We start from the raw sequence: 113,273 nt of genomic DNA on the forward strand, positions 1-113,273 counted from the left end.
AGCCCCCGGTTGGGTTGGGCGTGGTGGGAACGTAAACGCTCACGAACTCGTCGCGCAGGTACGCGGCCACCTCGCCGCTGGGTGCGCCCGTGATGAACGCCACCGTCCACACGCCTTCGCGCGGCCATTGCACCAGCACGGCCGTACGGAAGGCGTTTCCGCTTTCAGAGAACAGCGTGTCCGACACCTGCTTGACGCTCGAGTAGATGGAACGCACCACGGGGATGCGGCTCACCAGGGCATCGCCCCACTCCACCAGCTTGCGGCCCGCGAAGTTGCTGGCCAATGCGCCCACCACCAGCAGGATGGCCAGCGTGAGCAGCACGCCGAAGCCGGGAATGTGGAAGCCCAGCAGCCGGTCGGGCTGCCAGGAGCCTGGCAGGATCTGCAAGGTCTGGTCCAGCGTGCCGATGATCCAGTTCAGGACCCAGGCGGTGATGACGCCGGGGACGATCACCAGAAGGCCCGTGAACAGCCATTTGCGCAAAGCGGACATGCGAGTGGAGTGAGTGAAGGAGGGGGTCAGGCAGCCGTACTGGACGGCGTGGAGGACGCTGGCGCGGCAGCGGGCGTGGGCGCAGCAGCAGCGCTGTCGCTGCCACCGGCGGGCGCATCGGCCGCCGGTGCCGCAGCGGGCTTGGGAGCGCTGCCGCTGTTCTTGAAATCGGTGGCGTACCAGCCCGAGCCCTTGAGGTGGAAGCCGGGGGCCGTCAGTTGCTTGGAGAACGCAGGTGCGCCGCAGGCCGGGCAATCGGTCAGGGGCGCATCGGAAATTTTCTGCAGCACGTCCTTGGCATGGCCACAGGCGCCGCACTTATAGGCATAAATAGGCATCGGATGCTTGCGCTACAGGAAAATGCAAAACCGCTGATTATAGGTGGCAGCCTCTGCAGCCAGACGGCGCGCGGATCACCCACACCGCTGCTGCCACCGGTCAACGGCGAACCGTGCGATCGCGGGGGCCTTGAAGAGCGCGACGCGGCCTGCGCATCGCCTCTGCAGGGTTCATGGCAGCGTCAGATCGTCCCTGCCGGGGCGGGACGGTGCGGTGTGCGGGTGTTCTGCACCCACTGCGGCAGCAGCGAGCCTGCGACCATGCCCACCACGGCCGCCAGCACCCCGGCCAACTGCGCAGGGAACACGGCGCCCCAAGGCATCGCCAGGCCGGCGAGCCAGGAGCCGATGCCCAGGATCACCGCGCACACGGCGCCCTGGGTGCTCGCGCGGCTCCAGTACAGGCCGAACACCAGCGGCACGAACGCACCCACCAGGGGCACCTGGTACGCGCCGGACACCAATTCGTAGATGGGCGTTCCTTCCATCTTGATGGAGTACATCAGCACCGCCAGGCTGAAGACCAGCACGCTGATGCGCATGGTCAGCAGGTTCTCGCGGTCGCTGGAACCCCGACGGAACTGGCGCCAGATGTTCTCGGTGAAGGTCACGCTCGGCGCCAGCAGCGTGGCGGACGCACACGACTTGATGGCCGACAGCAGGGCGCCGAAGAACAGCACCTGCATGACGAACGGCATCTTCTCCATCACCAGCGTGGGCAGCACCTTCTGCGGGTCTTCGGCCAGCAGTTCCTGCGCCCGCTCCGGCATGATGATGAGTGCGCTGACCACCAGGAACATGGGCACGAAGGCGAACAGGATGTAGGCGCTGCCACCGATCACCGTGCCGTGCGTGGCCGCCCGCATGGAGTTGGCCGACATCACGCGCTGGAACACGTCCTGCTGCGGAATGGAGCCCAGCATCATGGTGATGGCCGCCGCAAAGAAGAACACGATGTCGTGCAGCGTGGGCTCGGGCCAGAATTTGAACAGATCGCGGCTCACCGCCAGATCGAGGACCTTCCCGGCCCCGCCCGCCATGTCGCCTGCGAAAAAGGCGAGGACCATCAGCCCCACGACCAGGATGATCATCTGGAGAAAATCGGTCACAGCCACCGACCACATGCCCCCAAACAGGGTATAGGCCAGGATGGACACGACGCCGATGGTCATGCCGACGGGAATGCTGACGGCGCCGCCGGACAGGAGGTTGAACACCAGCCCCAGCGCTGTGACCTGGGCCGATACCCAGCCCAGATAGCTGAGCATGATGATGAGCGAACAGGCCACCTCGATGATGCGGCCGTAGCGCTCACGGTAGTAGTCGCTGATCGTCAGCAAGGTCATGCGGTAGAGCTTGCCGGCGAAGAACAGGCCCACCAGGATCAGGCACATGCCCGCGCCGAACGGGTCTTCCACCACGTTGTGCAGTCCGCCTTCGATGAACTTGGCCGGCACGCCCAGCACGATCTCCGAGCCGAACCAGGTCGCGAAGGTCGTGGTGATGATCATGAACATCGGCAGGTGGCGGCCCGCGATGGCGAAGTCGGTCGTGTTCTTCACCCTTCGGGCAGCGACCAACCCGATGGCGATGGTGACCAGGAGATAAACGATGACCAGCGTCAACAGCACGGCATGCTCCTCGATGTCGCGAAGTGGTGAAAAAGAGAACGGTAGAGAGAGAAAGCGGCGACAGCGCGGGCTAGAAGACCCGGATGCGGATCAGCAGCTGCATTGCCAGCAAACCCAATACAAAACCCATGCCACCGTAGACCAGGCTCTGCAGCAACTGGTTGGTGCGTTTCTGGGCCGCCAGGAGCTCGTGCAGCTCCCGGTTCGGGCCCTGGGGCTTGTCACGCAGGTACGCATGCAGCAGGCGCGGCAGCTCCGGCACCATCTTGGCGAAGTGCGGCGCCTCTTCCCGCAGCTCGCGCAGGAAGCGCTGCGGGCCGAGCTGCTCAAGCATCCACTTCTCAAGGAAGGGCTTGGCTGTGCTCCAGAGATCCAGTTCCGGGTCGAGCTGGCGGCCCAGGCCCTCAATGTTGAGCAGCGTCTTCTGCAAGAGCACCAGCTGCGGCTGGATCTCCACGTGGAACCGGCGCGAGGTCTGGAAAAGGCGCATCAACACCATGCCCAGGGAGATTTCCTTGAGCGGGCGGTCGAAGTACGGCTCACAGACGGCACGGATGGCGGACTCCAGGTCGTTGACCCGCGTGTGCGCCGGCACCCAGCCGCTTTCGATGTGAAGCTCGGCCACACGCTTGTAGTCACGCCGGAAGAACGCGGTGAAGTTCTGCGCCAGGTATTCCTTGTCGAACTCGGTGAGCGTGCCCACGATGCCGAAGTCGAGCGAGATGTAGCGTCCGAACGTTTCCGGCTCCAGGCTGACCTGGATGTTGCCGGGGTGCATGTCGGCGTGGAAGAAGCCGTCGCGGAACACCTGGGTGAAGAAGATGGTGACGCCGTCGCGCGCCAGCTTCGGGATGTCGACGCCTGCGCTGCGCAGTCGCTCGATCTGGTTGATCGGCACGCCCTTCATGCGTTGCATCACCATGACCTCGGGGTGGCAGAAGTCCCAGAACACTTCCGGCACCAGCACCAGTTCGAGGCCTTCCATGTTGCGGCGCAGCTGGGCGGCATTCGCAGCCTCGCGCACCAGATCAAGCTCGTCGTGCAGGTAGTTGTCGAACTCGGCCACCACCTGCCGTGGCTTCAGTCGCTTGCCGTCCGCCGACAGGCCTTCGACCCAGCCCGCCATCATGCGCATGAGGGCCAGGTCCTTCTCGATGACCGGCAGCATGCCCGGACGCAGCACTTTCACGGCCACTTCGCGCTCGATGCCCTGGCGGTCGCGGATGACGGCGAAGTGCACCTGCGCGATCGAGGCGCTGGCCACGGGAACGCGGTCGAACGACACGAAGATCTGGTCCAGCGGACGCCGGAAGGCACGTTCGATGGTCGCAACGGCCACCGCCGGATCGAACGGGGGCACCCGGTCCTGCAGCAGAGCCAGTTCATCGGCGATGTCCGGCGGCATCAGATCGCGGCGCGTGGAGAGCACCTGGCCGAACTTGACGAAGATCGGCCCCAGCCGCTCCAGCGCTTCGCGCAGCCTCCGGCCCCGCGGGGCATCCAGGTTGCGGCCGACGGAGATGATCCGGGCGAGCAGGCGCAGCCAGGGTTTCTGGAAGCTGGTCAGTACCAGCTCATCCAGCCCATAGCGCAGCACCATCCAGACGATGGTGAAGCCACGGAAGAAGTGGCTCATGGCGGCGAACGGTCCGGAGCGGAGGCGCTGTCCACGCCGGTGCCCGCCGCGCCCGGCGCCATGCGTGCGCCAACGAAGCGCCGCAGGGCATCCGCCGCGCGGCGCGCCACGGAGCCTACGGCGTGGGCCGGGGCATCGCCGATCACGCGGGCCAGGTCTTCCTCGACGTCCCAGCGCACATGGTCCACCAGCCAGTGGATCTCGGCCGCCAGCTGCACGTCGCCTTCGATGCGGATGGCCGGCTTCTCGCCCCGCAGAGCGGTCTGGGCCAGGGCCAGCGGCGAGGTGTCGGTGATTTCCAGCAACAGGTCGGGCGTTCCGCCTTGGGGAGCCAGGTCCAGCAGCCCTGCCGGGGTGATCTGCAGGGCCATGGAATACGCCCTCCACTGCACCCTTGCCGTCCGGCCGCGCTGGCGGACCAGGCGGTCCATGGCCTCGCGTTCCTGCATGAGCACATGGTTGAGGAACAGCACGACGCGGTGCTGCACCTCATGCACCAGCCACTGCGGTGGCTGCGGACCACTGGCGATGCGCTCGAAAAGCCCATCCAGCAAAGAAAAAGGGGACTGTGTTGCCATAGTCCCCGATTATTCCCTGAACTGGGCGGACACCGGAGGCTTTTCCCTCCCGGCGCCACGACCAAATAGGCGGCCGCGTTACTGCAGGGCCTGCACGCCTGCCACCAGCCAGCCGCTGGAGCCGCTCTTGGGCTTGGTCATGTTCCACACCTCGCGGAACGGGCTCGGGCCTGCCGAAGGCTCTTCGCGGATCATGCCGGAGAACTCCACGCTGGCCATGTAGGCATCGCCCAGGTCCTCGATGCCCAGCAGTTGCGCCTCCAGCATGACCACGTCAGTGTGGTTGGGCTGGCTGGCGTCGCGGTGCGACTCGCGCTCGCTGAGCTGGGTGCGGATCTCGTCCAGCATGCCGTCGGTCATCATCGAACGCAGGGTGTTGATGTCCGAGCGGTCCCACGCAGCCTGCAGCGTGGTGAAGTTGCGCTTGGCAGCCGCCAGGAAACCGTCGGCGTCGAAGCCATCCGGAACTCCCCAGTTCTGCGAACCGGCCAGAGCGGAGCCGATCACCACGCCCGAGCTGGTGCCGCCCGCAGGCCGTGCAGCCTCGAAGGCAGTGGCATTGCGTTCCCAAGGGCGGGCCGAAGCGTCGTTGCCCACGTTGGCGGGGCTGTACTGGCGTGGCATCTGCGGCTGCACAGGCGATGCGCCTGCGCCCGCACCCGCACCCTGGAACGCGAAGGGCGACGCGTTGCCGCCCGCGGCAGCGGATTTGCGCGAACGCATGATCATGCCGATGACCGCAAAGGCGGCCAGGGCCAGCAGCGCGATCAGCAGGAAGTTGGCGAAACCGGCGCCCAGGCCGAGCGAGCTGGCCAGCCACGCCAGGCCCAGGCCTGCGGCCAGGCCGCCGAGCATGGCGCCCCAGGGCTTCTTGGGCGCAGCGGCTGCGGGGTTGGCGGCCGGCGTGGCCGGCTTGGCCGCGGCGTTGTTCGTGGCGGCGTTCTGTGCCGGCGCGCCCGGGGCGGCAGGCGGGTTGGCTTCACGCTGGGTGACGTTGCTCGACTGCTTGCCCACCGACTTGCCGCCACCCATGCGACGGGCGTCGGCGTCGGTGTGGGCCACCGCGAGCAACGCGACGAGGACCAGGGACCATAGTTTCATCATGTCAATCTCCAGCTACTTGTTGCAGCCCTTTGGGCTTCAGCACTTGATTCCAACATGCAAGGCCACGATGCCGCCAGTCATGTTGTGATAGTCCACATGTCCAAAGCCATTTTGCTGCATGAGGGCTTTGAGCTCTTCCTGGCCCGGATGCATGCGGATCGACTCGGCCAGGTAGCGGTAGCTGGCGTCGTCGCCGGCAACCATCTTGCCCAGACGCGGCAGCACCTTGAACGAATACCAGTCGTACGCCTTTTCCAGGGGCTTGGCAATCTTGGAAAACTCCAATACGAGCAGACGCCCACCCGGTTTGAGCACACGGCACATCTCGGCGATGGCCGCGTCCTTGTGCGTCATGTTGCGCAGCCCGAAGGCCACGCTCACCACATCGAAATGCGCATCGGGGAACGGCAGGGCCTCGGCATCGCACACCAGCGTGGGCAGCACCACGCCGGCATCGATCAGACGGTCGCGGCCGACGCGCAGCATGGCCTCGTTGATGTCGGTATGGACCACACGCCCGCTGGCGCCCACCTTCTTGGAGAAGGCCAACGACAGGTCGCCCGTGCCGCCCGCAATGTCCAGCACCTGGCTGCCCTCGCGCAGGTTGGCCACCATCACCGTGTAGGCCTTCCAGGCCCGGTGCAGGCCCGCCGACATCAGGTCGTTCATGACGTCGTACTTGGAAGCCACCGAGTCGAACACGCCGCGCACGTGGCGCGCTTTGTCTTTCTCATCGACCGACTGGAAACCGAAATGCGTAGAGCTCATATTGAAATCCTAGGCCGGACACGGCCAGCGGTACAGCGACAACCCCGCGCCCGCCCGGGGCTTGGTGCAGGAGCAACGCTGCGAGTGGAACAAATGAAAGAAAGGGAAGCGAAAGGCCACAGCCCCGACGCCGCCAAGCGATGAGAGATCAATGGCCGCCGCAGCCGCCATGCCCGTGGCTGCCATGGCCCTTGCCCGGCATGGGCGCATCGCGGTCCAGGCCGGCGGCCGCCAGGCGGTCGAGGTACTCCGCCCACAGGGCAGACTCCTTGCTGCCCAGCTCGTAGAGGTAGTCCCAGGTGAAGATGCCGCTATCGTGGCCATCCGAGAAGGCCGGGCGCACCGCGTAGTGGCCCACGGGCTCCAGGCCGGTGAGCGTGACGCCGCGCTTGCCCGTCTGCAGCACCTCCTGCCCCGGACCATGGCCCTGAACCTCGGCAGACGGCGAATACACGCGCATCAGCTCGAACGGGATGCGGAAGGACGCTCCGTCGGAGAATGCGACCTCCAGCACGCGGGAAGTCTCGTGCACCGTGATCGATTGCGGAGTGGGCGTGCCTGCGGTCAAACCTGCCATGGGAATGTCACCTGTACCTGTTGTCTGAACGACGGGAAGAGAAGCGGGGGGAGCATTGTCCCACTGTGCTCCCGCTTGGCGCCCACGCCACAGCCCGGGAGCGTCTGAATTGACCCCCCGCGCCGGTGCGGTTACCTTTGGATGCATACATCCCCTACCGTTCTTCATGGCTGGCACTTCGGCATCTCCTGCGCACAGCAAGCTCGCACACAAGGCGTTCTGGATCATGTCACGGCGCGTCACCGTGGTGGCGGCCGGCGTGGACCTCGCCCTGCTGGGGCTCTTCACCGTGCTGGGTTCACCCCTGCTCGCCTGGCTCAATGTGCTCAGCATGGCCATCTACGCTGCGGCCTACTGGCTCCTGCTGCGGCGCGCCAACCTGGCCGCGCTGGTGCTCATCTGGCTCGAGGTGACGGGCCACGCTGCGCTCGGCACCTGGCTCATCGGGTGGGACAGCGGCTTTCACTACTACCTGCTGATGTTCATTCCCGCCATCACCGTCAGCGCCGGTCGGCAGCTGCGCCCTGCCCTGCTGCTGCTGGCGCTGTTCCTGTTTTACCTCGGGCTGCACGCCGTGTCGCAGCACTTCGGCGCCCAGGCACCCCTGGGCGCGCGGGGGCTGGCCGTGGTCCACGGTTTCAACGTCGCCGTGGTGTTCTGCATGGCGGCCTACACGGCACGCTTCTACTACGGCACGGTGCGCCGGGCAGAAGAGCAACTGCAGGCGCAGGCCGCGACGGATCCGCTCACGGGGCTGTCCAACCGGCGCAACCTTATCGCGCGGGCGGAGCGCAGCCTTGCGGACGCCCGGCTCACGGGCCGGTCTACCGCACTGGTGATCGCAGACATCGACCATTTCAAGCAGATCAACGACCGTTACGGCCACGATGCAGGCGACCAGATTCTGGTGGCCATCGGGGCATTGCTGCTGCGCGCCAGCCGCGCACACGACGTGGTGGCCCGTTGGGGCGGGGAGGAATTCCTGATCCTGCTGCCGGACACCTCGGCAGAAGCGGCCGAGGCCCTGGCGGAACGCGTGCGCAGCGCGGTGGCCGCACGCTCCATGCACCATGCCGGCGTGGCCATCGATGCCACCCTCTCTCTGGGCGTGACGGCGGTGCAGCCGGGCGAAGCCTTGTCGAGCGCCATTGCGCGCGCCGACCGCGCCCTGTACCGCAGCAAGGACACCGGACGCGACCGCGTGACGCTCGCCGGCGAACTGAGCTGATCCGCCCTCAGCCCAGCCGGCCGAGCGCCTCGGCCATGGCCTTCTCGGCCGCGGGCAGCCGCGCCACCACCTGCGCCTCGTGCTCCGGCACACGCTCGCGCAGCGCCGCGGCCCACACCGGCGCCGGGAAGTGGCTGTCCCAGGCAAAGCGCGCAATCACGTGCCAGTGCAGGTGCGGGACCATGTTGCCCAGGGCCGCCAGGTTGATCTTGGCAGGCTGCAGATGGGACCGCAGCGCGCGCTCGACCGCACACACCGCTGCCAGGCAGTGCGCGCGATCGGCATCGGACAGATCCGAGAGTTCCGCCACGTGCGCGCCCCACACTACGCGATAGAAGGCGGGGAAGCCCGCCTCGTCGGCGCGGATCACGCGCAGGCGCTCACCGCGCCAGACCAGCGTGCCACCATCCGCCTCGCACAGCGGGCAGGCAGGGGCGCCGCGCGCCGCCTCGGGAAGCACCGGGGACACGGCCGTGCCGAGCGTGGTGACCGACATGGCTACACCAGCACCCGCTCGATGCCGCCCGCATTGGCGCGCTGCACGTATTCGGGCATCCAGTTCTCACCCAGGATCTCGCGCGCCATCTCGACGACGATGTAGTCGGCTTCCAACAGACCGTTCTGCAGGTCGTCCTGGTACCGATTCAGGCCCTGCAGGCAGCTCGGGCAGCTGGTGAGGATCTTCACGTTGTCCTGCAGGCCCACGGCGCCGCTGGCGCGCAGCGCGGCCTCGCCCTTGCGGATCTCTTCTTCCTTGCGGAAGCGCACCTGCGTGGAGATATCCGGCCGCGTCACGCCCAGCGTGCCGGACTCGCCGCAGCAGCGCTCGCTCTTGGTCACCTGCGGGCCGACCAGCGCCTTCACGGTCTTGACCGAGTCCTGCAGCTTCATCGGGTTGTGGCAGGGCTCGTGGTACAGGTAAGCGCCATTGCCTTGCAGCGTGATGCCCTTCTCGAGCAGGTATTCGTGGATGTCGATGATGCGGCAGCCCGGGAAGATCTTGTCGAACTGGTAGCCCTGCAGCTGGTCGTAGCAGGTGCCGCAGCTGACCACCACGGTCTTGATGTCCAGATAGTTCAGCGTGTTGGCCACGCGGTGGAACAGCACCCGGTTGTCCGTGATCATCTTCTCGGCCTTGTCGAACTGGCCGCTGCCGCGCTGGGGGTAGCCGCAGCACAGGTAGCCCGGCGGCAGCACGGTCTGCACGCCCGCGTGCCAGAGCATGGCCTGGGTCGCCAGGCCCACTTGGCTGAACAGGCGCTCCGATCCGCAGCCGGGGAAGTAGAACACCGCCTCCGTCTCGGCCGTGGTGGCGGCCGGGTTGCGGATGATGGGCACGTAGTCCTTGTCCTCGATGTCCAGCAGCGCGCGCGCCGTCTTCTTGGGCAGGCCACCGGGCAGCTTCTTGTTGACGAAGTGGATCACCTGCTCCTTGATGGGCGCCGTGCCCACCGTGGCCGGCGGATGAGAAGTCTGGCGGCGGCCCACGGCTCGCAGCAGGTCCACCACGGCGCGCTGGGCCTTGAAGCCCACATCCACCATGGCCGAGCGCATCAGCTTGATGGTGTCCGGGTTGGTGGCGTTGAGCATGGTCATGGCCAGCGCATTGCCCGGACGGAAGGTCTTCTTGCCCATCTTGCGCAGCAGGTTGCGCATGTTCATGGTCACGTCGCCGAAGTCGATCTTGACCGGGCACGGCGTGTAGCACTTGTGGCAGACGGTGCAGTGGTCGGCCACGTCCTCGAATTCCTGCCAGTGCTTGATCGACACGCCGCGGCGCGTCTGCTCTTCGTAGAGGAACGCCTCGACCAGCAGCGACGTCGCCAGGATCTTGTTGCGCGGGCTGTAGAGCAGGCTGGCGCGCGGCACGTGCGTGGCACACACCGGCTTGCACTTGCCGCAGCGCAGGCAGTCCTTGACCGAATCGGCGATGGCGCCGATGTCGCTCTGCTGCATGATCAGCGACTCGTGTCCCATGAGGCCAAAGCTCGGCGTGTAGGCGTTGGTCAGGTCCGAGAACATCAGCGATTCACGCGCCGAAACGGCCGCCCGCGCTTTACCAGCCTGCGCAGCGTGCTCTTGATTGCGTAGCAACTTGCCTTTGTTGAAGCGGCCTTGCGGGTCCACGCGCTGCTTGTAATCCGCGAACGGCTGCAGTTCGTCGTCTGTCAGAAACTCCAGCTTGGTGATGCCGATGCCGTGCTCGCCCGAGATCACGCCGTTCAGGCTGCGGGCCAGCACCATGATGCGCGCCACGGCTTCATGCGCGGTCTGCAGCATGTCGTAGTCGTCGCTGTTGACGGGCAGGTTGGTGTGCACGTTGCCGTCGCCGGCATGCATGTGCAGGGCCACCCATACGCGGCCCTTGAGCACGCGCTGGTGGATCGCCACGGTCTCGTCCATCACCGGCTTGAACGCTGCGCCGGCGAAGATCTTGGCCAGCGGCTCGCGCAGCTGCGTCTTCCAGCTGGCGCGCAGGGTGTGGTCCTGCAGTTGCGGGAACAGCGTTTCGACATCGCGCAGCCAGCCGGCCCACAGGGCGCGCACCTCACCCACCAAAGCCACGGCCTGGGCCACACGGTCTTCCAGCAGCTCGGCGGACGGGATTTCATGCGCGTCGTCCTGGCGGCCCAGCGGCAGGTTGCCGCGCAGGAAGAAGTCTTCCAGTGCGTCGCACAGCTTGAGCTTGTTGCGCAACGACAGTTCGATGTTGATGCGCTCGATGCCGTCGGTGTACTCGGCCATGCGCGGCAGCGGAATCACCACGTCTTCGTTGATCTTGAAGGCGTTGGTGTGGCGGCTGATGGCGGCCGTGCGCTTGCGGTCCAGCCAGAACTTCTTGCGCGCCTCGGGGCTGATGGCGATGAAGCCTTCGCCCGCACGCGAATTGGCGATGCGCACCACCTCGCTGGTCACGCGCGCCACGTCGTCGGCGTCGTCGCCGGCGATATCGCCGAACAGCACCATCTTGGGCAGGCCGCCGCCATGCTTCTTGCTCTTGGTGGCGTAGCCCACCGCCTTCAGGTAGCGGTCGTCCAGATGCTCCAGGCCCGCGAGCAGCACGCCCGAGCGCTTCTGCTCGGCGAACATGAAGTCCTTGATCTCGACGATCGAGGGCACGGCGTCCTTGGCGTTGCCGAAGAACTCCAGGCACACGGTGCGCGTGTGGCTGGGCATGCGGTGCACCACCCAGCGCGCGCTGGTGATGAGGCCGTCGCAGCCTTCCTTCTGGATGCCCGGCAGGCCCGACAGGAACTTGTCCGTCACGTCCTTGCCCAGGCCTTCCTTGCGGAAGGTGCGCCCGGGGATGGCCAGGCGTTCGGTGCGGATCGGCGTCTTGCCATCGGCTTCGAAATACTGCAGCTCGAAGGTGGCCGTTTCCACGTCGTGGATCTTGCCCATGTTGTGGTCCAGGCGCGTGACCTCCAGCCACTGCGCCTCGGGCGTCACCATGCGCCAGCTGACCAGGTTGTCCAGCGCCGTGCCCCACAGCACGGCCTTCTTGCCGCCCGCGTTCATGGCGATGTTGCCGCCGATGCACGAGGCCTCGGCGCTGGTCGGGTCCACCGCGAAGACGAAGCCCGCGCGCTCGGCCGCATCGGCCACGCGCTGGGTCACCACGCCGGCTTCCGTCCAGATGGTGCCCACTTCACCCTCGATGCCCGGCAGGCGGCGCATCTCCACCTCGGTCATGGCTTCGAGCTTCTCGGTGTTGATGACCACGCTGCGCCAGGTCAGCGGAATCGCGCCGCCCGTGTAGCCGGTGCCGCCGCCGCGCGGGATGATGGTCAGCTCCAGCTCGATACACGCCTTGACCAGCGCGGCCATCTCGGCCTCGGTGTCGGGGGTGAGCACCACGAACGGGTACTCGACGCGCCAGTCGGTGGCGTCGGTCACGTGCGACACGCGCGAGAGGCCGTCGAACTTGATGTTGTCCTTGGCCGTGTGGCGGCCCAGGCGCTTTTGCACCTGGCGGCGCAGCTGCGCGGCCAGGGCGAAGGTGACGTCGAACTCGGCGATCGCACGGCGCGCGGATTCGACCAGCTCGCCCACCAGGCGGTCGCGCTCGGCGTCTTCGCCCGGCGTGCGGCGCTTGCCGATCTCGGACAGGCGGTGCTGCAGCGCATCCACCAGGGCTTTGCGGCGGTCGGGGTTGTCCAGCAGGTCGTCCTGCAGGTAGGGGTTGCGCTGCACGACCCAGATGTCGCCCAGCACTTCGTACAGCATGCGGGCGGAGCGGCCGGTGCGGCGCTCGCGGCGCAGCTGGTCGAGCACGTCCCAGGAGGCGGAGCCCAGCAGGCGAATGACGATTTCCCGGTCGGAAAACGAGGTGTAGTTGTAGGGAATCTCGCGCAGGCGGGCGGGCTCGGCCGCCTGCGCCTGCAGGGTAGCCAGCGCTATCGGAACATTCATGGGGGTCAACCTGGGTCGGGCGCGTGGGACGCCCTTGGGCCTCGGGGCCGCGATTTTAAGCCAGCCCCCGCCGGGCTGCCGGACGCCTCAGGGGGGACGCCGCCCGGCCGGCCGCGGCCCTGGGCCAGCCGGCTACCGTTCAAAAATGATAGCGCGCTGCGCTGGATTACGCTGCGGTTTCATGCCCTTCCCCTTCAACCCCCTTGAGGGGCAAGCGCATGCAGCTATCTTTTTCGAAGCAACCTCGCACTTACCCCTCTCCGGTAGCGCCCGGAGCCGGCCACCGTCAGAACAGCACGCGGCTGCGGATGGTGCCCGGTACCTGTGCCAATTTGTCCAGGGCCAAGTCGGACGATTCGGCGTCCAGGTCGATCACCACGTAGCCGACCTTCTCGTTCGTCTGCAGGTACTGCGCGGCGATGTTGATGTGGTTGTCGGCAAACACCTGGTTGATGGCCGACAGCACGCCCGGCACGTTGCGGTGGATGTGCAGGATGCGGTGCTTGCCCGCATGCGCCGGCAGCGCCACCTCGGGGAAATTGACGGACGTGATGCTGGTGCCGTTGTCGCTGTACTTCACCAGCTTCTCGGCCACTTCCAGGCCGATGTTGGCCTGCGCCTCCATGGTGGAGCCGCCGATGTGCGGGGTGAGGATCACGTTGTCCAGCCCACGCAGGGGCGAGATGAACTCGTCCTTGTTGCTGCGCGGCTCGACGGGGAACACGTCGATGGCGGCGCCCAGCAGCTTCTTGGCCTTGAGCGCCTCGGCCAGCGGCTCGATCTCCACCACCGTACCGCGCGAGGCGTTGAGCAGGATGGCGCCGGGCTTCATCGCCGCGATCTCTGCCGCGCCGATCATCCATTGCGTGGACGGCAGCTCGGGCACGTGCAGGCTCACGATGTCGCTCTGCGCCAGCAAGGCCTGCAGCGACGGGGCCTGGCGGGCATTGCCAAGCGGCAGCTTGTTCACCACGTCGTGGAAGAGCACCTGCATGCCCAGCGCTTCGGCCAGCACCGACAGCTGCGTGCCGATGGAGCCGTAGCCGACGATGCCCAGCGTCTTGCCGCGGATCTCGTAGGCGTTGTCGGCGCTCTTGAGCCAGCCGCCGCGGTGGGCCACCGCGGACTTCTCGGGCACGCCGCGCAGCAGCAGAATGGCCTCGGCCAGCACCAGCTCGGCCACCGAGCGGGTATTGGAATAGGGCGCATTGAAGACCGCGATGCCGCGCTCGCGCGCCGCATCCAGGTCGATCTGGTTGGTGCCGATGCAGAAGGCGCCCACGGCGACGAGCTTGTGGGCCTCGGCGAACACCTCGGCCGTCAGCTGCGTGCGCGAGCGGATGCCGATGAAATGCACGTCGGCGATCTTGCGCTTGAGTTCTTCGTCCGGCAGCGCCCCGGCGAGCGCTTCGATCTGCGTGTAGCCGGCGCGGCGCAGCACCTCCACGGCGGACGGGTGGATGCCCTCCAGCAACAGGAACTTGATCTTGCTTTTGTCCAGAGAGGTGGTGGCCATGGGAATGAAGAGAGGTCAGGAAAAGAAGCCCGGCGCGCCGCTCGCGACAGGACCGCCGAGCATTGTGCAATGCACAAAACCTTGTTGTCATCGCTGCAATTCACCGGAAAAAGCAAAGGGTTGCGTCCCGACAGTGACTCAATTTGTCACAATGCCGTCACACGGCTGCCACAATTCCCGACTGACATGCCGACGGGGTTTCCCCGGTTGCTGCCGCGCAGACCCTGTGCGACAACGACATATTCTTGTCACGAAATGCGTCCTAACATGGGCGCTTCGTGCATTTCGTCATCCATGGAGAAACATTTCATGCAAGTTAAGCATCTGGCGCTCTCTGCTGCCATTGCGCTGTCCGTGTGCGCTCCCGCACAGGCCCAGCCCGTCGAGATTCAATGGTGGCATTCGATGAGCGCGGCGCTGGGCGACTGGGTCAACGACCTGGCCAAGCAGTACAACGCCAGCCAGACGAACTACAAGGTGGTTCCGACCTACAAGGGCACCTACGACGAATCCATGACCGGCGCCATCGCGGCCTTCCGTGCCGGCAATGCGCCCCACATCCTGCAGGTCTTCGAAGTGGGCACGGCCACCATGATGGCCAGCAAGGGCGCCATCGTTCCCGCCGCCAAGGTGCTGAACGACGCGGGCTTCAAGTTCGATCCGACGCAGTACGTCTCCGCCGTGGCCGGCTACTACACCGCGCCCAATGGTCAGATGCTGAGCTACCCGCTGAACAGCTCCACGACCATCTTCTACTACAACAAGGACGCCTTCAAGAAGGCCGGCCTGGACCCTGAAAAGGCCCCCAAGACCTGGCCCGAAGTGTTCGCTGCCGCCACCAAGCTGAAGGCCAGCGGCCACAGCTGCCCGTTCACCACCAGCTGGATCAGCTGGACGCAGCTGGAGAGCTTCTCGCTGTGGCACAACACGCTGTTCGCCTCCAAGAACAACGGCTTCGACGGCACCGATGCCAAGCTGGAAATCAACACCCCGCTGCACGTTCGCCACTTCGAGAACCTGGCCAAGGCCTCCAAGGACGGCAGCTTCGTCTACAAGGGCCGCGGCAACGCGCCTGACGCCTCGTTCCCCTCGGGCGAATGCGCCATGATCACCGGCTCCTCCGGCCTGTACGCCCGCGTCGCCAAGGAAGCCAAGTTCGCCTACGGCATCTCCGCCCTGCCCTACTACGACGACGTGAAGGGCGCGCCCCAGAACACCGCCATCGGCGGTGCCAGCCTGTGGGTGATGTCGGGCAAGAAGGCCGAGGAATACAAAGGCGTGGCCGACTTCCTCAACTTCCTGAACGACACCAAGGTGCAGGCCGCCAGCCACCAGCGCACGGGCTACCTGCCGGTGACCACCGCTGCCTACAAGCTGACGGAAGCGTCGGGCTTCTACACCAAGAACCCCGGCACCGACGTGGCCGTGACGCAGATGATCCGCAAGGCGACCGACAAGTCGCGCGGCATCCGCCTGGGCAACTTCGTGCAGATCCGCACCATCATCGACGAGGAAACGGAACAGATCTGGGCCGGCAAGAAGTCGCCCAAGGAAGCTCTGGACACCGCCGTGACCCGCGGCAACGAGCAACTGGCCCGTTTCGCACGCGCCAACAAGTAAGTCAGTTCACAGTAAGCTCCGGCACCCTTCTGCCGATGCCAGCCGGCCCCGCATGGGGCCGGTTGCATTGAGGCCCGCCGCTCTCCGCGAACCCTTCGGTTCGCCGGGCGGCGGGTCGTCTTTTTGAGAGTCTTGATATGGAAAAACGCGTCCTCTTTCGCTCCGCGTGGCTGCCCTGGGTGCTGTTGGCCCCCCAGTTGGTGGTCATCAGCATCTTCTTCTTCTGGCCTGCCGGCCAGGCCCTGGTCCAGTCTTTCCAGATGCAGGACAGCTTCGGTTTTTCCAAGGAATGGGTCGGCCTGGACAACTTCCGCTCGCTGTTCGAAGACCCGGCCTACCTGGCTTCGTTCAAGACCACGGCCTTCTTCTCGATCCTGGTGGCGGTGAGCGGCATCTGCCTGTCGCTGATCCTGGCCATCTTCGCGGACCGCATCATCAAGGGCGCCATGGTCTACAAGACGGCCCTGCTGCTGCCGTACGCCGTCGCGCCCGCCGTGGCCGGCGTGCTGTGGATGTTCATGTTCTCGCCCTCGCTGGGCGTGGTGGCGTACATGCTGCGCCAGTCCGGCTTCGACTGGAACCACATGCTCAACTCCGACCACGCCATGGCGCTGATCGTGATCGCCGCGGTGTGGAAGCAGATCTCCTACAACTTCCTGTTCTTCCTCGCGGGCCTGCAGTCCATCCCCAAGTCGCTGATCGAGGCCGCCGCCATCGACGGCGCCGGCCCGGCCCGCCGCTTCTGGAGCATCCAGTTCCCGCTGCTGTCGCCCACCACCTTCTTCCTGCTGGTGATCAACGTGGTGTATGCGTTCTTCGACACCTTCGCCATCGTGGACGCCACCACGCAAGGCGGCCCGGGGCGCGACACGGCCATCCTGGTCTACAAGGTCTACCACGACGGCTTCAAGGCCATGGACATGGGCGGCTCGGCGGCGCAATCGGTGGTGCTGATGGCCATCGTCGTCGTTCTGACAGTCATCCAGTTCCGCTACGTCGAGAAGAAAGTGCAGTACTGATGAAACGACACCCCCCTGAGGCGCTACGCGCCTTCCCCCCGCTCTCGCCGTGCTGCGCACGGCGGGCAGGGGGACGCAGCCCTCGCTGCGGCGCGGCCCTTGCTCGGCTGCCTTGGTCTGGGCCGTGCGCAATTCACGCGCCCTCGGCAATGCACACATCGGAAAACTCAAATGGTTGAACGCAGTCCTTATCTCAAATTGTTCTCGCACCTGATCATGGTGCTGGGCGTGATCATCGTCGGCTTCCCGCTGTACCTGGCGTTCGTGGCCTCCACGCACACCGCGCAGGACATCGTGCAGGTGCCCATGCCCCTGCTGCCGGGCAGCAACTTCTGGCAGACCTACCGCGACACGCTGTTCGGCGGCGGCTCGGGTCCCGGCTCCAGCGCGCCCGTCGCCCACATGATGTGGGTGAGCTTCGTGACGGCCATGGTCATCACGCTGGGCAAGATCGCCATCTCGCTGCTGTCGGCCTTCGCCATCGTGTACTTCCGCTTCCCCTTCAAGGGCATCTGCTTCTGGCTGATCTTCATCACGCTGATGCTGCCGGTGGAAGTGCGCATCGGCCCCACCTACCAGGTGGTGTCCGACCTCGGCATGCTCAACAGCTACGCCGGCCTGACGATTCCGCTGATCGCCTCGGCCACGGCCACCTTCCTGTTCCGCCAGTTCTTCCTGACGGTGCCGGACGAACTGGTCGAGGCCGCCCGCGTGGACGGCGCCGGCCCGATGCGCTTCTTCAAGGACATCCTGGTGCCGCTGTCGCGCACGTCGATCGCCGCGCTGTTCGTGATCCAGTTCATCTACGGCTGGAACCAGTACCTGTGGCCGCTGCTGGTGACCACATCGGAGGACATGTACCCCGTGGTGATCGGCATCAAACGCATGATCGCCGGCGGCGATGCCGGTAACGAGTGGAACATCGTGATGGCCACCGCCCTGCTGGCCATGCTGCCGCCCGCCCTGGTGGTGGTGCTGATGCAGCGCTGGTTCGTCAAGGGCCTGGTCGACACCGAAAAGTAAGCATCAAATTCGCCTCTAACGCTTATCCTTCAAGCGCAAGCAGCTACAAATTCAATAGCAATCATGGCATCTCTTTCCCTTCGCAACATCATCAAGCGCTACGGCCACGGCCCCAAGGCCAACCAGGTCATCCATGGCGTGAACGCCGAGATCCACGACGGTGAGTTCGTCGTCATCGTCGGCCCCTCGGGCTGCGGCAAATCGACGCTGCTGCGCATGGTCGCCGGCCTGGAGGAAATCTCCGGCGGCGAGCTGCGCATCGGCGACCGCGTGGTCAACGACCTGGAACCCGCCCAGCGCGACATCGCCATGGTGTTCCAGAACTACGCGCTGTATCCGCACATGTCCAACTACGAGAACATGGCCTACGGCCTGAAGATCGCCAAGGTGCCCAAGGACGAGATCCAGCGCCGCGTGGACAAGGCCGCCAAGATCCTGGAACTGAGCCATCTGCTGGAGCGCAAGCCGCGCGAACTCTCCGGCGGCCAGCGCCAGCGCGTGGCCATGGGCCGCGCCATCGTGCGCCAGCCCCAGGTGTTCCTGTTCGACGAGCCGCTGTCCAACCTGGACGCCAAGCTGCGCGCCCAGACCCGCCTGGAAATCCAGAAGCTGCACCGCGAACTGGGCATCACCAGCCTGTTCGTGACGCACGACCAGGTCGAGGCCATGACGCTGGCCCAGCGCATGATCGTCATGAACGGCGGCGTGATGGAGCAGTTCGGCACGCCCGAGGAGGTCTACCACACCCCCGCCTCCACCTTCGTGGCCAGCTTCATCGGCTCGCCCCCGATGAACCTGCTGAAGAACGCACCCGGCAGCAAGGAAGGCACCATCATGGGCATCCGTCCCGAGCACCTGGACATCACCAGCACCGGCTGGGAAGTGCGCGTGGAAACGGTGGAACTGCTGGGCGCCGAACGCCTGGTCTACGGCCGCGTGGGCGGCGAGCAGATCATCGTGCGCATCGAGGAAGGCCCGCAGCACCCGGTGACGGACGACATCATCCACGTGACGCCGCGCGAGTCGCGACTGCACTGGTTCGACGCCTCCACCGGCAAGCGCCTGTAAACCCGGACCGCCGGGATGGCCGCCGACGCGACCTTGCACCCGCCGGCGGCCTATCCGGCTGCGGTAAGCCCGCAGCCGCCGGTGCAGCAGCCGCTGCCGCTGCTGCGCGCCACCATCCCGGTACTGGCTTCGCTGGACCTGCAGGCGAGCGAAGCCTTCTATTCCGAACGCCTGGGCTTCCAGGTGCTGGCCCGCCATGCGGACTACCTGATCGTGGCGCGCGACGGCTGCGAGCTGCACTTCTGGCTCTGCACCGAGCGCCACATCGCCGAGAACACCTCCTGCTACGTGCGCGGCGACACCCGCGCCCTGCATGCCGACTTCACAGCCCGCGGCCTGGCGCTGCCGCCGCCCGTGGAGCGTCCCTGGAGCATGCGCGAGCTGTACGTGACCGACCCGCACGGCAACCTGCTGAAGTTCGGCGAGTCCACATCTCCCCCCTGAGTCGCCCGAGGCGCCTTCCCCCCGCAACAGGACGACACCAATGGCCGGGCAGATCCGGTTCCAGGGCGTCTGCCCGCATGGCCTGGGCCTGCCCCGCGGCCTTCGGACGAGACAGGCCCTGCCGGGTTCATACTTCGCGCACTCCGCCTCCTCTTCCTCTGCCCCCCATCGCCATGACCTCTTCCGTTGCGCTCTCCATCCCTTGGCCCTATCCCCGCTGGATCGCCCACCGCGGCGCCGGCAAGCTCGCACCCGAGAACACGCTCGCCGCGTTCCGCCTGGGCGCCGCGCACGGCTATCGCATGTTCGAGTGCGACGCCAAGCTCAGCGCCGACGGCGTGCCCTTCCTCATGCACGACGCCACGCTGGAGCGCACCACCAGTGGCCGCGGCACCGGCGGCGACCTGCCCTGGAGCGACCTGGCCCAGCTCGACGCCGGTGCCTGGCATTCGCGCGCCCACGCCGGCGAGCCCCTGCCCACACTGGAGAACGCCGCGCGCTACTGCCTCGCCAATGGCTACCTGCTGAACATCGAGATCAAGCCCACCCCGGGCGTGGAAGAGGCCACGGGCCGTGCGGTGGCTGCGCTCGCCGCGCGCCTGTGGCATGGCCAGGCCGTGCCGCCCTTGCTCACCTCCTTCAAGCCTGCGGCGCTGGCCGGCGCACGGGATGCGGCTCCCGGTCTGCCGCGCGGCCTGCTGCTGGACACGCTGACCGACGGCTGGCTCGACACGGCGCAGCAGCTCGGCTGCGTGGCGGTGGTGTGCAACCATGGCCTGTGGAACGCAGACACCGTGGCCGCTGTCCACGGCGCCGGCCTGCGCACGCTGAGCTACACCGTCAACGACGAATGGGCCGCGCAGCGGCTGATCGACCTGGGCACGGACGGCATCATCACCGACCGCGTGGACCTGTTCAGCCCGGCCTGCGCCGCAGCCTGAGCGCGCCAACCCAATCGCAGAAAGTGTCGGACGTCTGCCTGAGACCCTCACTTACATCCGCCACATGACAAGCCGCCGCGCCGAAGCACAATGGCGCGCATGAAAAAAACGCCCCGTTCGCGCCGTGCGTGGCACCTGCCGCACGGCGCTTTCCGCCTGCACCCCGCATTCAGCCCCGTCTCCCTCCCGGCCCGTCTGCTTCCGGCGGATGCCCGCGGCTGGATGCTTTCCCTCCTGCTCTGGACCGCGCTGGCCTGTGGGCTGGCGGTGGGCACCGCCACGCCAGCCGCCGCCCAGGACCGCGCCGCCGTTCCGCCCGCCGCGGCGGCGAGCAAGCCGGTCGATGCCGAGCCCCAGCTGCCCAGCGTGGACGACCTGCGCAAGCAGCTCGACGCGCTGCCCCAGAAGCTGTCGGAAGAGGATGACGGCCGCAAACGGCTCAACGAGGTCTACGCCATCGGATCGGCGGCCGAGCAGATCGCCGCCCGGCGCACGGAAGAGCTGGCGGACCTGGACTCCCGGCTGGCCGGCCTGGGCCCGGCGCCCGAGAAAGGCGCCGCCCCCGACGCGCCGGACGTGGCCGAGCAGCGCAAGGCCCTCACCAAGCAGCGCGGCGTAGTGGATGCCGAGCTCAAGCTCGCCCGCCTGATCGCCGTGGACGCCGAGCAGCGCGGCGCCGACCTGATCCGCCAGCGGCGCGAGCAGTTCCAGGCCGCCCTCACCGCACGCATCGATTCGCCCCTGGGCAGCACCTTCTGGCGCAACCTGCGCAACGCCGTGCCGGGCGATCTGGCCCGGCTGCAGGCGCTGGGCAGCGAACTGCGCCAGGCCGTGGACCGCGCCATGGTGCCCGAGCACCGCACCGGCTTCATCGCCAGCCTGGTCGGCGCCCTGCTCCTGTCCGTGGCCGGCACCTGGCTGGCAGAGCGGCTGCTGGTGCGGCTGGCGCCGGCACGGCTCCCCGCCGGGCGGCTGCGCCGGTCGCTGCTGGCGTCGGTGTCGGTGGTGGCGTATGTGCTGCTGATCGGCCTGGCCGCGCAGCTCGCCTGGAGCGGGCTGGAGCTGGGCGGCGAGTTCAGCGAGATGCTGCAGGCCCTGTCCAAGGCCTCGGTGGGCCTGGCCGTGTTCGCGGCGTTCGTGATCGGGCTGGGCCATGCGCTGCTGGCACGCAAGCGCAGCTCCTGGCGGCTGCCGGCCATCCCGGACGATCTGGCCACCCGCCTGAGCCCCTACCCCTGGTGGCTGGCCATCGTGGCGGCGGTTGGCGGACTGATCACCGAGATCAACACCATCATCGGCTCCAGCCTTGCGGCCGAAGTCACCGCCCATGCGTTCGTCGCGCTGCTGGTCTCCGCCCTCGCCACCTGCACGCTGCGGCACCTGCGCACCGCCGTCCCGGCCGCTGCGGCTGCGGCTGCGGCTGCCGCGCAGGACGGCGAAGCCGCAGCGCCGGCGGCCCCGCCTCCTGCCCGCCCGGTGTGGGTCGGGCTGCTGATCGCCTGCGCTGGTGTGGCCACCACGGCCACGGTGCTGCTGGTCGCCTTCGGCTACGTGGCGCTGGCCGGCACGCTGGCCCGGCAGATGGTGTGGAGCGCCGTGGTGTTCGCCACCACCTATCTCCTGATCCAGCTGGCGGACGACCTGTGCGAAGCCCTGCTCTCGTCCAAGGGCGGCTTCGGCGAGCGGCTGCACAAGGGCCTGGGGCTGGACGCCAAGCTGCTGGACCAGGCCTCGGTGCTGGTCTCGGGCGTGGTGCGCGTGGCGCTGTTCTTCTACATGGTGATCGCGCTGATGGCGCCGTTCGGCACGGGGCCGGACGAGGTCTTCCGCCGTGGCACCACCGTGGACCACAGCCTGAAGGTGGGCGACATCACCCTCGCCCCGCAGGCGCTGCTCACGGCCCTGGCGGTGATCATCGCCGGGCTGCTGATGATCCGCGTGGTCAAGCGCTGGCTGAGCGAGCGCTACTTTCCCAACACCTCGCTGGAGCCGGGCATGCGCAGCTCCATCACGACGCTGCTGGGCTACGTGGGCGGCATCGTGGTGGTGGCCATCGCGCTGGCGGGCCTGGGCATCAGCGTGGAGCGCATCGCGTGGGTGGCGAGCGCGCTGTCGGTGGGGATCGGCTTCGGGCTGCAGGCCATCGTGCAGAACTTCATCTCGGGCCTGATCCTGCTGGCCGAGCGCCCCGTGAAGGTGGGCGACTGGGTGGTGCTGGGCACCACCGAAGGCGACGTGCGCCGCGTGAACGTACGCGCCACCGAGATCCAGCTGGGCGACCGCTCCACGGTGATCGTGCCCAACTCCGAGTTCATCACCAAGACCGTGCGCAACATGACGCTGACCGGCGCCCCGGGCCGCGTGCTGCTGCGCCTGCCCGCGCCGCTGGACACGGACGCCAAGCGCATGCGCGCCCTGATCTTGGAGGCCTTCCAGGCGCACGAGAGCATCCTGGACAATCCCGAGCCCAGCGTCACGCTGGAGGACATCGTCAGCGGCACGCTCACCTTCCTGGCCATCGGCTACGTGAGCAACCCGCGCAACGCCGGCGGCGTGAAGAGCGACCTGCTGTTCACCATCCTGGAATCGCTGCGCGGCGCCGGCCTGGCCCTGTCGCCACCGGCATCGACCAGCGTGGCGCCCCATGCCCCCGCGCCCGCCGCAGCGGATGCGGCCCCTGCGCTGCCCACCGTCGCGGTGCCGCAGCCCCAGGGCCCTGCCGGGGCTGCGGGCGCAGCGCCGACCGCTACATAGTTGATAGCTGCTTGCGCTTACCAGATAAGCGCCAGCGGCCTAAAACGCCTGCAAAGCGGCGCCGCGCTCAGATGGCGTGAATGAATCCGGAGTGGCCGAGCGGACTTCTCAATCCAGCTTGGCGCCGGACTGCTTCACCGCCGTGGCCCAGCGCGGCATCTCGCTCGCCAGGAACTTCGCAAAATCCTCGGCGCCCAGGTAGGCCGGGTCGGCGCCCTGGCTCACCATGCGGTTCTTCACCTCGGCCGACTGCATCACCTGGCCGAAGGCGTCGCTGAGCTTGGCCACCACCTCCTTGGGCGTGCCGGCAGGCGCCAAAAAGCCGTAGAAACCCACCACCTCGAAGTTCTTGATGCCGCTCTCGATCACCGTGGGCACCTCGGGCAGCGCCGGGTTGCGCTCGCGGCTGGTGACGGCGAGCGCGCGCACCTTGCCTTGCTTGTGGTACGCGGCGGCCTGCGGAATGCTTTCGGCCATGAACTGCACCTGCCCGCCCATCAGGTCGGTGAAGGCCGGCGCACTGCCGCGGTAGGGGATGTGCACCATGAACAGCCCCGTGGCGGTCTTGAACATCTCCGGCACCAGGTGGCTGATGCCGCCATTGCCCGCCGAGCCGAAGTTGACCTGCCCCGGCCGCGCCTTGGCATAGGCGATGAACTCCTGCAGGTTCTGCGCCGGCAGCTTGGGGTTGACCAGCAGCGCCAGCGGCTGCATCGCCGTTCGCGCAATGGGCGTGAAGTCCTTGAGCGTGGCGTAGGGCAGCCGGCTGTACAGCGCCGGATTGATGACCATCACGCCCGTGTTGGCCAGCATCAGCGTGTGGCCGTCGGGCGGTGCCTTCATCACGTCCTGCGCGCCCACCGTGCCGCCCGCGCCGGCCTTGTAGTCCACCACCACCGGCTGGCCCAGCACCGCCTGGAGCTTGTCGGTCAGCAGCCGCGCATGCTGGTCCAGCGGCCCGCCGGCCGGAAAGCCGATGACCACGCGGATGGGTTTGGACGGAAAGCCCTGCTGGGCCAGAGCGGCCACGGAAGTCAGGGTCAAGGCGGCGGCGGCAAGCCAGGTGCGCAAGCGCATGGGAGGTCTCCGAATCGTTGTGATGGAGACGGCAGCTTAGGCGGGCGGAGCAGCGGATGCACGGGGCATTACCCGGGGCCCGGTGCGCTGAGCCAGGCAAGCGCCCCGCCGGGCGGCAGCCCGCGCGACGGCCGGGCTCCGCCGCGGAGCGGCGCCTTCGGCGGCCTCGGTCACCTGCCGTGCTCCGCCAGTTGCGTGATGGCCCGCTGGCTGCCGGCCTCCTGCCTCAGCAAGAACTTCTGGATCTTGCCGGTCGCCGTCTTCGGAAGCGCATGGAAGACCACGCGCTTCGGGCACTTGAAGTGCGCCAGCCGCTCGCGGCAGAACGCGATGAGCGCCTCCTGCGTCGGCGCGCTCACACCGGCCTTGAGTTCGACGTAGGCGCAGGGCACCTCCCCCCAGCGGGCGTCCGGCTGGGCGACCACGGCAGCATGCAGCACGGCGGGATGCGCATGCAGCACATCCTCGACCTCGACCGAGGAGATGTTCTCGCCGCCGGAAATGATGACGTCCTTGGACCGGTCCGTGATCTGGATGGCGCCGCCGTCATGGACCACCGCGACGTCGCCGGTCCGGAACCATCCGTCCGCCAGCGCCTTCCGTGTGGCCGCTTCGTTCTTGAAGTAGCCCATCATCACCGTGTTGCCCCGCAGCATCAGCTCGCCCGTGGTGCAACCGTCCTGCGGGACCGGGGCGAGCGTATCGGCATCGCCCACCATCAGGCCTTCGAACATGGCGGCACGCGCCCCCTGGCGGATGCGGCGCCTGCCCTGCTCGGCCGCGGGCAGATCGTCCCAGCCATCCTGCCAGACGCAGCTCACGGGCGTGCCCGAGACCTCGGTGATGCCAAACACATGCTCCACGTCGAATCCCATATCCAGCACCGACTGCAGGACGGCCAGGGGCGGGGGCGAGCCGGCCGTGAGCACCCGGACGGGGTGCGGCAGCTTCCGGTCCCTGGCAGCGTCGGCCAGCATGGCCATGACGATGGGCGCAGCGCACAGGTGGTCCACGCGCCGGTCCTCGATTTCCGTCCACACCGCGTCGGCGGACACGCGCCGCAGGCAGATGTGCGTGCCCGCGGCGGCGGTGATCGCCCAGGTGAAGCACCAGCCGTTGGCGTGGAACATGGGCAATGTCCACAGATAGCGCGGCGCCCTGGGCAGCGCCCAGTTGGTCACCTGCAGCTGGCTCATGAGGTAGGTGCCGCGGTGGCTGGCCACCACGCCTTTCGGGTCGCCCGTGGTCCCGGAGGTGTAGTTGAGGGCGATGGGCTGCCATTCATCCTGGGGCCAGAGGCCCGGGAACTGCGGGTCGCCGCCGGCAAGCAGGGCCTCGTAGTCGGTGTCGCCGAGGGCCGGCCCTTCGGGGGCCAGATGGTCGGCGATGTCGACCACGGCCGGCGGGTCCTCCAGCATCTTCAGGGCCTTCGTGGCCACGGGCACGAGTTCACGGTCGACCATGAGCAGCCGGCACTCCCCGTGGCGCAGGATGAATGCGATGCCTTCTGCATCAAGCCGGTGGTTGATCGCATTCAGCACCGCCCCCGCCAACGGCACGCCGTAGTGCGCCTCCAGCAGCGCAGGCGTATTCGGAGCGAGCACGGAAACGGTGTCGCCCGGCTGTACGCCCCGCGCCACCAGGGCAGAGGCAAGCCGGTAGCAGCGCTCGCGCATCTGTTGCCAAGTGCGCTGGAGATCGCCATGGACCACGGCGGCACGGTGCGGATGCACCAGTGCGGCGCGGTCCAGGAAACCCAGCGGTGTCAGAGGCACATGGTTGGCCGCGCACCGGTCGAGGCCTTGCGAATAAGAAGCTGCGCTCATCGTTTTGTCTCCTACCGGTCGTGGAAGCTGGTGAATGCGGACACGGGCTCCCGCTCCGTGACGAGGGTGTTCTCGATGCACGACGGATCGGCATACCCCAGGCTCATGCCGCACACGAGCATCCGCCCGTCCGGTATGCCGAGCAGGGCAGCGATCTGCCGGTGGAATTTCAGGAACGCGGCCTGGGGGCAGGTGTGCAGTTGAAGGCTGCGGGCAGCCACCATCACGCTCTGCAGAAACATGCCGTAGTCCAGCAGGCTGCCCTCTTGCAGTTGCCGGTCCACCGTGAAGAACAGCCCGACCGGCGCGTCGAAGAAGCGGTAATTGCGCCCGTGCTGCCGGTGCATGCGCTGCTTGTCGCCCTTGGCAATCCCGAGCAGCCCGTACAGGTCCCAGCCGACCTTGCGGCGCCGCTCCAGGTAGGGCGACACCCATTCGCGGGGGTAGTAGTCGTACGGCTCGTCCAGCGCACCAGCCGATGGATCGTCATCCAGCCGGGCCAGGGCAGCGGAGAGACGCTCCTTCATGGCCCCCGTCACCACATGCACGCGCCAGGGCTGCATGTTCATGCCCGAGGCGCTGTGGCTCGCGGTCTGCAGGATCGATTCGATGTCCTCGCGGGCCACGGGGGTCGGAAGAAACGCCCGGACGCTGCGCCGCGACTTGATCGCCCAAGCCACGGCCTCCTTCAAGGTGTCGGGGTCGAGCCTGCTCGGGGCACTGCGGTCCATCAGCCATTCCTCGTTGTGTACATCCAAAGCACTCATCTCCATTCCTCGAAAGCGCCGTTCTCCCGTGGCGTGCCAGGCCCCCACGGCACCGCCACGGAGAGCGGCGGTCACCTCATTCACCCGCCGGGGCGCGCAGCCTTCCCCCGGGGCCATCAGCCGGCGAGCGCGCGCTCGGCCTTCACCCGCGACGAGTCGGCGCGCGACTGGTTCACCAGCATCACGGCGCAGGCCCCGACCACACCGGCCAGTGCGATCGCCATGAAGTTCTGTTCCATGGGCAGGTTCAGGGACACCAGCCAGCCGATCAGGACGGGCGCGACGATCGCACCGATGCGCCCCACGCCCGACGCGAAGCCGACGCCCGTGGAGCGGGTGGCTGGTGCGTAGAAATCGCCGGCATAGGCGTAGGCCAACAGCTGGGTCCCCAGGGTCGACGCGCCGACGATGAAGACGACGAAGAACAGCAGCTCGGTGGACTTGGTGAACGCGAGCGCAGTGAGCGATAACGCACCGATGACATAGAAGGAAACCAACACGTGCTTGATATTCAGCTTGTCGCTCAGCAGGCCGCCGCCGATGGCACCGAAGATGGCGCCCACGTTGAACACGATGACGAAGTTGAGTGCCGAACCCAAGCTGTAGCCCGCCATCGCCATCAGCTTGGTGAGCCAGGAATTCAGCGCATAGACCATGAACAGGCCCGTCATGAAGGCCATCCAGATCATGACGGTGCTGAAGCCGCGGCCTTCCTCGAAGAGGCTGCGCACCGGCGCGGCCCGGGCCTTGTCCGTCGGCGAGCCGACGAACACGGCCTGGGCGGGCAGCGCGCGCTGCGGTGCCATCTTCTGGGCGATGCGGCGCAGCTCCGCCTGGTTGCCCTGCTTGACCAGGGTGGACAAGGACTCCGGCATCGTCTTGAGGATGAACGGGATCAACAGCACCGGCAGGCCGGCGACGTAGAAGACCCATTGCCAGCCGTGGCTCTCGATCAGCTGCTTGGCCGTCAAGGCGACCAGGATGCCGCCGACCGAGTAGCCGGCGAAGACCATGGTGACCAGCCGCGTGCGGAGTGGGGCCGGCGCGAACTCGCCCATCTGCGCCGTCATGATGGGCAGCACCCCGCCGATCCCCAGCCCGGCGATGAACCGCGTCACGCTGAAGCTGACGGGATCGTTCGTCAGCCCCGCGGCAGCCGTGAACAGGCTGAACAGGGCCACGCACACCGCGGTCATGCGGGGACGGCCGATCCGGTCCGCCAGGGTTCCGAGAAAGATCGCGCCCAGCATGGTGCCGAAGAGCGCCGAGCCGGCCATGATGCCGGCGCTCGTCGCGTCCACGCCCATGTCCTTCATGATCGACGGCAGGGCCGCCCCGACCACGGCCAGGTCATAGCCGTCGATGACCAGAATCAGCACGCACCAGAAAAGCACGAGGCCGTGGAAGCGGTTGAATCGGGATTGCCCAGCCAGGGCGTGTACATCCACCTGTTGCATCTTTGTCTCCTGTCGTTGTGATGTGCCGCTCTGTGTGCGGCTCAGGCGGAGAGTAGGTTCTGAAGGGCCTCATCACCATGCCCAGCCACCCCGGATGCGCTGGGGCGTTTGGACACTGGCCGCAGTAGCGGCCGCGGCGCTCGGGCTATGGCGCGGGACCGCGCGACCGGTAGGCCCCGGGACTGACGCCGGTCCACTTCTTGAACGCCCGGTGGAAGGCGCTGGTTTCCTGGAAGCCGGTTCGGGCGGCGACCTCCGCGACGGTGAGGGCATCCCCGGACAGCAGATCGATGGCGATGTCCCGGCGCAGGTCATCCCGCAGCTTCTGGTAGCTCATGCCCTCCTGCTGCAGGCGGCGCTGGAGCGTGGTGCCGGACACGCACATGTCCTGGGCCAGCGCGTCGAGGTCGGGCCACCCCTCGGGGAACTCGGCGCGGAGCCTCTTGCGGATCTGCGCGCTCACGCTCGCATCGTTGCGGTACTTGACCAGCAGGTTCGCCGGTGCGGCGCGCAGAAAGCCATCCACCGTGTCCTGCGTCTCCACGATCTTCAGCGCCAGAAGCTCTGCCGAGAACGACAGGTAGGTGGACTCGCCGTTGAACACCACGTTGTCGCAGAAGCGCGTCCGGTAATGGCTGTCATCGGCCGGCGCAGGGCAGCGGAACTGCAGGGTGGTGACCGCGATCCTGCGGTGCACCAGCCAACAGGCCAGGCCATGGACCAGGATGAACCAGGTGCCGTAGCCAAACAGCCGGCGCATCACCCCGCCGTCATGCAGGACGATGCGGGCCTCGTCGCCTGACAGGACCAACTCACCCCGGAAGTCATCGAGGGTGGCGTGCAGGAACCGCAGGATGCGGCGAAGGGCGTGCTCCAGGTTGTCGCAGCCCACGGCGGCCCGGGTCATCAGGGCATAGCTTCCGCGGCGCAGCCCGTGGCTGTCGAGTCCGAAGAACTCATCGTCCATCAGGTCTGCCAGGCTGACCCACATGCGGGAGTAGGCGTCCGCGGAAATCCGCGCACGCGGCGATCCGAGCAGGGCCTTGTCCAGATGGGCATGGTCGAGCACCCGGGTGATTTCCAGGTTCCTGTGGATGGCGGAGCCCAGGGCCTCATGAACCAGCTCCATGGACACCGTGCCTTTGATTCCGGCGGACTTCATCGCATCGCTCCAGCGAGTCGGGGTGCCCGGATTCTGGCCGACCGCACCCAACCAATGGCGGCACCACCGGCCGCTGCTCCGCTACACAGCCTCAGGCTGCTCAAGGTGCCCACCCACCGCCGCCGACAGGAACTCCACCGCCGCCCGCACCCGCGCCGTGCGCTGCAGGTCCGGGTGCAGCACCAGCCAGACGTCGTAGTCATGCGCCCGGCGGCGGTCGGGCCACAGGCGGGTGAGGCCTTCGCGTTCGCCCATCCACAGCGGCATCTCGCCGATACCGAGGCCGGCCGCCACCGCCTTGCGCACCAGCAGGCTGGAGGGCAGCGCAGCGGCGATGCGGCCCTGGCGCGCAGGCACCCCGGCCAAGGTGAGGTGCGGCGCGTTCTCCAAGTAGGGGGCATAGGCGACGAGGTGGTGGCCGCGCAGTTCGTCCTCGGGCTGGGGCATGCCGAAGCGCTCCAGGTAGACGGCGCTGGCGAACAGGCCCACGGGCCAGGAGGCCACGCGCCGCACCACCAGATCGGGCGTGTCGGGCCGCACGTTGCGGAAGGCGATATCGGCCTGCCGGCGCGTGAGGCTGAGCAACTGCGTGGACACCTGCAGGTCCACGCGGATCTGCGGCCAGCGCTGCTGTAGCCGTCCGATGGCCGGCAGGAGCAGGTCCACGGCGATCGAGTCGGTGCTGGTCACGCGCACCAGGCCGCCGGGCTCCTCGTCCTGGCCCTCGACCTTGGTGCGCAGGTCCAGCGCCGCGCTCTCCATGCGGCGCGCGGCGGCCAGCGCGGCCTCGCCGGCGGCGGTGAGCAGGTAGCCGTCCCGCGCCCGCAGGAACAGGCGGGCACCCAGCTCGGCCTCCAGCGCGTTCAGCCGCCGCCCGGCAGTGGCCTGGTCGATGCCCAGGCTGCGTGCCGCAGCCCGCAATGAGGGGGCACGGGTGAGGGCGAGAAAGATGCGGGTGTCGTCCCAGTTCATGGCGGTGGCGCGGCGGGAGGCCGGTGGTCAGGGCAGCACGGCAGTGATGCATATTTGCATCACTGTAGAGCGAAATCGCTGCACCATGCATGCATCCGGCGCGCATAAGCTCCTGCCATGCGGCACGCCAAGCCTCCATGAAGGCAGGCGAGTTCCCTCCCACATCACCCTTCACGCTTCACCTTTCATGACCTCCACCCCCATGCAAGCCATCGCCTTCGACGACTTCGGCGGCCCCGACGTACTGCAGCTGCGCGACACCGCCATCCCCGAACTCCGCCCCCACGACCTGCTCGTGCGCAACGCCGCCATCGGCGTGAACCGTGCCGATCTGCTGCACCGCCAGGGCGCCTACGGCCGGGCATCGTTCGGCGATGCGGACACCATGGGCCTGGAGGTCGCCGGCACGGTGGAGGCCGTGGGCGCGCAGGTGCAGGGCTTCGCCGTGGGCGACCGGGTGATGGGCATCGTGGGCGGTGGCGCCTATGCCGAGCTGTCGCGCATCGACTACCGCATGGCCATGCCGGTGCCGGACGGCCTGGGCTTGGTGGAGGCCGGCGCCATCCCCGAAGTGTTCGTGACCGCGCACGAGGCGCTGTTCCACCTGGCGCGCCTGCAGGCCGGCGAATCGGTGCTGGTGCATGCCGCCGGTGGCGGCGTGGGCTCTGCGGCGGTGCAGCTGGCGCGCGCCGCGGGCGCACGGGTGTTCGCCACGGCCAGCGGTTCCAAACACGATGCGGTGAGGGATCTGGGCGCCGACGTGGTGGTGGACCACCGCAGCGAGGACTTCCAGGCCGTGGTGCACGAGGCCACAGGCGGCCGCGGCGTGGACGTGGTCATCGACTTCATCGGCGCGCCCTACCTGGAGCGCAACGTGCGCTCCCTGGCCGAGGGCGGGCGCATGGTCTGCGTGGGACTGCTCGGCGGCAAGCAGGGCACGCTGCCCATGGACGCGGTGCTGTACCGGCACCTGCAGATCTTCGGCACGGTGATGAAGTCGCGCCCGCCCGAGGTCAAGCAGGGCATGGTGCAGCGCTTTGCCGCGCGTTGGCTGCCGGCCCTGGCGGCGGGCTCGCTGCGCCCGGTGATCGACCGGACTTACCCGCTGGCCGATGCGGCCGAGGCGCACCGGCGCATGGAATCGGGCGCCAACGTGGGCAAGATCCTGCTGCTGCCGGCCGCGCGGGAATGACGGGTTGAGAACGGACCGGTCAGCGCCAGCCGCGCAAAAGCACCCACTGCGTAGTGGCGCAGCCCAGCACCAGGGCGGCGTAGGTGAGCATCTTGCCGTCGCGTCCCAGCCACACCAGGCCGGCAGCGATGATGGCGCCGCCTACTACGAAGTTGATAGCTATCTGCGCAAGCGTGCCGCGCGCTGCAGCCCTTTTTCGCATGAAGACCTTGCAGCCCAGCACGAGCAGCACCGCCACCGCCAGGGCGGGCAGAACCAGGTTGAACAGATGGATGGCGGCGGACAAAGGGCCCATGGACATGACGCAGATCAAGGCTTACGCGGGTTGCCCGGCCTTGGAATGCAACAAATTTTATAATGCGTGCCTATGGCAGTCTGGGCCCTCGGCATCAACCACACGACCGCGCCGCTCGATCTGCGCGGTCGTTTTGCGTTCGCGCTCGACCAGATCGCGCCCACGCTGCAGGGCCTGCGCCAGTCGCTGGGCGGCGCCATCCGCCATCCCAGCGTCGAGACGGCCATCATCTCCACCTGCAACCGCACCGAGATCTACTGTGCTGGCCATGAGACGGCGCTGGACCACACGCTGGACTGGCTGGCCCACAGCGGCGGGGTGAGCCCCTCCATGCTGCGCTCGCACTCCTACGCGCTCGAAGACGGCATGGCCGCGCGCCACGCCTTCCGCGTGGCCAGTGGGCTCGATTCCATGGTGCTGGGCGAGGCGCAGATCCTCGGGCAGATGAAGGACGCGGTGCGCGCCGCCGAATCCGCCGGCGCCCTGGGCACCACGCTCAACCAGCTGTTCCAGCGCAGCTTCGCCGTCGCCAAGGAGGTGCGCAGCAGCACCGAGATCGGCGCACACAGCATCAGCATGGCGGCCGCCGGCGTGCGACTGGCCGGCCAGCTCTTTGAAGACCTCTCCGACATCAAGGTGCTGTTCGTCGGCGCGGGCGAGATGATCGAGCTGTGCGCCACGCACTTCGCCGCCAAGAACCCGAAGGCCATCGCCATCGCCAACCGCACGCTGGAGCGCGGCGAGAAGCTGGCCACGCGCTTCGGCGGCGAGGTGATGCGCCTGTCCGACCTGCCCGACCGCCTGCACGAATTCGACGCCGTGGTGAGCTGCACCGCCAGCAGCCTGCCCATCATCGGCCTGGGCGCCGTGGAGCGCGCGCTGAAAAAACGCCGCCACCGCCCCATCTTCATGGTCGACCTGGCCGTGCCGCGCGACATCGAGCCCGAGGTCAAGGACCTGGGCGACGTGTACCTGTACACCGTGGACGACCTGGCCGGCGTGGTGCAGACCGCCCAGGCCAACCGCCAGGCCGCCGTGGCCCAGGCCGAGGCCATCATCGACGCCGGGGTGCAGAGCTTCATGCACTGGATGGACCTGCGCAGCCCGGTGGGCAGCAGCGTGGGCGGCGTCGTGCCGCTGATCCAGCAGCTCAACGCCCAGACCGACGAGTGGCGCGCGCTGGAGATCGCCCGCGCCAAGAAGCTGCTGGCCAAAGGCGAGGACGTGGACGCCGTGCTGGAAGCCCTCTCGCGCGGCTTGGCGCAGAAGATGCTGCACGGCACCCTGGCCGAGCTGCGCGCCGGCGACGCCGAGGCGCGCGCCCAGACGGCGCAGACCGTCTCGCGCCTGTTCCTGCGCTCGCAGGCCAAGAACGGCCTGTAGCGGCGCTCGCCGCCGCCCGCCTGCGCTGCGCGCGGGCCCTCCTCCGAGTTCGAGTCCTTTAGGCCTGTGGCGCTTATCCTTCAAGCGCCATCAGCTACCAAAACGGTAGCAAAACCTTTCACTGCCCCGATGAAACCCTTTCTGAGAAACCAGCTGGAACGCTACGCCCAGCGCCTCGAAGAGCTGGACTTCCTGCTCTCGCGCGAGGACATCATGTCCGACATGGCGCAGTACCGCACCATCTCCAAGGAGCACGCCGAGGTCACGCAGATCGCCGGCCGCTACGCCCGCTACCGCCAGCGTGAGGACGATCTGGCCGGTGCCCGCGAGATGCTGGCCGACCCGGACATGGCCGAGATGGCGCAGGAAGAAATCGCCGCTGCCGAGGCCGAGCTGCCCCGGCTCGAAGACGAGCTGCAGCGCCTGCTTTTACCGAAGGACCCGGACGACGCGCGCAACGCCTTCCTGGAAATCCGCGCCGGCGCGGGCGGCGACGAGTCCGCCCTGTTCGCCGCCGACCTGGCCCGCATGTACACGCGCTACGCTGCCAGCGTGGGCTGGAAGGTCGAGATCCTGAGCGCCAACGAGAACGAGATCGGCGGCTACAAGGAAGTGGTGCTGCGCGTGGAGGCCGACGGTGCCTACGGCGCGCTGCGCTTCGAATCGGGCGGCCACCGCGTGCAGCGCGTGCCCGCCACCGAGACGCAGGGCCGCATCCACACCAGCGCCTGCACCGTGGCCGTGATGCCCGAGCCCGACGAACACCAGGCCATCACGCTGAACCCGGCGGACCTGCGCATCGACACCTTCCGCGCCAGCGGCGCCGGCGGCCAGCACATCAACAAGACCGACTCGGCTGTGCGCGTGGTCCATTTGCCCACGGGCATCGTGGCCGAGTGCCAGGACGGCCGCAGCCAGCACAGCAACAAGGCCAAGGCGCTGCAAGTGCTGCAGGCGCGCATCCAGGAGAAGGAGCGCAGCGAGCGCGCCGCCAAGGAGGCCGCGCTGCGCAAGGGCCTGATCGGCAGCGGCGACCGAAGCGACCGCATCCGCACCTACAACTTCCCGCAGGGGCGGCTCACCGACCACCGCATCAACCTCACGCTGTACAAGCTGCTGGCCGTGATGGAAGGCGACCTGGGCGAGGTGCTGCAGGCCCTGGCCCACGCGCGCGAGGCCGAACTGCTGGAGGAGCTGGAGCAGGTTTGACGTGGCCGCCTCGGCACTCTCAGAGCCCAATCGGCCTTCAGCCCTCACCCGATGAGCGCAAGCAGCAATTTATTTCATAGCATGCCCGTGACCACGCCCTCGCCCGCCTACACCCTCGCCCAGGCGCTCGCCGGCGCCATCGGCCAGGGCCTGCCCCGTATCGATGCGCAGATGCTGCTGCTGCACGTGCTGGGCCGGCCCGGTGGCGACCGGGCCTGGCTGCTCACGCACGACACCGATGCCCTGGCCCCCGAGGCACACGCCCGCTTTACCGCCCTGTGCCAGCGCCGCGCGGCCGGCGAGCCCGTGGCCTACCTCACCGGCACCAAGGAGTTCTACGGCCTGCCCCTGGCCGTGGACGCCCGCGTGCTGGACCCGCGCCCCGACACCGAAACCCTGGTGGACTGGGCGCTTGAAGCCATCGCCCCCCTGCCCACGCCGCGTGTGCTGGACCTGGGCACCGGCAGCGGCGCCATCGCCCTGGCCGTGCAGCACCAGCGGCCCACGGCGCAGGTGACGGCCGTGGATGCCAGCGCCGACGCGCTGCAGGTGGCCCGGGCCAACGGCACGCGGCTGGGTCTGCCGGTGCGCTGGCGCCACGGCCACTGGCTGCAGGGCCTGGAGGACGGCCAAGTGTTCGACGCCATCGTCAGCAACCCGCCCTACATCGCCAGCGGCGACGCCCACCTGGCCGACCTCACCCACGAACCCCTGCAGGCCCTGGCCAGCGGGCCCGACGGGCTGGACGACCTGCGCACCATCGTGGCGCAGGCCCCTGCCCATCTGGCGCCCGGCGGCTGGCTGCTGCTGGAGCACGGCTGGGACCAGGCCGAAGCCGTGCAGGCCCTGCTGCAGGCGGCCGGCTTCACGCAGGTGCACAGCCGCGCCGATCTGGCGGGGCACGCCCGCTGCACCGGCGCGCGCTGGACCGTCCACGCCCCGGGCAACGGCCTTGCCGCTGCCCGGGACACCCCCACGGTGGAATAATCCCGTTCCATCCCCATTTGCCTTCTTGCCGCCCGCTGCGGGTGGACCCACCAGGAGAAAACCCATGAGCGACGTACAGCAACGCATCGACCAGCTGGTCAAGACCAACGACATCCTGCTGTTCATGAAGGGCAGCGCCAGCTTCCCCATGTGCGGCTTTTCCGGCCGTGCCATCCAAATCCTGAAGGCCTGCGGCGTGGACCCCAAGTCCGTCGCCACGGTGAACGTGCTGGACGACGCCGAGATCCGCCAGGGCATCAAGGAATACAGCAACTGGCCCACCATCCCGCAGCTGTACGTGAAGGGCGAGTTCATCGGCGGCTCGGACATCATGATGGAGATGTACGAATCGGGCGAACTCAAGCAGGTGCTGGGCACGCCCCAGTAAACCGGCGCCTGAACGCCGCATTGACGAGGCCGCCGCGAGGCGGCCTTTTCTTTTGCGCGCGCCACACCCGCTGCCCGGGGCGTCCAACGCGCATCCGCCGGAAGCCCTGCGAACGCGGCCTGCGCCGACCGGTTGACCGGGTTTTTTCGCCATTGAGGGCCGGCATGTTGTGTGCTTGAATGAATCCGTGTCTTCTTAACTGAGGGAGCGCGCATGACGACCACGCACAGCCTTGTTCCACAGACGCCGGCCCTGCGCCTGCCTGTGGCCCAGATCCGCAACGTGTTCCATCCCGCCGATGTGGAGCGCAAGCTCTCGCGCCTGCAGGACACGGGCAGCCAGCGCGAACACGAGGGCCTGCGCACCGTGTACGAACGCATGCTGGAGCGCGGCCCCGAGCGCTTCCAGGTCAAGCCCTCCGGCGTGCCCGACATGGCCGGCCTGTACGAGCAGCTGCCCAACTTCACCGAGGTGCTGGACGACGTGCGCCGCCACGTCGCGCTGGCCCAGGACAGCCGCGACGGCCTGGAGGTCACGCCCATGCTGCTGCTGGGCGCGCCGGGCATCGGCAAGACCCATTTCGCCCGCCACCTGGCCGAGCTGCTGGGCACCGGCATGAACCTGGTGCCCATGAGTTCCATGACGGCCGGCTGGCTGCTGTCGGGCTCGTCCTCGCAATGGAAGGGCGCGCGGCCGGGCAAGGTGTTCGAGGCGCTGGTCGAAGGCGAGTACGCCAACCCGGTCATCGTGGTGGACGAGATCGACAAGGCCGCCGGCGACGCGCAGTACGACCCGCTGGGCGCGCTCTACAGCCTGCTGGAGCACGACACGGCGCAGGCCTTCACCGACGAGTTCGCCGAGGTCGCCATCGACGCCAGCCAGGTGATCTGGATCACCACCGCCAACGACGAGCGCGGCATTCCGGCGCCCATCATGAACCGCATGAACGTGTTCCAGGTGCCCTCGCCCACGCCCGAGCAGGCGCGCGCCATCGCACGCAACCTGTACCGCGGCATCCGCGCCGACCACGACTGGGGCCGCCTGCTGGAGCCCGAGCCCGAGCCGGACGTGCTGGACGTGCTCGCCCAGATGCCGCCGCGCGAGATGCGGCGCGCACTGATGACCGGCTTCGGCAACGCGCGCCTGCACCAGCGCAGCGTGGTCGAGGTGGCCGACCTGCCCGCCGGCGCGACGCGCAAAGGACGCATCGGCTTCGTGCAGTAGCCGCGCAGGCGGCGCGCCGCCCGCGGCCGCCGTGCGCTAGGCCCCGACCCGACCGGGCCCGAGGACTGCGCGCAACGCTGAGGAACCTCTGCACGAATCGAGCGGCAAGTGGGCGCTGCGGATCGGGAGGGGATGCAAGGCGCAAAACGCAGCAATAGCGTGGCTATTGCGAGTATTTGCAACGCCGCAGACTGCCCGAGGCTGCAGATGCACACGGCGCGGTGATTCGTGCAGAGGTTCCCTAACGCCCCGCTACACTTCCAGGGCTTGCGCGCCTGCTTGCATGTCCCTCGGCGCCGGCCCCTTCCATGACCCTGTCGCAAAGTCTCTTCGTCATCGGCCTCCTGATCGTGGCCAGCGCGTTCTTCTCCCTGGCGGAGATCTCCCTGGCGGCTTCGCGCCGCCTGCGGCTGCGGCAGATGGCGGACGAGGGCGATCCCCGCGCCGACCGGGTGATGCGCATCCAGGAGCAGCCGGGAGACTACTTCACCGTGGTCCAGGTCGGGCAGAACGCCGTGGCCATCCTGGGCGGCATCGTGGGCGAAGGCGCCCTCTCCCCGCATTTCACCGAGCTGTTCGGGCTGTGGGTGTCGGAGTCCAAGGCGCAGACCTTCGGCTTCCTGGCGTCGTTCCTCATCATCACGTCGCTGTTCATCCTCTTCGCCGACCTGTTCCCCAAGCGCCTGGGCATGGCCGACCCCGAACGGCTGGCCATGCGCACGGCGCGGCCGATGAAGCTGCTGATGACGCTGCTGGCACCGCTGGTGTGGTTCTACAGCCGCGGCGCGGACGTGGTGTTCCGCGTGCTGGGCCTGCCCTCGCTGCGCGACGACCGCATCACCTCGGACGACATCCTGGCCATGATGGAAGCCGGCGCCCGCGCCGGCGTGCTGGCCGCACGCGAGCAGCAGGTCATCGCCAACGTGTTCGAGCTGGATACGCGGACCGTCTCCAGCGCCATGTCCCAGCGCGACCGCATCGCCTACTTTCTGCGCGACGATCCGGACACGGTGATCCGTGCACGCATCGCCGAGGAGCCGTTTTCCACCTATCCGGTGTGCGACGGCGACATCGACCACGTTGTGGGCTATGTGGACGCCAAGGACCTGTTCCAGCGCGTGCTGAACAACCAGCCCATCTCGCTGACGGAAGAAGGCCTGGTGCGCAAGGTGCTGATCGTGCCGGACCGGCTTTCGCTGGGCGAGGTGCTGGAGCAGTTCCGCCAGGTGCATGAAGACTTCGCGGTCATCGTGAACGAATACAGCCTGGTCGTCGGCGTGGTCACGCTCAATGACGTGATGAGCACCGTCATGGGCGATCTGGTGATGGGCGCGCCGGACGAGGAGCAGATCGTGCGGCGCGACGAGAACTCATGGCTGATCGACGGCGTGACGCCCATCACCGATGTGCTGCACGCGCTGAACCTGGACGAACTGCCCCACGCCGAGGAGTACGAGACGCTGGCCGGCTTCCTGATGGTGATGCTGCGCCGCGTGCCGCGGCGCACCGACAGCGTGAACTGGGGCGGCTACAAGTTCGAGGTGCTGGACGTCGACAGCTACCGCATCGACCAGGTGATGGTGTCGCGCCTGTCCGGGTCGGCGGACACGGCGGCGTCAGGCGCTGCGCAGGCTGCGGGCTGACCTGCGGCCACGTGCGCGCGCAGGCCTTGCGTGCGCGCTCAAGGGCTCCAGCTTCGCTATCAAATCAAGAGCTGGTTGCGCAGTACCCGCGGGCACTTCATAGTCAAATAGCGTCCAACCCCAGCCGCGATCAGCGCAACCAGCTATCGTTTTTGATCAGGCCAGCTTTTCCTGGAAGAACCAGTTGCGCTGCGCCGCGAACACCGCGTTGGGGTACGGCGCCTTGCCGCGGCTGCCGTTGTAGCGGCCCAGCGTCATGTACAGATCGCCCCGCTCGCGGTCCAGGTAGTGGCGCAGGATCACGCAGCCGAAGCGCAGGTTGGTCTGCATCTGGAACAGCTTGCTGGCGTCGCCGTCTCCGATCACGCGCGTCCAGAACGGCATGACTTGCATGTAGCCCCGCGCGCCGACGCTGGACACGGCGAACTTGCGGAACGCGCTCTCCACCTGGATCAGTCCGAGCACCAGTGACACGTCCAAACCCGAGCGCTTGGCCTCGTACCAGACGGTCTGCAGGAAATCGCGGCGCACCTGCCAGTCGGGCTTGCGCGCGCGCAGCCGGTCGCTCATGGCGGCCAGCCAGCGCAGGTAGGCCAGGCGGGCCTCGGTGGTGGCGAAGGTGGGCTCCAGCGGCGCCTGAAAGGCCACCGCCGAGCTGAGGGCCGTGCGCACGGAATCGACCAGCGGCTCCTCCAGCTGCCCACCCGCATGCGCGGCCTGCGGCAGCCCCAGCCAGGCGGCCGGCCCGCCCGCGACCGACGCCATGCACAGCGCGCGGCGGCTCAACCCCGCCGCGGCGGGCGCGGGGGCCACGCTGCGCGGGGCTCCGGGTTTCATACGGCCAGCCGGCCCTTCACGTGGGCCAGGATGTCGGCCACGGCGATCTTGGTGGCGGCAGCATCGCGGCGATGCTGGTACTCGACCACGCCGTCCTTCAGGCTCTTGTCGCCGATGGTCACGCGGTGCGGCACACCGATCAGCTCCCAGTCGGCGAACATGGCGCCGGGGCGCTCGCCGCGGTCGTCCAGGATCACGTCCACGCCTGCGGCCAGCAGGTCGGCATAGAGCTGCTCGGCCGTGGCCTTCACCGCCTCGCTGCGGTCCATGCCCACGGGGCAGACCACCAGCGTGAACGGGGCGATGGCGTCGGGCCAGATGATGCCGCGCTCGTCGTGGTTCTGCTCGATGGCAGCGGCCGGCAGGCGCGTGATGCCGATGCCGTAGCAGCCCATCTCGAAAAAGGCCGGCTTGCCATCCTCGCCCAGGAAGGTGGCGTTCATGGCCTTGCTGTACTTGGTGCCCAGGTAGAACACGTGGCCCACCTCGATGCCGCGCTCGATGGCCAGCGCACCCTGGCCGTCCGGCGACAGGTCGCCCGCCACCACGTTGCGCAGATCGGCCACCAGCTCGGGCTCGGGCAGGTCGCGGCCCCAGTTCACGCCGGTCAGGTGGAAGTCCGCGGCATTGGCGCCGCAGATCCAGTCGGCCATCACGGCCACCTCACGGTCGGCCACGAGCTTCACCGGCTGCTGCAGGCCGATGGGGCCCAGGTAGCCCGGCTTGCAGCCGAAGTGCGATTCGATCTCGGAGAGCGTGGCAAAGCGGAAGCCCTTGTCCAGGCCCGGCACCTTGGAGACCTTGATCTCGTTCATGTCATGGTCGCCCGCGCAGCAGCAGCAGCCAGACCTGGCTCTTGACGATCTCGCCAGCGGCATTGGTCTCGTCGGTGGCCAGCACCAGGGACTTGACGGTGTGCTGGAGCGGCACGCCCAGCAGCTCGGCCACATCGGCGCAGGTGCTCTTGCCGGGCGTGGGCGTCTTGGCCACGGGCTGCGTGGCACCGGGGCGCGGGCCGGCGGGGGGCAGCGACTCCGCCTTCTCCATGTTGGCGGCGTAATCGCTCTGCGGGCAGTAGACGATCGCGTCCTCGCCGGTGGCGGCGATGACCTGGAACTCTTCGCTCAGGTCGCCGCCGATGGCACCGCTGTCGGCCGCCACCGCGCGGTACGTCAGCCCGAAGCGGTCGAAGATGCGACGGTAGGCCGCGGCCATCACCTGGTAGCTCGCCTTGGCCGCAGTCTGGTCGCGGTCGAAGCTGTAGGCGTCCTTCATGATGAATTCGCGCCCACGCATCAGGCCGAAGCGCGGACGGCGCTCGTCGCGGAACTTGGTCTGGATCTGGTACAGGTTCTTGGGCAGCTGCTTGTAGCTGCGCAGCTCCTGTCGCGCGATGTCAGTGACCACTTCTTCGCTGGTCGGCTGGATGATGAAGTCGCGGCCGTGGCGGTCCTGGATGCGCAGCAGCTCCGGGCCCATCTTGTCGAAGCGGCCGGTTTCCTGCCACAGCTCTGCCGGCTGCACCACCGGCATTGCGCACTCCACGGCGCCCGCGCGGTTCATCTCCTCGCGCACGATGGCCTCGACCTTGCGGATCACCCGCAGGCCCATCGGCATGTAGTTGTAGACACCAGCGCCCAGCTTCTTGATGAGCCCCGCCCGCGTCATGAGTTTGTGGCTGACGACCTCGGCATCCGCCGGGGCTTCCTTCAGGGTGGAGACAAAGAATTGGGAGGCTTTCATCGGGCGACTTCAGGCAACTGAGGCAGGTCCGCTTGCCGCGTGCAAGGCACCGTGCATAATGGTCACAGTTTAAAAAATTGGGGTTAGATTATGCTTGACCGGGACGGCTTTCGGCCGAACGTCGGCATCATCCTGCTCAACCAGAGAAACCAGGTGTTCTGGGGCAAGCGCATCCGCACCCACAGCTGGCAGTTCCCGCAGGGTGGCATTGACCGGGGCGAAAGCCCCGAGCAGGCCATGTTCCGCGAGCTACACGAAGAGGTGGGATTGCAGCCGAACCACGTCCGCGTGGTTGCCCGCACCCGGGACTGGTTGCGCTATGAGGTGCCAGACCGGTACATCCGCCGCGACGCCCGCGGCCACTACAAGGGCCAGAAGCAGATCTGGTACCTGCTGCAGCTGCTGGGCCACGACTGGGACCTGAACCTGCGCGCCACCAACCACCCCGAGTTCGATGCCTGGCGCTGGAACGACTACTGGGTGCCGCTGGACGTGGTGGTCGAATTCAAGCGCGGCGTGTACGAAATGGCGCTGACCGAACTGGCGCGCTTTCTGCCTCGGCACGAACAACGCAATCGCTACCTGCGCAGCGGCATGCGCACGCGTGAATCCGAGCCCCACGCCGGTCCCATGCACCGCGCCGGCTCGCTGCTGGTCAGCCCCGGTATGGAGCTGCCACCCGGCGCCTCCTTCGACCCCGATCCGCAAGGCCAGGCAACGGCAACACCCGATCTGTCGGCGCCCCCGGCAGACACGCCGCGGCACGAGCCGGGCACCGCCTGACAGCGGCGAACCCAGGCAGACGCACCGCTCCGGCAGTGCCCGCCACCGATCGGCACAGCACCAACACCAAGGGCCTCGAAAGAGGCCCTTTGCTTTTGTGCCAGACAGGTCATGCCGGTGGCCGTCCACCGCCGTGATCCAGCGACCTTGGCCGCCCGCAGAATGGCGTCAGCCGTGGCTCACCACCATGTTGTCGCGGTGCACCATCTCCGCCTCGGCGGTGTAGCCGAGCAGGCGCTCGAATTCGCTCGATGCCTTGCGGCACAGGAGGCGGGCCTCGGCGCTCGCGTAGTTGGCCAGGCCACGGGCGATTTCAGTGCCGCCCGCATCGCGCACGGCGATCACGTCACCGCGGGAGAAATCGCCCTCGACCGCCACCATGCCGATCGGCAGCAGGCTCTTGCCCTCGTCGCGCACCTTGGCAGCCGCGCCCGCATCCACCGTGACCGAACCACGGAGCTGCAGGTGATCGGCCATCCACTGCTTGCGCGCCTGCGTCTTGGCCGTCTGCGCCACCAGGAGCGTACCGATGGCCTCGCCCTGCGCCAGCCGGATCAGCACGTCGGGCTCACGCCCCCAGGCGATGACGGTGGAGGCACCGGAGCCGGCCGCTCGCTTGGCCGCGATGATCTTGGTGATCATGCCCCCCTTGCCGATGCTGGAGCCCGCGCCGCCAGCCATGGCTTCCAGCGCAGCGTCGCCCGCATGGGCCTCGTGCACGAACTGCGCAGCCGGATCGCGCCGCGGATCGGCGGTGTACAGCCCCTTCTGGTCCGTCAGGATGATGAGGGCGTCGGCCTCCACGAGGTTGGCGACCAGCGCCCCCAGCGTGTCGTTGTCACCGAACTTGATCTCGTCGGTCACGACCGTGTCGTTTTCGTTGATCACCGGCACCACGCCCAGGCGCAGCAGCGTGAGCAAGGTGGAGCGGGCGTTCAGGTAGCGCTCGCGGTCGGCCAGGTCGGCATGGGTGAGCAGCACCTGCGCGCTGCCCATGCCCTGCTCGCGCAGCTTCGTCTCGTACATCTGCGCCAGCCCCATCTGACCGACGGCCGCCGCAGCCTGCAGCTCGTGGATCTCGCTGGGCCGCGCCGCCCAGCCCAGGCGCTTCATGCCTTCGGCGATGGCACCGCTGGACACCATCACCACCTCGCGGCGCACGCCGCCGTCGCCGCGTACCAGGGCCGCAAGTTGGCGGCTCCATTCGCCGATGGCCTGCTCATCCAGCCCCCGCCCCTCGTTGGTGACGAGGCTGGAGCCGACCTTGACCACGATGCGACGTGCGTCGCGCAATACGCTGGATACCATCTTCAAAGCCATTTGTGCCGCCAGCGCAGGTGTATCAAGCGCAGCAAGCTATCAAAAAAGGAGCAATCACCGATTCTTGCAGCCCCACGGGATCAGAGCGGATCGGCCCCGGCGGCGAAGCGCGGATCCACCTCCGCCGGCGCCATGGCGGCCTGCTGTTCGGCCTTCACGTGGCGGTAGATGGCCTGCACCAGCGGCTCGCAGCCCTCGCGCGTCAATGCGGAGATCTCGAAGACCGGCCCCTTCCACTTGAATCGCTTGACGAAATCCTGCACGCGCTGCGCCCGCTCTTCCTGGGGAACCATGTCCAGCTTGTTGAGCACCAGCCAGCGCGGCTTGTCGTACAGCTGGGCGTCGTACTTCTTGAGCTCACCGACGATGGCCTTGGCCTGCGCGACCGGGTCCACACTGTCGTCGAACGGGGCCATGTCGATGACGTGCAGCAGCAGACGCGTGCGCTGCAGGTGGCGCAGGAACTGGTGACCCAGACCCGCCCCTTCCGACGCACCCTCGATCAGGCCGGGAATGTCCGCGACCACGAAGCTCTGCTCCGGCCCCACACGCACCACGCCCAGGTTGGGATGCAGCGTGGTGAACGGGTAATCGGCGATCTTGGGCCGTGCATTGGAGACCGCAGCGATGAAGGTGGACTTGCCCGCGTTCGGCATGCCCAGCAGGCCGACGTCGGCCAGCACTTTCAGTTCGAGCTTGAGGTTCTTGCGCTCACCCGGCCAGCCCGGCGTCTTCTGGCGCGGCGCGCGGTTGATGGCGCTTTTGAAGCGCATGTTGCCAAAGCCGCCATCGCCGCCCTTGGCGATGGTGATGACCTCGCCCGGCACCAGCAATTCGTAGAGCACTTCGCCGGTTTCTGCGTCCGTGATGATGGTTCCCACGGGCATCTTCAGCGTGATGTCGTCGCCTGCGGCACCGAACATGTCGGAGCCCATGCCGTGCTCGCCCCGCTTGGCCTCATGACGGCGCGAATAGCGGTAGTCCACCAGCGTGTTGAGGTTGGGATCCGCCACGGCGAAGACATGCCCGCCCCGGCCGCCGTCGCCCCCATTGGGTCCGCCGAATTCCTTGTACTTCTCGTGGCGGAACGACACGCAGCCATTGCCCCCGTCTCCGGCGGCAATGTCGATAAAGGCTTCGTCGACGAACTTCATGGGTATCCAGTTTACAAAACGGCGGGTTCAGCCGGTGGCGCTGAAAACGCAAAGGCCCCGGCCAAGCGGGGCACCACGGGACGCCAGCGGCAGCGCCCCTGAAACAACGAAGCCCCGACGGAGCGGGGCTTCGAAGTGGGTCGAAGTGACGCGCCTCAGGCAGCCGTCACGTTGACCGTGTGCTTGGACATCGCACCCTTGGTACCGAACGACACGTGGCCGTCCACCAGGGCGAACAGCGTGTGGTCCTTGCCCAAACCGACGTTCGCGCCGGGGTGGAAGCGGGTACCGCGCTGGCGCACGATGATGGAACCGGCGCTCACCAGTTCACCACCGAAAGCCTTCACGCCGAGCATCTTGGGCTTGGAATCGCGCCCGTTTCGCGTAGAGCCGCCGCCTTTTTTCTGTGCCATGGTATAGCTCCCTGTTAAGCAGCAATCGCACCGATTTGCAGCTCGGTGAACTGCTGGCGATGGCCTTGGCGCTTTTGGTAGTGCTTACGACGACGCATCTTGAAAATGCGCACCTTGTCGTGCTTGCCGTGTGCCACCACAGTGGCAGTCACAGTTGCGCCGGACACCAGGGGCGTGCCAACCTTGAGTTCAGCGCCGTTGCCGACAGCCAGAACCTGGTCAATCACGATCTCCTGGCCTACGTCCGCAGCAATCTGTTCTACTTTGATTTTTTCGCCGGAAGCAACGCGATATTGCTTGCCACCGGTTTTTATGACCGCGTACATGTAAACCTCTTAGATATGAGTCCCGCAGACGGATTTCCGCGGAACCCGAGATTGTACAACAAGCCACCTCAGCCCACAATCCACCCCAGCGGCCTTGCGGCCGACGGTCACATGCAGGCACGGTAGGCCGCCGCACTGTCCGCGTCCGGGCGGCACGGTTCCTATAATTCGCCCCTTCCATATCCGTAAAGCAGCAACGCCTTGGCCGCCCCCACCCACCGTTCCGCATCCGCCCTCGCCCTGATCGCAGACGACATGCTAGAGGTCGACAAGGTCATCGCCCTGCGCCTGGACTCCTCCGTACCCCTGGTGGGCGAGGTCGCCAAGTACATCATCTCCGCCGGCGGCAAGCGCTTGCGCCCCGCACTGCTGCTCCTGATGTGCGGAGCCCTTGGCTATCAGGGAACCCAGCACTACAACCTGGCTGCCGTGGTCGAATTCATCCACACCGCCACGCTGCTGCACGACGACGTGGTGGACGAATCCACGCTGCGCCGCGGACGCCCGACTGCCAACGAAAGCTTCGGCAATCCTGCCAGCGTGCTCGTGGGCGATTTCCTGCATTCGCGCGCCTTCCAGATGATGGTGGACGCGGACGACATGCGCGTCATGCAGATCCTCTCCGAAGCGACCAACGTGATCGCGGAAGGCGAGGTGCAGCAACTCATGAACACGCACGACGCCAGCCTGGACGAGGCCGGCTATCTCCACGTGATCCGCTCGAAGACGGCCAAGCTGTTCGAGGCCAGCGCACGGCTGGCAGCCGTTCTCATGCAAAGCCCACCCGAAATCGAGAAAGCCTGCGCTGACTACGGCCAGGCGCTGGGCACGGCCTTCCAGGTCATCGACGACATTCTGGACTACGACGGCGAAGCACTCGAGATGGGCAAGAACCTCGGTGACGACCTGCGTGAGGGCAAGGTCACGCTGCCCCTGATCGTCGCCATGCAACGGGGCACGCCGGAACAGAGCACCACGATCCGCACCGCCATCGAAACGGGGTCGACGGATCAGTTGCACGCCGTCATCGAGATCGTGCAGCAGACCGGAGCGCTTGATGCCTCTCGCGAAGCAGCCGCCGCACAGGCCCAGCTCGCGATCGACGCGACGTCCCAATTGCCGCGCAATTCGCACACCGAAGCCCTGCTACAATTGGCGGCTCAGCTGTTGAGTCGACGGGTCTGAAACATTTCAGGATCGTCCAAGTCGGGGTGTAGCTTAGCCTGGTAGAGCGCTACGTTCGGGACGTAGAGGCCGGAGGTTCGAATCCTCTCACCCCGACCATTCACATGTGAGCCAACGGTCTGCCATGCGTCCGGCGGCCGCAGCCCCCTCCATGATGTGGCTGCCTGTACACGGTACAGGCGATCAGCGATGATAGGATGGTTTATTCCTCCATCCCCCCGAATTCGCTGTTTACATGGCCGCCTTAGAAACCCCGCCAAAAGATGCACCCATGATCGCGCTTCCCGGATTGGGACGTGCATTGATCTCGGCGGGAAAGCTCACCCAGGCAGCGGCGGAAGATATTTTCAAGAAGGCCCAGGCTGGGCGCGTCAGCTTCATCGCAGAACTGACCAAATCGGGCAGCATTTCCCCAGTGGAACTCGCCCATACCGTATCAGCGGTCTTTGGCGCTCCCCTGGTGGACATCGAAGCCATCGACCCCCAACGGTTTCCCAAGGATCTGCTGGACGGCAAGATCTGCTATGCCTACAAGGTCATCGTGCTGAGCAAGCGGAACAACCGCTTGATCGTTGCGACCGCAGACCCCACGGACCAGGAAGCCGCAGAGAAAATCAAGTTCAGCACCCAGATGGGGGTGGACTGGATCATCGCGGAATACGACAAGATCATCCGCCTGGTCGAAAGCACTTCGAAGAGCGTCAGCGAATCGATGGAGACCCTTTCCAGCGGCGGAGACATCGATTTCGATTCGATCTCCACGGAGGAAATTGCAGAGCCCGATACGAGCGCGACGACGGAAGTCGAAGATGCGCCCATCGTCAAGTTCCTGCACAAGATGCTGCTGGACGCATACCACATGCGGGCATCCGACCTGCATTTCGAACCTTACGAGCACCAGTACCGGGTGCGGTTCCGCATTGACGGCGAACTGCGGGAAATCGCCAGCCCGCCCATCGCGATCAAGGACAAGCTGGCTTCGCGGATCAAGGTGATCTCCCGGCTGGACATATCGGAAAAACGCGTGCCGCAGGACGGGCGGATGAAGCTCAAGGTGGGAGCGGACCGTGTCATCGATTTCCGCGTGAGCACCCTGCCCACCCTCTTCGGCGAGAAGATCGTGATCCGGATTCTGGACCCGAACAGCGCCAAGCTGGGCATCGACGCACTGGGTTATGAGTCCGAGGAGAAGGAACGGCTGCTGCGCGCCATTGGCCGGCCCTACGGGATGATCTTGGTCACCGGCCCGACTGGCTCGGGCAAGACGGTGTCGCTGTATACCTGCCTGAATCTGCTGAACAAGCCCGGCGTGAACATCGCGACGGCCGAGGACCCCTCGGAAATCAACCTGCCGGGGGTGAACCAGGTCAACGTGAATGAGAAGGCCGGCCTGACGTTTGCCGCGGCGCTCAAGTCCTTCCTGCGGCAGGATCCTGACATCATCATGGTGGGGGAAATCCGCGATCTCGAAACGGCGGACATCTCGATCAAGGCAGCCCAGACCGGGCACTTGGTGCTCTCCACGCTGCACACCAACGATGCCCCTACGACGCTCACGCGGATGCGCAACATGGGCATTGCCCCGTTCAACATCGCATCCAGCGTGATCCTCATCACGGCCCAGCGGCTCGCACGCCGCCTGTGCCTCCAGTGCAAGGCCCCCGCCGACATTCCAGTGGAAGCCCTGCTGGATGCGGGCTACGACGAAGCAGAGGTCGATGGCTCCTGGGTCACCTACAAACCCGTGGGTTGCTCCGCGTGCAACAACGGCTACAAGGGCCGCCTCGGCATCTACCAAGTCATGCCTATTTCCGAAGAGATGCAGAAGATCATCCTGCGCGACGGGAGCGCCCTGGAGATTGCGCAACAAGCCAAGATGGAAGGCGTGCGCTCCCTGCGTGAATCAGGCCTGTACAAAGCCAAGATGGGTCTCACTTCGCTGGAAGAAGTGCTGGCCGTCACCAACGAGTAACCACAGAGAGACTCAAGATGGTCACCGCAGCGAAGAGGGATATCAAGGACTTTGTCTACGAATGGGAGGGCAAGGACCGGCACGGGAAGGTGGTGCGCGGGGAAATCAGGGCCTCGGGAGAAAACCAGATCCAGGCCACCTTGCGGCGCCAGGGCGTGTTGCCCGTCAAGATCAAGAAACGGCGCACCAAGTCCGGCAAGCGCATCAAGCCCAAGGACATTGCACTGTTCACACGGCAGATGGCCACGATGATGAAGGCGGGCGTACCCCTGCTGCAGTCCTTCGACATCGTGGGGCGCGGCAATGCCAACCCCAGTGTTGCCAAGCTGCTCAACGACATCCGCAGCGATGTCGAAACCGGCACCTCGCTCAGCGCGGCGTTTCGCAAGTACCCCATGTACTTCGACAGCCTCTACTGCAACCTGGTCGAGGCCGGTGAAGCGGCCGGTATTCTCGAAGCCTTGCTGGACCGGCTGGCCCTGTACATGGAGAAAACCGAAGCGATCAAGTCCAAGATCCGCTCCGCGCTCATGTACCCGACTTCCGTGGTCATCGTGGCATTCGTCGTCGTCACGATCATCATGATCTTCGTGATTCCCGCGTTCAAGGAGGTCTTCAGTTCCTTCGGCGCCGACCTGCCGGCGCCCACGCTTTTCGTCATGGCCATCAGCGAGATTTTCGTGAGCTGGTGGTGGCTGATCTTCGGCGTGGTGGGTGGCGGAATCTACTTCTTCATGCAGGCCTGGAAACGCAACGAGAAGATGCAGATCTTCATGGACCGGGCCCTGCTCAAGCTACCCGTCTTCGGCCCGCTCATCGACAAGTCCTGCGTTGCGCGCTGGACGCGGACGCTGTCGACGATGTTCGCTGCCGGCGTGCCGCTGGTGGAAGCCCTGGATTCGGTCGGCGGCGCGTCGGGCAACTATGTCTATGCCAGCGCAACCGAGAAGATCCAGCAGGAAGTGTCGACCGGCACCAGCCTGACAGCCGCCATGACGAATGCGAACGTGTTTCCGTCCATGGTGCTCCAGATGTGCGCCATCGGCGAGGAATCCGGCTCCATCGACCACATGCTCGGCAAGGCGGCGGACTTCTATGAATCGGAAGTGGACGAGATGGTTGCCGGCCTGTCCAGCCTGATGGAGCCCATCATCATCGTCTTCCTGGGCACCCTCATCGGCGGCATCGTGGTGTCGATGTATCTGCCGATCTTCAAGCTGGGCCAGGTGGTCTGATGCCCGTGGCTGACTGGATGGATGCCGCACTGCTCGGCGTCTTGGGGCTGCTTGTCGGCAGCTTCCTCAATGTGGTGATTCACCGTCTTCCGAAGATGATGGAGCGCCAGTGGGCGGCCGAACATGCTCAGTATGCCGCCGACACGCAGGCTGCCGCGCACGACGTGGCGCCATCCATCGCGGAGCAGGCCCCACCTGGCGCGGAGCGATTCAACCTGTGGCAGCCGCGGTCACGCTGCCCCTCCTGTGGGTACGCCATCGCCTGGTACGAGAACGTTCCCGTCGTGAGCTACCTGTTTCTCCGTGGGCGGTGCTCGGCGTGCAAGGCCCCCATCAGTCCGCGCTACCCCCTGGTGGAGTTGCTGACAGCGGCACTTTTCTTCTGGTGCGGCGCGCGGTGGGGGCTGTCCGCCACCGGCGCGGTCTGGTGTGCGTTCTCCGCGGCGCTGGTGGCACTGGCTTTCATCGACTGGGATACGACGCTACTGCCCGACGACATCACGCTGCCGCTGCTGTGGGGCGGGATGCTGGCCGCCGCGTTCCATGCCACTGCCGTACCGTTGTTTTCGTCGGTTCTAGGTGCAGCGGCTGGCTACCTCGCCCTGTGGACGGTGTATTGGGCGTTCAAGCTGGCCACCGGCAAGGAAGGCATGGGCTACGGCGACTTCAAGCTGTTCGGCGCTCTTGGCGCCTGGTTCGGCTGGGAGGCGCTGGTACCCATCATTCTGGTCGCGTCGGTGATCGGCGCCATCGTGGGCATCGGCATGAAATTCGCCAGCAGCCTGCGCGAAGGAGGATATGTCCCCTTCGGCCCCTTCCTGGCCGGGGCGGGGCTGACCGCCATGGTGTTCGGCCCGCAGCGCGTCATGCAGGCCATCCTGGGCGCGCTGGGCCTTTGAATGGACATCCGCTGCCGGACTGAGCCTCGCCCACTGCGCCTGGGTCTCACAGGCGGGATCGGAAGCGGCAAGAGCACCTTCGGGCAGATGCTGGCGAATTGCGGAGCCAGGGTGGTGGATGCCGACCAGATCGCGCGCAGCCTGACGGCAGCTGGGGGCGACGCGATCGGGGCCATCCGGACCGCATTCGGGCCTGGCTTCATCGGGGCCGATGGCGCGATGGACCGCGCAGCCATGCGGAGCCACGTCTTTGCGGATGGGGCCGCCAAGGCCCGGCTGGAGGCCATCCTTCACCCCCTGGTCGGCGCTGCCATCCAGCGAGCAGCCCAGGCCGCGGAAGATACGGGCTGCCGCTTGCTGGTACTGGATATTCCGCTGCTGGTGGAATCAGGCCGCTGGGCGGGCCAGCTGGATGCGGTAGCGGTCGTCGATTGCACCGAGGCCACCCAGATCGCCCGCGTACAGGCCCGCAGCGGCCTGGAAGTTGCGGCGATTCAGGCCATCCTGGCGTCCCAGGCCCCGCGCGAACGCCGAAGGCGCGCCGCCGACATCGTGGTGTACAACGAAGGCATTTCACTGACAGACCTGCAGGCGCACGCGCGGCAGACTGCCGCTTTGTTCGGGCTATGATGCCTTCCATTCCATGCAGCGCCCGGATGCACGGCGCCGCATGACTGCCTTGATACCGTGCGGCCAGGAACCTCTTAGCGTGATCCTTTACGAATACCCCTTCAACGAACGCCTGAGAACCTATCTGCGTCTGGAGCAGTTGTTCCGCAGACTGGGGGAGTTGATTCCGCGCATCCACGCCCTGGACCACCACTACGCGCTGGTGACGATCTTCGAGATCATGGACGTGGCGGCACGCGCAGACCTGAAGTCCGACGTGCTCAAGGACCTGGAAAAGCACAAGCACCAGCTCGACAGCTACCGAGGCAATCCCTCCATCTCAGAAGCTGCGCTCGACAGCGTCATCGCACAGCTGGACCGCTGTTTCACCGCACTCAATACGCAGAACGGCAAGGCCGGCCAGCCACTGACCGAAAACGAATGGCTGATGAGCATCCGCAGCCGCGTCGGCATTCCTGGCGGCACCTGCGGATTCGATCTGCCCGCCTACTACGCGTGGCAGCACCATGCGCCCGAACTGCGCCAGCGCGATCTGGAAACCTGGGCATCCACCCTCGCACCGCTGGCCGAGGCCATCTATGTGCTGCTCAAGCTGCTGCGCGACTCGGGTGTGCCGCAGAAGATCGCAGCCGACCATGGACAGTTCCAGCAGAACCTGCCCCAGGGGCGAACGTTTCAGCTGCTGCGGCTGCGCATCGACCCGGCGCTGAACGTGATACCCGAAATCAGCGGCAACCGGTTGATCGTTTCCGTTCGGTTGATGCGGCAGGAGGCCGAGTCCGGCCGGTTGCACCCCTGCGCCGACGACGCCGCGTTCGAGCTCACCCTGTGCGCATGAGCGCGGGCGGACAGACATGAGCACCGCAAGCAAACGCGTCCCCTCCGACGCCGAGAAATGGGTCGAGTGCCCGACCTGCAACGGCCCCAGCCTGTACAGCCCCGCCAACCGGTTCCGGCCGTTCTGCAGCGAGCGGTGCAAGCAGATCGACCTGGGCGCCTGGGCCAGCGAGGAGTTCCGCATGCCCACGGAAGCCCCGCCTGAAGACGCGGAGTTCGGGGATCCGCGGCATCTACCCTGACGCCATTTCTAGCCGAAACGGCCGCTAGCCCTTGCAGGAAAAGCGCAAGGCGCTATCAATTTTGCACTACTCCAGCACGGTCGGGTCGAAGGCCTCACCGCGCTCCTCCGCAAGCCATTCCAGCACCGGATAGGCGCCCGGCAGCACGGGCTTGACCTGCACAGGCCACGCTTGCCAAGCCATGGTCTGGCCTTCGCGCATTTCGAACTCACCCGTCCACGCATGGACCTTGCACCAGTGCAGCCGCACCAGGGCATGCGGGTAATCGTGCTCGGTCACCTTCCAGACCTGGGCCTGCCCGATGGTGATGCCCAGTTCCTCGATCAACTCCCGGCGCAGCGCCTGCTCCACGCTTTCATCGCCCTCGATCTTCCCCCCTGGGAACTCCCAGTACCCGGCGTAGGGCTTGCCCGCAGGGCGGGTGGACAACAGCAGCGCGCCATCGGCCCGGATGAGGATGCCGACAGCGACCTCGGTGTGCTTGCGCGTGGCAGGTGCGGCGGGCGCACCGGAGGGGCCGTCTTGCGGCTGTTCAACGTTCTTCGTCATGGTGGTCATGGATCAATCGGCGCTGCCGGCGGCAGCGCGGACAACGGCGAGGCGCCCCGCAACCGCGGAGCCCCTGGCGCCGTCTTCAGGTCATCAGCCCGCGCCGGCCGGCGAAATCGCGGGCGAATTGGTAGGCCACACGGCCGCTGCGCGAACCCCGCTCCAGCGCCCATACCAGCGCCTGCGGACTCGCCGCTTCGATCACATCGGGCTCCGCGCCCAGTGCGGACAACCATTGCGCGACGATGGTGAGGTACTCCTCCTGGCTGAAAGGATAGAAGCTCACCCACAGGCCAAAGCGCTCCGACAGCGAGATTTTTTCTTCCACGGCCTCGCCGGGGTGAACCTCGCCGTCGGCCGTATGCGTATAGCCGAGGTTTTCCTTCATGTACTCCGGGAGCAGATGGCGGCGGTTGCTCGTGGCGTAGATGAGCACGTTGGGCGTAGCGGCAGCGATCGAGCCGTCGAGGATCGACTTGAGCGCCTTGTATCCCGCCTCGCCATCCTCGAAGCTCAGGTCGTCACAGTAAACGATGAATTTCTCCGCCCGGCCGGCAACGACCTCGACGATGTCGGGCAGATCCGTCAGGTCGGCCTTGTCCACCTCAATGAGCCGCAGGCCCTGGTCGGCATAGGTGTGCAGGCAGGCCCGGATCAGGGACGACTTGCCAGTGCCTCGGGCGCCCGTGAGCAGCACGTTGTTGGCCGGCTTGCCTTCCACGAACTGCTGCGTGTTGCGCTGGATCTTCTCCTTCTGCGCGTCGATCTCCTTGAGATCCGACAACTGCATGCCCGCGACATGGCGCACGGGCTCCAGCACGCCGTGGCCGCTGCTGCGCTTGCGGTAGCGCCAGGCGACGGCGGCCGACCAGTCGGGTGCCGCCAGCGGTTGCGGCAATACGGCTTCGATGCGCGCGATCAACTGCTCGGCGCGTGCCATCAGGTGTTCGAACTGCGCGTTCATGGCTGCTCGCGGGTGTTCAAGAACGGTAGTCCGCGTTGATGGTCACGTAATCGTGGCTGAGATCGCAGGTCCACACGGTGTCGACCGCGTCGCCGCGGCCCAGCGCCACGCGCACCGTGATCTCGCTTTGCTTCATCACGCGCTGGCCGTCCTCTTCGCGGTAGGCAGGATTGCGCCCGCCCTGCACGGCCACATGCACATCGTCCAAGAACAGGTCGATCTTGGACTGGTCCAGGTCCTCGATGCCCGCATAGCCGACGGCCGCCAAAATGCGCCCCAGGTTCGGATCGCTGGCGAAGAACGCCGTCTTGACCAGCGGCGAATGCGCGATCGCATACGCCACCTGGCGGCATTCCTCATCGGTCTTGCCCCCCTCGATGCGCACGGTGATGAACTTGGTGGCGCCTTCGCCGTCCCGCACGATGGCCTGGGCCAGTTTTTGCGCCACTTCCAGCAGGCCGGCCTTCAGCGCCTGGCCATCGGCGCTGTCCAGCGAGGTGATCTCGGCATGGTCCGCGCGGTGCGTGGCGACCAGCACGAAGGAATCATTGGTCGACGTGTCACCGTCGATCGTCACCCGGTTGAACGACTGGTCCGCCAAATCACGTACCAGTTGCTGGACCAGCGCGGGAGCGACCTTCGCATCCGTCGCGAGGAAGCCCAGCATCGTGGCCATGTTGGGCCGGATCATGCCAGCGCCCTTCGAGATGCCGGTGATGGATACCGTGGCACCCCCACTCAGTTGCACCTGCGTGCTGAAGGCTTTGGGCAGCGTATCGGTGGTCATGATGCCCTCCGCCGCGCGCCCCCAGTGCGCAGGCTGCGCATCGGCCAGCGCGGCCGGCAGGGCAGCGGCGATCCGGTCGTGCGGCAGCGGTTCCATGATGACGCCCGTGGAGAACGGCAGTACCTGCTGCGGCGCAATGCCGAGTTGCGCGGCCAGCGCCTCGCAGGTGACGCGTGCGCGTTGCAGGCCATCCGCGCCGGTTCCGGCGTTGGCATTGCCGGTGTTGACCACCATGGCCCGCACCCCCTGCGCGGCCTGCAGGTGCTCCCGGCACACCTGCACGGGTGCGGCGCAGAAACGGTTCTTGGTGAACACACCCGCGACGCTAGCGCCTTCGTCCAGCAGGAAGACTGTCAGATCCTTGCGTTGCGCCTTGCGCACGCCGGCCTCGGTCACACCGATACGGACGCCGGCAATGGGGTGCAGGTCGGAAGCGATGGGGGCGGAAAGATTCACGGGCATAAGGAGTGTTCCTTGCAAATGAGGGACCGCCGGTCAAAGACGGCCTGCAAAAAGCACACACGGGCCGCAGCCCGTGTGTGTCGAGAAGGAAGGTATCAGGCCAGCTTGCCGTGGCACTGCTTGAACTTCTTGCCGCTGCCGCACGGGCAGGGATCATTGCGGCCCACTCGGGCGCCGTTCGCATCGCCTGCCGGCTGGCTTTCAGCAGTGGTTTCCACCTCGCCGGTCTCGGTCGGTGCGCTATAGGTCACGTTGGCGATGTTCTCGCCGCGGCTCTCCAGGGCCTCTGCAGCCTCTTCTAATTGGGCGCTGGACTGCACCTGCACGGTCATCAGGACCTTGGTCACGCCCGTCTTGACCTGGTCGATCAGCTGACGGAACAACTCGAACGCCTCGCGCTTGTATTCCTGCTTGGGCTGCTTCTGGGCATAGCCGCGCAGATGGATGCCCTGGCGCAGGTAATCCAGCGCGCTGAGGTGGTCGCGCCAGTTGGAGTCGAAGGTCTGCAGCAGCACCATGCGCTCGAACTGCGTAAAGTTCGCCTCGCCCACCTGCGCCACCTTGGCATCGAAGGACTCCCGAGCCACAGTCAGCACACGCTCCAGGATCTCGTCGTCCGTGATCGCATCGGCGGCCTGCACTTCTTGCTGGAGCGAAAGGACCAGTTGCCACTCTTCCGCGAGCACTTTCTCCAGGCCAGCGATGTCCCACTGCTCTTCCACCGATTCGGCCGGCACGTACTGGCGCACCACGTCGGTCAGGCAGTCGTCGCGCATCGCCGCGATCAGCTCGGACAAGTCCGCCGCGTCCAGAATTTCATTGCGCTGCTGGTAGATGACCTTGCGCTGGTCGTTGGCGACATCGTCGTACTCAAGTAGTTGCTTGCGCACGTCGAAGTTGCGCGCCTCGACCTTGCGCTGCGCCGATTCGATGCTGCGCGTGACGATGCCGGCCTCGATGGCTTCGCCGTCGGGCATCTTCAGGCGGTCCATGATCGCCTTGACGCGATCGCCGGCGAAGATGCGCATCAGCGAATCGTCCAGGCTCAGGTAGAAGCGCGAAGAGCCGGGATCGCCTTGGCGGCCCGAGCGACCGCGCAGCTGGTTGTCAATGCGGCGGGACTCATGGCGCTCGGTGGCGATGATGCGCAAGCCGCCCAGGGCCTGCACCTTCTCGTGGTCGATCTTCCACTGGGCACGCAGTTCGGCAATGCGCGCCTGCTTGCTTGCCTCGTCCAGCGACTCGTCGGTCTCGATGGCCTCCACGGCCTTCTCGATGTTGCCGCCCAGCACGATGTCGGTGCCACGACCCGCCATGTTGGTGGCGATGGTGATCATGCCCACGCGTCCTGCCTGGGCCACGATGTCGGCTTCGCGGGCATGCTGCTTGGCATTGAGTACCTGGTGCGGCAAGCCGGCCTGCTGCAGCAGCTGATCGATGATTTCGGAGTTCTCGATCGACGTCGTGCCCACCAGCACGGGCTGCCCACGCTCGTGGCACTCCCGGATGTCCTTGATGGCGGCTTCGTACTTCTCGCGCGTGGTTTTGTACACGCGGTCCAGCTGGTCGTCGCGCTTGCTGGGCCGGTTCGGGGGGATCACCACCGTCTCCAGGCCGTAGATCTCCTGGAACTCGTAGGCCTCGGTATCAGCGGTACCGGTCATGCCGGCCAGCTTGGCATACAGGCGGAAGTAGTTCTGGAACGTGATGGACGCCAGGGTCTGGTTCTCGGCCTGGATCTCCACGCCTTCCTTGGCTTCCACGGCCTGGTGCAGGCCATCGCTCCAGCGGCGGCCTGCCATGAGGCGGCCGGTGAACTCGTCCACGATCACGATCTCGCCCTGCTGCACGACGTAGTGCTGGTCGCGGTGGTACAGGTGGTTGGCCCGCAGCGCCGCATACAGGTGGTGCATCAGCGAAATGTTGGCCGGATCGTAGAGCGAGGCGCCTTCGGCGATGAGCCCATGGGTCGCCAGCAGGCGCTCGGCGGTTTCATGGCCCTGCTCGGTCAGGAACACCTGGTGGGTCTTTTCGTCCAGCGTAAAGTCGCCCGGCTTGGTGACGCCCTCGCCCGTACGCGGGTCGGCCTCGCCCTCCTGGCGGACCAGGAAGGGCACGACCTTGTTCATGGCCACGTACATTGCCGTGTGGTCTTCTGCCTGGCCGCTGATGATCAGAGGCGTACGTGCTTCGTCGATCAGGATGGAGTCCACCTCATCCACGATGGCGTAGTTCAGGCCCCGCTGGACCCGGTCACCGGTCTCGTAGACCATGTTGTCGCGCAGGTAGTCGAAGCCGTACTCGTTGTTCGTTCCGTACGTGATGTCAGCGCCATAGGCCGCCTGCTTCTCTTCGCGCGGCATTTGCGGCAGGTTGATGCCGACACTCAGCCCCAGGAAGTTGTACAGCCGACCCATCCACTGGGCATCGCGGTTGGCCAGGTAATCGTTGACCGTCACCACGTGCACGCCCTTGCCGGACAGTGCATTGAGATACACGGGCAGCGTGGCCGTCAACGTCTTGCCCTCGCCCGTGCGCATTTCCGAGATCTTGCCGTAGTGCAGCGACATGCCACCGAGCAACTGCATGTCGAAGTGGCGCATCTTCATGATGCGCTTGGAACCTTCGCGCACCACCGCGAAAGCCTCGGGCAGCAATTCATCCAGGCTTTCGCCCTTCGCCACGCGCTCCTTGAATTCCTGCGTCTTGCCCCGCAAGGCCTCGTCGCTCAACTTCTCGTATTCCGGCTCCATCGCATTGATGCGAGCGACCGTCTTGCGGTATTGCTTGAGCAGACGGTCGTTGCGACTGCCGAATAGTTTGGTGAGGAAGTTGGTGGCCATGCGAACAGGACCGTGCTACACGCCCCAAGGCAGCAGCACGACCAGAATCCCTAAGAAAGAAGTGAATTCAGATGAGGCCCTTCGCCGGCGTTGCAAGCGGTGCGACGCGCGGATTCGGAAGCCCGGACGAAAGATTTTACCTGCCTGCTGCTGCGGTCTGGGCAGGTACCCGGGGCGACGTCCCGCCCGCCTGCGCCACCCGTGCGGCGTTGCCGTCGCCCTGGGCCATCAGAAACTTCTGCGGATCCTGGGGAACCCCTTCCACCAACACCTCGAAATGCAGGTGCGGCCCGGTGGAACGGCCTGTCGTACCCACCTCGGCGATCTTCTGGCCCCGCCGCACCAGATCCCCGCGCTTGACCAGGGTCTTGGAAGCATGGGCATACCGGGTGATCAACTGGTTGCCATGGTCGACCTCGAGCATGTTGCCGTAGGCGGGGTGGAACTCCTGGGTCACCACCATGCCGCCAGCGGCGGCGAGGATCGCCGTTCCCGTGTCTGCCGGAAAGTCCAGCCCGGTGTGCAATGCGGACTGCCCTGTCAGCGGGTCGATGCGCCAGCCGAAGGTCGACCCGATATCACGCCCCAAGACCGGAGCCTGGCTGGGCACCATGTTCTTGCGGATGCGCTGATCGAAGAGCCGGGACTCGACCACGGTCATCAGATCGACCCGCTGGCTGGTCACCTGTTCCAGCGCCGCGAGCGTGCGGTTCAGTTCCTCCATGCTCAGCGAATGGCTGGCCACCAGCGCGCCCCCCTGGCCCGGGGGCTTGGTAGAACTGACGGGTGGCATGCCGGCGAGCCCCATCACCCGGTCACCCAGCGACTCCAGTTGCATGACGCGGGCCTGCATCTCGCCGACCTTGCGGGCCATGGCGTCGAGGTTGGCACGCATGAAGCGGTCGCGTTCATCGAACTCGTCCTGCACGACGAGGCGGACCAGCGAACCGACGACGGGCCAGCCCTCACGCGCGCCCTTGAGGAACACCAGATGGTAGAGCCCGGCGGCCACCAGCATCAGGACCAGAGACAGAAGCAGGCCGACCGCCAGCAAACGCGCACCGGAAAGATGGATGGCCCGGCTGCGGGCCAGGCGCGCGTCCGTAATAATCACATGCACTAGGTTTACTCCACGCCTGTTGGCGCCATGTCATGAACCGCCGCCACCACGCCATCACGCTGCAGCAGGCCACGCAGGAATCGCCGACCCTGGCTGTCCTTGCATCGTTGACCCGGGATTCCAGCGATCGCCTCAAGGCGATCGAGCGATTGATTCCGCCGTCGCTGCGGCCCTCGATTCAGGCCGGCCCCATCGAGGGCACGACCTGGTGCCTGCTGGTCAAAAGCAACGCCGCCGCCGCCAAGGTGCGGCAGTTGCTGCCTGCCTTCGAGGCCCACCTGAGAAGCCGGGGCTGGGAGATTAACGCCATTCGTCTGAAAATTCAAACATGAGCCAAGAGGGCCATGCACTCAAGCGAGGGGGCGAGGGAGAAGATGGTGCCGATTGTCGGGATCGAACTGACGACCTTCCGCTTACAAGGCGGGTGCTCTACCAACTGAGCTAAATCGGCGAAGGCAGCATTCTAGCCGCCATTGCGCAACGGGCTGCTTGGCGCAGCCCCCTTACTTGACGCGCTTGAGGGACGGACGGGCACCACCCGACGGGGGTTGCGGGCGCGGTCCGTCTGGTCCCGAGTCCCCGCTCTCGCCCTCCACGGGCACCAATTGCATCACGCGCTCGGAGGCGGACGACGCTTCCACCTCCCCGACTTCGGCGTCGGCCTTGGCGTCAGACACCGCAGCCGGCGACAACTCCTCAACCACGGCTCCATCATCGAGCACGCGCTCCGCCGGAGGCGGGAAAGCCATGCCCTGCCCATTCTCCCGCGCATAGATGGCGATGACGTGGCTGACAGGCACCATGATGTCCCGCGGCTTGCCGCCGAAACGCGCCTTGAACTCGATGAAGTCATTGCCAAGCTGCAGAGCGCTGGTCGCGTCATAGCTGACATTGAGGACAATTTCACCGTCCTTGACGTATTCGCGCGGCACTTGCACGGAACCGTCCACGCGCACCGCCACGTATGGGGTGAAACCATTGTCGGTGCACCACTCGTACAAGGCCCGGATGAGGTAGGGGCGCGTGGAGGTGGAGTCCTGGGCGTTCATCATGCAGATCGGGAGAGAGGGGGAAGGATCATTACTTGCGCATGACCTTCTCGGAGGGCGTGAGCGCTTCGATGTAGGCCGGGCGAGAGAAGATGCGCTCGGCGTACTTCAGCAGCGGTGCAGCGTTCTTGCTGAGGTCGATGCCGTAGTAGTCCAGGCGCCAGAGCAGGGGCGCGATGGCGACGTCCAGCATGGAGAAGTTATCGCCCAGCATGTACTTGTTCTTCAGGAACACGGGCGCCAGCTGCGTCAGGCGGTCACGGATATGCGAACGGGCCTTTTCCAGGGCCTTTTCGTTGCCCTTGGCAGCGCGCGACTCCAGCATGTTCACGTGAACGAACAGTTCCTTCTCGAAGTTGAGCAGGAACAGGCGCACACGGGCGCGGTCCACTGGGTCACCGGGCATCAGCTGGGGGTGGGGAAAGCGCTCGTCGATGTACTCGTTGATGATGTTCGACTCGTACAGGATCAGGTCCCGCTCCACCAGGATGGGCACCTGGCCGTAAGGGTTCATCACGCTGATGTCTTCGGGCTTGTTGTACAGGTCCACATCGCGGATCTCGAAGTCCATGCCCTTTTCGAACAGGACGAAGCGGCAGCGATGGGAGAAGGGGCAAGTCGTACCCGAATAAAGCACCATCATGGTGGGAGGCTCCTAAAAATCAAAAGAGTGGGCGCTGTCGCGCCCACTCTGTACAAGCTGAACCGCGCCTTGCGGCGCGGCAGAGAAGTCTAGCGGTTACTTGACGTCTTTCCAGAAGGCCGCATTCAGCCTCCAGGCAATGACAGTAAAGATGCCGAGGAAAATCAGCACCCAGACGCCTACGCGAACCCGCGTATTTTGCGCCGGCTCGCCCATCCACTGCAGGTAATTGACGAGATCACCCACAGCCTGGTCATATTGCAAGGGCGTCATGGTACCAGCCGAGACTTGTTCCCACCCTTTGAAGACCTGCGTCTTGTGGCCGTGGCTCTCGTGCTCTTCGAACACCGGGCGGCGATCGCCCTGCAGTTGCCACAGGGCGTGCGGCATGCCGACGCTAGGGAAGGCGAGGTTGTTCCAGCCCGTGGCCTTGGTGTCGTCGCGGTAGAAAGTCCGCAGGAAGGTGTACAGGTAATCCGATCCTGTGCCACCGTGGCCGGCGCGCGAACGCGCGATCACGGACAGGTCGGGCGGGTTGCCGCCGAACCACTCCTTGGCTTGGCGCGGGTCGATGGCGGCCTTCATGGTCTCGCCCACCTTGTCCGTCGTGAACAGCAGGTTGTCCTTGATCTGCTGCTCGGTCAGCCCGATGTCCTGCAGACGGTTGAACCGCATGGACGATGCCGAGTGGCAGCTCAGGCAGTAGTTGACGAACAGCTTGGCGCCATTCTGCAGCGATGCCGTGTCGGTCACCTTGCCGGGCGCCTTGTCCCAGGCGATGCCGCCCTCCGCTGCATGTGCACCTGCAGCGACTGTCAGCGCAGCCACCAACGTGAGGATGATCTTCTTCATTGTTGTTCTCTCCAGCTCAATGCGCAGCAAAGGTCACACGATCGGGCACCGGCTTGGGCGTGCCGAGGCGGCTCCACCACGGCATCAGCAGGAAGAAACCGAAATAGAACAGCGTTCCCACCTGCGACACGCGCTCACCGATCGGCGAGGGTGGCTGCACCCCGAGATAAGCCAGCACCACGAAGTTGACGACAAATATGCCGTACAGGTACTTGTGCCAGCTCGGGCGGTAGCGGATGGACTTCACCGGGCTCATGTCGAGCCAAGGCAGGAAGAACAGAATGATGACTGCGCCACCCATCACCACCACACCCCAGAACTTGGCGTCGATGGAGAGCATCAGGGCAATGGCCACCACCGCAGCGAGAACCACCGCGCCCTTGATGAAGGCCGGCAGCTTGCCTTTGACGACGCCCAGGCCGGCCGCCAACACCACGCAGGCGATCAGTGCGTACATCATTTCGCTGGTGATGGCACGCAGCATGGAATAGAACGGCGTGAAGTACCACACGGGGGCGATGTGGGCGGGCGTCTTCAGCGGATCGGCGGGAATGAAGTTGTTGTACTCCAGGAAGTAGCCGCCGAACTCTGGCGCGAAGAACACCACGGCCGAGAAGATGAACAGGAACACGCACACGCCGAAGATGTCGTGCACGGTGTAGTACGGGTGGAAGGGGATGCCGTCCAGCGGATGGCCGTGTTCGTCCTTGGGCGCATTCGGGCCTTTGATCTCGATGCCGTCAGGGTTGTTGGAACCCACGTCGTGCAGCGCCAGCAAGTGGGCGACCACCAGGCCCAGCAGCACCAGCGGCACGGCGATCACGTGGAAGCTGAAGAAGCGGTTCAGCGTGGCGTCGCCCACCACGTAGTCACCGCGGATCAGCAGGGCCAGATCAGGACCGACGAAGGGGATGGCCGCGAACAGGTTCACGATCACTTGCGCGCCCCAGTACGACATCTGGCCCCAGGGCAGCAGGTAGCCCATGAAGGCCTCGGCCATGAGCGCCAGGAAGATCGCGCAACCGAAGATCCAGACCAGCTCGCGCGGCTTGCGGTAGGAGCCGTAAAGCAGCCCGCGGAACATGTGCAGATACACCACCACGAAGAACGCCGAAGCCCCCGTGGAGTGCATGTAGCGGATCAGCCAGCCCCAGGGCACGTCGCGCATGATGTACTCGACGGACTCGAACGCCTTGGCGGCGTCGGGCTTGTAGTGCATCACGAGGAAGATGCCGGTGACGATCTGGATCACCAGCACCAGGAGGGCCAGCGAGCCGAAGATGTACCAGAAGTTGAAGTTCTTCGGAGCGTAGTACTCCGACATGTGCACGCGGTAGGCGTCGAAGGCCGTGGGGAAGCGGTTCTCGAACCAGTTGGTGACCTTGGCGCCGGTGGAGGCGTTGGGGGAGATGTCCTTGAATTCGCGGTATGCCATGTGCGTCTCCCTCAGGCCTTCTTGTCTTCACCGATCAGGAGCTTGGTGTCCGACAGGTACATGTGGGGTGGCACCTCGAGGTTGTCGGGCGCGGGCTTGTTCTTGAAGACGCGGCCGGCCATGTCGAACGTGGAGCCATGGCAGGGGCACAGGAAGCCGCCCTTCCAGTCGTCGGGCAGCGAGGGTTGCGCACCCGGCACGAACTTGTCGGAGGGCGAGCACCCCAGGTGGGAGCAGATGCCGACGGCCACCAGGATCTCGGGTTTGATCGAACGGGCCTCGTTGCGGGCGTATTCGGGCGTCAGCTCGCTGGGCTTGCGCTCGGATTTCGGGTCGGCCAGTTGGCCATCGAGCCCCGGCAGCCCTGCCAGTTGCTCGGGCGTGCGTTTGACGATCCACACCGGCTTGCCACGCCACTCCACCGTGATCTTCTCGCCCGGCTTCAAAGCAGAGATGTCCACCTCGACCGCGGCGCCCGCGGCTTTCGCCTTCTCGGAAGGCTGGAAAGTGCTCACAAAGGGAACGGCCGTCGCCACGCCGCCCACCGCACCAGCGCATCCGGACGCGATCAGCCACGTCCGCTTGCTGGAGTCGATTGGAGTTTCGCTCATGGGGTCCTCGATCTACTTGGGTATTGGGGAGGTTAACAACAAATTGTAGCGGCACCAATATGGTTATTGCATTCCCAAAAGCGTCCTTAAGCTAGGCAATACTTCAGTGTTTTCATCTATATCAAAAGGAGTGGGAAATGGGCATTGCAAAGGAGTTCAGGGAGTTTGCGGTCAAGGGGAATGTGATAGATCTGGCCGTGGGCGTGATCATTGGCGGGGCCTTCGGGAAGATCGTGGATTCCGTCGTCAACGACCTGATCATGCCGGTGGTCGGCCTGGTATTCGGCAGACTCGATTTCACCAACCTGTTTCTGGTTTTAGGCACCGTGCCGGCGGGTGTGCCCAACACGCTCGATGCATTGCGCAAAGCCGGCGTTCCGGTATTGGCCTATGGCAGTTTCATTACCGTCGCCGTGAATTTCGCCATTCTCGCTTTCATCATTTTCATGATGGTCAAGCAAATCAACCGGCTCAAGCGCGAAGCACCGCCCGCCCCTCCCGCGGCACCGGCTCCGACGCCCGAAGACATCGTGTTGCTGCGCGAGATTCGCGACAGCCTCGCGCGCCGCGGCTGACGACCGCATGAACGACGGCCCGCGCGATGCGGGCCCGCCGTTTCAGCCGCGTACCAGACGACGCGCTTCTCGGACGGCCTCGACGAGGCTGCCGGCGTCCGCGATGCCCTGGCCGGCAATGTCGAACGCCGTGCCGTGGTCCGGGCTGGTACGCACCAGCGGCAGCCCCAGGGTCACGTTCACGCCCTTGTCCACGCCCAGGTACTTCACCGGAATCAGTCCTTGGTCGTGGTACATCGCCAGTACCACGTCAAACTCCCCAGCGCGCTGCGGCGTGTGGCGCGCCCGCATGAAGATGGTGTCCGGCGCGAAGGGGCCCACCGCGTCGATGCCTTCGGCGCGGGCGTCGGCGATCGCGGGCGCGATGGCGTCCAGTTCCTCGCGGCCGAAAAGGCCGCCCTCCCCCGCATGCGGATTGAGCCCGGCCACGCCGATGCGCGGCGTACGGCCCAGGCTGCGCGCCAGCGCCGTGTGGGTGATGCGCAGCGTGCGCAGCACATTCTCGCGCGTCACCGCATCCAGCGCCTGCCGCAGGGACACATGGATGCTGACCAGCACCGTGCGCAGCTCGTCGTTGGCCAGCATCATCCGAACGGGCATCTTCTGCAGGGGTACGCCGTGGTGGCGCGCGGCCTCCGCCTGCAGCAGTTCGGTGTGGCCGGGATAGTCCACGCCGGCTGCGAACAACGCCTCCTTGTGCAACGGCGCGGTGACCAACGCGGCGATCTCGCCGCGCAACGCCGCGCGCGCAGCCCAGACCACGCACTCCGCAGCGGCCCTGCCAGCCTCGGCGCTGACCTGTCCGTAAGGCAGCGGCCCCGGCAGGCCGGGCAAAGGCAGAACGGGCAGACAGCGCGGTGGCAACCCGGCCACCTCGGACGCCGAGGCGATGACCGCCACCGGCAGGCTGGTGTCGCCCGCCGCCGAGATGCACTGCGCGGCCCGGCGCAGGGTGGCTGGCTCTCCGGCGACGAAGCAGCCGCGGAGGTCCTGCGGCGCGTCGCGGAACGCCCGGGCGACGATCTCGGGCCCGATACCGGCCGGGTCGCCGGGGGTGATGGCGATGGGAAGCTCAGCGGTCATATCCTGGCATTCATGATCAAAATGGCCTGTAGCGCTTGATGGACAGGCGCATACAGCTATCAATTGATGAGCATTCCGATCAGGCCGGGTTGTCGATGTCGATGAACACGTGCTCCAGCCCCAGTTCGGCCGCCACATGGGAGGCCAGGGCCGGCGCGCCGTAGCGCTCGGTGGCGTGGTGGCCGGCAGCGATGAAGGCGACACCGGTCTCGCGCGCCAGATGGGCCTGGGGTTCGGAGATCTCGCCGGTGATGAAGGCATCCGCACCGGCAGCGACGGCGGACTCGAAGTAGCCTTGGGCGCCGCCGGTGCACCAGGCCACGCGGCGGATCGGGCGGGCCGTGCCGTCCGTCGCATGCGCCACCACGGTCACGCTGCGGCCCAGCGCCTGTTGCACATGGTCGGCCAGGGCTTGCGGGCCATCGAAGGTGGCGGGCGCCGCAAAGCCCAGGTCCTGCTCGCCGAACCGGCGGTCGGCCTGCAGGCCGAGCACGCGGCCCAGCTGGGCGTTGTTGCCCCACTCGGCATGCGCATCCAGGGGCAGGTGGTAGGCGAAGAGGTTGATGTCATTCGCCAGCAGCAGGCGCAGGCGCTGCTTCATCCAGCCGGTGACGCGGCCGTCCTGCCCGCGCCAGAACAGGCCGTGGTGAACGAAGACGGCGTCCGCGCGGTGGTCGATGGCGGCTTCGATCAGCGCCCGGCTGGCGGTGACGCCGCTGACGATGCGCTCGATGCGCGGTTTGCCCTCGACCTGCAGCCCGTTGGGGCCGTAGTCCTTGAAGCGCTCGGGCTGCAGCAGGCCGTCGAAGCGGGCCTGCAGATCTTCTCGGGTGATGCTGCTCATGGGCCCGATTGTCTCAGCCCCGCGCCCGGGCAGAGCCCGCAGCACTGCGGGCTCTGCGGTCAGGCGCGCCGGGCGGATCCCGTCGGCTGCCAGCCGCGGGAGGCCAGGGGCCAGAAGCCGATCAGAAAGCCCAGCACGCCCATGGCCGCCACGTAGTGGGCGGGCGCCATGACGTCGTACTTCTGCCAGACGCTGATCAGGATGGGCGTCATGCCACCGAACACGGCGTAGGCCATGTTGTACGAGAACGAAAGGCCGGAGAAGCGCACTTCCGGCGGGAAGGCGCGCACCCCCACGATGGGCAGCATGGAGATGGTGCCGACGAAGAAGCCGACCAGCGCGTACGTCCAAACCAGCGACTCGGGCGTGCCGGGCAGGCCCATGTAGAAGATGTACGAGGTGATCGCCAGGCCGCCCCAGCCCACCAGCATGACGGCCTTGGTGCCGAACCGGTCGGAGGCCCAGCCCGTCAGCGCGCAACCGATGGTCAGCGTGAGCGTGGCGCCCACGTTGGCCTTGAGCGCCAGCGCCGCGGGGATCTGGAACACCGTCTGCAGGTACACCGGCGTGAAGAGGATGACCACCACGATGGCGGTGGACAGCACCCACGTCATCAGCGCCACCAGGGCGATCGACGGACGGTGCTCGCGCAGGATGGTCTTCACCGGCAGTTCGCGGGCGATCTTCTTGCGCTCGGCCATCTCCTGGAAGATCGGCGTTTCTTCCAGGAAGCGGCGCAGGTACACCGACACCAGGCCGAACACGCCGCCCAGGATGAACGGAATGCGCCAGGCCCAGTCGTTGATCTCCGCCGGCGTGTACCAGGTGTTCAGGCCCACCGCGATCAGCGAGCCGAGGAGGATGCCGCCGGTGATGCCTGCCGTCAGCGTGCCCACGGCAAAGCCGTAATGGCGTTGCGGCACGTGTTCGGCCACGAAGACCCAGGCGCCCGGCATCTCGCCGCCGATGGCCGCGCCCTGCAGGATGCGCATGGCCAGCAGCAGCAGCGGTGCGGCGATGCCGATGACGGCATAGGTCGGCAGCAGGCCGATCACCAGCGTGGGCACGGACATCAGGAAGATGGACAGCGTGAACATCTTCTTGCGGCCCAGCTTGTCGCCGTAGTGGGCGATGATGATCCCGCCCAGGGGGCGTGCCAGGTAGCCGGCGGCGAAGATGCCCAGCGTCTGCAGCTGGCGCAGCCAGTCGGGCATGTCGACGGGGAAGAACAGCGCGCCCAGGATCTTCGCGAAGAAAACGAAGACGACGAAGTCGTAGAACTCCAGCGTGCCGCCCAGGGCCGACAGGCCCAGCGTCTGGTAGTCGCGGCGGTTCAAGGGGCGATGGAGGGCAGCGTCCGACAGAGGGGACGCCGAGGTCACAGTGGTCATGGTGCTTTTTTCGAAAACTCGACAGGACAACTGCACGCCGCGCAAGGCACCGGTGGCGTGCCATGGGCAGTCCGACGTTCAGCAGGCAGTCCGGGGTGGGGGCTTGGAGCGAGCGGCCTGGGCAGGTGGGCCAGGGCGCGGCGAACGGGAAGCGGTTACAGTCCGCCACATTCTAGGGGTTTCCACCCAGCATCACTGACCCTGCACTGACAACCTCGCTTGCTGCAGGGCCGCGCATCCTGTAACAGGGAGCGCCAGTCGGGCGACAATGCAGGTTTTGCAAGGATCGGCCTCCATCCCATGAAGCGCTTCTGGCTGCTGTTCTCCCAAACCGTGACGGTGCTCGTCGCGGCCTACTTTGTGGTTGCCACCCTCCAGCCCGACTGGATCCGGGGCGGTGCGACGCGCAGCAGCGCGGGCATCTCGCTGATCGAGGCGCCCGCCAGCCCGGTGCCCCAGCCCGCGGCGGGCAGCTTCAGCGCCGCAGCGCGCAAGGCGGCGCCGGCGGTGGTCAGCATCAACACCAGCAAGGCCGTGCGCCACCCGCGCAGCAACGATCCGTGGTTCCAGTTCTTCTTCGGCGACCAGGGCACGCAGGCGCAGACCGGCCTGGGTAGCGGCGTCATCATCAGCCCCGACGGCTACATCCTCACCAACAACCACGTGGTGGAAGGCGCGGACGAGATCGAGGTGACGCTGACCGACAGCCGCCGCGCCCGCGCCAGCGTGATCGGCACCGACCCGGACACCGACCTGGCCATCCTCAAGGTCGACCTCGACAAGCTGCCGGTGATCGTCCTGGGCAATTCCGACCAGCTCGCCGTGGGCGACCAGGTGCTGGCGATCGGCAACCCGTTCGGCGTGGGCCAGACCGTCACCAGCGGCATCGTGTCCGCGCTCGGCCGCAGCCAGCTGGGCATCAACACCTTCGAGAACTTCATTCAGACCGATGCCGCCATCAACCCCGGCAACTCCGGCGGCGCGCTGGTGGACGTGAACGGCAATCTCATGGGCATCAACACCGCCATCTACTCGCGCTCGGGCGGCAGCATGGGCATCGGCTTCGCCATTCCCGTGTCCACGGCCAAGCTGGTGCTCGACGGCATTGTCAAGGACGGGCAGGTCACGCGCGGCTGGATCGGCGTGGAGCCGAACGAGCTGTCTCCCGAGCTGGCTGAGACCTTCGGCGTGAAGGCGTCCGAAGGCGTGATCATCACCGGTGTGCTGCAGGACGGCCCGGCCGCCCAAGCGGGCGTGCGGCCCGGCGACGTCATCGTGTCGGTGGACGACAAGCCGACCCAGAACGTGTCCGCCCTGCTGACGGCGGTGGCTGCCCTCAAGCCGGGCACGCCGGCCTCCTTCCAGCTGCGCCGCGGCGATGCGGCGCTGGAGGTCAGCGTGGTGCCCGGCACGCGTCCGCGTCCCCAGCAGCAGCGGATGCCGCAGCGGCGCTGAGAGGGCCGATGACCGCCGGGGCGCCCACGCGCTGAGCGCGCCCCGAGCGGCATGGCTGCGCAGGTTTGTGCACGCCTTGCCCGCAGCCGTTCAGGATCGATAGCGCGGGGCCATGGGCTACGTCAACAGACCCAGACCATCGCTATCAAAAAAAGAGCTGTCAGCGCAGATAATACCTGCGTTGGCAGCTCTTTTCATATTTGCGGCCTGCCCGGGAAGGGGCCGAGGCGAACACGGTGGATAGCGCCACCGCAAGGGGCCCGGTGGTTCAGGTGGTCGGTTCCTGCACGTCTTCCGGCGCCTTCGTGTGGCGGATGAACAGCTGGGCGGCCCAGATGCCCAGCTCGTACAGCAGGCACATGGGGATGGCCAGGGCCAGCTGCGATACCACGTCCGGCGGCGTGACCACGGCGGCGATCACGAAGGCGATCACGATGAAGTAGCCGCGGAAGCTCTTGAGCTTGGCCACGTCCACGATGCCCATGCGCGCCAGCACGACGACGACGACGGGCACCTCGAAGGCCAGTCCGAAGGCAAGGAACATCGTCAGCACGAAGCTCAGGTACGCCTCGATATCCGGCGCGGCGGTGATGCTCTTGGGCGCGAAGCTCTGGATGAAGCTGAATACCTGGCCGAAGACGAAGAAATAGCAGAACGCCACGCCGATGAAGAACAGCAAGGTGCTGGACACCACCAGAGGCAGCACCAGCTTCTTCTCGTGCGAGTACAGCCCCGGTGCCACGAACGCCCATACCTGGTAGAGCACAACGGGCAACGCCACCAGGAAGGCCGACATCAGCAGAATCTTCAGGGGCACCATGAAGGGCGAGATCACCGAGGTGGCGATCAGCGTGGCTCCCTTGGGCAGGTGGGCCACCAGCGGCGCCGCCAGCAGATCGTAGAGCGCGCCCGGGCCGGGGTACAGGAACAGCAGGCCGGCGGCGATGCCGACAGCGATCAGCGCCTTGACCAGACGGTCGCGGAGCTCCATGAGGTGCTGCACGAACGGCTGCTCGGTACCGGCCAATTCGTCTTCAGGGTGGGGAGTTTCTGACATGGGGGGTTGCGGGCGCTGCGCCCGCCTAGGCCTGCGCGGCCCGGACGCGCCGCGCGGCGTTCAATGGAATTTCTGCGGCCGGAAACGGGCCACGCGTGCGGCGCCCGACTGCGCCTTGGTGCGCACGCCCGAGCGGGCTTTGTACCACTGTGGGGTGGCTCCCCGCTTGAGCCGCCAGTTCTTGCCCGGATGCCGGTAGGCCGGCACGACCGTGCTCTCTCCAGCGCCCACCGAAGAATGCGTGGAGGAGTGGCCGATGGACGTGTCCCAATCCTTCTGGAAATCGGACGCCGCCGTGTGCATGGACTGCTCGACGTCGCGGGCCGCGCCCTCGACGGAGTCCTTCATCTTGCGCAACTCGTCCAGCTCCATCGAGCGGTTGACCTCGGCCTTCACGTCGGTCACGTAGCGCTGCGCCTTGCCCAGCAGGGTCCCGACGGTACGGGCCACGCGGGGCAGCTTCTCGGGCCCGATGACGATCAGCGCCACCGCGCCGATCAGCGCCATCTTGGACAGGCCAATATCAATCATGGAACAGGCTCAAGGTGCGGAAGGCGATCAGCTCTTTTGCTTGGCTTCGACGTCGATGGTGGTCTTGTCGGCAGCCGCCTGGTTGGCCACCTGCCCTGCGGGAGGCGTGGGCGTGGCCGTCGTATCGGCGGCCGAGCCGTCCTTCATGCCGTCCTTGAAGCCCTTGACGGCACCGCCCAGGTCGGAGCCCATGTTCTTGAGCTTCTTGGTGCCGAACACCATCACGACGATCAGCAGAACGATCAGCCAGTGCCAAATGGAAAACGAACCCATGGAAAATCTCCTAACGAATACAGAACATTCTAGACCCCGGACATGACGGCCGGACATATCCCTAGCAACATCGCGGCTGCGCTGTCACAGCCGGTTGCGGCCCGGCCCTGGCGCCGAGGCCTAAGAACGTGTTTACGATCTCGCAGGGGTCGCGTTGGAGCGCAATCGGAATGAGTGGACGCTTCGGATGCGCCGCATGGGCTCATGCCCATGCAAGCATTCGAGGCGTTCAATCGCCCGATTTCGCTCCAACCCTTCGGGCAGTGGCGTTTGCGGGCGGTCTGCGGCGTTGCGGCGCTTGCCAATAGCCGAGCTATTGGCAGCGCACCGCGCCTTGCATCCCCTCCCGCAAACGCCGCTGCGTGACCCCTGCGAGATCGTAAACACGTTCTAAGGCGCTCAGCCCTTCAGCCAGGGACGGGGGCCGCCCATCACATGCAGGTGCAGGTGATGGACTTCCTGGCCGCCCTCGGTGCCGGTGTTCACCACGATGCGGTAGCCGCCATCGGGATAGGGATTGCAGCCCTGCTCCAGCGCCAGGCGCGGGGCGAGCACCATCATCTTGCCCAGCAGTGCGGCGTGCACTTCGGTCACGCCGGCCATGGAATGCACATGGGCCTTGGGCACCATCAGGAAGTGCACCGGGGCTGCCGGGTGGATGTCGTGGAACGCGAAAACGTCCTCGTCCTCATAGACCTTCTTGGAGGGAATCTGGCCGCGGACGATCTTGCAGAAGAGGCAATCGGGGTCGTGCATGGGGCGGTGGAGTGAATGCAGGAAACGACGAGACATGAAAGCGCCGTGCAGGGCGTGCGGCGCTTTCAGGGATTGTCGGCGATGTTGACGCTGGGACGCACGCCGACGTCGGCGCGATGCTTGTGCAGCCATTGCTGGCCGGCCTCCCGGCCCAGGGCGAACAGCTGGCGCACGAAGGGCAGATCGGCGCGCGTCTTACTCGCCGCGCCAAAGCCGGCCAGCACGGCACCGCCATCTATGCGGTGCATGCGCACGCTCTTGTAGCGTTGGGCATCGAGCTTGCCCTCGGCCAGCAGCCGGCGCACGAATTCGATGGCACGCATCTCGGCCAGCAGGCTGGCATTGAAGGTGACCTCGTTCATGCGCTCCATGATCTCGGACGCGTTGTCGGGCACGGTCGGGTGCTCGATGGGGTTGATCTGCACCAGCAGCACGTCGGCACAGTCGGTCTTGTAGATCAGCGGGTGCAGGGCCGGATTGCCGGAATAGCCGCCGTCCCAGTAGTGCTCGCCCTCGATCTCGACCGCCTTGAACAGCAGCGGCAGACACGCCGAGGCCATGACCGCGTCGGCACTCAGGCGCTTGCCCGAGAAGATCTCGCCACGCCCCGTGCGCACGTTGGTGGCGCACACGAACACCTTGGGGCCCCGGGAGGCGGACAGCCCGTCGAAATCGACCTCGCGCTCCAGCAGCCGGCGCAGCGGATTGATGCCCAGCGGATTGGTCTGGTAGGGCGAGAGCCACTGCGACATCATGCCCAGCAGCGGGTTGGCGCCGGGCAGGGGCACGCCCCACATCAGGCTGCCCAGCGTGCCCACGCCCTCCCACAGGCGCGTCAGCGTGGCGCGGGCCAGTTCGCACCCGGCGACATGGGCCGCCTCGGCATCGGCGTGGTGCTGCTGGGCGGCCTGGGCAAACCCGTGCGCCAGCGCCACGGCGTTCATGGCCCCCGCGCTGGTGCCGCTGATGCCGTCGAAGCGGAAGCGGCCGTCTTCCAGCAGCGCGTCCAGCACGCCCCAGGTCAGCGCGCCATGCGAGCCGCCTCCCTGCAGCGCCAGGTTGAGCCGCTGCACGTCGTGGGGTTCAGGCATGGATCGCCCGGCCGTTGCTCATGGCCAGCATGCCGCGCAGGATGCGGTAGAGGAACCACAGCGAGATCAGCACCCAGGCGATCCAGCCGGGGATCAGGAACAGCAGCCACAGCGGCGCAGTGACCAGATAGAGCACGCCGGCCCACAGCACCGAACGGATGCGCCAGGAGAAGTGCGATTCCTGCCAGGTGCCACGGGCGTCGTCGCGCTTGACCAGGTCGAGGATCAGGGCGATCAACAGCAGCACGATGCTGGGCTGGGCGCTGGGCAGCACCGCGGCCACGGCCACGATCAGGTGCAGCACATAGCTCACCCAGCCGATGGTGCGCAGCGATTCGTTGGGTTCCACGTCGATGATGTCGTTGCTCATGCGGTTTTCCCTTCTTCGGTGGCCCGGTCGGCGGCTTTGCGCAGCGATTTTTCCTCGATGCCGCTGGTGCCCTCGCGGCGCTCCAGTTCGGCCACCACATCGGCCGGCGACAGGCCGTAGTGCGCCAGCGCGATCATGGAGTGGAACCACAGGTCGGCCACCTCGTAGACGATCTTGCCGGCGTCGCCGCCATGGTCGGCGTCCTTGGCGGCCAGGACCACTTCGGTGGCCTCTTCGCCGATCTTCTTGAGGAAAGCATCCGGCCCCTTGTGCAGCAGGCGCGCGACGTAGCTTTTCTCGGGGTCGCCCCCGTGGGCGGGCTTGCGGCCCTCGATCACGGTGGCCAGGCGCGCCAGGGCACCTTCCAGGGAGGCGTTGCGGGGGGTATCGGCGGCTGCGCTCATGGAGGTCACTTGTAGATGGATTCGGGGTCTTTCAAGACCGGGTCGACGGCCTGCCAGGCGCCGTCCTTCAGCACGCTGAAGAAGCAGCTGTGGCGGCCGGTGTGGCAGGCGATGCCGGGCTCGTGGCCTTGCTGCGTCACCTTGAGCAGCACGACGTCGTTGTCGCAGTCCAGCCGGATCTCGTGCACGGTCTGCACGTGGCCGGACTCCTCGCCCTTGAACCACAGCTTGCCGCGCGAGCGGCTGAAGTACACCGCGCGGCCCAGCTCGGCCGTCTTCTGCAGGGCCTCGCGGTCCATCCAGGCGAACATCAGCACATCGCCGGAGCCCTGCTCCTGCGCAATGGCGGGCACCAGGCCCTGGGCATCCCACTTCACTTCGTCGAGCCAGTTCATCGGAGCATTGTCTTTCATTTGCTGCAGCGCAGCATTACTCATTTTTTAATAGCATGGTGCGCTTATTCCATAAGCGCTAGATGCCTATTTCATTCAAAGGACGCCCTGGGATCCGCTCAGCGGCGCACCGGAATGCCGCGCTCGGCCATGCGGTCCTTGGCCTGGCCGACCGTGAACTCGCCGTAATGGAAGATGCTGGCGGCGAGCACCGCATCGGCGCCGCCCTGCTGCACGCCGTCGGCCAGATGCTCCAGGTTGCCGACGCCGCCGGAGGCGATCACCGGCACGCTGACCGCGTCGCTCACGGCCCGCGTCAGCTGCAGGTCGAAGCCGGACTTGGTGCCATCGCGGTCCATGCTGGTCAGCAGGATCTCACCCGCGCCGCGGCGCGCCATCTCGCTGGCCCACTGCACGGCGTCCAGGCCCGTGTTCTTGCGCCCGCCGTGGCTGTACACGTCCCAGCCTTCGCCCCGCGCCGCCACGTCGGCGCCCTGGCGGCGCTTGGCGTCGATGGCCACGACGATGCACTGGGCGCCGTACTTGTCCGATGCTGCATTGATCACATCGGGGTTGGCCAGCGCGGCGGAATTGAAGCTGGTCTTGTCCGCGCCGGCGTTGAGCAGGCGGCGCACATCCTCGACGGTGCGCACACCTCCGCCGACGGTCAGGGGAATGAACACCTGGCTGGCGACGGCCTCGATGATGGGCAGGATCAGGTCACGTCCGTCGCTGGTGGCCGTGATGTCCAGAAAGGTCAGCTCGTCGGCGCCCTGCGCGTTGTAGCGCGCGGCGATCTCGACCGGGTCGCCCGCATCGCGCAGTTCGACGAAATTGACCCCTTTCACCACGCGACCGCCGGTCACGTCGAGGCAGGGAATGATGCGCTTGGCCAGCATGGGAGACGCTCCAGAAGAGAGAAAAGACGGGAAATCAGAGAACCTGCAGCTGCTGCCAGCCCGACCACCGGGCGCCGGGCGCCATGGGCACGGGCTCGTCGATGCAGGCGGCTTCGACGCACAGCATCTGCCGGTAGCCGTCGGCGGGCATGTCCGGCAACGCCGCGCAAAGGGTGGCGCCGGGGTTCCAGACCACCGTATTACCCCACTCCGGGCTCTGGGCGATCGACAGCCGGCCGCCGCCGGCCTGGTGCAGTTGCAGGGGAGCCGGCGCGGCGGCAAAGACGCTGTCGTATTCGCCGGCGAAGGTGACCGGCCCGTGCTGCACATCGCGCACATCGGCCACGGTGTCCCAGCGGGCCTGGCCGTCCAGGCCGTCGAGGCGGGTGCCGCCGATGTCGTCCACGTGCAGATAACCGTGCAGTGCGGCGGTGAAGTCCCATGTGGTGGGACCTGGGTTGTGCACGGACAGCTCCAGCCGCAGGGTGCCGGCGCCGAGCGTGACCGCCAGCCGCGCGGCAAAGGCATGTTCGGGCCACCAGCGCCGGGTCGCCTCGCTGTCTTCCAGCAGCAGGCGCAGCGTGGCGCCCTGCTCTCCCTCCTCACCGCCCTCCAGCCGCCACGGCAGGTTGCGCGCGAAGCCATGCTTGGGCAGCGGCCCGCGCTGGTTGAACTGCGGAAAGCACACCGGCACGCCACCGCGCACGGCGCTGTGCCCGTCGAACAGGCTGCGCGGGCTGAGGAAGAACCGCTCGGCACCATCGGCCGTGGTCCAGGACAGCACCTGGGCACCTTGCTCGGCCACGATCACCGTGTCTCCGGTGGGCAAGGCCATCTGCCAAGCGGGCTGGCCGTGGAACGGAATGGAGCGCACGGAAGGCGGCAAGGACAGGGGATCGGGCATGCGGCCATTGTAAAAGCCCGTTGCAATACCGATTGAGGGCCGTCAAGGGGAGGAACCCGTCTTGCAGGACAATCGCCCCCTTTCCTCTTCCGGCGGGGGAGCCCCGCTCGCGGCGGACGGCCCCGCCAACTGTCTCTCTATGTTGCTTCGCAAAAGAAAACTGCCGCCGACGCTCGGCATCCTGGTCGCCATGGTGCTGGGCATCGTGATCGGCCACCTCATCCACGCCAATGTGCTGGAGCCCCAGGAAACGGCGCGCATCGCAGGCTACATCTCCATCGCTTCCGACGTGTTCCTGCGCCTCATCAAGATGCTGATCGCGCCGCTGGTCTTCTCCACCCTGGTGGTGGGCATCGCCCACATGGGGGATGCTTCCTCCGTCGGACGCGTGTTCCTGAAGGCCATGGGCTGGTTTCTGACGGCCTCGCTGATCTCGCTGTTGCTGGGCCTGGTGCTGGCCAACCTGCTGCAGCCCGGCGCCAGCCTCAACCTGCCGCTGCCGGACGTCGGCCAGTCGGCGCAGCTGGCGACGTCGAAGTTCACCCTGAAGGACTTCGTCAACCACCTCGTGCCGCGGTCCTTCGTCGAGGCCATGGCCAACAACGAGATCCTGCAGATCGTGGTGTTCTCGATGTTCTTCGGCATCGCCCTCGCGGCGCTGGGCGACAAGGCCCACACCCTGGTACGGGGCATCGAGGAGTTGTCGCACGTGATGCTCAAGATCACGGGCTATGTGATGAAGTTCGCGCCGGTGGCCGTGCTGGCCGCCATGGCCGCCACCGTGGCCGTCAACGGCCTGGGCATTTTGCTGAAGTTCGCCGTGTTCATGGGCGAGTTCTACCTGGCGCTGTTCGTGCTATGGGGAGTGCTCATCCTGGCGGGCTACGTGGCGCTGCGGCGCCGCGTCTTCAAGCTGCTCAAGGAAATCAAGGAGGCCTTCCTGCTGTCGTTCGCCACGGCCAGTTCCGAGGCCGCCTATCCCAAGCTGCTCGACGCGCTGGACCGTTTCGGCGTCAAGCGCCGCATTTCCAGCTTCGTGATGCCCATGGGCTACTCGTTCAACCTCGACGGATCGATGATCTATTGCACGTTCGCCACGCTGTTCATCGCGCAGGCCTACGGCATCCATCTGCCGCTGGAAACGCAGATCACCATGCTGCTGATCCTGATGCTCACGTCCAAGGGCATGGCCGGCGTGCCGCGCGCGTCGCTGGTGGTGATTGCCGCCACGCTGAACCACTTCGACATACCCGAAGCCGGCCTGCTGCTGATCCTCGGGGTGGACACCTTCCTGGACATGGGGCGCTCTGCCACCAATGCCGTGGGCAACTCGATCGCCGCCGCCGTGGTGGCCAAGTGGGAGGATGCCCTGCTCTCGGAAGAAGACGCGGCCGTGCACGCCGCCACGCTGGACACCCAGCCCGATCCCGTACCCGCCTCCGCGAACAGCCACGCCGGCTGACGCGCTCCGCACGGGCAGGCCACGGCCCTGCCCGTCACGGCAGGCTCGCGCCGGTGCCGTAGCGGCGGGCGGCCGGACTCTGTGGATCAGGCCAGCGTGCGGGCCGTTCCGTCCTGCCAACGCCAGGCGTCCTGGCACATGCGGTCCAGATCGAGCCGTGCGCGCCAGCTCAGCAGTTGCTCGGCCAGCGCCGGATCGGCCCAGCACTGGGCGACATCGCCCGGGCGGCGCGCCACGATCTTGTAGGGCACGGGCCGGCCGCTCGCACGCTCAAAGCCGCGCACCATCTCCAGCACCGACACGGGGCGGCCGGTGCCCAGGTTGACGGTGAGCAGGCCCGGGTTCTCGCGCAGGTAGCGCAGCGCAGCCACATGGCCATCCGCCAGATCGCAGACATGGATGTAGTCGCGCACGCCCGTACCGTCGGGCGTGGGATAGTCGTCGCCATAGACGCTGAGCGACTCGCGCAGGCCCACGGCCACCTGCGCCACGTAGGGCAGCAGGTTGTTGGGCACGTCCTGCGGGTCCTCGCCGATCAGGCCGCTCTCATGCGCCCCCACGGGGTTGAAGTAGCGCAGTCGCGCAATGCGCCACTGCCCCGGCTCGGCGTGGTCCACATCGGCCAGCACCTGCTCCATCATCAGCTTGGTCCAGCCATAGGGGTTGGTGGCCGACAGCGGGAAATCCTCCTGGATCGGCAGCGTGGCAGGCTCGCCGTACACCGTGGCGGATGAGGAAAACACCAGCGTGCGCACGCCGGCCGACTGCATGGCCCGCAGCAGCGTCACCGTACCGGCCACATTGTTGTCGTAGTAACGCAGGGGTTCGCGCACCGACTCGCCCACCGCCTTCAAGGCCGCGAAGTGGATGACGCCTTCGATGGCGTGCTCCTTAAGCACACGCTCGACCAGCGCGCCGTCTCGCACATCGCCCTCGATCCACTGCGGCGCCTTCCCGGTGATGCGCTCCAAACGCTCGAGCACCGAACGGCGGCTGTTGCAGAAGTTGTCCAGGATGAGATAAGGGATCTGCGCTTCGGCCAGTGCCACGCAGGTGTGCGAGCCGATGAAGCCTGCGCCGCCTGTTACAAGAATCACGGTATGTCCTTTTCAAGTCAGAGCCGCCGAGTTGCTCGGCCAAGTCGACGGGGATTGTCACCGTTCCGCCACCGGCAAAAGCATGCCGAATGGCGGAATCCACCTACACTTAGCTGTAACGGCATGCTTCATCATGTACCGTGAACAGATACAATAAAAACAATCGAAGTTTTTGGCCTTATTGTTTTTATCTATAGGCCGACTCCGAGACGTATCTCCCCCTGGCAGGTCCCCTGTTCCGCACGGAACGCCGCCACCCGCCAGCTTCGCGCCCACGACACATCCGCACCGACGGCGCAGTCCGGCCGGCAACCTTCATCTAGCGTCGAATTTGCTGTGACACGTTTGCTGAATCTTCTGCTGCTGTGCCTGGGTTTGTGTCTTGCGATGGGTGCGCGCGCCGAGCCGGCAGTGGCGCTGCATTACGGCGCCCAAGCCCCGCTGGCCGATCTGAAGGTGTTCGACATCGCGGTCATCGAACCGGGCCACGGGCAGGACCCGGTGCGCTACCGCAACACGACGGGCAGCGAGCTTTACGCCTACGTATCCGTCGCCGAGGTGCAATCGTCCCGCCCCTACTACCCCGACATTCCGGCCGCATGGAGACTTGCGCGCAATGGTGCCTGGGACTCGGAGGTGATCGATCAGACGCCTGCGCAGTGGCCGGAATTCTTCGCCACGCGGGTGATCGCCCCGCTGTGGCAGCAGGGCTACCGCGGATTCTTCCTCGACACCATGGACTCGTATCGCCTCGCGAACCAGTTCGACGAGGCGGCGCAGCAGGCGGGGCTGGTGCGTGTGATCGAGACGCTGCACAGCCGCTTCCCAGGCATCCAGCTCATCCAGAACCGGGGCTTCGAGATCGTGGAACGCGTGCGCGACAAGATCCGCATGGTCGCGGCCGAGTCGCTGTACAAGGGTTGGAATGCCGGCGCGCGCCGCTATGAAGACGTTCCTCCCGCCGATCGGGAATGGCTGCTGGGCCAGTTGCGCACCGTGCGCGAGCGCTACCAGCTGCCGGTGCTGGCCATCGACTACGTGCCGCCGCATGACCGGGAACTGGCACGCCAGACGGCGCAGCGCATCAAGGAACTGGGTTTCATTCCCTGGGTGACCGACAGCGCCATGCACACCATGGGCGTCGGCGGCGTCGAGCTGGTAGCCCGGCGGGTGCTCTTCATGTACGACAGCGGCGAGTCGCCGGCGCTCAACTACGCCAACGCCCACCGCTTCCTGCAGATGCCGCTGAACCACATGGGCTATGTGGTGGACTATGCCGACGTGCGCAAGCCGCTGCCCGAAGGCGTGCTGCGCGACCGGTATGCCGGCGTGGTCACGTGGTTTTCCGGCTTCGTCCCCGAAGCCCACAGCCGCCGCCTGAGCCAGTGGCTGCAGGCGCGCATGGCCGAGGGCATGCCGCTGGCCATGATCGGCGACTTCGGCATGCAGCCCGACAAGGCCTTCGCGGACCGCCTGGGCATCCAGACCAATGCACCGCTGCACCAGGGAGATCTGCGCACCGTCGCCCAGCACGCCATGATGGGCTTCGAAATCGCGCCTGCGCGCCCGGAGCGGCAGTTCGAGCCTGTCCGGCTGACGGCTGCGCAGCAGCGCACCGCAGAGCCGCTGGTCGAGTTCCGCGACCAGCGCGGCCAGTCGTTCGTGGCAGGAGCCCTCACGCCCTGGGGAGGTTTCATCCTCGACCCGTACGCCCTGGTGGAGATTCCCGGCACCGAATACGCCCGCTGGGTGATCGACCCATTCGCCTTCATTTCCCGGGCACTGTCGCTCCCCCCCCTGCCGGTGCCGGACGTCACGACCGAAAACGGCCGCCGCCTGTTCTTCTCGCATGTCGACGGAGATGGTTTCCCATCGCTGGCCGAGCTGCCCGGCAGCCCCATTGCCGCCGAGGTGCTGCTCAAGGAGATCTTCGAGAAGTACAAGGTGCCCCAGACCATGTCGGTGATCGAGGCCGAGGTCGCACCTCACGGGCTGCACCCGGAGATGAGCAAGCAACTGGAGGACATCGCGCGCCGCATGTTCCGTCTGCCGCACGTGGAAGTCGCGAGCCACACCTATTCCCACCCGTTCCTGTGGGACCAGAGCGTCAAGCACGGCCTGTTCAAGGACAACGCAGAAGCGGCCGTCAACCTGAGCCTGCCCGGCTACACGATGGACCTGACGCGCGAGATCGTGGGCTCCAGCAACTACATCAATCAGCGCCTGGCGCCCCAGGGCAAGCCGGTAAAGATCCTGCTCTGGTCCGGCGACACGGCCCCCAACGCCGAGGCGCTGGAGATCACCGACAAGGCCGGGCTGCTCAACATGAACGGCGGCGACACGTCCATCACCCGGGCCAACCCTTCACTCACCGCGGTCGGCGCGCACGGCATCTACAAGAACGGCCATTTGCAGGTCTACGCCCCCATCACCAACGAGAACATCTACACCAACCTCTGGCGTGGCCCGTACTACGGCTTCGAGCGCGTGATCGAGAGCTTCGAGATGACCGACAAGCCGCGCCGCATCAAGCCGGTGGACATCTACTATCACGTGTACTCGGCCAGCAAGCGCGCCGGGCTCAATGCCCTGCACAAGGTGTACCGCTGGGCGATGGCCCAGCCGCTGCACCCCGTGTACGCGTCGGACTTCATCCGCAAGGTGCACGACTTCCACAGCTTCGCGATCGCCCGCGACGGCCAGGGCTGGCGCCTGCGCGGCGATGGCGCGCTGCGCACGGTGCGGCTGCCGGCCGACCTGGGCGCTCCGTCGCTCGCCGCCAGCCAGGGCGTGGCCGGCTTCCGCGATGGTGTCGAAGGCCGCTACGTCCATCTGACGGGCACCTCGGCCTGGCTCCAGACGGCAGGTGCCAGTGGCAATGCACCCGCTGGATTGCCGCGCCCCTACCTACGCGACGCGAACGCCCGCCTGGAGAGCTGGAAGCCCCAGGCCGATGGACGTGAGGTGGATTTTTCCCTCAAGGGCTTTGCAGCGCCGCTGCAGTTCAGCCTGGCCGGCGCCGAGGGCTGCCAGATCACCACAGCCAACAACCGCCCGCTGGCGCCGAGCAAGGCGTCGTCCACGGCCACCGCTCCACAGTTCGAAATCCAAGATGCTGCTGCGCAAATCCGCATCCGCTGCGCTGCCCGCTGAACGGCCCATTCTGGCGCCTGCGTGGCTGATCATGCTGCTGGCCGGCATGGTCGGCGGCGGGCTGTGGCTGCTCTATCCGCGTCAGGATCTGGAGCGGCGTCTGGCCGACACCACCGATTCCGCCCTGTCCGTGGCGTACCTGCACAACCTGCTGCGCAGCGATCCGGACAACCCGCAGCTGCGCCTGCTGCTCGCCCAGCGCCAAATCGCCCAGGGGGACATCCTGGATGCCCGGACCACGCTGCAGCCCGCACTCGATTCGCCCGACCCGGTGCTGCACCGCGATGCGCTGTGGGCCTTGTGGCAGCTGTCGTACACCGAGTGGCTGCAAACGCCCGAGACCGATGCCGTGCGGCGCGGTGCCATGCGCGAAGAGCTGCGCCAGCAGCTCCGCGCCCTGTCCAGGGAGCAGTGGCCTGCACAGCGCCAGGTGGAACTGGCCCGCCTGGCGGCCCAGCTGGACGAACCCGTCCTGGGGATCGACATCAACCGCCGACTGGCCGAAGCGGAACCCGATCCGCGCAAGGCCGCGCAGCTGTACGAGCGCGCCGCCAAGGAAGCCCTGGCCCAGTCCGACTACGAAAGCTGCGCCGCGCTCTATATGTTGGCCCGCAAGACCACGCCGGACCCGCAGCAGGCCAAGGCGTACTACACCGCCGGCGTGACCGCGCTGCAATCGGGCAACCAACCCGTGGCCGCGCTGGAGCTGGCCGAACGCGAGCTGGGCCCGCTGGCCAACGACCCGCAGATCCTCTTCATGCTCACCAACCTCGCCCGCGCGGCCGGCCGGCCGGCGGCGGCGGACCGCTTCGTGCGAAAGCTGCTGCAGCTGTCGCTGCTGCGGCAGTACGGATGGGAGGGCGAGACATTGGCCAGGGCTCCATCGCCAGCGCAACCGCTGTTGCGGCCCGTCGCCTGGCGCCCGGCTGCAGAGACGGCGGCGCCCGCCTACGACGACGGCGCCCATTACCTCCAGCCCCCTCGCTTGCAGGACGCGCATGCCGAAAGCATGGCCGGATCAGGCGAAACGGCCGAATGGCAAAAGCTACCGGTGCAGCAGAAGGCGGTCCCGGATGCCTCCCGCGTTCTGCAGCCGGGCCTGCCCTACGACGAGAAAATCTACAGCCTGGCCTACGAGGTGTTCCTGGAGAACGGAAAGCAGGACGATGCATGGCAGATCGCCAGTGCCGCGGTGCGCCAGCAGCCGGACAACCTGGTCTGGCGCGAACGGCTCGCCCGGGTGTCCGACTGGACCCAGCGGCCTGCAGAGGCGCTGGAACAATGGCTGTACCTGGCGCGCAAGACGCAGCGCGACGACGCCTGGCAGGCCGTTCTGCGCATCGCTCCCGGTCAGTTCGATGACCCCGCACTCGTACAGGCCCTGCGCTACCAGTTGCAGCGGCGCCCGGACGATCCGCGGCTCGTGCGCGAGCTGGTGGCTACCTACGAGCGCATCGGCGAACCGCAACCGGCCATCGACTACCTGCAGCGGCATTCCCGCAGCCCCGAAAGCATCCAGCTGCTGGCCCAGTTGGCGGAGCGTGCCGGGCAGCCCGATGTGGCCCTGGCCGCCTGGCGCCGGCTGCTCTCGGACCCTGCTCAAATCACCCCCACCCGCGCCATGCAGGCGGCCGTGCTCGCGCTCACCCACGGCCAGCCCGATGAAGGGCTGCGCTGGCTGGAGGCCGCCCGGCGGCAACCGCCCACGCTGCAGGAGGCATCTGAATACTGGCGCCTGATGGGCCAGCTGGCGGAGAGCCGGCGCAACGACGAGCTGGCGATAGAGGCCTACCGCAAGCTGGCGGAGAACGACGGCGCCGACATCTCCGACTACGACGCGCTGATCCGCCTGCTGCTGCAGGACCAGCCCCTGGAAGCCGCGCGGCTGTCCGAAAAGGCATGGCTCCTGTTCGATGAGCCACGCCACCTCGTACAGGCGCTCACGCTCTACAGCGGTCGCAACCGGTGGGGCGATATCGAGGCACTGCTCAAGCGCCTCGACCCGGACCCGGCCGCCAAGCGCCACGGGCTCGCCCGGGTGCAGCGCAATGCCGAGTTCCTGCGCCTCGTCGGCCTGTACCACCAGAACGCCGGGCGCGTCGCCCAGGCACGGCGCTATTTCGAGGCTGGCCTGCAGCTCAGTCCCGACTCTCCCGCCATGCGGCAGGCCCTGCTCTGGCTTTTCATCGACGGCAACGATGCGGTCTCGCTGCGCACGCTGCTGGCCTCGCGCGAGCAGGAATGGTCTCGCGACCCGGAGCTGCACGACTCGCTGGCAGCCGCCTACCAGGCCCTCTCGCTGCCCCAGACAGCGCTGGACCGGTACCTGACCCCGCGCGTGAAGGGCCACGAGGACGACTTCCTGTGGCTGATGAACTATGCCGACGCGCTGGATCAGAACCAGCAGGTCGACCGCTCCTGGCGGCTGCGTCGCCACCTGCTGGCGCGGGAATGGGGCAATGTGCGCGGCGGTACCCAAGCGGCCGCCACGCGCATGACATCCCAAGAAGCCCGCCAACGCTGGCTGACGGAAGACGGGCTCGACCAGACGCGCCGCATCGCCCGCACCCGGCTGGTGCTCACGCAGCGGCCGGGCGACGCGGCGCTGGACGTGCTGCGCGAACTGCTGCGCCTGGACAGGGACGCGCAGAACGGGCTGTCCAATGCCGCGGCGGAGACCGCCATCGGCTGGCTCCAGGACGCCGGCGAATATACGGCGGAGCGCGGCTTCCTGTGGCACCAGTACGCCCGCAGCCGGAGCCTGCGCAGCAACCGCCCCCTGTGGGCCGACATCACCGTGGCGCTGGCCGAAGACGACAAGGCCGCCACAGGCCAGTTGCTGGAAGCTTTCGACGAACGACTGCCCCGCTACGACCGCGTGAACGCCGCGCGCGCCGTGGACGACCTGCGCCTGGCCCAGACCGCCGCCTTCGACGCCCAGCACCACCAGCACGACGACCAGCCCCTGCACCTGCAGCTGGAGGAAAGCCTGCTGGCCTTCAGCGACCATGCCGGCACGCAGCTCACACGCCAGGACCTGGGCGGCATGCGCGAGTCCGCAGCCGAGGCGGTGCTGCACATCGCGATGACGCCGCGCCTGTCGCTGGACCTGGACTTCGCCAGCATCCGCCGCAATGCCACGAGCGAAACGGTGGTGTTCGAGCCGCCCAGCGAGCGGGGTCTGGAGGCCGTCCTGCGCTGGCGCCATCCGGACGGCGAAACGCTGCTGCGCGCCGGGCACCGCGAAAGCTTCAAGACCTATACGCCGCTGCAGATCGAGCATGAGCAGCGCATCGACAACCGGCTCACGCTGCGGATGGATCTGGGCATGGAACTGCAGAGCCAGGACAGCCTGGCCCTCCGCATTGCCGGCATGAAGGACCGGGCCGGGGCCAGTCTGCGCTACCAGGCCACGCGCCAGGACCAGGTCGTCGCCATGCTCTGGGCAGAGCGCTACCGCCTGCAGACCGGCACGGAGGTGGGCAGCGGCCGGCACGGCTCGCTCAGCTACACCCACAGCTATCGCGTGGAGGCACCGAGTCTGGAGTTCGGTGCGTTCTGGTCCACCCACGACTTCTCGCAGCGCGACCTTTCCACCCTGTCACCGCAGGACCAGGAGTTCCGCCGCTACCTGCCACCGTCGATCACCGAGGTCGGTCCCGACTACTTCGTGCCGCAGAGCTTCAGCTTCTATGGCCTGCAGGTTTCCACCAACATGCGCTACGAGCAGGAATACACCCGCGCGCTGCGGCCGTTCGCCTCGTTGAGCCGGACCTGGCACAGCCGGCTCGGCCCGGGCTACGGCCTGCGGATGGGCGTGGCAGGCTCCCTGCTGGGCGCGGACCATGTGCGCCTGAGCTGGGGCCTGGGCAAGTCCGGCCTGCAGACCGAGGGCCTGACGCGCGACCTGCAATTCAGCTACCGACTTCACTTCTAGAGAGAGGACCCACCATGCTTCACCGCCGCAAACTCCTGCAGGGCCTGAAAACCATCGCCGCCGGCAGCGCCCTCGTGTGGCTGGCCGCCTGCTCCACCATCGACCGGGGCCAGGCACCGGCGCTGCAGCGCGATGCCTCCTGGGTGGTGCTGCCGTTCGCCAACCACACCGAGACGCCGTTGGCCGGCAACCGTGCCGAAGCCATCGCCGAGGCCCTGCTGCATGCCAAGGGCGTGGGCCGCGTCCAGCGCTACCCCGCCGGCACGCAGCAAGAGGCTCTGTTCGATGCCGGCGACACCAAGCGGCAGCAGGAAGCCCTGTCCTGGGCGCGCGAGAAGCAGGCCCAGTACGCCCTCACGGGCTCCGTGGACGAATGGCGCTACAAGGTGGGCGTGGATGGGGAACCCGCTGCCGGCGTGACGCTGCAGATCGTCGAGGTGTCCAGCGGCAACGTGCTGTGGAGCGGCGCCGGCGGCAAGAGCGGCTGGAGCCGCGAAGCCCTCTCCGCGGTGGCGCAAAAGCTCATCCGTGATCTGCTCGATGGCGGCCTTGCCGGCGTGCGCTGACCTTGGCGAACATGTCGACCGAAACGGCCCCCGTCCGCAGCCCGCCGGCGTTCCGTTGGCGCCCAGCGCCCGGTGGAGAAGAAGGCCGCCAGGCACTTGCCCGTCAATCTGCTGGGCAAGCTGGCGGACACCGGCACGCGCCCCGCCGTCATGCTGGCGGAGATGGTGCTCCTGCCGCTGATCGCGATCGGCATGGGACTGCTGTGGAACCCCGAGGACCCGCTGTGGAGCCAGGCGCGCTTTCCCTGGTCATGGCTGGCACCGGTCATTCTGGCGCTGCGCTACGGCCCTCTGGCAGGCCTCGGTGGGGCCTGCGTGCTGCTGGCCAGCTGGCTCGCCATCAACTTCGGGCACTACGACGCCTTTCCGCAGATCTTCTTTCTGGGCGGGCTGATCCTGGTGATGCTGGTGGGCGAGTTCTCCAGCCTCTGGCAGGCACGCACCCGCCGGGCAGAGAACGTGCAGCTGTACCTGGACCAGCGACTGGAGCACCTGGTGCGGCAGTACTACCTGCTGCGCCTCTCGCACGACCGGCTGGAGCAGGAGCTCATCGGCCGGCCCATGTCCATGCGCGACGCGCTCTCCACCCTGCAGAGCATCGGCCGTCCCGGCCAGGATCCGCAGGAAGGCGCGCAGATCCTGCTGCGCCTGCTGGCGCAGTACTGCCAGCTGGAGTCGGCAGCCCTCTACGCCGTGGAAGGCGAAGAGCCCAGCACCGAGCCTGTCGCGCGCATCGGCAATGCGACGGCGCTGACCGCGTCCGATCCACTCCTGCAGCAGGCCATCGAAACGCGCAAGCTCTGCCACATTAGCCAGGCCCTGGCGCACGAACAAAGCAGCCGCTACCTGGCCGTAGCGCCGCTGCTGGACCTGGGTGGCGAAATCTATGGCGTGCTGGTCATCGATGAAATGCCCTTTTTCTCGCTGCAGGACGAGAACCTGCAGACGATCAACCTGCTGCTCGGGTACTACACCGATGGCCTGGCCGTTCAGGCCCTGTCGCAGCCCATCCTGGAGCAGCTGCCCGACTGCCCGCCCGACTTCGCCTTCGAGGCACAGCGACTGGCCCACATCCACCAGTCCACCAAGCTGCCCAGCGTGATCGTGGCCCTGGAGTTCCTGCCCCGGGCCGTAGCCGAAGGGTTGCCAGGACAGATCCAGCGGCTCAAGCGCGCGCTCGACGAGGACTGGCTCATCGAAGGCCCGCAACGGCACGTGCTGGCGATGCTCATGCCGCTGGGCGACGGCTCCACCGCCGAGGGTTACATCAACCGCCTGGAAACCTGGTCGCAGCAGCGGACGGGTCAGCCTCTGGAAGAGGCCGGCATTTTCCCGCGCGTGATCTCTCTGGACAGCGATACCCCGCTGGCCCTTCTGCAACGTCTGCACGCCATGGCCCATGCTTAACCTGAAGTTCGGCCTCTCCGCGCTGGCGCTGGAAATCGGCGCCTGGTCCGGCCCTCTGCTCCTGCAGGGCCGGGGAGACGCCGCGCTGGCCAGCTATCTTCTGGTGCACGCCCTCGCCTGCCTGATGCTGTCGCTGTTCCTGCTGCCGCTGCTGTCGGGCGAGCAGGCCAAGCCGCGCCTGCCCGTGCTGGGCCTGATGGCCGCATTCAGCTATGCCGTGCCGCTGGCCGGTTTTGTCGGCGTGCTGGTGGGCGTCATCGTGCTGCGCGTCTACCGCTCGCCTGCCGGCCAGAGCGACTTCGAATCGCTGCAACTGCCCGAGTTCGACCTGCACCAGCGCCGCCAGGGCAACTTTCGCCAGGCGGGTCTGCGTTCGTTCCTGGGCAACAGCCACGCACCGATGCAGACCCGCATGCGTGCGATGGTCGCACTGCAGTATGTGTCCGGCCGCATCGCCTCGCCGCTGCTGCGCAGCGTGCTCAGCGACCCGAGCGAAGACCTCCGGCTGCTGGCCTACGGCATGCTGGACACGCTGGAAAAGCGCATCAACCGCACCATCGATACGGAAATGGACGCGCTGCGTACGGCGCGCCAACAGGAGGGTGACGCCACCCCCGGCCCGCTCACCATCGAGTCCGCGCACCGCCTGTCCGACCTGTACTGGGAACTGGTCTACCAGGAACTGGTGCAGGGCGACCTGCGCGACTATGCGATCCGCGAGTCCCTGCGCTACTGCGAACTGGTGCTGCAGTACCGCCCCGACAATGCCCAGCTGAACCTGCGCCAGGGCCGTCTTCTGCACGAGATCGGCCGCCCCGACGAAGCCGCCGCCGCCTACGTGCGGGCGCGCGAACGGGGCCTGCCCGCCACGCGCGTGCTGCCCTACCAGGCTGAACTGTGCTTCGAGCGCAAGGACTTCGCGCAGGCACGCGCCTTGGTGCAGGAGCTGGGCGGCTGGACGGCGTTGCCGCGGCTGCGCCCCATCGTCGATTACTGGAGCGCCCGATGAGCTTCCCCCGGGCCGCCGAGGCCGACATCGCGCTGTTGCTCGAAGGTACCTTTCCCTATGTGAGCGGTGGCGTGTCCAGCTGGATCAACCAGGTGATCCGCGCTTACCCCGAATACCGCTTTGCCATCGTGTTCCTGGGCAGCCGGCGCGAGGACTACACCAAGTTCAAGTACGAGCTGCCTGCCAACGTCGTGCACTACGAGGAGTACTTCCTCTACGAGAACCTGAACGCCGAGGCGCAGCCGGTGGCGCGCGACGGGGACGAGGCCGCTTTCCAGATGGTGCTGGATCTGGTGGAAGCGTTCCGCAGCGGCGACCGCGAGCGCGCCATGCAGGCCTCGCGCGACGTCACCCGCGCCATGCAACCAGGCGGTACGCTGCAGCTGGACGACTTCCTCTACAGCAAGCGGGCCTGGAAGATCATCTGCGACAGCTACCGCGAACATTGCACCGACCCGTCGTTCGTCGACTACTTCTGGACCGTGCGCATCATGTTCCAGCCGCTGTGGATGCTGGCCCGCGTGGCGCAGCAGCTGCTCCGGGTGCGCATGGTGCATTGCGCGTCCACAGGGTACGCAGGCTTCCTGGGCGCACTGATCGAACAGGCCCGCGGCACGCCGCTGGTGCTGTCCGAGCACGGCATCTACACCAAGGAACGCAAGATCGATCTGTTCAAGAGCGAGTGGATCCGCGACAACCGCAACATCTTCCAGCGGGACCCGACCGAGCTGTCGTACTTCCGCCAGATGTGGATCCATTTCTTCGAATGGATGGGGCAGTTCTGCTATGCCTCGGCCGATCCCATCATCGCGCTGTACGAGGCCAACCGGCAGCGGCAGATCGCCGACGGCGCCCGGCCCGAACGCACGCAGAACATTCCCAACGGCATCCAGCTGTCGCGCTTCGCGGCGCTGCGCACGCAGCGCCCGCCCGAAGTGCCGCCCGTGCTGTGCCTGATCGGCCGCGTGGTACCCATCAAGGACATCAAGACCTTCATCCGCGCCATGCGCCGCGTGGTCAACCAGCTGCCCACCGCCGAAGGCTGGATCGCGGGCCCCACCGAAGAAGACCCTGCCTACGCCGAGGAATGCGGCAACCTGGTGCGCAGCCTGGGCCTGGAGCAGCACATCCGCTTCCTGGGATTTCAGCGCGTCGAGGACCTGATGCCGCGCATCGGCCTGGTCGTCCTCTCCTCCATCAGCGAGGCGCTGCCGCTGGTGCTGCTGGAGGGCTACGCGGCGGGCGTTCCTACCGTGACCACGGACGTGGGCTCCTGCCGGCAGCTGGTGGAAGGTCTGGACGAGGAAGACAAGGCGCTGGGCCACTCCGGCAAGGTCGTGCCCATCGCCGATCCGCAGCAATTGGCCGATGCCTCGCTGTCGCTCCTCAAGGATCCGCAGGCCTGGCATGCTGCCAGCCGCGCGGCGATCGCCCGCGTAGAGCGCTACTACACCGACACGATGATGTTCGACCGCTACCGCAAGGTGTACGAGGCAGCGTTCCAGAAAACGGAGGGCCCCCGCTGATGGCCGGCATTGGATTCGAACTGCGGCGCATGCTGCGCAAGGACACGCTGGCCAGCCTGGTGCAGGCCTATGCCTATGCCGGTGTCATCGGCTCGGGGCCGTGGGTGTTCTCCATCGTGGGCATCCTGCTCATCGGTATCTTCAGCGCCAGCGTGGTGGTGCCAGCCTTCCTGGTGACGCAGTTCCAGACTTCTGTGACCTACATGGTCGCCGGCAGCCTGATCCTTACCGGACTGGTGCAGCTGGCCTTCACCCGCTTCGTCTCGGACCGCCTGTTCGAGAAGCGCAAGGACCTCATCCTGCCCAACCTGCACGGGCTGCTGCTCATCGTCACGCTCGCCGCCGGCGTGCTGGGCACGCTGGCGCTGTTCCTGCTGCTGCCCAACCTCGGGATCCTGTACCGCATGCTGATGCTGGCCGGTTTCACCCTGATGTGCGATGTGTGGGTGTTGACCATCCTGCTGTCGGGCATGAAGCGCTACAAGGCCATCGTGGCGCTGTTCGGGCTGGCCTACGCGCTCATCGTGGTGAGCGCGCTGCTGATGCGCCCGTGGGGGCTGGAGGGGCTCCTCGGTGGCTTCGTGCTGGGCAACTACGTGCTGCTGGCCGGCATGTGGATCCTCGTGGTGCGGGAGTTCAACCCCCAGGGCCGGCTGATCGCTTTCGACTTCGGGCAGCGCAAGCTGCTGTACCCCACGCTGGTCGCCATCGGCTTCCTCTACAACTTCGGGGTCTGGATCGACAAGTTCATGTTCTGGTACTTCCCGCCGACCTCGCAGGCCATCATCGGCGGGCTGCGCGCCTCGCTGATCTACGACCTGCCGGTGTTCCTGGCGTACCTGTCGATCATCCCGGGCATGGCCGTGTTCCTGGTGCGCATCGAGACGGACTTCGTCGAGTACTACGACAAGTTCTACGACGCGGTGCGCAGCGGCGGCTCGCTGGAGTACATCGAGGCCATGCGCGACGAAATGGTCTATTCCATCAAGCAGGGCCTGGCGGAGATCGGCAAGATCCAGACGCTGGCCGTGCTTGTTACCTTCGTGGCCGGGCCGGCGCTGCTGAGCACGCTGGGCATCTCGCGGCTGTACCTGCCGTTGCTGCACGTGCAGGTGATCGGCGCCGGCCTGCAGGTGGGGCTGATGGCCATCCTGAACGTGTTCTTCTACCTCGACCAGCGGCGCATCGTGCTGTTCCTGTGCCTGGAGTTCGTGGTGCTGAACATCGTGCTCACCGGATTCACCCTGCATGCGGGGGCGGCGCTGTACGGCTACGGCTTCGCGCTCGCCACGCTGGTCACGCTGTGCACCGGGCTGCTGCTGCTGTCCAAACAGCTCAGCCGGCTGGAGTACGAGACCTTCATGCTCCAGTAAGGAAAGCCGCCCTTCAGCGCAGGGCGCACTGAAAGCGCTGCGCGCATCGCCGGGGTAACCGCAGCTGCGGGGCGCGTGGCGGCACGCCCCCGGCTGCATGACAATCGGCACCTGCTCCCCCACTTTGCCCGTGCCGCCATGTCCCAGTCTTCGACCCGTGCCCCCGCCCGCTGGGCCCGCCTTGCCTTGGCGGCGCTGCTGACTGCCTGCGGTGGCGGCGGGGGATCGGGCGATGGGGCACCGCCCGGCCCCGGCGGCAGCAGTGGCGGCGGCGGCGTGTCGGTCAGCTTCAGTGCGCCGCAGGCGCAAGACGTTTTCTCCACCAGCGAGCCGCTGACACTGACCGCGCGCGTGACCGTCAACGGCGCCGCGGTGGCCGACGGCACGCCCGTGCGCTTCTCTTCCGCGCCCGGTCCGTTCGCTGCCACGGGCACCACCCAGGACGGCTGGGCTAGCGCCACGCTCAGCGGCGCCACGGCCGGCCGGCAGGAACTGAACGCCACGGCGACCGTGTCCGGCCAGACGGCGACGGCGGCGCGGGTGGTCTACCTGCGGCCCGCCCCCCGCCCCCTGGCCCTGCTGGTACCGGCCTACATCTATCCGTCTGCATCCGGCTCCGCGTGGGACCGGTTGGCGGCCAGCGCTGCCAGCACCCCAGGCGTGCAGCTGACAGCCATCATGAACCCCACCAACGGCGTGTTCACCAGCGCCGATGCGAACTATGCGCGCGCAGCCGGCCGCCTGGTGGCCGCGGGCGGACGGGTGCTGGGCTATGTGCATACCCGCTATGGGTCGGGGGAGCGGACGCTGGCGCAGGTCCAGGCCAATGTCGACGCCTATCTGGCGCTGTACGGCCGCGGTGTCATCAGCGGGTTCTTCATCGACGAGATGTCCTCGGACCCGTCGCGTCTGCCCTTCTTCCGCACTCTGTTCGATCACATCAAAGGCCGCGACGCCAGCCTGCATGTCGTGGGCAACCCGGGCGCCGTGCCTGCCGCGGCCTACGCGGAGGTGGCGGACGTGCTGGTGACCCTGGAGGCTGGCAATGCCGGCTTCCAGGACTACGATCCGCGGTCCACGCCGTGGCTGTATTCCCAGCCGAATGCGCGCCTGGCCGCGCTGGTGCACAACGTGGGGGGCTGCGCGGCCATGCAGACGGCGGTGCGGCAGGCCGCGACGGCACGCAACCACCTGGGCATGCTGTACGTCACCGACCAGGAGTACGACCCCGTCACGCGCACCGGCAACCCCTGGGGCGCCCTGCCCGCGTACTGGAACGGCCTGGTACTGGCCGTGGACGCCGCCAACCGGGGCGTGCCGCCCCCGGCCTGCTGACCCACTTCGGCCCGCCTCGCGGGCATGAAAAAAGCGCCGGCATCTTTGCAGGCGCTTCTTCGTGGCGGTGTCCTGGACTGCCGCCGGAAACGGCAACGGCCGGGAGTCAGGCCTCGCCCAGGAGGCTCTCGCTCAAATCGCCAGCTCGTCCGCGCGCGCCTGGGCGGCTGCGAAGTCGAGGTCGCCCGAATAGATCGCGCGGCCGCAGATCACGCCTTCGACGCCTTCGCTCTCCACGGCGCACAGCTGCTCGATGTCGGCCATGCTGCCCAGACCGCCCGAGGCGATCACGGGAATGGTCAGGGCCTGCGCCAGCTTGACCGTGGCATCGATGTTGATGCCCGACAGCATGCCGTCCCGGCCGATGTCGGTGTAGATGATGGACTCGACGCCCCAGTCCTCGAACTTCTTGGCCAGGTCGACCACCTCGTGGCCGGTGAGCTTGCTCCAGCCGTCCGTGGCGACCTTGCCGTCCTTGGCATCCAGGCCCACGATGATGTGGCCGCCGAAGGCGCTGCAGGCGTCCTTGAGGAAGCCGGGGTTCTTCACCGCGGCCGTGCCGATGATCACGTAGCGCAGGCCGCCGTCGATGTACTTCTCGATGGTGTCCAGGTCGCGGATGCCCCCGCCCAGCTGCACGGGAATGTCGTCGCCCACTTCCTTCAGGATGGCCTTGATGGCGCTGTAGTTCTTGGGCACGCCCGCAAAGGCCCCGTTCAGGTCCACCAGGTGCAGGCGGCGCGCGCCCGCATCGACCCAGCGGCGCGCCATGGCGGCCGGGTCTTCACCGAAGGTGGTTGACTGTTCCATGTCACCTTGCTTGAGGCGCACGCAGTGGCCGTCCTTGAGGTCGATGGCGGGGATGAGCAACATGATGGAAGGGCTGGCAGAGGTGCCGATGCGCAGACCCGGAGGCGGGCCCGCTGGGTTGATGAAAAGAGATCAGGGATTCCAGTGCAGGAAGTTGCGGTACAGCGCCAGGCCGTGCTCCGCGCTCTTCTCCGGGTGGAACTGGGTGGCGAAAATATTACCGCGTGCGACGGCCGCTGCGAAGGCCCCGCCGTAATCCGCCTCGCCCGCGCAGTGCGCTGCATCGCGCGGGCGGGCGTAGAAGCTGTGTACGAAGTAGAAATAGCTGTCTTCCGGAATGCCGGCCCAGACGGGGTGGGCCGCGCCGCCGTGGCGCATCTGGCGCACCCGGTTCCAGCCCATCTGCGGCACCTTGTAGCGGCTGCCGTCGGGCTGCAGGCGGCCGGCCAGGTCGAACTTGAGCACCTCGCCGTGGATCAGCCCCAGGCCGGGGGTGTCGCCCTCGGCGCTGTGGTCCAGCAGCATCTGCATGCCCACGCACACGCCGAACAGCGGCTTGGAGGCGGCCGCCTCCAGCACCGACTGCTGCAGGCCGGACTCGCGCAGTTCGCGCATACAGTCGGGCATGGCGCCCTGCCCCGGCAGCACCACGCGCTCGGCGGCGCGCACGTCCTCGGGGCGCGAGGTGACGACCACCTCGAAGCCGCTGCCGGCCGCTGCGGCCTGCACCGCCTGCGACACCGAGCGCAGGTTGCCCATGCCGTAATCCACGACCGCGACGGTCTTTGCTTCACTATTCATAGCTGCTTGCGCAATCAGGATAAGCGCTGGAGGCCTAAAAGGCTTGAAATCAGAGAGAACCCTTGGTGGACGGGATCACGCCGGCCGAGCGCGGATCGCGCTCCAGGGCGAAGCGCAGGGCGCGCGCGAAGGCCTTGAAGATGGTCTCGCACTGGTGGTGGGCATTGAAGCCCTTGAGGTTGTCGATGTGCAGCGTCACGCCGGCGTGGTTCACGAAGCCCTGGAAGAACTCGTAGACCAGCTGCGTGTCCAGCTGGCCGATGCTGCCAGCCGTGAACTTCACGTCCATGTGCAGGCCCGGGCGGCCGGAGAAGTCGATCACCACGCGGCTCAGGGCCTCGTCCAGCGGCACATACGCATGGCCGTAGCGGCGGATGCCCTTCTTGTCGCCCACGGCCCGCGCGAAGGCCTGGCCCAGGGTGATGCCGATGTCTTCCACCGTATGGTGGCCGTCGATGTGCAGGTCGCCCTCGCAATCGATGTCCAGGTCGATCAGGCCGTGGCGGGCGATCTGGTCGAGCATGTGGTCCAGGAAGCCGATGCCCGAGTGCAGCCGGGCGGTGCCCGTGCCGTCCAGGTTGACGCGCACGGTGATGCGGGTCTCGGCCGTGTTGCGGGCCACTTCGGCCGTGCGGTCGGCGATGGCAGCCGGGGCCTCGGACGAAGAAGAGGGAACGAGTGCGGAGGAGGTCATAGGGAAGCCTGGAGCGCGGAAAGCATCTGGGCGTTGTCTGCCGCGTTGCCCACCGTCAGGCGCAGGCATTGGGGCCAGCAATGGGTGCATTGTAGAAACGTTCTTGACGAGGACCTTGCGGTCCTTCATGCCCTGGAAGGTCTTTGCGGCATCGGGCACGCGCACCAGGACCATGTTGGCCTCGCTGTCCCAGACCTGCACGATGCCGGGCAGGGCCCGCAGCGCAGCCAGCAGCGCGGTGCGCTCGGCGCGCAGCTCGTCCGCCTGGGCGGCGAACACGTCGGCATGCTCCAGCGCGAAGAGCGCGGCCTCGCAGTTGAGCACGCTCACGTTGTAGGGCGGGCGCACCTTGTCGATCTCGTTCACCAGCGCGGCCGGCCCGATGAGGTAGCCCAGGCGCACGCCCGCCAGCCCGAACTTGCTCAGCGTGCGCATCAGCAGCACGTGGCCGTTGCGCGCGGGCTCGGCCCGCATGCGCGTGATCCAGCTGCGGCTGGCGAAGGGCTGGTAGGCCTCGTCCATTACCACAATGCCGCCCTGCGCGCCCACGGCGTCGACAATGCGCTGCACCACGGCTTCGTCCCACAGCGTGGCCGTGGGGTTGTTGGGGTAGGCGATGTAGGTGATGGCGGGCCGGTGCTCGGCGATGGCGGCCAGCATGGCGGCTTCGTCCAGCTCGAAGTCCGCGGTGAGCGGCACGCCGACGAAGTCCAGCCCCTGCAGTTGCGCGGAGAGCGGGTACATCACGAAGCCCGGCATGGGCGCCAGCATAGTGGCGCGCTGGCCCTCCTGCGGCTGGGCGCAGGCCAGGGCCAGCAGGGTGATGATCTCGTCCGAGCCGTTGCCCAGCACCACGGCATGGCCCTCGGGCGCACCGGCATAGGCGGCCAGCGCGGCTTTCAGATCGTTCTGGCGCGCGCCCGGGTAGCGGTTGATGGGCAGCGCCGCCAGCCGGGCGCCCAGGGCCTGCTGCAGGTCCGCGGGCAGGTTGAACGGGTTCTCCATCGCGTCCATCTTCAGGTAGCCCGTGGCATCGGCCACCGGGTAGGCGTGCATGGCGCGCACGTCGGGGCGGATGCGCTGGAGCGCGTTGGCAACAGCGGAAGTGGCAGGCGCAGTCATTCGGCAGTGTCCAGTTCTTCAGGCGTCACGAGAAACGGGTTGATGGGGCGCACGGCGTCCAGCATCTGGTCGTGCGGCAAGGCTTCGGTCAGCAGATAGCGACAGCCCTGCTGGTGCGCGGACGAGAGGATGAGCGCATCCCAATAGCTCAGGCCGTAGCGGTCCTGCAGATCCCAGGCGCCATCGACGGTGTAGGCATCCAGGTGCGGCGGCAGCCATACGCGCAGGCGGCGCACCTGGGAGCGCACCCGCGACAGCACCTGCGGGCCCTTGAAGCGCTGGATGGCCTGGTTGTAGAGCTCGTTCAACACCTGCGAGCTGACCCGCCCGCTGCGCGTCTGCCAGCAGAAGCTGAGCCATTCCTGCGCACGCGCCTGGCGCACCGGGTCGCGCTCGTCCACGCTGGCGAGCAGGATTTCGGTATCGACAAAGATCGGGGTCGTCGCCATGGGCCTGCCGCTTCAGCGCTCGAACAGCGTGTTGCGTGGCACGTAGGGGCCGCTCGATGCGCCCCAGGTCTCGAAGCTCAGCGCCTCGCGCATGGCCTGGGCGTAGGCGTCTTCCTGGCGCATCTTCTCCGCCATCCATTCACCGAGCAGGCGCGACACACTGCTGCCGCGCTTGGCCGCTTCCACGCGCACCCACTCGGCAACCGTGTCGTCCATGGTGATGGTGACGTTCTTCATGGAGAAAAGTTTACACGAAGTTCGTGGAACACGAGGCTCGTGCAGCTCTGGGATTGATTTCTTACTGAGTTCGTTTGAGTTTGGCTATCTGCGTGTCTTGAGCACGAATCGTTTCCCTCAACTGAAGGTTTTCTCCCTGCAATTTACGATGGCCTCTCTCATTTCCTGAATCTGCTTGGACTCATCCCCTGGCCGATTTTTTTGACTTTTTTTCCCGTCGCACCTCCTCAGCTGCTGTCGACAGCGCTTGCAGGTTGACTCCCGACCCCAACGGCACTCGGGCCGCACGGCGCTCATTGATCACATCGGGCGGAACGTTCACGCAAGCGCCCCAGAACGCATCCATACGCTCCCACAGCCGGGACATGAATCGGATGCCATCGAATTCACCCGCAGAGTTCAAGTACTCCGTCGCGACCGCGCCGTTCCCTCTAAAGTCTTGTGCAATCACCTGCGTGTGCGCCTGCTGAAAACCACCTGCTCCATGAATGAGCTTGTTGCGCATGCAGTTGCACAGTTTGGCGAAGTCGTCCTCCACCGCGAGCAGTGCTGCGGTTGTTTTCTCGTTGAGTTCGAACACCTCGTCTAACGCCTCGATGCACGCCATCGTCATCAGGAAGCTGACCTCAACGTAGGTTGGCAGGGCCTTGCCCGCGAGGTACATCTTCAAGGGCTCATACCAACTTGCAAAATCCTGCGCCTTGGCGCTCAGGAAACCGAGAAACACGCTCTGCGCCAGGCCCTCGTTGCCGCGCCGTACCATCGGAAAGTGCGCTCGGCAAGGCTTCGCGACGCCGCCATACAAACGCAGTGTGCTGCCCTCGACCTCCAGCACCCTGTTCATCACCCCGCCTTGTAAGAGGCTCCACGCGGCATGCAGGCGCCTTTCCTGGAAGAAGAAGTTGCCGACGCTGTAGAACCGCACCATCTTCCCCGCGCTGTCTTGCGCAACATGAATGCCGTCCAACAAGCCATCGGCATGCAACGGCGGCATGACCATGTGGAAGGCACCGCTGTCCTGGTAGACCACCTGATACGGCATGCGCGGGTCGATCGCGGTGGAGCCACTCAACACCACGCGGTGTTCCGACGGAATCAAGACGATGCGTGCAAACCTGGCATCCTTTAAAAAATCCTCATCCTTCGTCCATTCCGGCGTCGCATCCCACAACACAAGCTCATCCAGTCGGAATTCGATAGGCGCTGACCGCTCGGACGCGCGCCCCCGCAGCGTGCATGCGCGCAGCGCGAACGACACTTCTTCTGCGTTCAGCCATCGCGCGTGCATCGCATGGGTCGTAGGCAGCTCGGCCTCCACGCGCAGCGTCCGCGCATCCAACGTGAACGACACCTGCGCCGGCGGGACGCCCTCCCATCGGTCCACGAACAGTTGGCCCAAGCCGTCCAACGGGCCCAAACAGAATTCCACGTGGTCTTCGATCATCGGCTTCTCTCGGCGAAAGGGATGGGGCCATATCCTGCTGTGTTGACTTGCGCTGCGCAATCAAAAAGCCGCCCCGTCGCGAAACAGGGCGGCTCTGGTGTGCGCAGCAGCGCAGCGGACGGACAGGAAGCGCTAGCGCGCGCTTATGACTTCAGCCGCATCTCCGCCGCACGCGCATGGGCCTGCAGGCCCTCGCCGTGCGCCAGCACGCTGGCGATCTGGCCCAGGGTCTGCGCGCCCTGCTCGCTCACTTCGATCAGGCTGCTGCGCTTTTGGAAGTCGTACACGCCCAGGGGCGAGCTGAAGCGCGCCGTGCCGCTGGTCGGCAGCACGTGGTTGGGACCGGCGCAGTAGTCGCCCAGGCTCTCGGAGGTGAAGGCGCCCAGGAAGATCGCGCCGGCGTGGCGCAGCAGCGGCTCCCAGCGGTGCGGGTCGCGGCTGGACACTTCCAGATGCTCCGGCGCGATGCGGTTGCTGATGGCACAGGCCTCTTCCATGTTCTTGGTGAGGATCAGCGCGCCGCGGCCCGTGAGGCTCTTGGCGATGATCTCGGCGCGCGGCATCTCGGGCAGCAGGCGGTCGATGGCGGCCTGCACGGCGTCGAGGTAGGCGGCGTCCGGGCACAGCAGGATGGACTGGGCCAGCTCGTCGTGCTCGGCCTGGCTGAACAGGTCCATGGCCACCCAGTCGGGCGGCGTGGTGCCGTCGGCCAGCACCAGGATCTCGCTGGGGCCGGCGATCATGTCGATGCCCACCGTGCCGAACACGCGCTTCTTGGCGCTGGCCACATAGGCGTTGCCCGGGCCGGTGATCTTGTCCACCTTGGGCACCGTCGCCGTGCCATAGGCCAGTGCGGCCACGGCCTGCGCGCCGCCGATGGTGAAGGCGCGGCTCACGCCGGCCACGTAGGCTGCGGCCAGCACCAGCGGGTTCTTGGCGCCCTGCGGCGTGGGCACGACCATGATGATGTCCTGCACGCCCGCCACATGCGCGGGGATGGCGTTCATCAGCACGCTGGACGGGTACGCCGCCTTGCCACCGGGCACATAAATGCCCACGCGGTCCAGCGGCGTGACCTTCTGGCCCAGCAGCGTGCCGTCTTCGTCGCGGTAGCTCCAGCTCTCGCCGGAGGCACGCTTTTGCGCCTCGTGGTACAGCCGCACGCGCCGCGCTGCCGCTTCCAGCGCCGAGCGCTGCGCGGCAGGCAGGCCGTCGAAGGCGGCCTTCAGCTCGTCCTGCGACAGCTCCAGCCCGGCAACGGACGCGGCATGCAGGCCGTCGAAGCGCTGGGTGTACTCCAGCACGGCGGCATCGCCACGGCTTTGCACGTCGGCCAGGATGTCGGCCACGCGCTGCTCGATGGCGGCGTCGGTGTCGGCGGACCAGTGCAGGCGGGCTGCGAAATCAGCCTCGAAACTGGCTGCAGCGGTTGACAGACGGGCGGGAGCAGCTACCAAAGTCATAGTATCGGCCGGTGGAAAGGGTCGGTCAGTCCTGCTCGGCCGGAATGGCCGAGGCGAAGGCGTCGATGATGCGGCGCAGCGGCTCCCGCTTGAGCTTGAGCGCGGCCTGGTTGACCACCAGGTGCGAGCTGATGTCCATGATGCGCTCGACCTCCACCAGGTGGTTGGCGCGCAGCGTGTTGCCGGTGGAGACCAGGTCGACGATGGCATCGGCCAGGCCGGTGAGCGGCGCCAGCTCCATGCTGCCGTAGAGCTTGATCAGGTCCACGTGCACGCCCTTGGTGGCGAAGAAATCGCGGGCGATGGCCGTGTACTTGGTGGCCACCTTCAGGCGCGAGCCCTGCTTGACGGCGCGGGCATAGTCGAAGTCATCGCGCACGGCCACGCTGACGCGGCACTTGGCGATCTGCAGGTCCAGCGGCTGGTACAGGCCCTGGGCGCCGTGCTCGATGAGCGTGTCCTTGCCCGTCACGCCCAGGTCAGCGCCGCCATACTGCACATAGGTGGGCACGTCGGTGGCGCGCACCAGCACCACGCGCACGTCCGGCTGGTTGGTGGGCAGGATGAGCTTGCGCGACTTCTCGGGGTCTTCCAGCACCTCGATGCCTGCGGCGGCCAGCAGCGGAAGGGTTTCGTCGAAGATGCGGCCCTTCGACAGGGCCAGGGTAATCATGGTCATTTTTTCAGTTGCTCCATCCACCATTTCGGCGGCGCCGGCGCGCAGGGGAATGCTTCAAGCCACCCGCTCGATATCGGCGCCCAGCCCACGCAGCTTGGCTTCCATGCAGTCGTAGCCGCGGTCCAGATGGTAGATGCGGTCCACCACCGTCTCGCCTTCGGCCACCAGGCCGGCGATGACCAGACTGGCCGAAGCGCGCAGGTCGGTGGCCATGACGGTGGCACCGGACAGGCGCTCCACGCCCTGCGTCACCGCCACCTTGCCGTCGGTCTGGATCTGGGCGCCCAGGCGCACCAGTTCGTTCACATGCATGAAGCGATTTTCGAAGATGGTTTCCGTCACCTTCGCCGGGCCCTGGGCCACGGCATTCAGCGCCATGAACTGCGCCTGCATGTCGGTGGGAAATCCGGGGTACTCGGTGGTGCGGAAGCCCTGCGCCTTCAGCTGTGCCGCGCCCGGGCTCTGGATGCGGATGCCGGCATCGTCGGTCCACACCTCGGCGCCGGCCTCGCGCAGCTTGTCGATCACGGCGTCCAGGTGATCGGCCCGGCCGTGGCGCAGCAGCGCCGAACCACCCGTCGCGGCCACGGCGCACAGGAAGGTGCCGGCCTCGATGCGGTCGGCCACCACGCGGTGCGTGCAGCCGTTCAGGCGCTCCACGCCCTGGATGCGGATGCGGCTGGTGCCGTGACCTTCGATCTTGGCGCCCATCTTGATGAGCATCTCGGCCAGGTCGGTGATCTCGGGCTCCTGCGCCGCGTTCTCCAGCACGGTCTCGCCCTCGGCCAGGGCGGCGGCCATGAGGAAGTTCTCGGTGCCGGTCACGGTGACCATGTCGGTGGTGATGCGGGCGCCGCGCAGGCGCGGGCGGCTGCCGTCGGCGCGTACAGGCAGCTTGGCGATCATGTAGCCGTGCTCGACCACGATCTCGGCGCCCATGGCCGCCAGGCCCTTGATGTGCTGGTCCACCGGGCGCGAACCGATGGCGCAGCCGCCGGGCAGCGAGACCGTCGCCTCGCCGAAGCGCGCCAGCAGCGGGCCCAGCGCCAGCACCGAGGCACGCATGGTCTTGACCAGCTCGTACGGCGCCTCGGGCGTGTTCAGGCCGCCCGCGTCGATGCGCACGGTGCCCGCGCCTTCCGGTGCCTCGCAGCCGTTGCTGCCGTGCTGTTCCACCGCCACGCCCATGTTGCGGATCAGGGTGAGCATGGTGGCCACGTCCTGCAGGCGCGGCACGTTCAGCAGCGTCACGGGCTCTGCCGTGAGCAGTGCGGCGCACAGTTCGGGCAGCGCGGCATTCTTGGCACCGGAGATCGGCACCTCGCCCTGCAGCGTGCGTCCGCCGCGAATCAGGAGTTTGTCCATGCGTGTCGTTCAGTCCCAGCGGACTTCAAGTCAAAAACGGCTCTGGCGCTTATCCATCAAGCGCCAGCAGCTATCAAATTAATAAAAGACGCAGCCTCAGCCGGCAGCGCCCTGGGCGGCCCACTCCAGCGGGCTGAAGGTCTTCATGGAGAGCGCATGCACCTCGTCGGTCTGCATGCGGTTGCCCAGCGTGGCGTAGACCAGCCGCTGGCGCTGCACCAGCCGCTTGCCCTCGAACTCGGCCGAGACGATGGTCGCGTACCAGTGACGGCCATCGCCTTCGAGCGCGATGTGCTCGCACGGCAGGCCGGTGCTGATGAGGTGCTTGAGTTCGTCGGCGGTCATGTCAGTGGTTCAGGTGGGGGAAAGATGGCTGGCCGCGGCCTGCGCCGCCAACGGCCTGGGCGCGGGCAGGCACGTCAGCTTCTGATCTTGTAGCCCGTGCGCAGCAGGTGGACGGCCAGCGCGCTCACCGCCAGCCAGGCCGATCCGACGATCGCCAGGCTCAGCCAGGGCGAGGTGTCGCTCTGTCCGAAGAACCCGTAGCGGAAGCCGTCGATCATGTAGAAGAACGGGTTGAGGTGGCTCACCGTCTGCCAGAAAGGCGGCAGCGACTGGATGGAATAGAACACGCCCGACAGGAAGGTCATGGGCACGATGACGAAGTTCTGGAACGCCGCCATCTGGTCGAACTTGTCGGCCCACAGCCCGGCGATCAGGCCCAGCGTGGCGAGCAGCGCAGCCCCCAGGAAAGCGAACACCAGAATCCACAGCGGCGCCGCGAACTCCGGCCGCGCGAAGGCCAGCGTGACCACGAACACGCCCAGGCCCACGGCCAGCCCGCGCACGATGGACGAGCCCACATAGGCCAGGAACCAGGCCGAGTGCGACAGCGGCGTCAGCAGCACGAACACCAGGCTGCCCATGATCTTGCTCTGGATCAGGCTGGACGAGCTGTTGGCGAACGCGTTCTGCAGCACGCTCATCATCACCAGGCCAGGCACCAGGAAGGCGGTGTAGCTGATGCGGTCGTAGACCTTGACGTGGTCTTCCAGCACGTGGCCGAAGATCAGCAGGTAGAGCACGGCGGTGAGCACCGGCGCGGCGACGGTCTGGAAGCTCACCTTCCAAAACCGCAGCACTTCCTTGTAGAAGAGGGTCTGCCAGCCGGTCACAGTCGCACCCCGCCTTCGGCCGTTTCCTCGGGACCATCGGCCGGCGCGGGGCCGGCAGCCGGGTCGGGGTAGCTCGATCCGGCCATCACGCTGAGGAACACGTCCTCCAGATCGGCACGGCGGATCTCCACGTCCTGCACGCGCACCCCGGCGGCGCGCAGCGCGGCAAGGTAGCGCTCGATGTCGTCAGCCTGCTGGGCCGGCAGCTGCACCACGCGGCCGGTGACGCGGGCGATGGCGGCCACGTCGAAGGGCAGCGCATCGTCGGTCTTGAAGCGCAGCACGTTGGTCGACGCGGCCTGCAGCAGTTCGGAGGTAGTGGACAACGCCACCATGCGGCCCCGCTTGAGCATGGCGATGCGGTTGCACAGCGCCTCGGCCTCTTCGAGGTAATGGGTGGTCAGCAGCACCGTGTGCCCTTCCTTGTTCAGGCGGGCCACGAAGTGCCACAGCGTCTGGCGCAGCTCCACGTCCACGCCGGCGGTGGGTTCGTCCAGCACGATGATGGGCGGCTTGTGCACCAGGGCCTGGGCCACCAGCACGCGGCGCTTCATGCCGCCGGACAGCTGGCGCATGTTGGACGTGGCCTTGTCGGCCAGGCCCAGGCTCTCCAGCAGCTCGTCGATCCAGGCGTCGTTGTTCTTCACGCCGAAGTAGCCGGACTGGATGCGCAGCGCCTCGCGCACGTTGAAGAACGGATCGAACACCAGTTCCTGCGGCACCACGCCGAGCTTGCGGCGGGCATCGGCAAAGTGGCTCTGCACGTCGCTGCCCTGGACCAGTACACGACCGCTGCTGGCGCGCGCCAGGCCGGCAAGGATGCTGATGAGGGTGGTCTTGCCGGCGCCGTTGGGGCCGAGCAGGCCGAAGAACTCGCCCTCCTCGATGTCCAGGCTGACGTTGTCGAGCGCCTGGAAGGGCCCCTTGGGCGTGGAAAACGTCTTGGAGACGGACTGGAAGGAGACTGCGGGCATGGGAATGGTCGATTTTACGGCGTCGCGCCGCGAGGCGCCGCCGCTGGGCGTGGAACCCGGGCCCGGGGGGCATCAAGAGAGAGTAGAGAGTCCGCCCAGTGCAGTGAAGAAGGCAGCGCGAAAGCCCGTCTGGCTGGTCCGCCCACAGCGGGCCGGTTCCGCAGCCGGTACGAGCGGCGAGCAGTGAGACCGCCCATCAGACCGGCGTCACCATGCCGCTCTACCGTTCACCTTTCGGCGTCAGGCCGCTGGCAGCAGCTCCTGCACGCCATACAGCCCTGCCAGCGTGGCGAGCGACGCCGGCAAGGCCTTCACGGAAAAGCTCTTGCCTTCGGAGAGTGCGGCACGGCGGCATTCCAGCAGCACCGCCAGCGCCGACGAATCGAAAGCCGTGAGCGCACCGGCGTCCACCACCAGCTGGGGATCACGGTGCGCCTTGAGCCCCTGCAGGAGCATGCGCAGGCTCGCGCTGGCCTGCTGGTGCGTCAGTTCGGAAGGGAGGACCAGCATGGCAGCCGCGCGTGCCGGATCAGCTGGCCTTGCCGCCGCTGCCGGCGTTGGCCTTGTTGCGGGCCGCCAGCGCTTCGATCAAGCCATCCACGCCCTTGGCGTTGATCTCCTGCGCGAACTGGCTGCGGTAGGTATCGACCAGCCACACGCCCATCACGTTCAGGTTGTAGATCTTCCAGCCCGCGCCTTCGCCGGGCGTCTTCTCCAGGCGGTAGTCAAGCTGGATGGGGTCGCCACGGCCCAGGATTTCGGTGCGCACCAGCACGTCCTTGTCCTGCGGCTGGGCACGCAGCGGCTTCACGTTGATGCTGACGTTGGTGTTGACCTGGTTCAGCGCGCCCGAGTACGTGCGCACCAGCAACGTCTTGAACTCTTCCTGCAGGCGCCCCTGCTGCTCGGGGGTGGCCTGGCGCCAGCCGGGGCCGACCGCCGCAGCCGTCATGCGGCGGAAGTTCACGTGCGGCAGGATGTCGCGGTCCACCAGCGAGATCACGCGGTTGATGTCGCCAGCCTTCAGGTTCTTGTCGGTGCGGATTTTCTCCAGCACATCCGCCGACAGCCGCTTGACAAGGGCGTCGGGCGCTTCGTCGGCGGCCAGGGCCGACAGGGGCAGGCCCAGCCAGGCCACAGCGGTTGCGCAAAGGGCCGCATGGCCCAGGGTACGTCGATTCATCATTGTCTTGGGTCCTTCGTTGGATGTGCGGGCATCCGCATCAGTCCATTGTGGTGGGGTCCGGCCGGCGCTTCGCGTCGCTTCGGTACCCACATGCAAGCAACTGCAACCCCGCGGCGTGTCTGCCGACAGGCGGGGCCGCCTTTTACTCGTCTTCGCGGGGAAGTTGTCCTGCGCCGCTGTCGTAGTCTTCGTCGTTCTGCAGGCGGCCGCTCGCGCCCTGCTGGCTGCGGTACTGCAGGAAGGCATCGCGCGTGAAGCTGTACTTGTCGAGCGACGCCGTTTCCAGCACCGAGCCGGCACCCAGCAGGCCGGCCCGTTTGTCGACGATGCGCAGGGCGTACAGCTGGTTGCGGGCGGAAACGGGATCCACCTCGCGCAGCAGGTTGCCGTAGGTCTCCACCGGCAGGGCCGCGGTGTCCCGGACCGTGGATGGCCCGAGCAAAGGCAGCACCAGGTACGGGCCCGTAGGGACGCCCCAGTGGCCCAGCGTCAGGCCGAAGTCCTGCTTGTGGCGGTCGATGTCCATCTCGGAGGCGATATCGAGCACGCCGCCCAGGCCGAACACGGTGTTCACGTTGAAGCGCACGAAGCTTTCGTACGCTTCCAGGCCCTTGAACTGCAGCAGGTTGTTGACGAACGACCAGGCATCGCCCAGGTTGGCGAAGAAGTTGGTCACGCCGGTGCGCACGAAGCTGGGCGTGACGTCACGGTACGCCGTGGCGACGGGCTTGAGCACCACGTCATCGACCTTGTCGTTGAAGGTGGTCATGCCCCGGTTGTAGGGCTCGAACGGATCGTTCGGGTTGGCGTTCGGTCCCGTGGCACAGCCTGCCAGCATCAGGGCCGCAGCCACTACCGTCGCCCGCACGCCCCACGCCCTCTGGTTCATCGTTGTGTTTTTCATTTCTTGTTTCCTCCGGAACCACCCTCTTCGGCCTTGCCGTAGAGGAACTGGCCGATCAGGTTTTCCAGCACCACGGCGGACTGGGTCGCGGTCACGACGTCGCCTTCGGCCAGATTCTTTTCATCCGCCCCCGCCTCGACGCCCACGTACTGATCGCCCAGCAGGCCGCTGGTCAGGATCTTGAAGGAGCTGTCCTTGGGGAAGGCAAAGCGCTTTTCCAGCTCCAGCGACACGCTGGCCTGGAAGGTCTTGTCGTCGAAGGTGATGGATTTCACGCGTCCGACCACCACGCCCGCGCTGCGCACGGCCGCCTTGGGCTTCAGGCCGCCGATGTTGTCGAAGCGGGCCGTGATCTGGTAGCCGGTCTGGAAGTTCAGGTTGAGCAGGTTGGCGGACTGCAGCGCCAGGAAAATCAGCGCGGCGCCGCCCAGCAGGACGAACAGTCCCACCCAGATGTCGTTCTTGGAATGCTGCATGGTGATCCTTCTTGCTTGTGGCGCCTGCGTCGGCCCCACTCAAATACTGAACATCAGGGCCGTGAGGACGAAGTCCAGGCCCAGCACGGTGAGCGATGCCATCACCACGGTGCGCGTCGTGGCGCGCGAGACGCCTTCGGGCGTGGGCTTGGCCACGAAACCCTGCAGCACGGCGATGAAGGTCACGGCCACGCCGAAGACCACGCTCTTGACGACGCCGTTGCCCACGTCCTTCCAGACGTCGACCCCGCTCTGCATCGCACCCCAGAAGGCGCCCGCATCCACGCCGATGAGCAGCACGCCCACGATCCAGCCGCCGATGACACCGACCGCACTGAACACCGCGGCCAGCAGCGGCATGGCGATCACGCCGGCCCAGAAGCGGGGGGCGAGTATGCGGCGCACCGGATCGACGGCCATCATCTCCATGGCCGACAGTTGCTCGCCGGCCCGCATGAGGCCGATCTCCGCGGTGAGCGACGTGCCGGCGCGGCCTGCGAAGAGCAGCGCCGTGACGACGGGGCCGAGTTCGCGCACCAGCCCCAGCGTGACCACCAGCCCCAGCGCGTTGGCCGAACCGTACATCTGCAGCACGTTGTAGCCCTGCAGGGCCAGCACGAAGCCGACGAACAGGCCGGACATGGCGATGATCGACAGCGAATAGTTGCCCAGGAAATGCACCTGGTCGCGCACCAGGCCCGGGCGCTGGAACACCGGCCCGAAGAGTGCCACCAGGCGGCCGAAGAGGCGCGCACCCAGACCCAGATCGGCCAGCTTGCTGCGCACCGCGTAACCCACGTGGGAAGGACGCCACCAGCTCATGGTCGGCCTCCTGCGGCCTGGGACGGCACACCGCCGACGGGACCGAAGTCGTCCGCCACGGACGGGCCTGCGTAATGGAAGGGCACGGGGCCGGTGGGCAGCGCATGCACGAACTGGTGCACCAGCGGATCCGTGCTGGCACGCACCTCGGCGGGAGTGCCCTGGGCTGCCACCACGCCATCGCCCAGGATGACGACATGGTCTGCCAGGTTGAAGGTTTCCTCCAGATCGTGCGACACGATGATGGTGGTGAGCCCCATGGCGTCGTTGAGCTGGCGGATCAGCTGGGCCGCAGTGCCCAGGGAGATCGGATCGAGCCCGGCGAAGGGCTCGTCGTACATGATGAGCTCCGGGTCCAGCGCCACGGCACGGGCCAGCGCCACACGGCGGGCCATCCCGCCGGAAATCTGGCTGGGCATCAGGTCGCGCGCACCGCGCAGGCCGACGGCGTGCAGCTTCATGAGCACGATGTCGCGCACCAGCTCTTCGGCCAGATCGGTGTGCTCACGCAGCGGAAAGGCCACGTTCTCGAACACGCTCATGTCGGTGAACAGTGCACCGAACTGGAACAGCATGCCCATGCGCCGGCGCGCGGCATACAGCTGCTGCGCGTCCATGCGGCCCACGTCCTGCCCGTCGAACAGGACTTCACCCTGCTGGGCCTTCTGCTGGCCGCCGAGCAGGCGCAGCACGGTGGTCTTGCCACCGCCGGAGGCGCCCATGAGCGCGGTGACCTTGCCGCGCGGCACCTGCAGCGACACGTCGCGCAGGATCGTGCGCTCGCCATACCCGAAGGTGACGTTGCGCAGCTCGGCGAAAGAAGGGGTGTGTGGTGGGGAATCCATGGAAGCAGGGAAAGCCGGTAGAACACCGGCCCGTCGGATGATAAGGGATAGCCCCTACCTCCCCACGCCCCCCATTGGGATGGTATTTGGAAACACTGTGTTTTTATCGATGGGCCGCGCGCGCCCGCGCCGCTTCACAGCATGTGGTGCAGGAAGGCGCGGCTGCGCTCGTGGGCCGGCTGGGCGAAGAACTCGGCCGCGGGGCGGGACTCGATGAGCTCGCCGCCGTCCATGAAGGCCACCGTGTGGGCCACCTCGCGGGCGAAGCCCATCTCGTGCGTGACCACCAGCATGGTCATGTGTTCTTCGGCCAGCTCGCGCATGGTGCGCAGCACCTCGCCCGTCAGCTCCGGATCGAGCGCGGAGGTCGGCTCGTCGAACAGCATGATGTCGGGCTCCATGGCCAGGGCCCGGGCGATGGCCACCCGCTGCTTCTGGCCGCCCGACAGGCGCGACGGATAGCTGTTGCGCTTGTCCGCCAGGCCCACCTTGGCCAGCAGCACCTCGGCACGGGCGATCGCGGCCTCGCGCGGCACGCCCTGCACCACCATCGGCGCTTCGATGATGTTCTGCAGCACCGTCAGGTGCGGGAACAGATTGAAGTGCTGGAACACCATGCCCATCTTGCGGCAGATGCGGCGCACCTCGGCATCCGGCGCGTACGTGCTGCGGCCCACCGCACCCGTGGCCGCGAGCACCTCGCCTTCGATGGCGATGTGGCCGGCGTCGATGGTCTCCAGGTGGTTGAGGCAGCGCAGGAAGGTGCTCTTGCCCGAGCCCGACGGGCCGATGACGGCCGCCACCTCGCCCTTGCGCAGCTGCAGCGTCACGCCGCGCAGCACCTCGGTGCCGCCGAAGGCCTTGCGGATGCCGCGCGCGTCGATCATCGGCACGGCGGTGGCCGCGGGCGATGGCGCGTCACTCGTCGTGTTTGGCATAGCGTTTCTCCAGGCGCTGGAAGCCCCAGGTCAGCACCAGGGTCATGATGAGATAGAAGGCGGCGGCGACGATGAACGGCGTGGTCGTGAAGTCGCGCTGCACGATGCCGCGCGCGGCGCGCAGCAGGTCGTTGAGCGCCAGCACGTAGATCAGCGAGGTGTCCTTGACCAGCGTGATGGTCTCGTTGCTCATGGGCGGCAGGATGCGGCGCACCATCTGCGGCAGCACGATGCGGCGCATGGTCTGGCCGTAGGTCATGCCCAGCACCTTGGCGCCCTCGTACTGGCCGCGGTCGATGGACTGGATGCCGGCGCGGAAGATCTCGGCGAAGTACGCCGCGTAGTTGAGCGCAAAGGCCACCACCGCGGCCGGAAAGTCCGGCAGCCGCACGCCGATGACCGGCACGAAGGGCAGCGCGAAGTAGATGAACAGCATCTGCAGCATGAGCGGCGTGCCGCGCATGAGCCAGATGTAGCCGTTCACCAGCCCCGACAGCAGGCCGAACCGCGAGACGCGCACGAGCGCCAGCACCAGCCCCAGCGGCACCGCCAGCGCCAGCGTGATGGCAAAGAGCTTCAGCGTGACCGTCGCGCCCTGCGCCAGCGGCCCCAGAAGGGAAAGAACGTAATCCATGCAGTCAGAACAGTTCAGCTATTGCACGACGCACAGCGTATGCAACTGGCGCGGCCCAGATCAGGGGACGCCGCGCAAGGGCCGCCCCGCCGCGCTGGCGTCGTCCCCCTTCCCGCATCGCGCAGCGATGCGAGAGAAGGGGGAAGCGGCAAAGCCGCTCAGGGGGTTGCCCCCATCACTTCAAGATGTTCTTGCCAAACCACTGCTCGGCGATCTTGGCGGCCGAGCCGTCCTGCTTCATCTCGCCCAGCGCCTTGTCCAGCTTGCCCAGCAGTTCGGCGTCGTCCTTGCGCACGCCCACGCCATAGTCTTCGGTGCCGAAGTGCTCGTCCAGCACGGCGTAGTCCTGCGGCTTCTTGGCGACGTAGTAGCGGCCCACGACTTCATCGACCACCACGGCCTGCAGGCGGCCGGTGGACACGTCCATCAGCGCGGCCACGTTGTCGCCGAAGGTCTTGAATTCCTTGAACGACTTGAACACGGCGTCTTCCTTCTTGACCGCGTCCACGGCGCTGGAACCTTCCTGCGCACCCACCACCTTGCCGGCCAGATCGGCCTTGGTCTTGATGGCGCTGCTGGCGGCCACCACCACGATCTGGTGGTTCTCCATGTAGGGCGCGGTGAAGCCGATGTTCTGCTTGCGCTCTTCGGTGATGGTCAGGCCGTTCCACAGCGCATCCACGCGCTTGCCGGACAGCTCGGCCTCCTTGGCGCTCCAGTCGATGGGCTTGAACTCGACCTCCACGCCCATGCGCTTGGCCGCCTCGCGGGCCATGTCGATATCGAAGCCGACGATCTCGTTCTTCTCGTTGCGAAAGCCCATCGGCGGGAAGTTGTCGTCCAGGCCCACCACGATCTTGGTGGCGGCGGCCGGTGCCGGCGTGGCGGCCGTGCCGGACGACGATGCGTTTTCGTTCTTGCCACAGGCGGCAAGCAGAACGCCCACGGAAACCAGGGCGATGGCAGCGATCTTTTTCATGACTCTCGAAGGTCCAAAAGCAAAAAACAGCGCGTGCCGGCCAGCGTCTGCGGCTGGCGGGACACGCGCATCGGAAGAGGAATCCAGCCCGTATTGTCTCCGAGACGGCGGCCGGCGCTCCAAAACGGTGCGCCGCCGCCCTGGGAACGGGGCGCTGGCTGACGCGGCCGTCACACCGCGGCACGCAAAAAGAAGAGCTGCTTGCGCCCGTCTCGCTTGCATTTCAAGGACAAATGACCTTGAACACAAGCAGTGACGAGCGCAAGCAGCTCTTTATTCGATAGCAACCATCACCGCAGCCACTCCCAGTGGCGCGGCGGCGGCCCGGGTCAGCGCGGCAGGTCGGAGTAGCCCATCAGAAACTCGTCCACCGCCCGCGCGGCCTGGCGGCCTTCGCGGATGGCCCAGACCACCAGCGACTGGCCGCGGCGGATGTCGCCGGCGGCGAACACCTTGGGCACGTTGGTGGCGTAGCCGCCGTCGAAGTCGGTGGTGGCGCGGGCATTGCCACGCGCATCCTTGTCCACGCCGAAGGCTTCCAGCACGGCGGCGACCGGGCTCACGAAGCCCATGGCCAGCAGCACCAGGTCGGCCTTCAGGGTCTGCTCGGAGCCCGGCACCTCGACCATCTTGCCGTCCTTCCATTCGACGCGCACGGTCTTCAGGCCGGTGACCTTGCCCTTCTCGCCGACCAGCTCCTTGGTGGAGATGGCGAACTCGCGCTCGCAGCCTTCCTCGTGGCTGGAGCTCGTGCGCAGCTTGATCGGCCAGTAGGGCCAGGTCAGCGGGCGGTTCTCCACTTCGGGCGGCTGGGGCATCAGCTCGAACTGCGTGACGCTGGCCGCGCCATGGCGGTTGCTGGTGCCCACGCAGTCGCTGCCGGTGTCGCCGCCGCCGATCACGATGACGTGCTTGCCGTCGGCGCGCAGCTGGCCTTTGAGCTTGTCGCCGGCGTTGACCTTGTTCTGCTGCGGCAGGAACTCCATGGCGAAGTGCACGCCGTCCAGGTCGCGGCCGGGCACGGGCAGGTCGCGCGACTGCTCGGCGCCGCCGGTCAGCAGCACGGCGTCGAAGTCCTTGTGCAGTTGCTCGGGCGTGATGGTTTCCTTGGCCCAGTTGGTGACCTTGGAGCCTTTGCCCAGGCCGTCCTTCTCCGCACCGATGAACACGCCGGTGCGGATGGTGACGCCCTCGGCCACCATCTGCTCGGCGCGGCGGTCGATGTGCGACTTCTCCATCTTGAAGTCGGGAATGCCGTAGCGCAGCAGGCCGCCGATGCGGTCGTTCTTCTCGAACAGCGTCACGTCGTGCCCGGCGCGCGCCAGTTGCTGGGCGGCGGCCATGCCGGCCGGGCCGGAGCCCACCACGGCCACCTTCTTGCCGGTCTTGTGCTTCGCCGGCAGCGGCTTGACCCAGCCCTCGGCCCAGGCGCGGTCGATGATGGCGTGTTCGATGGACTTGATGCCCACCGCGTCGTCGTTCACGTTGAGCACGCATGCGGCCTCGCAGGGCGCGGGGCAGATGCGGCCGGTGAACTCGGGGAAGTTGTTCGTGCTGTGCAGCACGGCGATGGCGCTCTTCCAGTCCTGCTGGTAGACCAGGTCGTTGAAGTCCGGAATGATGTTGTTGACCGGGCAGCCGTTGTTGCAGAACGGCGTGCCGCAGTCCATGCAGCGCGCGCCCTGGATCTTGGCCTGCGTGTCATCGAGGCCGATGACGAATTCCTTGTAGTGCTTCAGGCGCTCGCCGACGGGCTTGTAGCCCTCTTCGATGCGCTCGTATTCCATGAAGCCGGTGGTCTTTCCCATGATGTCTGTCCTGATGTCTGTGGATGCTGTGCGAGCCGAGCGGCTGGCCCGTATGGCCGGGCGCCGGGCCGCTCTGCGGGGCTGCCGCCTTACTTGGCGGGGACCGCCTCCTTCTTGGGAGGGTTGGCGACGGCGGGGGTCGCGGGCTCCTCCAGCACCTTGCGTTCATGGATCTCGGACAGGGCGCGCTTGTACTCGGTCGGGAAGACCTTGACGAACTTCGCCCGCGAGGCCGCCCAGTTGTCCAGCAGCTCGCGCGCACGCTTGCTGCCCGTCCAGCGGTTGTGGTCTTCCAGCAGCTTCTTGAGCTGCGCCTCGTCGGTCTGGCCGCGGTGCCAGATGCCGGGCGACATGCTGGTCGCCTGCTCGTCGGCGGGCAGGATGCGCTCCAGCGTCACCATCGACAGGTTGCAGCGCGTATCGAACAGGCCGTCCTCGTCGTACACGTAAGCCACGCCGCCGCTCATACCGGCGGCGAAGTTGCGGCCCGTCTTGCCGAGCACCACCACCGTGCCGCCCGTCATGTACTCGCAGCCGTGGTCGCCCGTGCCTTCCACCACCGCCGTGGCGCCCGACAGGCGCACCGCGAAGCGTTCGCCGGCCACGCCGCTGAAGAAGGCTTCGCCATTGGTCGCACCGTACATCACCGTGTTGCCCACAATGGTGTTGCGGGGCGTCTCACCGCGGAAGTCGATGGACGGACGCACGATCACCCGCCCGCCCGACAGGCCCTTGCCGGTGTAGTCGTTGGCGTCGCCGATCAGGTACAGCGTGATGCCGCGCGTCAGGAACGCACCGAACGACTGGCCGCCCGTGCCTTCCAGCTGGATGCGGATGGTGTCGTCCGGCAGGCCCTCGGGATGGGCACGCGTCACCGCGCCGGAAAGCATGGCGCCCACGGAACGGTTCACGTTGCGCGCCACTTCCATGAACTGCACGCGCTCGCCCTTC

105 protein-coding genes, 2 tRNA genes and 2 pseudogenes (2 of these 109 only partly in view) are annotated in these 113,273 nt (G+C 66.8%); 36 read left to right on the forward strand and 73 right to left on the reverse strand.

What is annotated here, in order from left to right; genetic code table 11:
• The 8 genes from QE399_RS01050 to QE399_RS01085 form a co-directional block, all read right to left on the reverse strand.
• Positions 1 to 496, reverse strand: the 5' portion of a protein-coding gene (locus tag QE399_RS01050; RefSeq protein WP_309825479.1) for a DUF502 domain-containing protein. It extends 128 nt beyond the left edge of the window; 496 of the gene's 624 nt are visible here — the first part of the coding sequence; it begins with the start codon at positions 494 to 496; its stop codon lies off the left edge, out of view.
• Positions 497 to 522: 26 nt separating this feature from the next.
• A complete protein-coding gene (locus tag QE399_RS01055) occupies positions 523 to 834 on the reverse strand; it encodes an FmdB family zinc ribbon protein (RefSeq protein ID WP_309825480.1) in 312 nt (103 codons plus the stop codon).
• Between the two features lie 182 nt (positions 835 to 1,016).
• A complete protein-coding gene (locus QE399_RS01060) occupies positions 1,017 to 2,465 on the reverse strand; it encodes a high affinity choline transporter 1 (protein ID WP_309825483.1) in 1,449 nt (482 codons plus the stop codon).
• A 70-nt stretch (positions 2,466 to 2,535) separates the two neighbouring features.
• Positions 2,536 to 4,101, reverse strand: coding sequence for a ubiquinone biosynthesis regulatory protein kinase UbiB (gene ubiB / locus QE399_RS01065; protein ID WP_309825485.1), 1,566 nt, complete (start codon positions 4,099 to 4,101; stop codon positions 2,536 to 2,538).
• Positions 4,098 to 4,679 (reverse strand): hypothetical protein, encoded by a 582-nt coding sequence (locus QE399_RS01070; RefSeq protein WP_309825488.1) that lies wholly within the window; start codon positions 4,677 to 4,679, stop codon positions 4,098 to 4,100. The genes ubiB and QE399_RS01070 overlap by 4 nt, the downstream gene beginning before the upstream one ends.
• A gap of 78 nt (positions 4,680 to 4,757) precedes the next feature.
• Positions 4,758 to 5,783, reverse strand: a complete 1,026-nt coding sequence (locus QE399_RS01075; RefSeq protein WP_309825489.1) for a Tim44 domain-containing protein — start codon at positions 5,781 to 5,783, stop codon at positions 4,758 to 4,760.
• A gap of 36 nt (positions 5,784 to 5,819) precedes the next feature.
• A complete protein-coding gene (ubiE, locus tag QE399_RS01080) occupies positions 5,820 to 6,551 on the reverse strand; it encodes a bifunctional demethylmenaquinone methyltransferase/2-methoxy-6-polyprenyl-1,4-benzoquinol methylase UbiE (RefSeq protein ID WP_309825491.1) in 732 nt (243 codons plus the stop codon).
• A gap of 148 nt (positions 6,552 to 6,699) precedes the next feature.
• Positions 6,700 to 7,128: a gamma-butyrobetaine hydroxylase family protein gene (locus tag QE399_RS01085; protein WP_309825493.1), complete on the reverse strand. Its 429-nt coding sequence runs from the start codon at positions 7,126 to 7,128 to the stop codon at positions 6,700 to 6,702.
• A gap of 226 nt (positions 7,129 to 7,354) precedes the next feature.
• On the opposite strand from QE399_RS01085, the gene QE399_RS01090 reads away from it, so the two are divergent.
• On the forward strand, positions 7,355 to 8,356 hold the full coding sequence (locus QE399_RS01090; protein ID WP_309825495.1) for a GGDEF domain-containing protein: 1,002 nt from the start codon (positions 7,355 to 7,357) through the stop codon (positions 8,354 to 8,356).
• A 7-nt stretch (positions 8,357 to 8,363) separates the two neighbouring features.
• On the opposite strand, the gene QE399_RS01095 is transcribed toward QE399_RS01090, so the two are convergent.
• From QE399_RS01095 to serA, 3 genes are all read right to left on the reverse strand, one after another.
• Positions 8,364 to 8,852 (reverse strand): HIT family protein, encoded by a 489-nt coding sequence (locus tag QE399_RS01095; protein ID WP_309825497.1) that lies wholly within the window; start codon positions 8,850 to 8,852, stop codon positions 8,364 to 8,366.
• Positions 8,853 to 8,854: 2 nt separating this feature from the next.
• The gene (locus tag QE399_RS01100; protein ID WP_309825499.1) at positions 8,855 to 12,769 is read right to left on the reverse strand and encodes a DUF3683 domain-containing protein; all 3,915 of its coding nucleotides are present in this window, start codon (positions 12,767 to 12,769) and stop codon (positions 8,855 to 8,857) included.
• 286 nt (positions 12,770 to 13,055) lie between these two features.
• Positions 13,056 to 14,285, reverse strand: a complete 1,230-nt coding sequence (serA, locus tag QE399_RS01105; protein ID WP_309825501.1) for a phosphoglycerate dehydrogenase — start codon at positions 14,283 to 14,285, stop codon at positions 13,056 to 13,058.
• A gap of 309 nt (positions 14,286 to 14,594) precedes the next feature.
• On the opposite strand from serA, the gene ugpB reads away from it, so the two are divergent.
• The 7 genes from ugpB (at position 14,595) to QE399_RS01140 (ending at position 23,154) form a co-directional block, all read left to right on the forward strand.
• The gene (gene ugpB, locus QE399_RS01110; RefSeq protein ID WP_309825503.1) at positions 14,595 to 15,905 is read left to right on the forward strand and encodes a sn-glycerol-3-phosphate ABC transporter substrate-binding protein UgpB; all 1,311 of its coding nucleotides are present in this window, start codon (positions 14,595 to 14,597) and stop codon (positions 15,903 to 15,905) included.
• A gap of 137 nt (positions 15,906 to 16,042) precedes the next feature.
• A complete protein-coding gene (ugpA, locus tag QE399_RS01115) occupies positions 16,043 to 16,924 on the forward strand; it encodes a sn-glycerol-3-phosphate ABC transporter permease UgpA (protein WP_309825505.1) in 882 nt (293 codons plus the stop codon).
• A gap of 171 nt (positions 16,925 to 17,095) precedes the next feature.
• Positions 17,096 to 17,947 carry a sn-glycerol-3-phosphate ABC transporter permease UgpE gene (gene ugpE, locus QE399_RS01120; RefSeq protein ID WP_309825507.1) on the forward strand — a complete coding sequence of 284 codons (852 nt, stop codon included), beginning with the start codon at positions 17,096 to 17,098 and terminating at the stop codon, positions 17,945 to 17,947.
• Between the two features lie 63 nt (positions 17,948 to 18,010).
• The gene (locus QE399_RS01125; protein ID WP_309825508.1) at positions 18,011 to 19,015 is read left to right on the forward strand and encodes a sn-glycerol-3-phosphate import ATP-binding protein UgpC; all 1,005 of its coding nucleotides are present in this window, start codon (positions 18,011 to 18,013) and stop codon (positions 19,013 to 19,015) included.
• A gap of 15 nt (positions 19,016 to 19,030) precedes the next feature.
• On the forward strand, positions 19,031 to 19,459 hold the full coding sequence (locus QE399_RS01130; RefSeq protein ID WP_405042994.1) for a bleomycin resistance protein: 429 nt from the start codon (positions 19,031 to 19,033) through the stop codon (positions 19,457 to 19,459).
• 173 nt (positions 19,460 to 19,632) lie between these two features.
• On the forward strand, positions 19,633 to 20,400 hold the full coding sequence (gene ugpQ, locus QE399_RS01135; RefSeq protein ID WP_309825511.1) for a glycerophosphodiester phosphodiesterase: 768 nt from the start codon (positions 19,633 to 19,635) through the stop codon (positions 20,398 to 20,400).
• A gap of 222 nt (positions 20,401 to 20,622) precedes the next feature.
• Entirely contained in the window at positions 20,623 to 23,154 is a 2,532-nt protein-coding gene (locus QE399_RS01140) for a DUF3772 domain-containing protein (protein WP_309831880.1), read from the forward strand.
• A 108-nt stretch (positions 23,155 to 23,262) separates the two neighbouring features.
• Here QE399_RS01140 and QE399_RS01145 read toward each other — a convergent pair whose 3' ends face one another.
• The 6 genes from QE399_RS01145 to QE399_RS01170 form a co-directional block, all read right to left on the reverse strand.
• Positions 23,263 to 24,231, reverse strand: a complete 969-nt coding sequence (locus tag QE399_RS01145; RefSeq protein WP_309825513.1) for a Bug family tripartite tricarboxylate transporter substrate binding protein — start codon at positions 24,229 to 24,231, stop codon at positions 23,263 to 23,265.
• 170 nt (positions 24,232 to 24,401) lie between these two features.
• On the reverse strand, positions 24,402 to 26,057 hold the full coding sequence (locus QE399_RS01150) for an AMP-binding protein (protein ID WP_309825515.1): 1,656 nt from the start codon (positions 26,055 to 26,057) through the stop codon (positions 24,402 to 24,404).
• An 11-nt stretch (positions 26,058 to 26,068) separates the two neighbouring features.
• Entirely contained in the window at positions 26,069 to 26,788 is a 720-nt protein-coding gene (locus tag QE399_RS01155; RefSeq protein ID WP_309831883.1) for a nitroreductase, read from the reverse strand.
• Positions 26,789 to 26,940: 152 nt separating this feature from the next.
• Positions 26,941 to 28,281, reverse strand: a complete 1,341-nt coding sequence (locus QE399_RS01160; RefSeq protein ID WP_309825516.1) for an MFS transporter — start codon at positions 28,279 to 28,281, stop codon at positions 26,941 to 26,943.
• Between the two features lie 145 nt (positions 28,282 to 28,426).
• Positions 28,427 to 29,443 (reverse strand): AraC family transcriptional regulator, encoded by a 1,017-nt coding sequence (locus QE399_RS01165; protein WP_309825519.1) that lies wholly within the window; start codon positions 29,441 to 29,443, stop codon positions 28,427 to 28,429.
• Positions 29,444 to 29,524: 81 nt separating this feature from the next.
• Positions 29,525 to 30,415, reverse strand: a complete 891-nt coding sequence (locus QE399_RS01170; RefSeq protein WP_309825520.1) for a LysR family transcriptional regulator — start codon at positions 30,413 to 30,415, stop codon at positions 29,525 to 29,527.
• 202 nt (positions 30,416 to 30,617) lie between these two features.
• On the opposite strand from QE399_RS01170, the gene QE399_RS01175 reads away from it, so the two are divergent.
• Positions 30,618 to 31,607 (forward strand): NAD(P)H-quinone oxidoreductase, encoded by a 990-nt coding sequence (locus tag QE399_RS01175; RefSeq protein ID WP_309831884.1) that lies wholly within the window; start codon positions 30,618 to 30,620, stop codon positions 31,605 to 31,607.
• Between the two features lie 19 nt (positions 31,608 to 31,626).
• On the opposite strand, the gene QE399_RS01180 is transcribed toward QE399_RS01175, so the two are convergent.
• A complete protein-coding gene (locus QE399_RS01180) occupies positions 31,627 to 31,902 on the reverse strand; it encodes a hypothetical protein (RefSeq protein ID WP_309831886.1) in 276 nt (91 codons plus the stop codon).
• 72 nt (positions 31,903 to 31,974) lie between these two features.
• On the opposite strand from QE399_RS01180, the gene hemA reads away from it, so the two are divergent.
• The 6 genes from hemA (at position 31,975) to paeA (ending at position 38,736) form a co-directional block, all read left to right on the forward strand.
• Positions 31,975 to 33,285, forward strand: a complete 1,311-nt coding sequence (hemA, locus tag QE399_RS01185; protein WP_309825521.1) for a glutamyl-tRNA reductase — start codon at positions 31,975 to 31,977, stop codon at positions 33,283 to 33,285.
• 129 nt (positions 33,286 to 33,414) lie between these two features.
• Positions 33,415 to 34,494, forward strand: coding sequence for a peptide chain release factor 1 (gene prfA / locus QE399_RS01190; protein WP_309825522.1), 1,080 nt, complete (start codon positions 33,415 to 33,417; stop codon positions 34,492 to 34,494).
• An 81-nt stretch (positions 34,495 to 34,575) separates the two neighbouring features.
• Entirely contained in the window at positions 34,576 to 35,481 is a 906-nt protein-coding gene (prmC, locus tag QE399_RS01195) for a peptide chain release factor N(5)-glutamine methyltransferase (protein WP_309825524.1), read from the forward strand.
• A gap of 64 nt (positions 35,482 to 35,545) precedes the next feature.
• Positions 35,546 to 35,869, forward strand: coding sequence for a Grx4 family monothiol glutaredoxin (gene grxD / locus QE399_RS01200; protein ID WP_309825525.1), 324 nt, complete (start codon positions 35,546 to 35,548; stop codon positions 35,867 to 35,869).
• A gap of 213 nt (positions 35,870 to 36,082) precedes the next feature.
• Positions 36,083 to 37,093: an AAA family ATPase gene (locus tag QE399_RS01205; RefSeq protein WP_309825527.1), complete on the forward strand. Its 1,011-nt coding sequence runs from the start codon at positions 36,083 to 36,085 to the stop codon at positions 37,091 to 37,093.
• Positions 37,094 to 37,401: 308 nt separating this feature from the next.
• A complete protein-coding gene (gene paeA / locus QE399_RS01210) occupies positions 37,402 to 38,736 on the forward strand; it encodes a polyamine export protein PaeA (protein ID WP_309825528.1) in 1,335 nt (444 codons plus the stop codon).
• 156 nt (positions 38,737 to 38,892) lie between these two features.
• Here the strand turns inward: paeA and QE399_RS01215 are convergent, their stop codons facing one another.
• Together QE399_RS01215 and QE399_RS01220 are read right to left on the reverse strand one after the other, a co-directional pair.
• The gene (locus tag QE399_RS01215; RefSeq protein ID WP_309825530.1) at positions 38,893 to 39,573 is read right to left on the reverse strand and encodes a lytic transglycosylase domain-containing protein; all 681 of its coding nucleotides are present in this window, start codon (positions 39,571 to 39,573) and stop codon (positions 38,893 to 38,895) included.
• A pseudogene (locus QE399_RS01220) lies at positions 39,570 to 41,316 on the reverse strand (proline--tRNA ligase). The gene QE399_RS01215 and the pseudogene QE399_RS01220 overlap by 4 nt, the downstream one beginning before the upstream one ends.
• 90 nt (positions 41,317 to 41,406) lie before the next feature.
• Here QE399_RS01220 and QE399_RS01225 point away from each other — a divergent pair.
• A complete protein-coding gene (locus QE399_RS01225) occupies positions 41,407 to 42,099 on the forward strand; it encodes an RNA pyrophosphohydrolase (RefSeq protein ID WP_309825532.1) in 693 nt (230 codons plus the stop codon).
• A 168-nt stretch (positions 42,100 to 42,267) separates the two neighbouring features.
• Here QE399_RS01225 and proB read toward each other — a convergent pair whose 3' ends face one another.
• The 4 genes from proB to rplU all read right to left on the reverse strand — a co-directional run bounded on the left by proB (position 42,268) and on the right by rplU (position 45,312).
• A complete protein-coding gene (gene proB / locus QE399_RS01230; protein WP_309831887.1) occupies positions 42,268 to 43,407 on the reverse strand; it encodes a glutamate 5-kinase in 1,140 nt (379 codons plus the stop codon).
• A 92-nt stretch (positions 43,408 to 43,499) separates the two neighbouring features.
• A complete protein-coding gene (cgtA, locus tag QE399_RS01235) occupies positions 43,500 to 44,573 on the reverse strand; it encodes an Obg family GTPase CgtA (protein ID WP_309825534.1) in 1,074 nt (357 codons plus the stop codon).
• Positions 44,574 to 44,728: 155 nt separating this feature from the next.
• Entirely contained in the window at positions 44,729 to 44,986 is a 258-nt protein-coding gene (gene rpmA / locus QE399_RS01240) for a 50S ribosomal protein L27 (protein WP_309825535.1), read from the reverse strand.
• Positions 44,987 to 45,000: 14 nt separating this feature from the next.
• Entirely contained in the window at positions 45,001 to 45,312 is a 312-nt protein-coding gene (rplU, locus tag QE399_RS01245) for a 50S ribosomal protein L21 (protein WP_011796717.1), read from the reverse strand.
• A 255-nt stretch (positions 45,313 to 45,567) separates the two neighbouring features.
• Here rplU and QE399_RS01250 point away from each other — a divergent pair, with 255 nt between their 5' ends.
• From QE399_RS01250 to QE399_RS01285, 8 genes are all read left to right on the forward strand, one after another.
• Positions 45,568 to 46,497: a polyprenyl synthetase family protein gene (locus tag QE399_RS01250; protein ID WP_405044052.1), complete on the forward strand. Its 930-nt coding sequence runs from the start codon at positions 45,568 to 45,570 to the stop codon at positions 46,495 to 46,497.
• Positions 46,498 to 46,519: 22 nt separating this feature from the next.
• A tRNA-Pro gene (locus QE399_RS01255) sits at positions 46,520 to 46,596 on the forward strand.
• Between the two features lie 136 nt (positions 46,597 to 46,732).
• Positions 46,733 to 48,469 (forward strand): type IV-A pilus assembly ATPase PilB, encoded by a 1,737-nt coding sequence (pilB, locus tag QE399_RS01260; RefSeq protein ID WP_309825537.1) that lies wholly within the window; start codon positions 46,733 to 46,735, stop codon positions 48,467 to 48,469.
• A gap of 17 nt (positions 48,470 to 48,486) precedes the next feature.
• On the forward strand, positions 48,487 to 49,704 hold the full coding sequence (locus QE399_RS01265) for a type II secretion system F family protein (RefSeq protein WP_309825538.1): 1,218 nt from the start codon (positions 48,487 to 48,489) through the stop codon (positions 49,702 to 49,704).
• Positions 49,704 to 50,603, forward strand: a complete 900-nt coding sequence (locus tag QE399_RS01270) for a prepilin peptidase (protein ID WP_309825539.1) — start codon at positions 49,704 to 49,706, stop codon at positions 50,601 to 50,603. The genes QE399_RS01265 and QE399_RS01270 overlap by 1 nt, the downstream gene beginning before the upstream one ends.
• A complete protein-coding gene (coaE, locus tag QE399_RS01275; protein ID WP_309825540.1) occupies positions 50,604 to 51,233 on the forward strand; it encodes a dephospho-CoA kinase in 630 nt (209 codons plus the stop codon).
• Positions 51,234 to 51,312: 79 nt separating this feature from the next.
• Positions 51,313 to 52,071: a cell division protein ZapD gene (zapD, locus tag QE399_RS01280; RefSeq protein WP_309825541.1), complete on the forward strand. Its 759-nt coding sequence runs from the start codon at positions 51,313 to 51,315 to the stop codon at positions 52,069 to 52,071.
• A 16-nt stretch (positions 52,072 to 52,087) separates the two neighbouring features.
• A complete protein-coding gene (locus QE399_RS01285; RefSeq protein WP_309825542.1) occupies positions 52,088 to 52,312 on the forward strand; it encodes a DNA gyrase inhibitor YacG in 225 nt (74 codons plus the stop codon).
• Positions 52,313 to 52,378: 66 nt separating this feature from the next.
• On the opposite strand, the gene QE399_RS01290 is transcribed toward QE399_RS01285, so the two are convergent.
• From QE399_RS01290 to QE399_RS01310, 5 genes are all read right to left on the reverse strand, one after another.
• Positions 52,379 to 52,861, reverse strand: a complete 483-nt coding sequence (locus QE399_RS01290; protein ID WP_309825543.1) for an NUDIX domain-containing protein — start codon at positions 52,859 to 52,861, stop codon at positions 52,379 to 52,381.
• Positions 52,862 to 52,946: 85 nt separating this feature from the next.
• Positions 52,947 to 53,825: an ATP-binding protein gene (locus QE399_RS01295; protein WP_309825544.1), complete on the reverse strand. Its 879-nt coding sequence runs from the start codon at positions 53,823 to 53,825 to the stop codon at positions 52,947 to 52,949.
• Between the two features lie 16 nt (positions 53,826 to 53,841).
• Entirely contained in the window at positions 53,842 to 55,074 is a 1,233-nt protein-coding gene (gene argJ / locus QE399_RS01300) for a bifunctional glutamate N-acetyltransferase/amino-acid acetyltransferase ArgJ (protein ID WP_309825545.1), read from the reverse strand.
• A gap of 95 nt (positions 55,075 to 55,169) precedes the next feature.
• Positions 55,170 to 57,917, reverse strand: coding sequence for a preprotein translocase subunit SecA (gene secA / locus QE399_RS01305; RefSeq protein WP_309825546.1), 2,748 nt, complete (start codon positions 57,915 to 57,917; stop codon positions 55,170 to 55,172).
• Between the two features lie 136 nt (positions 57,918 to 58,053).
• Positions 58,054 to 59,037: a M23 family metallopeptidase gene (locus tag QE399_RS01310; RefSeq protein ID WP_309825547.1), complete on the reverse strand. Its 984-nt coding sequence runs from the start codon at positions 59,035 to 59,037 to the stop codon at positions 58,054 to 58,056.
• A gap of 32 nt (positions 59,038 to 59,069) precedes the next feature.
• Between QE399_RS01310 and QE399_RS01315 the strand changes: the two genes are divergently transcribed.
• On the forward strand, positions 59,070 to 59,369 hold the full coding sequence (locus QE399_RS01315; RefSeq protein WP_309825548.1) for a hypothetical protein: 300 nt from the start codon (positions 59,070 to 59,072) through the stop codon (positions 59,367 to 59,369).
• A gap of 43 nt (positions 59,370 to 59,412) precedes the next feature.
• Here QE399_RS01315 and QE399_RS01320 read toward each other — a convergent pair.
• From QE399_RS01320 to petA, 6 genes are all read right to left on the reverse strand, one after another.
• Positions 59,413 to 59,488: transfer RNA gene (locus QE399_RS01320), tRNA-Thr, on the reverse strand.
• A 52-nt stretch (positions 59,489 to 59,540) separates the two neighbouring features.
• Positions 59,541 to 60,086 (reverse strand): ClpXP protease specificity-enhancing factor, encoded by a 546-nt coding sequence (locus tag QE399_RS01325; protein ID WP_309831889.1) that lies wholly within the window; start codon positions 60,084 to 60,086, stop codon positions 59,541 to 59,543.
• Positions 60,087 to 60,117: 31 nt separating this feature from the next.
• Positions 60,118 to 60,729, reverse strand: coding sequence for a glutathione S-transferase N-terminal domain-containing protein (locus tag QE399_RS01330; protein WP_309825549.1), 612 nt, complete (start codon positions 60,727 to 60,729; stop codon positions 60,118 to 60,120).
• Positions 60,730 to 60,825: 96 nt separating this feature from the next.
• The gene (locus QE399_RS01335; RefSeq protein ID WP_309825550.1) at positions 60,826 to 61,581 is read right to left on the reverse strand and encodes a cytochrome c1; all 756 of its coding nucleotides are present in this window, start codon (positions 61,579 to 61,581) and stop codon (positions 60,826 to 60,828) included.
• 16 nt (positions 61,582 to 61,597) lie between these two features.
• Positions 61,598 to 63,016 carry a cytochrome b gene (locus tag QE399_RS01340; protein WP_309825551.1) on the reverse strand — a complete coding sequence of 473 codons (1,419 nt, stop codon included), beginning with the start codon at positions 63,014 to 63,016 and terminating at the stop codon, positions 61,598 to 61,600.
• An 11-nt stretch (positions 63,017 to 63,027) separates the two neighbouring features.
• Positions 63,028 to 63,627, reverse strand: coding sequence for a ubiquinol-cytochrome c reductase iron-sulfur subunit (petA, locus tag QE399_RS01345; protein ID WP_309825552.1), 600 nt, complete (start codon positions 63,625 to 63,627; stop codon positions 63,028 to 63,030).
• Positions 63,628 to 63,764: 137 nt separating this feature from the next.
• Here petA and mscL point away from each other — a divergent pair, with 137 nt between their 5' ends.
• Positions 63,765 to 64,202, forward strand: a complete 438-nt coding sequence (mscL, locus tag QE399_RS01350; protein ID WP_309825553.1) for a large conductance mechanosensitive channel protein MscL — start codon at positions 63,765 to 63,767, stop codon at positions 64,200 to 64,202.
• Between the two features lie 42 nt (positions 64,203 to 64,244).
• Here the strand turns inward: mscL and pdxA are convergent, their stop codons facing one another.
• The 3 genes from pdxA to QE399_RS01365 form a co-directional block, all read right to left on the reverse strand.
• Entirely contained in the window at positions 64,245 to 65,285 is a 1,041-nt protein-coding gene (gene pdxA, locus QE399_RS01355; RefSeq protein ID WP_309825554.1) for a 4-hydroxythreonine-4-phosphate dehydrogenase PdxA, read from the reverse strand.
• A gap of 79 nt (positions 65,286 to 65,364) precedes the next feature.
• Positions 65,365 to 66,129 carry a Nif3-like dinuclear metal center hexameric protein gene (locus QE399_RS01360; RefSeq protein WP_309825555.1) on the reverse strand — a complete coding sequence of 255 codons (765 nt, stop codon included), beginning with the start codon at positions 66,127 to 66,129 and terminating at the stop codon, positions 65,365 to 65,367.
• A gap of 59 nt (positions 66,130 to 66,188) precedes the next feature.
• Entirely contained in the window at positions 66,189 to 67,520 is a 1,332-nt protein-coding gene (locus QE399_RS01365) for an MFS transporter (RefSeq protein ID WP_309825556.1), read from the reverse strand.
• Between the two features lie 300 nt (positions 67,521 to 67,820).
• On the opposite strand from QE399_RS01365, the gene QE399_RS01370 reads away from it, so the two are divergent.
• The gene (locus QE399_RS01370) at positions 67,821 to 68,975 is read left to right on the forward strand and encodes a S1C family serine protease (protein ID WP_309825557.1); all 1,155 of its coding nucleotides are present in this window, start codon (positions 67,821 to 67,823) and stop codon (positions 68,973 to 68,975) included.
• Positions 68,976 to 69,243: 268 nt separating this feature from the next.
• Here the strand turns inward: QE399_RS01370 and tatC are convergent, their stop codons facing one another.
• The 10 genes from tatC to QE399_RS01420 form a co-directional block, all read right to left on the reverse strand.
• Positions 69,244 to 70,032, reverse strand: coding sequence for a twin-arginine translocase subunit TatC (gene tatC, locus QE399_RS01375; RefSeq protein WP_309825558.1), 789 nt, complete (start codon positions 70,030 to 70,032; stop codon positions 69,244 to 69,246).
• A gap of 60 nt (positions 70,033 to 70,092) precedes the next feature.
• Entirely contained in the window at positions 70,093 to 70,563 is a 471-nt protein-coding gene (gene tatB, locus QE399_RS01380) for a Sec-independent protein translocase protein TatB (RefSeq protein WP_309825559.1), read from the reverse strand.
• A gap of 27 nt (positions 70,564 to 70,590) precedes the next feature.
• The gene (tatA, locus tag QE399_RS01385) at positions 70,591 to 70,836 is read right to left on the reverse strand and encodes a Sec-independent protein translocase subunit TatA (RefSeq protein WP_309825560.1); all 246 of its coding nucleotides are present in this window, start codon (positions 70,834 to 70,836) and stop codon (positions 70,591 to 70,593) included.
• Positions 70,837 to 71,235: 399 nt separating this feature from the next.
• Positions 71,236 to 71,592, reverse strand: a complete 357-nt coding sequence (locus QE399_RS01390; RefSeq protein ID WP_309825561.1) for a histidine triad nucleotide-binding protein — start codon at positions 71,590 to 71,592, stop codon at positions 71,236 to 71,238.
• A 65-nt stretch (positions 71,593 to 71,657) separates the two neighbouring features.
• Positions 71,658 to 72,683, reverse strand: a complete 1,026-nt coding sequence (locus tag QE399_RS01395; RefSeq protein ID WP_309825562.1) for a patatin-like phospholipase family protein — start codon at positions 72,681 to 72,683, stop codon at positions 71,658 to 71,660.
• Positions 72,676 to 73,053, reverse strand: a complete 378-nt coding sequence (locus QE399_RS01400; protein WP_309825563.1) for a DUF4870 family protein — start codon at positions 73,051 to 73,053, stop codon at positions 72,676 to 72,678. The genes QE399_RS01395 and QE399_RS01400 overlap by 8 nt, the downstream gene beginning before the upstream one ends.
• Complete coding sequence (locus tag QE399_RS01405) at positions 73,050 to 73,457, reverse strand: phosphoribosyl-ATP diphosphatase (RefSeq protein WP_309825564.1); 408 nt, start codon at positions 73,455 to 73,457, stop codon at positions 73,050 to 73,052. Before QE399_RS01405 ends, QE399_RS01400 begins: the two co-directional genes overlap by 4 nt.
• A gap of 5 nt (positions 73,458 to 73,462) precedes the next feature.
• Complete coding sequence (hisI, locus tag QE399_RS01410) at positions 73,463 to 73,870, reverse strand: phosphoribosyl-AMP cyclohydrolase (protein ID WP_473093996.1); 408 nt, start codon at positions 73,868 to 73,870, stop codon at positions 73,463 to 73,465.
• Positions 73,871 to 73,968: 98 nt separating this feature from the next.
• Entirely contained in the window at positions 73,969 to 74,748 is a 780-nt protein-coding gene (gene hisF / locus QE399_RS01415) for an imidazole glycerol phosphate synthase subunit HisF (protein WP_309825566.1), read from the reverse strand.
• A gap of 34 nt (positions 74,749 to 74,782) precedes the next feature.
• The gene (locus QE399_RS01420) at positions 74,783 to 75,652 is read right to left on the reverse strand and encodes a D-hexose-6-phosphate mutarotase (RefSeq protein ID WP_405043007.1); all 870 of its coding nucleotides are present in this window, start codon (positions 75,650 to 75,652) and stop codon (positions 74,783 to 74,785) included.
• Positions 75,653 to 75,791: 139 nt separating this feature from the next.
• Here QE399_RS01420 and QE399_RS01425 point away from each other — a divergent pair, with 139 nt between their 5' ends.
• Positions 75,792 to 77,114: a dicarboxylate/amino acid:cation symporter gene (locus tag QE399_RS01425; RefSeq protein WP_309825567.1), complete on the forward strand. Its 1,323-nt coding sequence runs from the start codon at positions 75,792 to 75,794 to the stop codon at positions 77,112 to 77,114.
• An 86-nt stretch (positions 77,115 to 77,200) separates the two neighbouring features.
• On the opposite strand, the gene galE is transcribed toward QE399_RS01425, so the two are convergent.
• Entirely contained in the window at positions 77,201 to 78,211 is a 1,011-nt protein-coding gene (galE, locus tag QE399_RS01430) for a UDP-glucose 4-epimerase GalE (protein ID WP_309825568.1), read from the reverse strand.
• Positions 78,212 to 78,547: 336 nt separating this feature from the next.
• On the opposite strand from galE, the gene QE399_RS01435 reads away from it, so the two are divergent.
• The 8 genes from QE399_RS01435 (at position 78,548) to QE399_RS01470 (ending at position 92,517) form a co-directional block, all read left to right on the forward strand.
• A complete protein-coding gene (locus tag QE399_RS01435; protein WP_405043009.1) occupies positions 78,548 to 81,364 on the forward strand; it encodes a bifunctional glycoside hydrolase/polysaccharide deacetylase family protein in 2,817 nt (938 codons plus the stop codon).
• Complete coding sequence (locus tag QE399_RS01440; protein ID WP_309825569.1) at positions 81,324 to 85,301, forward strand: tetratricopeptide repeat protein; 3,978 nt, start codon at positions 81,324 to 81,326, stop codon at positions 85,299 to 85,301. The genes QE399_RS01435 and QE399_RS01440 overlap by 41 nt, the downstream gene beginning before the upstream one ends.
• A 14-nt stretch (positions 85,302 to 85,315) precedes the next feature.
• Positions 85,316 to 85,867, forward strand: coding sequence for a penicillin-binding protein activator LpoB (locus QE399_RS01445; RefSeq protein ID WP_309825570.1), 552 nt, complete (start codon positions 85,316 to 85,318; stop codon positions 85,865 to 85,867).
• A gap of 96 nt (positions 85,868 to 85,963) precedes the next feature.
• On the forward strand, positions 85,964 to 87,274 hold the full coding sequence (locus QE399_RS01450) for a PelD GGDEF domain-containing protein (RefSeq protein ID WP_309825571.1): 1,311 nt from the start codon (positions 85,964 to 85,966) through the stop codon (positions 87,272 to 87,274).
• A complete protein-coding gene (locus tag QE399_RS01455; RefSeq protein WP_309825573.1) occupies positions 87,267 to 88,283 on the forward strand; it encodes a tetratricopeptide repeat protein in 1,017 nt (338 codons plus the stop codon). Before QE399_RS01450 ends, QE399_RS01455 begins: the two co-directional genes overlap by 8 nt.
• The gene (gene pelF / locus QE399_RS01460) at positions 88,280 to 89,809 is read left to right on the forward strand and encodes a GT4 family glycosyltransferase PelF (protein WP_309825574.1); all 1,530 of its coding nucleotides are present in this window, start codon (positions 88,280 to 88,282) and stop codon (positions 89,807 to 89,809) included. Before QE399_RS01455 ends, pelF begins: the two co-directional genes overlap by 4 nt.
• Complete coding sequence (gene pelG, locus QE399_RS01465; RefSeq protein ID WP_309825575.1) at positions 89,809 to 91,182, forward strand: exopolysaccharide Pel transporter PelG; 1,374 nt, start codon at positions 89,809 to 89,811, stop codon at positions 91,180 to 91,182. Before pelF ends, pelG begins: the two co-directional genes overlap by 1 nt.
• Positions 91,183 to 91,320: 138 nt before the next feature.
• Positions 91,321 to 92,517, forward strand: a complete 1,197-nt coding sequence (locus tag QE399_RS01470; RefSeq protein ID WP_309825576.1) for a spherulation-specific family 4 protein — start codon at positions 91,321 to 91,323, stop codon at positions 92,515 to 92,517.
• Positions 92,518 to 92,649: 132 nt separating this feature from the next.
• Here QE399_RS01470 and hisA read toward each other — a convergent pair whose 3' ends face one another.
• From hisA to QE399_RS01590, 24 genes and pseudogenes are all read right to left on the reverse strand, one after another.
• Entirely contained in the window at positions 92,650 to 93,390 is a 741-nt protein-coding gene (gene hisA / locus QE399_RS01475) for a 1-(5-phosphoribosyl)-5-[(5-phosphoribosylamino)methylideneamino]imidazole-4-carboxamide isomerase (protein ID WP_309825577.1), read from the reverse strand.
• 69 nt (positions 93,391 to 93,459) lie between these two features.
• Positions 93,460 to 94,128 (reverse strand): imidazole glycerol phosphate synthase subunit HisH, encoded by a 669-nt coding sequence (hisH, locus tag QE399_RS01480; protein WP_309825578.1) that lies wholly within the window; start codon positions 94,126 to 94,128, stop codon positions 93,460 to 93,462.
• Positions 94,129 to 94,177: 49 nt separating this feature from the next.
• Positions 94,178 to 94,822, reverse strand: a complete 645-nt coding sequence (gene hisB, locus QE399_RS01485; protein WP_309825579.1) for an imidazoleglycerol-phosphate dehydratase HisB — start codon at positions 94,820 to 94,822, stop codon at positions 94,178 to 94,180.
• Positions 94,819 to 95,944: pseudogene (gene hisC / locus QE399_RS01490) on the reverse strand (histidinol-phosphate transaminase). Before hisC ends, hisB begins: the two are co-directional and overlap by 4 nt.
• Entirely contained in the window at positions 95,941 to 96,393 is a 453-nt protein-coding gene (locus tag QE399_RS01495) for a PIN domain-containing protein (RefSeq protein WP_309825580.1), read from the reverse strand. Before QE399_RS01495 ends, hisC begins: the two are co-directional and overlap by 4 nt.
• 12 nt (positions 96,394 to 96,405) lie before the next feature.
• Positions 96,406 to 96,630 carry a CopG family transcriptional regulator gene (locus QE399_RS01500; RefSeq protein ID WP_309825581.1) on the reverse strand — a complete coding sequence of 75 codons (225 nt, stop codon included), beginning with the start codon at positions 96,628 to 96,630 and terminating at the stop codon, positions 96,406 to 96,408.
• A gap of 181 nt (positions 96,631 to 96,811) precedes the next feature.
• Positions 96,812 to 98,074: a hypothetical protein gene (locus QE399_RS01505; RefSeq protein ID WP_309825582.1), complete on the reverse strand. Its 1,263-nt coding sequence runs from the start codon at positions 98,072 to 98,074 to the stop codon at positions 96,812 to 96,814.
• Positions 98,075 to 98,217: 143 nt separating this feature from the next.
• On the reverse strand, positions 98,218 to 99,537 hold the full coding sequence (hisD, locus tag QE399_RS01510) for a histidinol dehydrogenase (RefSeq protein ID WP_309825583.1): 1,320 nt from the start codon (positions 99,535 to 99,537) through the stop codon (positions 98,218 to 98,220).
• 25 nt (positions 99,538 to 99,562) lie between these two features.
• Entirely contained in the window at positions 99,563 to 100,210 is a 648-nt protein-coding gene (gene hisG, locus QE399_RS01515; protein ID WP_405044054.1) for an ATP phosphoribosyltransferase, read from the reverse strand.
• A 60-nt stretch (positions 100,211 to 100,270) separates the two neighbouring features.
• On the reverse strand, positions 100,271 to 101,581 hold the full coding sequence (gene murA, locus QE399_RS01520; protein ID WP_309825585.1) for a UDP-N-acetylglucosamine 1-carboxyvinyltransferase: 1,311 nt from the start codon (positions 101,579 to 101,581) through the stop codon (positions 100,271 to 100,273).
• Positions 101,582 to 101,677: 96 nt separating this feature from the next.
• Positions 101,678 to 101,926, reverse strand: coding sequence for a BolA family protein (locus QE399_RS01525; RefSeq protein ID WP_309825586.1), 249 nt, complete (start codon positions 101,924 to 101,926; stop codon positions 101,678 to 101,680).
• Positions 101,927 to 102,000: 74 nt separating this feature from the next.
• A complete protein-coding gene (locus QE399_RS01530; RefSeq protein ID WP_309825587.1) occupies positions 102,001 to 102,756 on the reverse strand; it encodes an ABC transporter permease in 756 nt (251 codons plus the stop codon).
• Positions 102,753 to 103,730 carry an ABC transporter ATP-binding protein gene (locus tag QE399_RS01535; protein ID WP_309825588.1) on the reverse strand — a complete coding sequence of 326 codons (978 nt, stop codon included), beginning with the start codon at positions 103,728 to 103,730 and terminating at the stop codon, positions 102,753 to 102,755. The genes QE399_RS01530 and QE399_RS01535 overlap by 4 nt, the downstream gene beginning before the upstream one ends.
• Positions 103,731 to 103,970: 240 nt before the next feature.
• Entirely contained in the window at positions 103,971 to 104,240 is a 270-nt protein-coding gene (locus QE399_RS01540; RefSeq protein ID WP_309825589.1) for an STAS domain-containing protein, read from the reverse strand.
• Positions 104,241 to 104,259: 19 nt separating this feature from the next.
• Complete coding sequence (locus QE399_RS01545; protein WP_309825590.1) at positions 104,260 to 104,916, reverse strand: MlaC/ttg2D family ABC transporter substrate-binding protein; 657 nt, start codon at positions 104,914 to 104,916, stop codon at positions 104,260 to 104,262.
• 142 nt (positions 104,917 to 105,058) lie between these two features.
• Positions 105,059 to 105,820: an MlaA family lipoprotein gene (locus tag QE399_RS01550; RefSeq protein ID WP_405043015.1), complete on the reverse strand. Its 762-nt coding sequence runs from the start codon at positions 105,818 to 105,820 to the stop codon at positions 105,059 to 105,061.
• Positions 105,817 to 106,296: an outer membrane lipid asymmetry maintenance protein MlaD gene (gene mlaD / locus QE399_RS01555; RefSeq protein WP_309825591.1), complete on the reverse strand. Its 480-nt coding sequence runs from the start codon at positions 106,294 to 106,296 to the stop codon at positions 105,817 to 105,819. Before mlaD ends, QE399_RS01550 begins: the two co-directional genes overlap by 4 nt.
• A gap of 39 nt (positions 106,297 to 106,335) precedes the next feature.
• Positions 106,336 to 107,118 carry a lipid asymmetry maintenance ABC transporter permease subunit MlaE gene (mlaE, locus tag QE399_RS01560; protein WP_309825592.1) on the reverse strand — a complete coding sequence of 261 codons (783 nt, stop codon included), beginning with the start codon at positions 107,116 to 107,118 and terminating at the stop codon, positions 106,336 to 106,338.
• Positions 107,115 to 107,963 carry an ABC transporter ATP-binding protein gene (locus QE399_RS01565; protein WP_309825593.1) on the reverse strand — a complete coding sequence of 283 codons (849 nt, stop codon included), beginning with the start codon at positions 107,961 to 107,963 and terminating at the stop codon, positions 107,115 to 107,117. Before QE399_RS01565 ends, mlaE begins: the two co-directional genes overlap by 4 nt.
• A gap of 134 nt (positions 107,964 to 108,097) precedes the next feature.
• Positions 108,098 to 108,901, reverse strand: coding sequence for an amino acid ABC transporter ATP-binding protein (locus QE399_RS01570; protein WP_309825594.1), 804 nt, complete (start codon positions 108,899 to 108,901; stop codon positions 108,098 to 108,100).
• Complete coding sequence (locus QE399_RS01575; protein ID WP_309825595.1) at positions 108,882 to 109,535, reverse strand: amino acid ABC transporter permease; 654 nt, start codon at positions 109,533 to 109,535, stop codon at positions 108,882 to 108,884. The genes QE399_RS01570 and QE399_RS01575 overlap by 20 nt, the downstream gene beginning before the upstream one ends.
• A gap of 175 nt (positions 109,536 to 109,710) precedes the next feature.
• Entirely contained in the window at positions 109,711 to 110,514 is an 804-nt protein-coding gene (locus QE399_RS01580) for an amino acid ABC transporter substrate-binding protein (RefSeq protein ID WP_309825596.1), read from the reverse strand.
• Positions 110,515 to 110,843: 329 nt separating this feature from the next.
• Positions 110,844 to 112,322 (reverse strand): glutamate synthase subunit beta, encoded by a 1,479-nt coding sequence (locus tag QE399_RS01585; protein WP_309825597.1) that lies wholly within the window; start codon positions 112,320 to 112,322, stop codon positions 110,844 to 110,846.
• An 89-nt stretch (positions 112,323 to 112,411) separates the two neighbouring features.
• Positions 112,412 to 113,273: the 3' portion of a glutamate synthase-related protein gene (locus QE399_RS01590; protein ID WP_309825598.1), read on the reverse strand. 3,872 nt of this gene lie beyond the right edge of the window; only the last 862 of its 4,734 coding nucleotides appear in the window; its start codon lies beyond the right edge, outside the window; its stop codon occupies positions 112,412 to 112,414.

Source organism: Paracidovorax wautersii (assembly GCF_031453675.1).
Classification (GTDB): Bacteria; Pseudomonadota; Gammaproteobacteria; order Burkholderiales; family Burkholderiaceae_C; genus Paracidovorax.

Bases quoted from the DNA above. Each gene is read 5' to 3' on its own strand.
- QE399_RS01055 (WP_309825480.1), bottom strand. From the start codon at position 834: ATGCCTATTTATGCCTATAAGTGCGGCGCCTGTGGCCATGCCAAGGAC.
- ubiB (WP_309825485.1), bottom strand. From the start codon at position 4,101: ATGAGCCACTTCTTCCGTGGCTTCACCATCGTCTGGATGGTGCTGCGC.
- QE399_RS01070 (WP_309825488.1), bottom strand. From the start codon at position 4,679: ATGGCAACACAGTCCCCTTTTTCTTTGCTGGATGGGCTTTTCGAGCGC.
- QE399_RS01075 (WP_309825489.1), bottom strand. From the start codon at position 5,783: ATGATGAAACTATGGTCCCTGGTCCTCGTCGCGTTGCTCGCGGTGGCC.
- ubiE (WP_309825491.1), bottom strand. From the start codon at position 6,551: ATGAGCTCTACGCATTTCGGTTTCCAGTCGGTCGATGAGAAAGACAAA.
- QE399_RS01085 (WP_309825493.1), bottom strand. From the start codon at position 7,128: ATGGCAGGTTTGACCGCAGGCACGCCCACTCCGCAATCGATCACGGTG.
- QE399_RS01090 (WP_309825495.1), top strand. From the start codon at position 7,355: ATGTCACGGCGCGTCACCGTGGTGGCGGCCGGCGTGGACCTCGCCCTG.
- QE399_RS01095 (WP_309825497.1), bottom strand. From the start codon at position 8,852: ATGTCGGTCACCACGCTCGGCACGGCCGTGTCCCCGGTGCTTCCCGAG.
- QE399_RS01100 (WP_309825499.1), bottom strand. From the start codon at position 12,769: ATGAATGTTCCGATAGCGCTGGCTACCCTGCAGGCGCAGGCGGCCGAG.
- serA (WP_309825501.1), bottom strand. From the start codon at position 14,285: ATGGCCACCACCTCTCTGGACAAAAGCAAGATCAAGTTCCTGTTGCTG.
- ugpB (WP_309825503.1), top strand. From the start codon at position 14,595: ATGCAAGTTAAGCATCTGGCGCTCTCTGCTGCCATTGCGCTGTCCGTG.
- ugpA (WP_309825505.1), top strand. From the start codon at position 16,043: ATGGAAAAACGCGTCCTCTTTCGCTCCGCGTGGCTGCCCTGGGTGCTG.
- ugpE (WP_309825507.1), top strand. From the start codon at position 17,096: ATGGTTGAACGCAGTCCTTATCTCAAATTGTTCTCGCACCTGATCATG.
- QE399_RS01125 (WP_309825508.1), top strand. From the start codon at position 18,011: ATGGCATCTCTTTCCCTTCGCAACATCATCAAGCGCTACGGCCACGGC.
- QE399_RS01130 (WP_405042994.1), top strand. From the start codon at position 19,031: ATGGCCGCCGACGCGACCTTGCACCCGCCGGCGGCCTATCCGGCTGCG.
- ugpQ (WP_309825511.1), top strand. From the start codon at position 19,633: ATGACCTCTTCCGTTGCGCTCTCCATCCCTTGGCCCTATCCCCGCTGG.
- QE399_RS01140 (WP_309831880.1), top strand. From the start codon at position 20,623: ATGCTTTCCCTCCTGCTCTGGACCGCGCTGGCCTGTGGGCTGGCGGTG.
- QE399_RS01145 (WP_309825513.1), bottom strand. From the start codon at position 24,231: ATGCGCTTGCGCACCTGGCTTGCCGCCGCCGCCTTGACCCTGACTTCC.
- QE399_RS01150 (WP_309825515.1), bottom strand. From the start codon at position 26,057: ATGAGCGCAGCTTCTTATTCGCAAGGCCTCGACCGGTGCGCGGCCAAC.
- QE399_RS01155 (WP_309831883.1), bottom strand. From the start codon at position 26,788: ATGGACCGCAGTGCCCCGAGCAGGCTCGACCCCGACACCTTGAAGGAG.
- QE399_RS01160 (WP_309825516.1), bottom strand. From the start codon at position 28,281: ATGCAACAGGTGGATGTACACGCCCTGGCTGGGCAATCCCGATTCAAC.
- QE399_RS01165 (WP_309825519.1), bottom strand. From the start codon at position 29,443: ATGAAGTCCGCCGGAATCAAAGGCACGGTGTCCATGGAGCTGGTTCAT.
- QE399_RS01170 (WP_309825520.1), bottom strand. From the start codon at position 30,415: ATGAACTGGGACGACACCCGCATCTTTCTCGCCCTCACCCGTGCCCCC.
- QE399_RS01175 (WP_309831884.1), top strand. From the start codon at position 30,618: ATGCAAGCCATCGCCTTCGACGACTTCGGCGGCCCCGACGTACTGCAG.
- QE399_RS01180 (WP_309831886.1), bottom strand. From the start codon at position 31,902: ATGGGCCCTTTGTCCGCCGCCATCCATCTGTTCAACCTGGTTCTGCCC.
- hemA (WP_309825521.1), top strand. From the start codon at position 31,975: ATGGCAGTCTGGGCCCTCGGCATCAACCACACGACCGCGCCGCTCGAT.
- prfA (WP_309825522.1), top strand. From the start codon at position 33,415: ATGAAACCCTTTCTGAGAAACCAGCTGGAACGCTACGCCCAGCGCCTC.
- prmC (WP_309825524.1), top strand. From the start codon at position 34,576: ATGCCCGTGACCACGCCCTCGCCCGCCTACACCCTCGCCCAGGCGCTC.
- grxD (WP_309825525.1), top strand. From the start codon at position 35,546: ATGAGCGACGTACAGCAACGCATCGACCAGCTGGTCAAGACCAACGAC.
- QE399_RS01205 (WP_309825527.1), top strand. From the start codon at position 36,083: ATGACGACCACGCACAGCCTTGTTCCACAGACGCCGGCCCTGCGCCTG.
- paeA (WP_309825528.1), top strand. From the start codon at position 37,402: ATGACCCTGTCGCAAAGTCTCTTCGTCATCGGCCTCCTGATCGTGGCC.
- QE399_RS01215 (WP_309825530.1), bottom strand. From the start codon at position 39,573: ATGAAACCCGGAGCCCCGCGCAGCGTGGCCCCCGCGCCCGCCGCGGCG.
- QE399_RS01225 (WP_309825532.1), top strand. From the start codon at position 41,407: ATGCTTGACCGGGACGGCTTTCGGCCGAACGTCGGCATCATCCTGCTC.
- proB (WP_309831887.1), bottom strand. From the start codon at position 43,407: ATGGTATCCAGCGTATTGCGCGACGCACGTCGCATCGTGGTCAAGGTC.
- cgtA (WP_309825534.1), bottom strand. From the start codon at position 44,573: ATGAAGTTCGTCGACGAAGCCTTTATCGACATTGCCGCCGGAGACGGG.
- rpmA (WP_309825535.1), bottom strand. From the start codon at position 44,986: ATGGCACAGAAAAAAGGCGGCGGCTCTACGCGAAACGGGCGCGATTCC.
- rplU (WP_011796717.1), bottom strand. From the start codon at position 45,312: ATGTACGCGGTCATAAAAACCGGTGGCAAGCAATATCGCGTTGCTTCC.
- QE399_RS01250 (WP_405044052.1), top strand. From the start codon at position 45,568: ATGCTAGAGGTCGACAAGGTCATCGCCCTGCGCCTGGACTCCTCCGTA.
- pilB (WP_309825537.1), top strand. From the start codon at position 46,733: ATGGCCGCCTTAGAAACCCCGCCAAAAGATGCACCCATGATCGCGCTT.
- QE399_RS01265 (WP_309825538.1), top strand. From the start codon at position 48,487: ATGGTCACCGCAGCGAAGAGGGATATCAAGGACTTTGTCTACGAATGG.
- QE399_RS01270 (WP_309825539.1), top strand. From the start codon at position 49,704: ATGCCCGTGGCTGACTGGATGGATGCCGCACTGCTCGGCGTCTTGGGG.
- coaE (WP_309825540.1), top strand. From the start codon at position 50,604: ATGGACATCCGCTGCCGGACTGAGCCTCGCCCACTGCGCCTGGGTCTC.
- QE399_RS01285 (WP_309825542.1), top strand. From the start codon at position 52,088: ATGAGCACCGCAAGCAAACGCGTCCCCTCCGACGCCGAGAAATGGGTC.
- QE399_RS01290 (WP_309825543.1), bottom strand. From the start codon at position 52,861: ATGACGAAGAACGTTGAACAGCCGCAAGACGGCCCCTCCGGTGCGCCC.
- QE399_RS01295 (WP_309825544.1), bottom strand. From the start codon at position 53,825: ATGAACGCGCAGTTCGAACACCTGATGGCACGCGCCGAGCAGTTGATC.
- argJ (WP_309825545.1), bottom strand. From the start codon at position 55,074: ATGCCCGTGAATCTTTCCGCCCCCATCGCTTCCGACCTGCACCCCATT.
- secA (WP_309825546.1), bottom strand. From the start codon at position 57,917: ATGGCCACCAACTTCCTCACCAAACTATTCGGCAGTCGCAACGACCGT.
- QE399_RS01315 (WP_309825548.1), top strand. From the start codon at position 59,070: ATGAACCGCCGCCACCACGCCATCACGCTGCAGCAGGCCACGCAGGAA.
- QE399_RS01325 (WP_309831889.1), bottom strand. From the start codon at position 60,086: ATGAACGCCCAGGACTCCACCTCCACGCGCCCCTACCTCATCCGGGCC.
- QE399_RS01330 (WP_309825549.1), bottom strand. From the start codon at position 60,729: ATGATGGTGCTTTATTCGGGTACGACTTGCCCCTTCTCCCATCGCTGC.
- QE399_RS01335 (WP_309825550.1), bottom strand. From the start codon at position 61,581: ATGAAGAAGATCATCCTCACGTTGGTGGCTGCGCTGACAGTCGCTGCA.
- QE399_RS01340 (WP_309825551.1), bottom strand. From the start codon at position 63,016: ATGGCATACCGCGAATTCAAGGACATCTCCCCCAACGCCTCCACCGGC.
- petA (WP_309825552.1), bottom strand. From the start codon at position 63,627: ATGAGCGAAACTCCAATCGACTCCAGCAAGCGGACGTGGCTGATCGCG.
- mscL (WP_309825553.1), top strand. From the start codon at position 63,765: ATGGGCATTGCAAAGGAGTTCAGGGAGTTTGCGGTCAAGGGGAATGTG.
- pdxA (WP_309825554.1), bottom strand. From the start codon at position 65,285: ATGACCGCTGAGCTTCCCATCGCCATCACCCCCGGCGACCCGGCCGGT.
- QE399_RS01360 (WP_309825555.1), bottom strand. From the start codon at position 66,129: ATGAGCAGCATCACCCGAGAAGATCTGCAGGCCCGCTTCGACGGCCTG.
- QE399_RS01365 (WP_309825556.1), bottom strand. From the start codon at position 67,520: ATGACCACTGTGACCTCGGCGTCCCCTCTGTCGGACGCTGCCCTCCAT.
- QE399_RS01370 (WP_309825557.1), top strand. From the start codon at position 67,821: ATGAAGCGCTTCTGGCTGCTGTTCTCCCAAACCGTGACGGTGCTCGTC.
- tatC (WP_309825558.1), bottom strand. From the start codon at position 70,032: ATGTCAGAAACTCCCCACCCTGAAGACGAATTGGCCGGTACCGAGCAG.
- tatB (WP_309825559.1), bottom strand. From the start codon at position 70,563: ATGATTGATATTGGCCTGTCCAAGATGGCGCTGATCGGCGCGGTGGCG.
- tatA (WP_309825560.1), bottom strand. From the start codon at position 70,836: ATGGGTTCGTTTTCCATTTGGCACTGGCTGATCGTTCTGCTGATCGTC.
- QE399_RS01390 (WP_309825561.1), bottom strand. From the start codon at position 71,592: ATGCACGACCCCGATTGCCTCTTCTGCAAGATCGTCCGCGGCCAGATT.
- QE399_RS01395 (WP_309825562.1), bottom strand. From the start codon at position 72,683: ATGCCTGAACCCCACGACGTGCAGCGGCTCAACCTGGCGCTGCAGGGA.
- QE399_RS01400 (WP_309825563.1), bottom strand. From the start codon at position 73,053: ATGAGCAACGACATCATCGACGTGGAACCCAACGAATCGCTGCGCACC.
- QE399_RS01405 (WP_309825564.1), bottom strand. From the start codon at position 73,457: ATGAGCGCAGCCGCCGATACCCCCCGCAACGCCTCCCTGGAAGGTGCC.
- hisI (WP_473093996.1), bottom strand. From the start codon at position 73,870: ATGAAAGACAATGCTCCGATGAACTGGCTCGACGAAGTGAAGTGGGAT.
- hisF (WP_309825566.1), bottom strand. From the start codon at position 74,748: ATGCTGGCCAAGCGCATCATTCCCTGCCTCGACGTGACCGGCGGTCGC.
- QE399_RS01420 (WP_405043007.1), bottom strand. From the start codon at position 75,652: ATGCCCGATCCCCTGTCCTTGCCGCCTTCCGTGCGCTCCATTCCGTTC.
- QE399_RS01425 (WP_309825567.1), top strand. From the start codon at position 75,792: ATGTTGCTTCGCAAAAGAAAACTGCCGCCGACGCTCGGCATCCTGGTC.
- QE399_RS01440 (WP_309825569.1), top strand. From the start codon at position 81,324: ATGCTGCTGCGCAAATCCGCATCCGCTGCGCTGCCCGCTGAACGGCCC.
- QE399_RS01445 (WP_309825570.1), top strand. From the start codon at position 85,316: ATGCTTCACCGCCGCAAACTCCTGCAGGGCCTGAAAACCATCGCCGCC.
- QE399_RS01455 (WP_309825573.1), top strand. From the start codon at position 87,267: ATGCTTAACCTGAAGTTCGGCCTCTCCGCGCTGGCGCTGGAAATCGGC.
- pelF (WP_309825574.1), top strand. From the start codon at position 88,280: ATGAGCTTCCCCCGGGCCGCCGAGGCCGACATCGCGCTGTTGCTCGAA.
- pelG (WP_309825575.1), top strand. From the start codon at position 89,809: ATGGCCGGCATTGGATTCGAACTGCGGCGCATGCTGCGCAAGGACACG.
- QE399_RS01470 (WP_309825576.1), top strand. From the start codon at position 91,321: ATGTCCCAGTCTTCGACCCGTGCCCCCGCCCGCTGGGCCCGCCTTGCC.
- hisA (WP_309825577.1), bottom strand. From the start codon at position 93,390: ATGTTGCTCATCCCCGCCATCGACCTCAAGGACGGCCACTGCGTGCGC.
- hisH (WP_309825578.1), bottom strand. From the start codon at position 94,128: ATGAATAGTGAAGCAAAGACCGTCGCGGTCGTGGATTACGGCATGGGC.
- hisB (WP_309825579.1), bottom strand. From the start codon at position 94,822: ATGACCTCCTCCGCACTCGTTCCCTCTTCTTCGTCCGAGGCCCCGGCT.
- QE399_RS01495 (WP_309825580.1), bottom strand. From the start codon at position 96,393: ATGGCGACGACCCCGATCTTTGTCGATACCGAAATCCTGCTCGCCAGC.
- QE399_RS01500 (WP_309825581.1), bottom strand. From the start codon at position 96,630: ATGAAGAACGTCACCATCACCATGGACGACACGGTTGCCGAGTGGGTG.
- QE399_RS01505 (WP_309825582.1), bottom strand. From the start codon at position 98,074: ATGATCGAAGACCACGTGGAATTCTGTTTGGGCCCGTTGGACGGCTTG.
- hisD (WP_309825583.1), bottom strand. From the start codon at position 99,537: ATGACTTTGGTAGCTGCTCCCGCCCGTCTGTCAACCGCTGCAGCCAGT.
- hisG (WP_405044054.1), bottom strand. From the start codon at position 100,210: ATGATTACCCTGGCCCTGTCGAAGGGCCGCATCTTCGACGAAACCCTT.
- murA (WP_309825585.1), bottom strand. From the start codon at position 101,581: ATGGACAAACTCCTGATTCGCGGCGGACGCACGCTGCAGGGCGAGGTG.
- QE399_RS01525 (WP_309825586.1), bottom strand. From the start codon at position 101,926: ATGACCGCCGACGAACTCAAGCACCTCATCAGCACCGGCCTGCCGTGC.
- QE399_RS01535 (WP_309825588.1), bottom strand. From the start codon at position 103,730: ATGCCCGCAGTCTCCTTCCAGTCCGTCTCCAAGACGTTTTCCACGCCC.
- QE399_RS01540 (WP_309825589.1), bottom strand. From the start codon at position 104,240: ATGCTGGTCCTCCCTTCCGAACTGACGCACCAGCAGGCCAGCGCGAGC.
- QE399_RS01545 (WP_309825590.1), bottom strand. From the start codon at position 104,916: ATGATGAATCGACGTACCCTGGGCCATGCGGCCCTTTGCGCAACCGCT.
- QE399_RS01550 (WP_405043015.1), bottom strand. From the start codon at position 105,820: ATGAAAAACACAACGATGAACCAGAGGGCGTGGGGCGTGCGGGCGACG.
- mlaD (WP_309825591.1), bottom strand. From the start codon at position 106,296: ATGCAGCATTCCAAGAACGACATCTGGGTGGGACTGTTCGTCCTGCTG.
- mlaE (WP_309825592.1), bottom strand. From the start codon at position 107,118: ATGAGCTGGTGGCGTCCTTCCCACGTGGGTTACGCGGTGCGCAGCAAG.
- QE399_RS01565 (WP_309825593.1), bottom strand. From the start codon at position 107,963: ATGGATTCCCCACCACACACCCCTTCTTTCGCCGAGCTGCGCAACGTC.
- QE399_RS01570 (WP_309825594.1), bottom strand. From the start codon at position 108,901: ATGCCAAACACGACGAGTGACGCGCCATCGCCCGCGGCCACCGCCGTG.
- QE399_RS01575 (WP_309825595.1), bottom strand. From the start codon at position 109,535: ATGGATTACGTTCTTTCCCTTCTGGGGCCGCTGGCGCAGGGCGCGACG.
- QE399_RS01580 (WP_309825596.1), bottom strand. From the start codon at position 110,514: ATGAAAAAGATCGCTGCCATCGCCCTGGTTTCCGTGGGCGTTCTGCTT.
- QE399_RS01585 (WP_309825597.1), bottom strand. From the start codon at position 112,322: ATGGGAAAGACCACCGGCTTCATGGAATACGAGCGCATCGAAGAGGGC.